Origin of the sequence: Variovorax sp. V35, from assembly GCF_041154465.1 — a bacterium.
Classification (GTDB): domain Bacteria; phylum Pseudomonadota; class Gammaproteobacteria; order Burkholderiales; family Burkholderiaceae_C; genus Variovorax; species Variovorax boronicumulans.
The window spans coordinates 2,383,908-2,499,250 of sequence record NZ_AP028666.1; the positions used below are offsets into that span (position 1 = coordinate 2,383,908).

86 protein-coding genes and 1 pseudogene (2 of these 87 cut by a window edge) are annotated in these 115,343 nt (G+C 68.8%); 41 read left to right on the forward strand and 46 right to left on the reverse strand.

What is annotated here, in order from left to right:
* On the forward strand, window positions 1-41 hold the 3' portion of the coding sequence (locus ACAM42_RS11020; protein ID WP_082817968.1) for a Crp/Fnr family transcriptional regulator. 688 nt of this gene lie to the left of the window's left edge; the window shows 41 of its 729 coding nt (coding positions 689-729); its start codon lies off the left edge, out of view; its stop codon occupies window positions 39-41.
* A gap of 9 nt (window positions 42-50) precedes the next feature.
* On the opposite strand, the gene ACAM42_RS11025 is transcribed toward ACAM42_RS11020, so the two are convergent.
* The 22 genes and pseudogenes from ACAM42_RS11025 to ACAM42_RS11130 all read right to left on the reverse strand — a co-directional run bounded on the left by ACAM42_RS11025 (window position 51) and on the right by ACAM42_RS11130 (window position 37,480).
* A complete protein-coding gene (locus ACAM42_RS11025; protein ID WP_369632022.1) occupies window positions 51-1,097 on the reverse strand; it encodes an AraC family transcriptional regulator in 1,047 nt (348 codons plus the stop codon).
* A gap of 21 nt (window positions 1,098-1,118) precedes the next feature.
* Window positions 1,119-2,114: a Bug family tripartite tricarboxylate transporter substrate binding protein gene (locus ACAM42_RS11030; RefSeq protein ID WP_369632023.1), complete on the reverse strand. Its 996-nt coding sequence runs from the start codon at window positions 2,112-2,114 to the stop codon at window positions 1,119-1,121.
* A gap of 43 nt (window positions 2,115-2,157) precedes the next feature.
* The gene (locus ACAM42_RS11035; RefSeq protein ID WP_369632024.1) at window positions 2,158-3,489 is read right to left on the reverse strand and encodes a DUF1254 domain-containing protein; all 1,332 of its coding nucleotides are present in this window, start codon (window positions 3,487-3,489) and stop codon (window positions 2,158-2,160) included.
* Window positions 3,486-5,846: an arylsulfatase gene (locus ACAM42_RS11040; RefSeq protein ID WP_369632025.1), complete on the reverse strand. Its 2,361-nt coding sequence runs from the start codon at window positions 5,844-5,846 to the stop codon at window positions 3,486-3,488. The genes ACAM42_RS11035 and ACAM42_RS11040 overlap by 4 nt, the downstream gene beginning before the upstream one ends.
* A gap of 55 nt (window positions 5,847-5,901) precedes the next feature.
* A complete protein-coding gene (locus ACAM42_RS11045) occupies window positions 5,902-6,885 on the reverse strand; it encodes a Bug family tripartite tricarboxylate transporter substrate binding protein (RefSeq protein ID WP_369632026.1) in 984 nt (327 codons plus the stop codon).
* A 245-nt stretch (window positions 6,886-7,130) separates the two neighbouring features.
* Window positions 7,131-7,301 (reverse strand): annotated as a pseudogene (locus ACAM42_RS11050) (acyl-CoA dehydrogenase family protein); the annotation flags it as partial.
* Between the two features lie 3 nt (window positions 7,302-7,304).
* Entirely contained in the window at window positions 7,305-10,016 is a 2,712-nt protein-coding gene (locus ACAM42_RS11055) for an FAD-dependent oxidoreductase (protein WP_369632027.1), read from the reverse strand.
* A 216-nt stretch (window positions 10,017-10,232) separates the two neighbouring features.
* Entirely contained in the window at window positions 10,233-10,889 is a 657-nt protein-coding gene (locus ACAM42_RS11060; RefSeq protein WP_369632028.1) for a winged helix-turn-helix domain-containing protein, read from the reverse strand.
* A gap of 78 nt (window positions 10,890-10,967) precedes the next feature.
* On the reverse strand, window positions 10,968-12,329 hold the full coding sequence (locus ACAM42_RS11065; protein WP_369632029.1) for a TolC family outer membrane protein: 1,362 nt from the start codon (window positions 12,327-12,329) through the stop codon (window positions 10,968-10,970).
* A gap of 86 nt (window positions 12,330-12,415) precedes the next feature.
* Window positions 12,416-13,069, reverse strand: a complete 654-nt coding sequence (locus ACAM42_RS11070) for an SCO family protein (RefSeq protein WP_369632030.1) — start codon at window positions 13,067-13,069, stop codon at window positions 12,416-12,418.
* 29 nt (window positions 13,070-13,098) lie between these two features.
* Window positions 13,099-14,883 carry a multicopper oxidase domain-containing protein gene (locus tag ACAM42_RS11075; protein WP_369632031.1) on the reverse strand — a complete coding sequence of 595 codons (1,785 nt, stop codon included), beginning with the start codon at window positions 14,881-14,883 and terminating at the stop codon, window positions 13,099-13,101.
* Between the two features lie 34 nt (window positions 14,884-14,917).
* The gene (locus ACAM42_RS11080; RefSeq protein WP_062470848.1) at window positions 14,918-16,255 is read right to left on the reverse strand and encodes an HlyD family type I secretion periplasmic adaptor subunit; all 1,338 of its coding nucleotides are present in this window, start codon (window positions 16,253-16,255) and stop codon (window positions 14,918-14,920) included.
* 36 nt (window positions 16,256-16,291) lie between these two features.
* The gene (locus ACAM42_RS11085; RefSeq protein WP_369632032.1) at window positions 16,292-17,974 is read right to left on the reverse strand and encodes a type I secretion system permease/ATPase; all 1,683 of its coding nucleotides are present in this window, start codon (window positions 17,972-17,974) and stop codon (window positions 16,292-16,294) included.
* A 31-nt stretch (window positions 17,975-18,005) separates the two neighbouring features.
* A complete protein-coding gene (locus tag ACAM42_RS11090; RefSeq protein WP_139703581.1) occupies window positions 18,006-18,317 on the reverse strand; it encodes a hypothetical protein in 312 nt (103 codons plus the stop codon).
* 41 nt (window positions 18,318-18,358) lie between these two features.
* Window positions 18,359-29,083, reverse strand: a complete 10,725-nt coding sequence (locus ACAM42_RS11095) for a peroxidase family protein (RefSeq protein ID WP_369632033.1) — start codon at window positions 29,081-29,083, stop codon at window positions 18,359-18,361.
* A 496-nt stretch (window positions 29,084-29,579) separates the two neighbouring features.
* On the reverse strand, window positions 29,580-30,026 hold the full coding sequence (locus ACAM42_RS11100; protein ID WP_369632034.1) for a hypothetical protein: 447 nt from the start codon (window positions 30,024-30,026) through the stop codon (window positions 29,580-29,582).
* Between the two features lie 14 nt (window positions 30,027-30,040).
* A complete protein-coding gene (locus tag ACAM42_RS11105) occupies window positions 30,041-30,814 on the reverse strand; it encodes a response regulator transcription factor (RefSeq protein WP_139703584.1) in 774 nt (257 codons plus the stop codon).
* An 858-nt stretch (window positions 30,815-31,672) separates the two neighbouring features.
* Window positions 31,673-32,359, reverse strand: coding sequence for a response regulator (locus ACAM42_RS11110; RefSeq protein WP_369632035.1), 687 nt, complete (start codon window positions 32,357-32,359; stop codon window positions 31,673-31,675).
* A gap of 37 nt (window positions 32,360-32,396) precedes the next feature.
* Window positions 32,397-34,079 (reverse strand): sensor histidine kinase, encoded by a 1,683-nt coding sequence (locus ACAM42_RS11115; RefSeq protein WP_369632036.1) that lies wholly within the window; start codon window positions 34,077-34,079, stop codon window positions 32,397-32,399.
* Between the two features lie 374 nt (window positions 34,080-34,453).
* On the reverse strand, window positions 34,454-34,924 hold the full coding sequence (locus tag ACAM42_RS11120) for a hypothetical protein (protein WP_369632037.1): 471 nt from the start codon (window positions 34,922-34,924) through the stop codon (window positions 34,454-34,456).
* A gap of 379 nt (window positions 34,925-35,303) precedes the next feature.
* Window positions 35,304-36,650 carry a DUF5666 domain-containing protein gene (locus tag ACAM42_RS11125; protein WP_369632038.1) on the reverse strand — a complete coding sequence of 449 codons (1,347 nt, stop codon included), beginning with the start codon at window positions 36,648-36,650 and terminating at the stop codon, window positions 35,304-35,306.
* On the reverse strand, window positions 36,647-37,480 hold the full coding sequence (locus ACAM42_RS11130) for a DUF6502 family protein (protein WP_095950009.1): 834 nt from the start codon (window positions 37,478-37,480) through the stop codon (window positions 36,647-36,649). Before ACAM42_RS11130 ends, ACAM42_RS11125 begins: the two co-directional genes overlap by 4 nt.
* A gap of 355 nt (window positions 37,481-37,835) precedes the next feature.
* Here ACAM42_RS11130 and ACAM42_RS11135 point away from each other — a divergent pair, with 355 nt between their 5' ends.
* Window positions 37,836-38,789, forward strand: coding sequence for an alpha/beta fold hydrolase (locus tag ACAM42_RS11135; RefSeq protein WP_369632039.1), 954 nt, complete (start codon window positions 37,836-37,838; stop codon window positions 38,787-38,789).
* On the forward strand, window positions 38,786-39,103 hold the full coding sequence (locus ACAM42_RS11140) for an antibiotic biosynthesis monooxygenase (RefSeq protein ID WP_095744461.1): 318 nt from the start codon (window positions 38,786-38,788) through the stop codon (window positions 39,101-39,103). The genes ACAM42_RS11135 and ACAM42_RS11140 overlap by 4 nt, the downstream gene beginning before the upstream one ends.
* Window positions 39,104-39,107: 4 nt before the next feature.
* Here the strand turns inward: ACAM42_RS11140 and ACAM42_RS11145 are convergent, their stop codons facing one another.
* The gene (locus tag ACAM42_RS11145) at window positions 39,108-39,824 is read right to left on the reverse strand and encodes a FadR/GntR family transcriptional regulator (RefSeq protein ID WP_369632040.1); all 717 of its coding nucleotides are present in this window, start codon (window positions 39,822-39,824) and stop codon (window positions 39,108-39,110) included.
* A 74-nt stretch (window positions 39,825-39,898) separates the two neighbouring features.
* Window positions 39,899-41,224: an MFS transporter gene (locus ACAM42_RS11150; protein ID WP_095744463.1), complete on the reverse strand. Its 1,326-nt coding sequence runs from the start codon at window positions 41,222-41,224 to the stop codon at window positions 39,899-39,901.
* 188 nt (window positions 41,225-41,412) lie between these two features.
* On the opposite strand from ACAM42_RS11150, the gene ACAM42_RS11155 reads away from it, so the two are divergent.
* Window positions 41,413-41,967 (forward strand): ureidoglycolate lyase, encoded by a 555-nt coding sequence (locus ACAM42_RS11155; protein ID WP_223301274.1) that lies wholly within the window; start codon window positions 41,413-41,415, stop codon window positions 41,965-41,967.
* Window positions 41,968-42,105: 138 nt separating this feature from the next.
* Window positions 42,106-42,468: a hypothetical protein gene (locus ACAM42_RS11160; RefSeq protein ID WP_369632041.1), complete on the forward strand. Its 363-nt coding sequence runs from the start codon at window positions 42,106-42,108 to the stop codon at window positions 42,466-42,468.
* A gap of 150 nt (window positions 42,469-42,618) precedes the next feature.
* Here the strand turns inward: ACAM42_RS11160 and ACAM42_RS11165 are convergent, their stop codons facing one another.
* Window positions 42,619-42,825: a hypothetical protein gene (locus tag ACAM42_RS11165; protein ID WP_062470893.1), complete on the reverse strand. Its 207-nt coding sequence runs from the start codon at window positions 42,823-42,825 to the stop codon at window positions 42,619-42,621.
* Between the two features lie 145 nt (window positions 42,826-42,970).
* On the opposite strand from ACAM42_RS11165, the gene ACAM42_RS11170 reads away from it, so the two are divergent.
* The 12 genes from ACAM42_RS11170 to ntrC all read left to right on the forward strand — a co-directional run bounded on the left by ACAM42_RS11170 (window position 42,971) and on the right by ntrC (window position 56,718).
* On the forward strand, window positions 42,971-44,566 hold the full coding sequence (locus ACAM42_RS11170; RefSeq protein ID WP_369632042.1) for a methyltransferase regulatory domain-containing protein: 1,596 nt from the start codon (window positions 42,971-42,973) through the stop codon (window positions 44,564-44,566).
* A 59-nt stretch (window positions 44,567-44,625) separates the two neighbouring features.
* Window positions 44,626-46,362 carry a gamma-glutamyltransferase gene (gene ggt, locus ACAM42_RS11175; RefSeq protein ID WP_070059809.1) on the forward strand — a complete coding sequence of 579 codons (1,737 nt, stop codon included), beginning with the start codon at window positions 44,626-44,628 and terminating at the stop codon, window positions 46,360-46,362.
* A 61-nt stretch (window positions 46,363-46,423) separates the two neighbouring features.
* Complete coding sequence (locus tag ACAM42_RS11180) at window positions 46,424-47,164, forward strand: pseudouridine synthase (protein ID WP_369632043.1); 741 nt, start codon at window positions 46,424-46,426, stop codon at window positions 47,162-47,164.
* Window positions 47,165-47,268: 104 nt separating this feature from the next.
* A complete protein-coding gene (locus ACAM42_RS11185; protein ID WP_159277730.1) occupies window positions 47,269-48,282 on the forward strand; it encodes a YncE family protein in 1,014 nt (337 codons plus the stop codon).
* Window positions 48,266-49,096 (forward strand): polysaccharide deacetylase family protein, encoded by an 831-nt coding sequence (locus ACAM42_RS11190; protein ID WP_369632044.1) that lies wholly within the window; start codon window positions 48,266-48,268, stop codon window positions 49,094-49,096. Before ACAM42_RS11185 ends, ACAM42_RS11190 begins: the two co-directional genes overlap by 17 nt.
* Window positions 49,097-49,112: 16 nt before the next feature.
* Window positions 49,113-50,087 (forward strand): sterol desaturase family protein, encoded by a 975-nt coding sequence (locus ACAM42_RS11195; protein ID WP_369632045.1) that lies wholly within the window; start codon window positions 49,113-49,115, stop codon window positions 50,085-50,087.
* A gap of 56 nt (window positions 50,088-50,143) precedes the next feature.
* A complete protein-coding gene (locus ACAM42_RS11200) occupies window positions 50,144-51,046 on the forward strand; it encodes an EI24 domain-containing protein (protein WP_139703609.1) in 903 nt (300 codons plus the stop codon).
* A complete protein-coding gene (locus ACAM42_RS11205; protein WP_167394999.1) occupies window positions 51,043-51,843 on the forward strand; it encodes a molybdopterin-binding protein in 801 nt (266 codons plus the stop codon). The genes ACAM42_RS11200 and ACAM42_RS11205 overlap by 4 nt, the downstream gene beginning before the upstream one ends.
* Before the next feature lie 147 nt (window positions 51,844-51,990).
* Window positions 51,991-53,406 (forward strand): type I glutamate--ammonia ligase, encoded by a 1,416-nt coding sequence (gene glnA / locus ACAM42_RS11210; RefSeq protein WP_062470904.1) that lies wholly within the window; start codon window positions 51,991-51,993, stop codon window positions 53,404-53,406.
* A gap of 146 nt (window positions 53,407-53,552) precedes the next feature.
* Window positions 53,553-54,077: a hypothetical protein gene (locus ACAM42_RS11215; RefSeq protein ID WP_095744472.1), complete on the forward strand. Its 525-nt coding sequence runs from the start codon at window positions 53,553-53,555 to the stop codon at window positions 54,075-54,077.
* A gap of 14 nt (window positions 54,078-54,091) precedes the next feature.
* On the forward strand, window positions 54,092-55,171 hold the full coding sequence (gene glnL / locus ACAM42_RS11220; RefSeq protein WP_062470910.1) for a nitrogen regulation protein NR(II): 1,080 nt from the start codon (window positions 54,092-54,094) through the stop codon (window positions 55,169-55,171).
* A 26-nt stretch (window positions 55,172-55,197) separates the two neighbouring features.
* Window positions 55,198-56,718 carry a nitrogen regulation protein NR(I) gene (gene ntrC / locus ACAM42_RS11225; protein ID WP_369632046.1) on the forward strand — a complete coding sequence of 507 codons (1,521 nt, stop codon included), beginning with the start codon at window positions 55,198-55,200 and terminating at the stop codon, window positions 56,716-56,718.
* Window positions 56,719-56,744: 26 nt separating this feature from the next.
* Here the strand turns inward: ntrC and ACAM42_RS11230 are convergent, their stop codons facing one another.
* The 16 genes from ACAM42_RS11230 to ACAM42_RS11305 form a co-directional block, all read right to left on the reverse strand.
* On the reverse strand, window positions 56,745-57,275 hold the full coding sequence (locus tag ACAM42_RS11230; RefSeq protein ID WP_369632047.1) for a hypothetical protein: 531 nt from the start codon (window positions 57,273-57,275) through the stop codon (window positions 56,745-56,747).
* Window positions 57,276-57,280: 5 nt separating this feature from the next.
* Window positions 57,281-58,066 (reverse strand): exodeoxyribonuclease III, encoded by a 786-nt coding sequence (gene xth / locus ACAM42_RS11235; protein ID WP_139703613.1) that lies wholly within the window; start codon window positions 58,064-58,066, stop codon window positions 57,281-57,283.
* 222 nt (window positions 58,067-58,288) lie between these two features.
* Window positions 58,289-59,782, reverse strand: coding sequence for an ABC transporter permease (locus ACAM42_RS11240; protein ID WP_369632048.1), 1,494 nt, complete (start codon window positions 59,780-59,782; stop codon window positions 58,289-58,291).
* Window positions 59,783-59,858: 76 nt separating this feature from the next.
* A complete protein-coding gene (locus ACAM42_RS11245; protein ID WP_369632049.1) occupies window positions 59,859-60,701 on the reverse strand; it encodes a substrate-binding domain-containing protein in 843 nt (280 codons plus the stop codon).
* 48 nt (window positions 60,702-60,749) lie between these two features.
* The gene (locus ACAM42_RS11250) at window positions 60,750-62,669 is read right to left on the reverse strand and encodes a molybdopterin biosynthesis protein (protein ID WP_369632050.1); all 1,920 of its coding nucleotides are present in this window, start codon (window positions 62,667-62,669) and stop codon (window positions 60,750-60,752) included.
* A complete protein-coding gene (glp, locus tag ACAM42_RS11255) occupies window positions 62,666-63,919 on the reverse strand; it encodes a gephyrin-like molybdotransferase Glp (RefSeq protein ID WP_369632051.1) in 1,254 nt (417 codons plus the stop codon). The genes ACAM42_RS11250 and glp overlap by 4 nt, the downstream gene beginning before the upstream one ends.
* Window positions 63,920-64,070: 151 nt before the next feature.
* A complete protein-coding gene (locus ACAM42_RS11260) occupies window positions 64,071-64,460 on the reverse strand; it encodes a hypothetical protein (protein ID WP_095744480.1) in 390 nt (129 codons plus the stop codon).
* Window positions 64,457-65,713 (reverse strand): formate dehydrogenase subunit gamma, encoded by a 1,257-nt coding sequence (locus tag ACAM42_RS11265; RefSeq protein ID WP_369632052.1) that lies wholly within the window; start codon window positions 65,711-65,713, stop codon window positions 64,457-64,459. Before ACAM42_RS11265 ends, ACAM42_RS11260 begins: the two co-directional genes overlap by 4 nt.
* A gap of 12 nt (window positions 65,714-65,725) precedes the next feature.
* The gene (locus ACAM42_RS11270; RefSeq protein WP_082817975.1) at window positions 65,726-65,977 is read right to left on the reverse strand and encodes a hypothetical protein; all 252 of its coding nucleotides are present in this window, start codon (window positions 65,975-65,977) and stop codon (window positions 65,726-65,728) included.
* Window positions 65,974-66,594, reverse strand: coding sequence for a formate dehydrogenase FDH3 subunit beta (fdh3B, locus tag ACAM42_RS11275; RefSeq protein WP_062470938.1), 621 nt, complete (start codon window positions 66,592-66,594; stop codon window positions 65,974-65,976). The genes ACAM42_RS11270 and fdh3B overlap by 4 nt, the downstream gene beginning before the upstream one ends.
* 9 nt (window positions 66,595-66,603) lie before the next feature.
* Window positions 66,604-69,579: a formate dehydrogenase subunit alpha gene (locus tag ACAM42_RS11280; protein WP_354347845.1), complete on the reverse strand. Its 2,976-nt coding sequence runs from the start codon at window positions 69,577-69,579 to the stop codon at window positions 66,604-66,606.
* Between the two features lie 9 nt (window positions 69,580-69,588).
* Complete coding sequence (locus ACAM42_RS11285) at window positions 69,589-69,816, reverse strand: hypothetical protein (protein ID WP_062470944.1); 228 nt, start codon at window positions 69,814-69,816, stop codon at window positions 69,589-69,591.
* A gap of 198 nt (window positions 69,817-70,014) precedes the next feature.
* On the reverse strand, window positions 70,015-70,632 hold the full coding sequence (locus tag ACAM42_RS11290; RefSeq protein WP_369632053.1) for a molecular chaperone: 618 nt from the start codon (window positions 70,630-70,632) through the stop codon (window positions 70,015-70,017).
* The gene (locus ACAM42_RS11295) at window positions 70,629-72,707 is read right to left on the reverse strand and encodes a 4Fe-4S binding protein (RefSeq protein WP_369632755.1); all 2,079 of its coding nucleotides are present in this window, start codon (window positions 72,705-72,707) and stop codon (window positions 70,629-70,631) included. The genes ACAM42_RS11290 and ACAM42_RS11295 overlap by 4 nt, the downstream gene beginning before the upstream one ends.
* Complete coding sequence (locus ACAM42_RS11300; protein WP_369632054.1) at window positions 72,667-73,290, reverse strand: DUF3306 domain-containing protein; 624 nt, start codon at window positions 73,288-73,290, stop codon at window positions 72,667-72,669. Before ACAM42_RS11300 ends, ACAM42_RS11295 begins: the two co-directional genes overlap by 41 nt.
* Entirely contained in the window at window positions 73,283-73,873 is a 591-nt protein-coding gene (locus ACAM42_RS11305) for a DUF3305 domain-containing protein (protein ID WP_159277698.1), read from the reverse strand. Before ACAM42_RS11305 ends, ACAM42_RS11300 begins: the two co-directional genes overlap by 8 nt.
* Window positions 73,874-73,955: 82 nt before the next feature.
* Between ACAM42_RS11305 and ACAM42_RS11310 the strand changes: the two genes are divergently transcribed.
* Complete coding sequence (locus tag ACAM42_RS11310) at window positions 73,956-74,867, forward strand: formate dehydrogenase accessory sulfurtransferase FdhD (protein ID WP_369632055.1); 912 nt, start codon at window positions 73,956-73,958, stop codon at window positions 74,865-74,867.
* Between the two features lie 15 nt (window positions 74,868-74,882).
* Here ACAM42_RS11310 and ACAM42_RS11315 read toward each other — a convergent pair whose 3' ends face one another.
* Window positions 74,883-75,905 (reverse strand): alpha/beta fold hydrolase, encoded by a 1,023-nt coding sequence (locus ACAM42_RS11315; protein WP_369632056.1) that lies wholly within the window; start codon window positions 75,903-75,905, stop codon window positions 74,883-74,885.
* A gap of 368 nt (window positions 75,906-76,273) precedes the next feature.
* The gene (locus ACAM42_RS11320) at window positions 76,274-77,014 is read right to left on the reverse strand and encodes a response regulator (RefSeq protein WP_062470956.1); all 741 of its coding nucleotides are present in this window, start codon (window positions 77,012-77,014) and stop codon (window positions 76,274-76,276) included.
* Window positions 77,015-77,207: 193 nt separating this feature from the next.
* On the opposite strand from ACAM42_RS11320, the gene ACAM42_RS11325 reads away from it, so the two are divergent.
* The 3 genes from ACAM42_RS11325 to ACAM42_RS11335 are packed head-to-tail and all read left to right on the forward strand — an operon-like array spanning window position 77,208 to window position 80,837.
* Window positions 77,208-77,627, forward strand: coding sequence for an organic hydroperoxide resistance protein (locus ACAM42_RS11325; protein WP_369632057.1), 420 nt, complete (start codon window positions 77,208-77,210; stop codon window positions 77,625-77,627).
* 51 nt (window positions 77,628-77,678) lie between these two features.
* Entirely contained in the window at window positions 77,679-79,043 is a 1,365-nt protein-coding gene (locus ACAM42_RS11330) for an ATP-binding protein (protein ID WP_369632058.1), read from the forward strand.
* 27 nt (window positions 79,044-79,070) lie between these two features.
* Window positions 79,071-80,837 carry a cytochrome c biogenesis protein DipZ gene (locus ACAM42_RS11335; protein WP_369632059.1) on the forward strand — a complete coding sequence of 589 codons (1,767 nt, stop codon included), beginning with the start codon at window positions 79,071-79,073 and terminating at the stop codon, window positions 80,835-80,837.
* Window positions 80,838-80,849: 12 nt separating this feature from the next.
* Here ACAM42_RS11335 and ACAM42_RS11340 read toward each other — a convergent pair whose 3' ends face one another.
* From ACAM42_RS11340 to ACAM42_RS11350, 3 genes are read right to left on the reverse strand one after another with little or no spacing between them, the layout of a single operon-like run.
* The gene (locus ACAM42_RS11340; RefSeq protein WP_062479609.1) at window positions 80,850-81,101 is read right to left on the reverse strand and encodes a hypothetical protein; all 252 of its coding nucleotides are present in this window, start codon (window positions 81,099-81,101) and stop codon (window positions 80,850-80,852) included.
* Between the two features lie 12 nt (window positions 81,102-81,113).
* Window positions 81,114-81,359 carry a hypothetical protein gene (locus tag ACAM42_RS11345; RefSeq protein ID WP_062479607.1) on the reverse strand — a complete coding sequence of 82 codons (246 nt, stop codon included), beginning with the start codon at window positions 81,357-81,359 and terminating at the stop codon, window positions 81,114-81,116.
* A gap of 9 nt (window positions 81,360-81,368) precedes the next feature.
* Window positions 81,369-81,530, reverse strand: a complete 162-nt coding sequence (locus ACAM42_RS11350) for a hypothetical protein (protein WP_167395000.1) — start codon at window positions 81,528-81,530, stop codon at window positions 81,369-81,371.
* Window positions 81,531-81,734: 204 nt separating this feature from the next.
* On the opposite strand from ACAM42_RS11350, the gene ACAM42_RS11355 reads away from it, so the two are divergent.
* From ACAM42_RS11355 to ACAM42_RS11450, 20 genes are all read left to right on the forward strand, one after another.
* Complete coding sequence (locus tag ACAM42_RS11355; RefSeq protein WP_062479604.1) at window positions 81,735-82,685, forward strand: LysR family transcriptional regulator; 951 nt, start codon at window positions 81,735-81,737, stop codon at window positions 82,683-82,685.
* A 157-nt stretch (window positions 82,686-82,842) separates the two neighbouring features.
* Window positions 82,843-83,352 carry a hydroxyquinol 1,2-dioxygenase gene (locus ACAM42_RS11360; RefSeq protein WP_369632060.1) on the forward strand — a complete coding sequence of 170 codons (510 nt, stop codon included), beginning with the start codon at window positions 82,843-82,845 and terminating at the stop codon, window positions 83,350-83,352.
* Window positions 83,353-83,375: 23 nt separating this feature from the next.
* Entirely contained in the window at window positions 83,376-84,383 is a 1,008-nt protein-coding gene (locus ACAM42_RS11365; RefSeq protein WP_070059783.1) for a hydroxyquinol 1,2-dioxygenase, read from the forward strand.
* Between the two features lie 95 nt (window positions 84,384-84,478).
* Window positions 84,479-85,942, forward strand: a complete 1,464-nt coding sequence (locus tag ACAM42_RS11370) for an aldehyde dehydrogenase family protein (RefSeq protein WP_369632756.1) — start codon at window positions 84,479-84,481, stop codon at window positions 85,940-85,942.
* A gap of 38 nt (window positions 85,943-85,980) precedes the next feature.
* Window positions 85,981-86,955 carry a tripartite tricarboxylate transporter substrate binding protein gene (locus tag ACAM42_RS11375; protein ID WP_369632061.1) on the forward strand — a complete coding sequence of 325 codons (975 nt, stop codon included), beginning with the start codon at window positions 85,981-85,983 and terminating at the stop codon, window positions 86,953-86,955.
* A gap of 22 nt (window positions 86,956-86,977) precedes the next feature.
* The gene (locus ACAM42_RS11380; protein ID WP_369632062.1) at window positions 86,978-88,045 is read left to right on the forward strand and encodes a maleylacetate reductase; all 1,068 of its coding nucleotides are present in this window, start codon (window positions 86,978-86,980) and stop codon (window positions 88,043-88,045) included.
* A 49-nt stretch (window positions 88,046-88,094) separates the two neighbouring features.
* Window positions 88,095-89,348, forward strand: a complete 1,254-nt coding sequence (locus ACAM42_RS11385) for an ABC transporter substrate-binding protein (RefSeq protein ID WP_369632063.1) — start codon at window positions 88,095-88,097, stop codon at window positions 89,346-89,348.
* Between the two features lie 12 nt (window positions 89,349-89,360).
* Window positions 89,361-90,080 carry an ABC transporter ATP-binding protein gene (locus tag ACAM42_RS11390; protein WP_369632064.1) on the forward strand — a complete coding sequence of 240 codons (720 nt, stop codon included), beginning with the start codon at window positions 89,361-89,363 and terminating at the stop codon, window positions 90,078-90,080.
* A complete protein-coding gene (locus tag ACAM42_RS11395; protein ID WP_369632065.1) occupies window positions 90,077-90,793 on the forward strand; it encodes an ABC transporter ATP-binding protein in 717 nt (238 codons plus the stop codon). Before ACAM42_RS11390 ends, ACAM42_RS11395 begins: the two co-directional genes overlap by 4 nt.
* Complete coding sequence (locus tag ACAM42_RS11400) at window positions 90,786-91,646, forward strand: branched-chain amino acid ABC transporter permease (protein ID WP_369632066.1); 861 nt, start codon at window positions 90,786-90,788, stop codon at window positions 91,644-91,646. The genes ACAM42_RS11395 and ACAM42_RS11400 overlap by 8 nt, the downstream gene beginning before the upstream one ends.
* 11 nt (window positions 91,647-91,657) lie before the next feature.
* Window positions 91,658-93,253 (forward strand): sulfatase-like hydrolase/transferase, encoded by a 1,596-nt coding sequence (locus tag ACAM42_RS11405; RefSeq protein ID WP_369632067.1) that lies wholly within the window; start codon window positions 91,658-91,660, stop codon window positions 93,251-93,253.
* A 37-nt stretch (window positions 93,254-93,290) separates the two neighbouring features.
* Complete coding sequence (locus ACAM42_RS11410; protein ID WP_369632068.1) at window positions 93,291-94,268, forward strand: Bug family tripartite tricarboxylate transporter substrate binding protein; 978 nt, start codon at window positions 93,291-93,293, stop codon at window positions 94,266-94,268.
* 5 nt (window positions 94,269-94,273) lie between these two features.
* The gene (locus ACAM42_RS11415) at window positions 94,274-95,311 is read left to right on the forward strand and encodes a branched-chain amino acid ABC transporter permease (RefSeq protein WP_369632069.1); all 1,038 of its coding nucleotides are present in this window, start codon (window positions 94,274-94,276) and stop codon (window positions 95,309-95,311) included.
* Window positions 95,295-96,158, forward strand: coding sequence for an intradiol ring-cleavage dioxygenase (locus tag ACAM42_RS11420; RefSeq protein ID WP_369632070.1), 864 nt, complete (start codon window positions 95,295-95,297; stop codon window positions 96,156-96,158). The genes ACAM42_RS11415 and ACAM42_RS11420 overlap by 17 nt, the downstream gene beginning before the upstream one ends.
* 73 nt (window positions 96,159-96,231) lie before the next feature.
* Entirely contained in the window at window positions 96,232-96,465 is a 234-nt protein-coding gene (locus tag ACAM42_RS11425) for a hypothetical protein (RefSeq protein ID WP_095744501.1), read from the forward strand.
* 235 nt (window positions 96,466-96,700) lie between these two features.
* Window positions 96,701-97,414: a response regulator transcription factor gene (locus ACAM42_RS11430; RefSeq protein WP_157754996.1), complete on the forward strand. Its 714-nt coding sequence runs from the start codon at window positions 96,701-96,703 to the stop codon at window positions 97,412-97,414.
* Between the two features lie 907 nt (window positions 97,415-98,321).
* The gene (locus ACAM42_RS11435; protein WP_307694330.1) at window positions 98,322-98,912 is read left to right on the forward strand and encodes a hypothetical protein; all 591 of its coding nucleotides are present in this window, start codon (window positions 98,322-98,324) and stop codon (window positions 98,910-98,912) included.
* Between the two features lie 180 nt (window positions 98,913-99,092).
* Entirely contained in the window at window positions 99,093-102,035 is a 2,943-nt protein-coding gene (locus tag ACAM42_RS11440) for a hypothetical protein (RefSeq protein WP_369632071.1), read from the forward strand.
* 186 nt (window positions 102,036-102,221) lie between these two features.
* Window positions 102,222-109,829, forward strand: a complete 7,608-nt coding sequence (locus ACAM42_RS11445; protein ID WP_369632072.1) for an OmpA family protein — start codon at window positions 102,222-102,224, stop codon at window positions 109,827-109,829.
* An 11-nt stretch (window positions 109,830-109,840) separates the two neighbouring features.
* A protein-coding gene (locus tag ACAM42_RS11450) for a hypothetical protein (protein ID WP_369632073.1) crosses the window boundary here: on the forward strand, window positions 109,841-115,343 show its 5' portion. The gene runs 1,667 nt beyond the window's last position; 5,503 of the gene's 7,170 nt are visible here — the first part of the coding sequence; the start codon lies at window positions 109,841-109,843; its stop codon lies beyond the right edge, outside the window.

Consider the following 115,343-nt stretch of genomic DNA (forward strand, 5'->3'; position numbering starts at 1 on the left):
TCGACCTGCCCCGACTGCACCGCATCGCTGCGGAAGATTGAGCCGAGGCCTCAGCACGGCGCGCAGGCCAGGCGGTAGGCGTGCGGGCTGGTGCCGGTCCAGCGCACGAAGGCGTGCCGGAAGTTCGCGGCCTCGCTGTAGCCCAGACGCTCCGCGATCTCCTCGGTGGTCATGCGGGTCTTGCGCAGGTACTCGATGGCCAGCCGCAGGCGCACCTCGTTGAGGATCGACCGGTACGTGGTGCCATGCGTGGCGAGCCGTCGCCGCAGCGTGCGCGGCTCCAGCGCGAGCGTGCGGGCCATCGACTCGATGCTCGGAAAGCGCCACGGCATCTGCTCCACCAACTTGCGGCGCACCGCCGCGGCGATGCCGCCGGCATGCGCGAGCCCGGCCATGAACTGCTGGCAGCTCTCGCTGGCCATGGCGTGCGTGAGCGGATCGTGCAGGCGCGGCGCGCGCGTGCACCAGGCCTCGTCGAACTGCAGCGCGTTGTCGGGCTGGCCGAACTGCACGGGACACTGGAACCACGCCTCCCAGACGCCCGCGCCGTGCTCGGGCGCGGGGCAGGCCAGGCGCAGGCCCGTGAAGCCGAAGCCATCGCCGTACAGGTCGCGTGCCAGCGTCAGGTGGGCCGCGAAGGTGAAGGCCAGCGCAAAGCGGTAGAGCGGATCGCGCGGGTCGGGCGACACCAGCACCTCGAAGTTGCAGGTGCCGGGCGCGCGCGCGGGGTCGTGGTGCATGTCGGCCAGCGGCCCGATGGCGCGGCGGTAGGTGATGGCGAACTCGATCAACGCGCTGAAGGTGGGGCTGCTCTGCAGCGCGTAGCCCCACATGCCGTAGGCCGTGAGGTGCATGCGCGCGCCGGCACGCAGCGCCACCGTGGGGTTGCGTGCCAGCGCGAGCGCATTGCGCAGCACGGTCACCGTCTGCGCATACGACACGCGCGTGCCGGGCGCGCGCAGCGCGGCCTCGTCGAGCTCGCTGCCGGCCAGGGCCTGTGCGGCGGGGATGCCGTCCGAGGCCAGCGTGGCGACGACTGCGGCGATGCGCTGCGGGGTGTACACCCGGGGTTCGAAATCGGGAGGCGGGTGATGCACGGTTCTCGAGAAGCGGCGCAATCAGTCCAGCGTGACGCCCGTGGCCCGCGTGAGCTTCAGCGACACGGGCAGGAACGCCTTGTACGCCGCCGAGGCTTCGGCCGGCGTGTTGCCGATGGGCTCGGCGCCCATGTCCTCGATGCGGCGCTGCACCTCGGGCTGCTTCACCACCGCGGCGACTTCGCGGCTGAGCTTCTCGACGATGGCGTCGGGCGTCTTGGCGGGTACCAGCAGCGAGGTCGGCGCCATGAGCATGAACATGTCGTCCTTGTAGCCCTGCTCGGCGAAGGTCGGCACCGTGGGGGCGGCCTTGGCGCGCTGCGCGCCCGGCACAGCGATGGCGCGCAGCTTGCCGGCCGCGACGTAGGGCTGGAAGGTGCTGATGGAACCCACGGTCATCTGGATCACGCCGCTGAGCAGGTCGACCGCCATCGGGCTTTCGCCCTTGTAGGCCGCGTGCAGCGTCTGGGTGCCGTAGGTCTTGTCCATGAAGGCCTGCATCTGGTGCGGCTGCACGCCGGGGCCCCAGGAGCCCATCGCGTACTTGCCGGGCGCCTTGCGCACGGCCTCGACGAGGCTTTTGAAATCCTGCGCCGGCACGGAAGGGTGCACGACCATGATGGTGCGCGTGCTCGCGATGTCCGACACGTGGCGCAGGTCGGTGCGCGGGTCGTAGGGCAGCTTCTTGTACAGCGCCAGGTTCGCCGCGATCGGGCCCGGTACCGACAGCAGCACCGTGTAGCCGTCGGGCGCGCTCTTGGCCACGTAGTCGGTGCCGATGATGCCGCCGGCGCCGCTGCGGTTCTCCACCAGCACGGGCTGCTTCAGTCGCTTGGCGAGCCCGTCGCCGACCAGCCGCGCGAGCGCGTCGGCCGAGCCGCCTGCCTGGTACTGGACGATGATGCGGATCGGCTTGCTCGGGTAGTCGGTCTGCGCCATGGCGGCACCGGCCGCGAGCTGGAGCACGACGATGCACAGGCCGGGCGCGCGCAGCGCGCGGAAGCGGGAACGGTTCATGAAGTGAGTGCCTTTCGAATGGGAGACGATGCGGTCGGTTCGGTCAGGGCAGGCGCTTCAGCGCGGGCGGTGCCCAGCGCCCGTCGAGCACCGGCGCCTGCGGCACGTACAGGCGCAGGTTTATGCTGAAGGGGCCGGCGGGCGCGGGCAGCCAGTTCGGGGCCTTGGCCGGGCCCGGCGACGCGTGCTGGATGTACAGGTCCAGCGAACCGTCGGCGTTGAAGGCGAGCGCGTCGCGGTCGCCGATGGCGTAGCGGTTCAGCGCGTTGTCGACGAAGAACTGGTCGGGGCCGTACAGCGTCAGCGACCAGAACGCATCGGCCGGCGGCAGCTCGTGCGCGCCGAAGTGCAGCACGTAGCGCGCAGTGCCCGACAGCGGCTGGCCCTCGCTGTCGCAGACCGAGCGCGGGTACATCGCCTCTTCGCGCGGCAGGGCGCCCAGGCCGGCGTAGGCGACGAAGGCGCGCGCCAGGTAGTCGTTGCCGTAGACGCCCACGTTGCTGCCGAGGCTCCAGCCGTTGCGCACCATGCGCATCGCCGGCGCGCGCTCGAGCATGCGCCGGTAGGCATCGGGCGCGGCGCGCTTGAGGGCGCGTTGCACCACCTCGGGTGCTTCGGCCAGTGCGAAGCTGCGGCCGGGGACGAGGCCGATGCGCTCCATGCGCAGCAGCAGCGCACCGTCGGTGGCATGCGGCGGGTTGCGCTGGAGCAGTTCGGCGAAGAGCGCGAAGAAGGCACCGGCACCGAGCGCGGCCACCTGCTCGACGGGCGGGCGCATGTCCAGCGCTGCATCGACGTGGCCGGCGGGTGGGTCATGGGGCTTGCCCCAGGCCGACAGCGGCACGGCCTCGAAGCCGGCCTGCAGCGTGTGCACGTGGGCGTAGTCGGCCGCGCCGTTGGTCTGGATGCGCCCCACGATCCAGCCCACGTCCGTGGGGCTCACGATGGCGCGCACGCCCTCGGGCAGCGTGCCTTTCCAGCGCGGGCCGACGAGCGCGAAGTGGCCACCGCCATTGCCGTTGGTGCGCGTGCCCAGCGTGGCGAACACGTCGGTCCACAGGTCGTAGAACGGAATGACGTGGTAGCGATCGCCCATGTCCGGCAGCGTCAGTACCAGCGGCTCTTCGCCGACGTCGTACCAGATGTTGGAGTACAGCGTGTCGGCGTTGGGACGCACCACGTCCTTGAAGCCGGCGTCGGGGTAGGTGGGCACGTGCACGAAGCGGTTCATCGGCCCGCGCACGCGCGCGCCGTCGGGCTGCGCGACGTTGGTGGCCACGCGGCGCGTCAGCTCCATCACCACCATCGGATAGGCATAGGTGTAGGCCTCGATGCCGATGGCGTAGGCGTCTGCTTCGGTGATCAACGTGCTCACGACTGGACCTCCGCATAGCGCAGCCAGACGTCGTGGATCTGCCCGTCGAAGCCGAACGGCGCACGGTCGAAGTACTCGGCCGCCACTGGCGAGCCCAGGTCGCAGCCGACGTCGAAGGTCTCGCAGGCCGAGAAGATGGCCGTCACGGTGACGCCGATGTCGCACGCTGCCACCTGCACACCATCGACGCGCAGCACGGCGTGCGCGGGCCGCTGGGGCGCCGTGCCGTCGCTCATCGTGAACTCGACGTCGATCGCATGGCGTCCGGCGGCGATGCGCGCGGGCGAGCGCGCCTTGAAGCGGTACATGCCGAGCATGTTGTATTCGTAGGCCAGGTGGCCGTCGTCCAGGTACAGGCAGATGCCGCCGTTGAAGCCGCCCAGCGCGAACAGCACGCCGCTCCCGCGCTCGCCCAGCGTGGCATCGACGGTGGCCGTGTGGCTGCGCGTCTTGATGTTGGGCGCGCAGTTCTCCGGGATGCGCGTGATGTCACCGCTGAAGTGCCACGAGGTATGCCGGGGCGCGATGCGGTGCTGCGGCTTGAGCGTCAGGTGGTAGATCGCGCCCAGCGGATAGACGTGGTTGATGCCCGCCTGCACGGCGAACATCTCCTTCATCTGCGCCAGCCTGGCGGGCTGCGCCTGCGCCAGGTCGTGCGCTTGGGCGTAGTCCTTCGCGACGTGGTACAGCTCCCAGACGTCGTTGTCCGGGTCCCAGGTGGCCAGCCCGGGCGCGGCGCCCGCGACCCAGGGAATGCGCGGGCCGAACACGCCCGCGGTCCAGCCGTCGTGGTGCACCATGCGGCTGCCCGCCACCTCGAAGTACTGCACGCCCTTGCGGCCCTCGGCCTGTGGATGGGCGAAGGTGTAGGCCATCGAGATGCCGTCCAGCGAATCCTGCCGCACGCCGTTGAGCTCGACCGGCGGCGTGATGCCCAAGATGTCGTAGAGCGTCGGCGCGATGTCGTTGACGTGGTGGAACTGCGAGCGCGGCGTGGTGTCGGGCCGGATGCCGCGCGGCCACGACACGACCAGCGGCGTGCGCGTGCCGCCGAAGTGCGCGGCGATGAGCTTGGTGCTCTGGAACGGCGTGGAGCCGGCCCAGGCCCAGCCGGCGTGGTACATGTTGTCGGTCTTGCGGCCACCCAGTGCGTCGAGGCCGCCCAGGCCTTCCAGCAGTTCGAGGTGCTGCGAGATCTTGGTGGAGATGCGGTTCTGCGCCAGCAGCTCGACCACGGTGCCGTTCTGTCCTTCGGCGCTGCCGCCGTTGTCGCTGAACACGAAGAACACCAGCGTGTTGTCGCGCAGCCCGAGCTGCTCCAGCGCGTCGACGACCTTGCCGATCTGCGCATCGGTGTGCTCCAGGAAGCCGGCGTAGACCTCCATCAGCCGGCGCTGGAACGGGCGCTCGGCCTCGGGGATGCTGTCCCAGCTGGCGAGCGTCTCGGGCCGGGGCGTGAGCTCGGCGGTCTCGGGAATCCAGCCCATCTCCTTCTGGCGCGCGAAGGCGCGTTCGCGGTAGGCGTCCCAGCCGTCGTCGAACTTGCCCTTGTACTTGTCGGTCCATTCCTTGAAGACGTGGTGCGGGCCATGCACCGCACCGGGCGCCCAGTACATCAGGAAGGGCTTGTCGGGCGTGATGGCGCGGTGGCGGCGCAGCCAGCCGCAGGCCTTGTCGGCCATGTCCTCGCTCAGGTGGTAGCCCTCGTCGCGCGGCGGCTCGATGAGCGTGGTGTTCTCGACCAGGCGCGGCTCGTACTGCGAGCTCTCGCCGCCCAGGAAACCGTAGAAGTGATTGAAGCCGTGGCCGGTGGGCCAGCGGTCGAAGGGGCCCATCTGCGTGGTCAGGTTGGCCGGCGTGTTGTGCCACTTGCCGAACGCGGCCGTGTTGTAGCCCCAGGCCCCGAGCACCTCGGCCAGGGTGCCGGCGCTCTTGGGAATGACGCCCACGTAGCCGTCCCAGTCGGTGGCGTATTCGGAGATGTGGCCGTAGCCCACGCGGTGCGCGTTGCGCCCCGTCAGCAGCGACGCGCGCGTGGGCGAGCACACGCCGCAGTTGTGGAAGGCGTTGTAGGTGATGCCGCTGCCGGCCAGCCGCGTCAGCGTGGGCGTGTGGATCTCGCCGCCGAAGGTGTCGGGGTGCGCGAAGCCGGCGTCGTCGAGCATCACGATCAGCACGTTCGGTGCGTCGTCGCGCAGGTGCGGCACCGCCTTGCGCCGCTCGTGCGTGGACTCCGACAGCTTGCGCCCCGCGATGCTGGCGCTGGGCGGCGCGTCGAAGGGCAGGTGGCTGCCCTGGCCGGGCAGGGTGTTGAAGCCGCCGAGGGTCGCGGACGGGTTGGATTTTTCTTGTGTCATGGGGGTCTCCGGAACGCGCGAGGGCAGGGCCCCCGGCGTCGTGGTGGATGGGGCGTCAGTCCAGCGTGACGCCGATGGACTTGACCAGGGCGCTCCAGTCCTGCAGGTCCTGGCGCAGGACTTCCTTGAACTGCTCGGGCGTGGGGCGCGGCAGGTCGGTGAAGTTGAGTTCGCGCAGGCGCTGGGTCACGGCCGGGTCCTGCAGGGCGCGGTAGATCTCTTCGTTCAGGCGCTTGACGACGGCGGGCGGCGTCTTGGCCGGCACGAAGAAGCCGTACCAGGTGTAGTTCTTGAACGGGAACCCGGCCTGCGTCATCGTGGGCACGTCGGGCAGCATCGGCAGGCGGTCGGGGCCGCTGTAGGCCAGGGCCTTGACCCGGCCGGCCTTCACCACCTCGATGGTGGAGGAGATGTCGGCGAAGCCGGCGTCCACCTGGCCGCCCATGAGGTCCTGCACGCAGGGGCTGCTGCCCTTGTAGGGCACGTGCAGCAGCGAGATGCCGGCCTGCTTCTTCAGGCTTTCCATCGTGAGGTGGCCGCCCGAGCCGTTGCCCCACGAGCAGTAGTTCAGCTTGTCGGGGTGGGCCTTGGCATGGGTGACGAAGTCCTTGAGCGTGTTCGGCGGCAGGTCCTTGCGCACCAGCAGCAGGTTGCCGCCGCGGCCCACCTGCGCAACGGGCGCGAAGTCCTTGAGCGGCTCGTAGGGCAGCTTCTTGTAGAGCGCCGGGTTGATCACCATCGTGGCGGCGTAGGTGAACAGCACGCGCGTGCCGTCGGCCGGCCCCTTGGCGACGAAGTCGACGCCCAGGATGCCGTTGGCGCCGGCGCGGTTGTCGACGATCACGCTCTGCTTGAAGGCCTTGCCCAGCACGTCGGCGAACAGCCGCGCGATGAGGTCGGTGCCGCCGGCGGGCGGCGTGGGCACGACGATGGTCACCGTCTTGCCCGGGTAGCCGGCGCCGTCTTGCGCCGTGGCCGTGCCGGCGAGGGCGAGAAGGGCCAGCGCGGTGAGTGCCGGCCGCAGCAATGTCCTGTTCACGGGAATGTCTCCTTGGGAATGGGTCGCGCAGGTCCCGCGCCTTCGGGCGCGTCCCCCGTTGCTACAGGGGGTGGGACTGCGTCTCCATGCTAGGAAACAGCGGCCATCGATTCCGTCAACCAGCCGACAGATTCGCCGACACCGGCTCGGGGAATACCCTCTGGCTCAGCCGGAGGCAGGCTGCATGCCGACCGGCGAGGGCGCGTTGTCGTTCCGTGGTCGCGGGCAACCTCGACGGGGTGCTTTCACGCGCCGAGCTTGCGCGCGATCAGGTCCTTCATGATCTCGCTGGTGCCGCTGTAGATGCGCTGCACGCGCGCGTCGGCATGCATGCGTGCGATCGGGTACTCGACCATGTAGCCGCAGTCGCCGAACCGCTGCAGGCATTCGTCCAGGGCCTTGCCCTGCTGCGTGCAGGGCTAGGCCGCCAATGCCACCGAATGCTGCTGCCAGTCCCCACGCTCCAGCAAGGCGGTCATCGCGGAGACCGGCGCGTGCTCGCGCACGGCCGGAATGACCTCGTCCGCCTCGTCCGGCGATCCGACCAGCACCGCGCCGACAAGCCGGCCCTCGGCGACCACCAGCTTGCGATAGATGCCCTGCGCAGGCTCGGACTGCGTCAACTCGAATTCGCCGGGCCGCGCGGCGTGCACCGAGCCCGCGGAGCGGACGTCGATGCCCGAGACCTTCAGCGCGGTCACGGGCACATGGCCGCGATAGACGCGCTTGCCGCCCAGCGCATTGACGGCCGCAATTTCGCCCTGCTCGGCCGCCACGGCCCACAAGGGGATCGAGTGGCCCTCGAACTCGGCCACATCGCCCGCGGCGTAGACATGGGGGGCACTGGTGCGCATCTGTGCGTCGACGATGATGCCGCGGCCGAGCGCCAGCCCGGCCGACTGCGCGATGTCGACGTTGGCGCGCACGCCGGTGCACACCACGACCACGTCGGCGGGGAGCTGGCGTCCGTCCTTGAGCACGAGCCGCGCCACGCGGCCCTCGCTGCCCGGCTCCAGCCGCGCGGCGTCGGCACCGGTCATGACATGGATGCCCTGGGTTGCCAGGTGCGCTTCCAGCAAGGCGCTGGCCGGGGTGTCGATCTGCCGGTCCAGGATCTGGCCGCTGTTCGACAGCACCTGGACCTGCGCCCCGAGCTGCGCCAGCGCCTGCGCGGCTTCCAGGCCGAGCAAGCCGGCCCCCAGCACGACCGCGCAGGTGCCGTGGAAGCGCTGCATGTAGTCGCGGATCGCCATCGCGTCGTCGGCATCGCGCAGCACAAAGCTGCCCTCGATGCCGTAGCCCTCGAGCGGCGGGACCCACGCCGAACTGCCGGAGCACAGGATGAGCCTGTCGTAGCCCAGCGTCTCGCGGGTCGCCAGCGTGAGCTCGCGACGCTGCGTGTCGACGCCCGACACATGCGTGTTGAGCCACGCGGTGACACGGTGCTCGGCATACCACTGCTCGGGCAGCAGGTGCAGGCCCTGGACACCCGTCGGCATGCTGATCAGCTTGGCAATGGCCATCCGGTTGTAGGCGTTGTGGTTCTCGCGGCCGATGAGATGGATCTCGCAGTCGGGGTGGCGGCGCCGCACATGGTCGGCCGCGGTCAGGCCGGCCACGCCGTTGCCCACGATCACGACGCGGCGGATCGACGCATCGAAGGGCACGACCTCGGGCTTGCGTGTCTCGCGCGCCGCCGGGGTCGCCTCCCGCTTCAGGTCGATGCGGATGGGCCCGGCATTGCGGATGCGCGCCATGCAGGCCAGGCGCGTGCCGTCGGCGCAGCCGAGCCGGGCCAGCGTCGCCCGCTCGTCGCTGCCGATGGGGGCGAGCCGTTCGCCGCCCGCCACGACGGCGATCGGGTCGGCGCCGCACACGCCGGAACGACAGCCGGCGTTGATGGGGGCGCCGCAGTCCTCGAGCGCTTCGAGCAGGGTCTGGCCCTTGCGGATGGGGGTCTTCATGCCGGTGGGGTCGATGCAGAGTTCGGCAGGCTGCGTGGACGCATCGGCCGGGGCGGCCGCAGCGGCCTCGTTCTCCGGCGGGGCCGCAACCGGCGCCTTGCGCGCGGCGTCGTTCGGGCCGCGGTGCAGCCGCATCGTCTCGATGACGATCGGCGCCAGCCGGGAGCCGTCCCGGACGCCCTTGCGCAATTCACGGCGAAGGAACAGGCGCTCGACATGCAGCGACCGCGCGATCCACGTCAGGCTCGCGATGATCGTCAGGCCGCGCAGCGTGGCGACGACTTCGGGGGCGATGGCCATGCCGCTCAGGCTGCTCAAGGTGCTGACGACCAGCGGGGCGGTGAACCAGTAGTACAGCGAGAACGCGGCCGCCGCGAAGAGCACCGGCGACAGGTTGCGCGTCTTGCTGCCCAGCAATTCGATCAGGTTGAAGAGCGTCAGGCTGGCCGCCATGTAGACCAGCATCTGCATGACCGTGGAGACCGGGCCGATCTCGGCGGGCGAGGGCACGAGGTAGTAGCCGAGGATCAGGCCCGGAAAGACGCCCGCGAAGAAGCTGCGGAAGTTGCGGTACGCCGGGTTCGGGTCGTACTGGTCGGCCAGGTACGCGGCGCCGGGGTTGAGGTCGTAGCAGTTCTTGGCGCAGCCCACGCACGGTTCGCAGTGCGTGTTGGCGATGCGGATGAACGGCGTCTGGCCGTACAGCCGCTGCACCGGCAGCAGGGGGCAGATGCTGCTGCACCAGCCGCTCTTGCCCTTGAACAGCAGGCCTCCGATGAGCGCCGCCCCCATGGCTGCCGCCAGCAGGCCGGCGGTGGCCATGCCGTTGCCGTTGAACAGCAGCTTGCGCGCGACGACCGCGCAGATCAGCAGGCCGATGCCGATCGGAAATGCCGCGCCCTGCGACAGGCGGCGGCTCGTGAGTGCGCGCGTGATGCCGAGCCTGCGGGGGATCTGGTTGATGGCGGCCAACGGGCAGACGTTGCGCCACAGCCCGGGTGCCAGCATGAACACGAGCGGAAGCGACGGCACGATCAGCCCCCAGAACAACGGCATCGCGGTGGCGGGCCGCAGCGCCAGCATGACGGCCAGGGCCAGGGCCGAGGCGATGCTCACCACGCGCAGCGCGCGCCACACCGCTTTCGGCACGATGGTCGGCAGCTGCATGAAATTGGCGAAAACGAGAGCGGGAGAGGGCTTGAACATGGTTCGGTGGTACCTGCGTGAGAAGGTGTCGCCATTCATGCCCCGGGGGGACGCTGCGACAGTGGTGGCGCCATCGGTGAGTGATGGGGCTCTGCGAGTGGTGCGATTCTGGCCAGTCGCACGTCTTAAGGTTGCTATCTTGTGTGCGGCACGCTTACGAGTCTGAAGACGACGGGCTCAGGTATTCAGGCGGTAGCCGACCCCGCGAATCGTGCGGATGATCTGCCGCCCGAGCTTGCGCCGCACGTTGGACAGATGCACTTCCAGGGCGTTGCTCGTCGGTGCGCCGTGAATCCCCTGCACCAGCAATTCCACCTGGGCCTTGGGGACCGTGTGATCGAAGCGAAGCGCGAGCGCCTCCACCAGGTTCCATTCCCGCTCGGTCAGCGCGACAGGCATGCCGCAGCGGACCGTCGTCCGGCTGCCCAGGTCGAACTCGACGTCGCCGCACCGCACGCGCGGCGTTGCCAGGCCCGCGGCCCGGCAACGCAGTGCCCGCACCCGCTCGGCCACCAGCTCGGGGCGGCACGGCATCACCACGAAGTCGTCCGCGCCCGCGTCGAGGACCTCGGCCTGCGCGGTCGGGCCGGGCGCTCCCACCATCAGCATCAGGACCGGCGTGGTGATGTGCTGCACCCGCAACAACCGGACCCAGTCGAGTCCCGATCCGTCGGGCAACTGCGAGCTGACGAGCAGCACGTCGTAGGACTCGTTCTCCAGCACGTCGATGTCGCCGAGCCGCTCGACGCTGTCGATCAGGAACCCGTTCTTGCGCAAGTGCGTGAACAGGCCGTCGTCGACCCGCGCGCGATCCTGAAGCAGAAGCAGTCGCATGGCGTCACCTGCATGTTCAGCGCCGTCATGGCCGCGAGCAGTCGCTGGTGCTGTCGGTACGTGCCATGGCATGCCTCGTCATTGGCGGGCCGGCGTTCTCCTGGACACGGAGACGGGCGCCGCGCTGTCGACCGGGGGGCGGCCGTGGGTTGCAAGCGCGGCATCGATGGCGTTCAGGTCCTCGGGCACCAGCGTGCCGTTGGCCTGCCGCAGCTTGAGATTGCCGAGCAGCACCGAATAGCGCGCCACCGCCAGGTCGCGCTTGGTCTGGAACAGCTGGCTCTGCGCGTTGAGCACGTCGATGTTGATGCGCACGCCCACCTGGTAGCCCATGCGATTGGCCTCCAGCGCGATCTGGCTGGAGACCTCGGCGGCTTCGAGCGCCTTCACCTGGCCGGCGGCCGACACCAGCCCCAGGTAGGTGGCGCGGGTGGCCTGCGCGACGCCGCGGCGCGTGGCCTCGAGCAGCGAGCGCGACTGGTCTTCGAGCGCCAGCGTTTCCCTGACGCGGTTCTCGATCGCGTAGCCTGCAAACAAGGGCAGGTTGAGGGAGACGCCCACGGTGACGGCCTTGACCCGCGAGCGGCCCGGCGTGGTGTTGGTGCCCTGGGGGTTGTTCGTGACGTTGTAGCCCAGGGTTGCATCGAGCGTGGGCAGGTGGCCGGCCTGCGCCTTCTGCACCTCGAGCCCGGCCACGTCCAGGCCCAGGCGGGCCTGCTGGATCGCAGGGTGCCCGGCATCCGCGTGCGAGGTCCAGACCTCGATGTCGGCGGGCGCGAGCGGAGGCAGCACCACGGGCGCCGCCAGCGGCACGGGCACGCTGCCGGTGCTGCCGACGAGCTGGTCGAGCACGATCTTCTTCACCTGCAGGTCGTTCTCGGCCGCGATCTCCTGCGCGATCACCAGGTCGTAGCGGGCCTGCGCTTCGCGCGCATCGGTGATGGTGGTGGTGCCGACCTCGAAATTGCGCTTGGCCGATGCGAGCTGCTCGGCCACGGCCACCTTCTGCGCGCGCACCAGGGCCAGGCTGTCCTGGCTGGCGAGCACGTCGAAGTAGGCCTGGCTCACGCGCACGATGAGGTCTTGTTCGGCGATGGTGAGCACCATCTGCGCCACCTCGGCCTGGCGCTGGCCCTGCTCGTAGGCGGCCCAGTTGGCGGGGCGGTACAGCGGCTGCGTGGCGTTGATGCCGATGCTCTGGGTGTTGAACCCGCGCGTCGTCGCGCTGCCTTCCGTCGAGAGGTCCTGCCGGGTGTGCGAGGCGCCGGCCGACAGGCCGACGGTGGGCAGGATGCCGGCCCTGGACTGCGCCGCCCGCGCCAGCGTGGCCTCGTACTGGGCCCGCGCGCCCTGGTAGGTGGCGTCGTAGCCGCGCGCCGACGTGTAGATCTCGACCAGGCTCTGGCCATGGACGGGCCACGCGAAGCTCGCTGCGAGCACGACGCCCCATGCCGGGACGAGACGCTTCCCGGTGGCGGGGGCCCGTGAGCCCTGTCCACCGGGCGGGGGTCGGCGCAGGCGCTGGTTCAGACCGTGCTCCGAGGGTCGGCCTGCAAGATGGCGCCACCCGCGCGGCGAGCCGTGGCCGGGCTGCGATCGACATGCAGGATGGCGGCCACGATCTGCTCGGGCGCCGCCAGCGCCGGCGCCATCGACCAGCGGTCATAGACGTCGTTGCCGATGCGCACCATGCCGGTGTGGCGATTGATCTCCTTGTCGACCTTCGGGTCCGGGTCGTAGAAGCCGAGGGCAAAGCGCACGAGGTCGATGCTGCGCTGGCTCCCGGTCAGGAAAAGCCAGCCCGGGTTGACGCTGTGCATCTCGGCGTAGTCGGCCAGGTGCTCCACGGTGTCGACCTCCGGGCGGATGGTGATCGAGTACATGAAGATGTCCTTGCCCACCCGATGGGCCAGGCGCTCCTGCACGCGCAGGAGGTTGTTGGTCATGAGCGGACAGATGCCTTCGCAGTCCGCGTACATCATGTTGATGGCGACGATCTTTCCGCGTACCAGGTCGTCGTAGAAGTTCACCGTCGCCCCGGTGTGGGTCTTCAGTTCGACGTTCGGCATGCGACGTCCCGGGCGTGTGGCCGTTGCCAGGGTCTCGGCGGAGGCGGGCAGGCCGAACGCATACAAGGACGCGGCGCCCAGTCCGGCGAACAGGTGTCTGCGGTGGTTCATGAGAGTCTCCTGAAAGTCATCGGCGTGCTTCACACGATGTCGAAGCGAACCATCATCGAGTGGTCCTCGTGGGTGAGGTTGTGGCAGTGCATCAGGTACTTGCCCGAGAAATCGCGGAAGCGCACGAGCACCCTCACGGTCATGAGTTCGCCGACGACGAAGACGTCCTTGCGCCCGCGCTCGTTCACGGGAATGGGCTGGCTCACGCCGTTGACGCTCTTGCTGAGAATCCGTCCTTCTTCGAAGTGCACGTGGATCGGGTGCTGCCAGCCGTTGTCGGGGTTGATGAACTCCCAGATTTCGGCGGTGCCCTTGGTGACCCTGGCTCTGGCCGTGAGCGAATCGAAGAACAGTCCGTTGACGTTCCACATGCCGCTGTTGCGTTGGAACACCCAGGAGCGAACCGGCAGGGCGGCGAGTTCGCTGGCACTGGGCAGGTCGCGCAGCGGACGCAGCACGCTCGGCACCACGCTCAGGTCGGGCGTCGGGGGCTGGCGATCGACGATGAACTTGAGCACGCGCGTGCCCGGCGACTGCACCACGCCGGGTTTGCGGGTGTCGACCTGCGTGAGCTGGTTGACGAGGTACAGCGTGGTGTTCAGCGGGAATCGCGAGAAGTCCACCACGATGTCCGCGCGCTCGGCCGGGGCGATCCGCACCCTCAGCTGGTTCAGGTTCGGTGCCGGCAGCAGGTTGCCGTCGCTGGCGATCTGGGTGTACGGGTACACGATGGTGCCGCCCGTGTTCTGCAGCACGAACTCGTAGAAGCGCGACGGCCCGACGTTCAGCAGCCGCAGCCGGTACTTGCGGCGTGCGACGCGCAGTACCGGCTCGATCTTGCCGTTGACCACGATCTTGTCGCCCAGCACGCCCTCGGGGTTGAGCTCGTCGAAGGTCAGCCGGCCGCCCGAGTCGAACCGCTTGTCCGAGAAGCTCAGGGGGTAGTCGTACGCGCCGCTGGGCAGCCGCAGCCCCGTGGTCTCGTCGCCGGTGTCGAGCGTGTCGAAGACCATGTAGCGCCCGAACATGCCCTTGAGCACGTTCGGTGCCGTCACGCCTTCCGTGTGGTCGTGATAGAAGAGCGAGCCCAGGGCTTCGCGCGAATCGCCGAGGCCGCCGAACTCGTCGAAGCCGGCGTAGAGGTTGGGGTAGAAGTGGTCGTTGAAGGTCCCCGGCGCGGTCAGCGTCACGCCGCCCTGGACGGCGCTGTAGAAGTCGCTCGCGAAGCCGTCGCTCTCCGACGGCGTGTGCATGTTGTGCAGGTGCGTGCTGATCTCGGGCGAGCCGAATCCCGTGTGGTTCTGCGGCAGCTGGTTGCGGATGCGGCAGATGACCGACTGCCCGTAGCGCGCGTGGATCGTGGGGCCCGGCGTGGTCACCCCCGGCGTGTTGCCTTCGTAGCCCCAGATGGGCTGCGGGGGGTAGTAGGGGTTGTTGCCGTTGAACAGCCAGGCCGGGTTCTCCTTGGCCGTCAGCTGGTACAGCAGCGGCGTGCCGGCCTTGCCGGGCACGGTCAGTTCCGCGTAGCGCTGGTGCGGTGCACGACCGCACTCGCCGCCTGCGATGTTCGCGTTGAGGGTCGGGGCCGGGGTCAGCGTGGCCAGCGGTGTGAGCGGCGTGACCTGGTTGGGCAGGTCCTCGACCCACGGTGTCGTCGGCGGGCTGGGCGGCAGGGGCGTGGGTTGTGCGCGGGTCTTGCCCGGTGTCAGGACCAGGGGGGCGGCCGTGGCTGCCAGCGAGGCCTTCAGGAACGTGCGTCTCTTGCTGTGGGCGACAGGCGTCACGGGGTCGTGGTGGTTGGAATCCTTGCGCATGATGTATTCCCCTCGTTGACAGAGAACAGCCCCGCTACATCTGCCGTCCCGATCGGCGGATGGTGGAGGTGATGGGCTCGATGACGTACTGCAGCGCGGTCTGCGAGACGCCCGCGATGTAGACCTCGGCGGGCATGCCCGCCTGGAGCTTGAAGTCGCCGATGGCCCTGAGCGACTCGGCGTCGGCCAGGATCATCACGCTGTAGTAGGGCAGGTTGGTCTGGCGCTCGATCAGCCGGTCGCCGGCGACATAGGTCACCTTGCCCGTGACCATCGAGGTGTTGCGGTACTTGAAGGCGGTGAACTTCACCCGCGCGCGCTGGTTGAGGTGCACGTTGCTGATGTCTTCCGGACGGATGCGCGCTTCGATCATCAGCTGGGCGTCGCTGGGCACGATGTCCGCGATCGACTCGCCGGGCCCGACCACCGCGCCGGGTGAGGTGAACTTCAGGTCGATCACTTCGCCGCTGGCCGGGGCCACGACGACCTGCCGCTGCGCCGCGTCGTTCGACTTGCGCTGCTCCTGCTCGATCTCGCCCAGGCGCTGGGTGGTGGCCTTGAGCTGGTCGCTCGCGGCCTTCACGTAGTCGTTGCGGATCGACTGGATCTTCAGGTCGATCTCCACCAGGCGCTGGGCGGCGCGCGCCAGTTCCGTGCGCCGCTCTTCGAGCTTGGCCGCGTACTCCATCACCACCGATTCGAGCTGGGAGATCCGGCTCGACGAAATGAAGCCTTCCTGGATCAGGCCGCGGTTGGCCTCCAGGTCCTGCCGCTGCAGGACAAGCGAGTTCTGCGCCTGCGCGATCTGCGCGTGCACGGCGACGATTTCCTGCTGCACGCGATCGCGCTGCGTTCTCATGAGCGAGGCCGCGCTGTCCAGCGAATGGCGCTGGGCCTGGAACAGCGCCGTCTCCTTGAGCAGGGCCTGGCCGATGCGATCGTCCTGCCGGGCCGCGCGCAGCAGGTCTTCGGGGAAGGCGAGCGTCTTGGCGACGGACTGCTCGGCCTCCAGGCGCACCAGCATGGCACGTTCCAGATGGACGCGGTAGCTCAGGCGGTTGCGGTCGGCGTCCACGCGCACGTCGCCCAGGACCAGGATCGGATCGCCGGCGTTCACATGCTGGCCGTCGCGCACCATGACTTCGCGCACGGTGCCGCCTTCCAGGTGCTGCACCGGACGGCGGTTGAGGTCCACCTTGACGAACGCGGGGGCCACCACCGCCATCGAGAGCGGGGCGAGGCCCATCCACAGGCCCAGGGGCAGGATCGCGCCGAGGATGACCCAGCATCCGCTTCGCGCGAGGCGTCGTGCGTGCTCCCGGCTGCTGCGTGGGGCTGCAACGGGAGGCATCGGGAGTGTGGCGGTGCTCATGGTGCGGGGTCCTTGTTCGCAACGGCGGCGCGGCGCTCAGGCGGCCTTCTGGTCCACGATCGCCTGGGCCTGGCGCTGCATGTCGCGCATCACCTCGCTCGCCGGGCCGAACTGCTGGATGCGGCCCGCGGCGAGCACCAGGATCTTGTCCACGTGGGCGATCAGCGACGGGCGGTGGGTGACGACGACCGAGGTCACGCCCGCCTGGCGCAGGCCGCTCATCGCCTGGGCGAGTGCGACTTCTCCCGCGCCGTCGAGGTTGGAGTTCGGCTCGTCCAGGATCACCAGCTGCGGGTTGCCGTACAGCGCGCGGGCGAGCGCGATGCGCTGGCGCTGGCCCGGAGACAACCGCGAGCCGTGTTCGCCCACCGGCGTGTCGTAGCCCTTCGGGAGGGTCAGGATCATGTCGTGCGCATTGGCGCGCACGGCGGCGGCAACCACCGCTTCGGAGTCCACCTTGTCCAGGCGCGCGATGTTGTCCGCCACGCTGCCGTCGAAGAGCTCGACGTCCTGGGGCACGTAGCCGATGTAGGGGCCCAGCTCTTCGCGCGGCCAGTACGACACGTCGGCACCGTCCAGGCGGACCTTGCCGCTGCTGGGGCGCCACACGCCCGTGAGCACGCGCGCGAGGGTCGACTTGCCGGCCGCGCTCGGGCCGACGATGGCCAGGGCCTCGCCGGGCGCCAGCGCGAAGACGATGTTCGAGAGCACCAGGGTGTCCGAGCCGGCCGCGCGGTACGAGATGTTCTCCGCGCTCAGGCGTCCTTCGGGGCGCGGCATGGCGACATGCGGCTCGGTGCGCTCGAAGTCCTTCGACAGTTCCAGCAGGCGCCCGTAGGCCGCCCGCGCCTCGATCAGCGTGCGCCAGCTGCCCACGAGCTGCTCCACCGGCTGCACCGCGCGGCCCAGCAGGATGCTGGTGGCGATCATCACGCCGGCGGAAGCCTGCTGGCTCAGCACCAGGTACGCGCCCAGGGCCAGCATGAGAATCTGGATGGCCTGGCGCGCGGCCTTGGTCCCGGCGGTGAACGCCACGGTGCTGCGGCTGGCGCTGGTCTGCATGGTCGCGATCTGGTCCTGGAGCGCCCGCCAGCGCACCAGCAGGCGCTGTGTCATTCCCAGGGCCTGCAGCACTTCGGCGTTGCGCAAGGAACTCTCGACGTATTGCGCGGCGCGTCGTCCTTCGTTCTGCAGGGTTTCGAGCGACCGGCGGCTGATGCGGTCGTTGAGCCAGGCCAGGCCGAGCATGAGGAGCGCGGAGAACGCAGCGCCCACGCCGAGCGCGGGGTGGAACATCCAGATCACGAACACGTACACGAACACCCAGGGCGCATCGAACACCGCGATCAGGCCATTGGCGGAAAACACGGCGCGAAGCGCGGCCACGTCGCGGATTCCTTCTGTCCTCACGCCGCTCGGGGCGCGTGCGGCGCGCTCCACGATGGCGTTCACCACCGGTGGGGAGAGTCGCTCGTCCACCATGATGCCCACCACGTTCTGCAGCCGGGTTCGCAGGTAGTCCAGCAGCAGCAGGATGAACAGCGCCACGCCGGTCCCGGCGAGCAGCACCAGCAGCGTTTCATGGCTGTTGGTCGAGATGACGCGATCGAACACCTGCAGGGTGAAGAACGCGGGCACCAGGAACAGCAGGTTGATGAAGAAGGAGAACGCCGCGATGTAGCCCAGCAGCGGTCGCAGTTCCGTCCACAGGGGTTTCATGTGCTTCTCCTTCGGTTTCGCCGGCCGGCGCTCAGTCCGCGCGCTGGTCCTGCGCGGCGGCCGGGGTCTGCGCCCCGTTGCCGTTCATGCCGCGCGCCGTGCCCGCGGCCGCTGCTTCCAGCAGCTTCACGCGTCGCACGAGCCTGTCGATGGTCAGCATCTGCGCCGAATAGGCGCGAGAGAGCTGCTGGGTCGCGTCGCTGAGCGCCTTGATGGCGATGGTCAACTCGTCCTTCTTGGCGTTGACCATGCCGATGCGCGACATGATCAGTGCCGCAACCTCTCGCGGGTCGGAGACCGAACGCGCTTTCTGTTCCGGGGGTGAGGTGTTTTGCTCGTCCATGTCTTTCTCCGTGATCGATGTCATTGAAACGTCGCCGCGCCTCATGCCGACAGCAGGAAATCGGCCTGCGTGATGGTGTTCGCCCCGACACCGTTCACACCCACCAGCAGGACGCTGTCCAGGCCGTCGAACTCGATCAGCGTGTCGGCACCCAGATCGGTGATGGTCACGTTGGCGGCAAAGTTGCCCGCGTTGATCCCGAGCCCGGAGATGTCGAGCCGGTCCTGTGCGTTGGCCCCGTTCGGACTGGCGTCGAAACCGTTGATCGTGTCGCTGCCGAATCCCGTCACGAACACGAAGATGTCGTTGCCCGCCCCGCCGTCCATGGTGTCGTTGCCATCACCCGCCGTGGCGACGATGGTGTCGTCGCCGGCACCGCCGTTCACCGTGTCGCTGCCCAGGCCGCCCGTGAGGGTGTCGTTGCCCGCTTCGCCGTTGAGGGTGTCATTGCCGGCGCCACCCAGCACGACGTCGTCGCCGCCGCCGGCGTTGATGGTGTCGTTGCCGCCCTGGCCGTCGATGAAGTTCGCGCCGCCGTTGACGACGATGACGTCGTTGCCCTGACTGCCGATGATGTTCTCGACCGTGTTCAGCGTGTCGATGCCGATCTGCGCGCTGATCGCGAGATTGGCGAGAACCGTCGCTCCCGCCGTGGTGGCGGACAGGTCGTAGGTGTCGACGCCCGCTCCACCGACATAGCTGTCGCTGCCGTCGCCGGCGGCCGCGAAGAAGGTGTCGTTGCCGCCGCCGCCGTTCAGCGTGTTGGCACCGGCGCTGCCGGTCATCGAATCGTTGCCGGCACCGCCGGTCGCGTTCTCGATGTTCGCCACCGATTCGAAGCCCGTCGCCGTCCCGGCGCCCAGGTTCACCGTGACGGCCGTGGTCGTGGCGCCATAGCTCAGGGTATCGACGCCGCCCTGCAGATCGGCCGTGACCGCCTCGACATTGGCGACGCTGCCGCCCGCAACGGCCGTGATCGCCGTTCCTGCCAGGACGACCGCGAGCGTCTGGCCCAGCGCCGTGCCGTTGATGCTCAGCCTGTCGTTGGTGCCGGCTCCGCCATCGATGGCGTCCGCGCCATCGCCGACGACGTAGTGGAAGGTGTCGTCCCCCTCGTTGCCGTTGAGCGTGTCGTTGCCCGCGCCGCCGGTGAGCGTGTCGTTGCCGGTGCCGCCGGTCACGACGTCGTTTCCGCCTCCGGCGTTGATGGTGTCGTTGCCGCCCTGGCCGTCGATCACGTTCACGCCGCCATTGACGTTGATGTTGTCGTCACCCTGGCTGCCGATGAAGTTCTCGATCGAGGAGAGCGCGTCGGTGCCGGTCTGGGCGCCCGTGACGGTCGTGACGGTGACCGTCACCCCCGCGGTGATCGCGGACAGGTCCAGGGTATCGGTGCCGCCACTGCCGACATAGCTGTCGTTGCCATCGTTCAGCGTCGCGATGAAGGTGTCGTTGCCGCCGCCGCCGTTGAGGGTGTTGGCCAGGGCATTGCCCGTGAGCGTGTCGGCGCCGGCGCCGGTCGTCACGTTCTCGATGCCGGCGATCGACGTGAAGCCCGAGGCAGTTCCTGCCGACAGGTTCACCGTGATTGCCGCTGCGCTGGTGTAGGTCAGCGTGTCGACACCGGCCTGCAAGTTGGCCGTGACGGATTCGACGTTGCTCACCGTGCCGCCGGCGACTGCCGTGAGTGACGTGCCGTCGTAGCTGACTGCCAGCGTTTCGGCCGCGGCCGTTCCGATGACGTTCAGTGTGTCCAGCCCTGCGCCGCCGTCGACGGTGTCGGTGCCGCCTCCGATGGTGTAGTTGATGGTGTCGTTGCCCGCGCCGCCGGCGATGCTGTCGGCACCCGTTCCGCCATCGATGATGTCGTCCTCTCCAAGGCCGTTGATCGCGTCCGCGCCTCCGCCGCCGAAGATCACGTCCTGGCCTTCGGTGCCCGTGAGAACCTGGGCCGCGTTGTTGGCGGGGATGTTGTCGCCCGTCACCACGGTCGTGGCCGAGCTCAGCGTCTCGAGCGTGCCGCCGTTGTCCGTGAAGCTCACCGTCAGGCGCAGTTCGCGATTGACCTGGCCGGCGCCCGGCGTGAAGGTCTGCTGGGTCGCTCCCGCGATTGCCGTGAACCCGCCCGCACCGCCGCCGACACCCGTGTTGACGGCTTGCTCCCATTGGAAGCTGAAGACCGAGCCCGCCAGGCCATCGGCGTCGGTGATGCCGAGGGTCGAGGCCGTCAGGAGCTGGCCTTCGGTCGGTGTGGTGTCGCTGATGGTGGGCTGGCCGGTCGCCGCGGTATTGCCGGCGCCAACCGGGCCGGTCGCGGCGGAGTACACGTTCTCCAGCACGTCGTTGGCGTCCCTGTAGACCGCCCGCACGCGCAGCGCGAGGCCGAGCTCGAAGACCCGCGGCGCATAGGTGGCCCCGGTGGCCCGCGCGACTTCGCCGCCGGCGTTCTCGATCAGGATGTCCTCGAAGATGCCGGGGCGAACTTCGGCCTGCCAGAAGTAGGCAATGGGCCCGGTGATCGCTCCGTTGGGGTTGGTGCCGCTGACGTTGTCAGGATCGGTCACGCCCAGTGCCGAGGCGGTGAGCAGTTGGCCGACGGCCGGCGTGGTGTCGCTGATCGTCAGCAGTCCTTCCGGATCGAAGTTGAAACCTTCTTCCGCAATGAACGCCGCGCCATCGGAGAACTGCAGGCGCTCGATGTTGCGCACCACGTCGATGCCGTCGGCGCCGGCCACGCCGTCCACGACATGGCTGATGCGCCAGACATCGTTTTCGAGGAAGGTGATCTCGTAGTTGCCGAAGACGTCCGAGAAGACGGCCGTGTCGAAGTCCGGCGCATCCGACATCAGGATCTCGCGGGCAATGGTGAGTTGACCCGGGTTGTAGGTGCCGTCGAAGACGCGCCCCTGCAGCTCGAGGTCGGTCATGGTGTCATAGCTCGCGATCTCGGCGCCGGTTCCGTCGGCGTTCTCCCGCACGCTGATGCGCACGTTCAGCCAGGCGTCGCCGTCGATGATGTCGTTGCCGCCGCGGCCCTCCAGCAGGTCGCTGCCGCCGCCGCCCAGGATGATGTTGCCGGCGAACGAAGTCACCGGTCCGTCCATCTCCATGCCGACACCGAGCACCTGGTCCAGGAGCTCCTGCAGGCCGTCGATGAGTTCGATGTGGGTCAGCACGCTGCCGGTGGTGCCCGACAGCGCCATCGCGGCCGCATCGTTGTCGTCGCCGCGCAGGACGTCGGCGTGCGCCGAGCCCGACATGCCCTCGACCGAAGTGAACCGCGCCAGCACGGTCGCGTTCGAGATCGGCACGGGCGTCTCGTCGAAGGCACGAAGGAACAGGTCGGCCGTGACGCCGAAGGCGTCGTCCTTGAACCCGGCCCAGTCGAAGCCGGAGCCGCCTTCGTAGCGGTCCACCTGCCCGCCGTTGCCGAACATGATGTCGTCGCCGCCTTCGCCGTCCATCCGGTCGGAGATCGAGTTGCCGATGAAGACGTCGTGGCCCACCACCTGGTCGCGGGCGAAGGCGTCGAAGTTCTCGCCGGCGCTGCCGTCGGCCATGCCTTTCTCGATCCAGTCGTCGCCTTCGTTGCCGAACACGAACTCGTTGCCGCGGGCGCCGAGGATGAAGTCGTTGCCCGTGCCGCCGAACGCCTCGGACGGGTCTTCACCGGTGACGATGAAGTCGTTGCCGTGGCCGCCCAGGATCAGGTTGATGCCGTTGCCGCCGTGGATGGCGTCGTTGCCGTCGCCGCCCTGCATGTTGTCGTCGCCACCCAGGTCCGTCATGATGTCGTCGCCGGCCCCGCCGAAGACGAAGTCGTTGCCGTCCCCGCCTTCGAGCCGGTCATTGCCGGCGTCGCCCCAGAGCGTGTCGTCGCCGATGCTGGAAATGATGGTGTCGTTGCCTGCGGTACCGCCCAGAACGACGTGGTCCTCACCGCTGTACTGCAGGTAGTTCGGATCGGCCGCTTCGGTGCCGGGGTTGTTGCGCAGCACCAGTGGCGTCAGGCTGCCTTCGGCCGTCGGATCGTCGCGCCCGTCGAGCCCCAGGCCCGTGAACTGCCGGGACGGGTCCACCTCCAGCGTGAACCCCGGCGTCGTGAAGATGTCGCCAGGCAGGTGCTCGACATCGGTGTTGGCCATCACCAGCCGGGCGAAGGAGTTGTTCTCCAGCTCGGTGAGGAAGTTCAGGCCCTGCGTGCGCTCCAGGTAGTAGAAGCGGTCGCCGTCCTGCAGCTTCTCCATCTGCTCCTCGAAGACGAAATTGAAGGTCGAGCCCAGCAGGCCGCCGAACGGCATCTGCTTTTCGGCCAGACCGCCGATCCACAGGTCGATGTCGTCGACGCCGGTGGTCGTGATGCCGGCCTCGTCCGCGTAGGCATTGCGTCCGTACAGGAAGTCGAGCCGGTCCTCCGGCGCACCGATGCCGCCGTAGACCAGCGCCACCGCCGCCGCGCGCTTCTCGATCAGGGTGTCGGCGGCGGCCAGGCTGGCGTGCACGCCGTAGGCCGCAATGAAGTTGACCACCGAGGCCTCATGCTTGATGTGCTGCATGAAGTCGACCCAGTTCGCGTAGGGCTTGAGCTGGCTGTCGCCGGTCACGCTGTAGAAGTCGCGCCGCGCGGCGTTGAGTGTCGGCACGCCGGTGTCGCGCCCGCGCACGATGTTGATCGTCGCCAGGTCGAGCGGCAGGCCGAGCAGGTTGTTGCGCAGGGCCTCGGTCACGAACTCGTCGATCTCGTTGCCCTGTTGCCGCGTGAGGCCGCGCGCGAGCGCGCCCGCCGCTTCATCCGCCGTGATGCCGCTGGCGGCGAACGCGAGCGGATTGAGGAAGGCCTCGATCAGCCCGAGCTGCTGCGTGGGGTCGGCCGTGCCGCCGATCACGTTGAAGTCGACGTCGAAGCGGTCCACCGTCTCCGTCAGCATCGAGTGGCCGAAGCGGTACACCGTGTGGGCGAACTCGGCGACGATCGATGGATCGATCTCGGTGTCGTAGACCTGGGTGGCGGCAAAGAAGATGTCGATCTGCGGCTGCACCTTGCGCGCGAACTCCTCGAACACCAGGTGCTGGTACTGCATCTCGGTGCCGAAGCGGGCCGCCTGGAACAGGCGCTCGCCGTCCCACGAGCCATCGGGCAGGTGCCATTCGGCAATGAAGGCCGCGTCGCCCGACGCCATGATCACCGCCTTGGTGTGCTCGACCAGCCGGTTGTGCTCGGCGTGGAACACATGGTGAATGCTGGTCAGCGCGATGTTTTCGTTCACCCGGCCGTCGCCGGCGATGTAGTGCGCGTCGAGCAGTTCGTCGTCGTAGAAGCCCGCAGCCGGTGTGCCGCCGATCTGGTCGTCGGCATCGGCCGTCAGCGCGACGCCCTGGCTGTTCACCGGGTTGGCGGTGTGGGCGATGTCGGCCAGGAACACGTGGCCCGTGCGCACGGCCAGGCTTGCATCGATCGGCGCGCCCGGCGAGCCCGAGGCCAGCGTGCCGCCGGCCTGCAGCACGATCTGCGCGAAGCCGGTCACCGGGTCGGGAATGAAGTTGCCGTACTCGTCGGCCGCCAGCAGCGGCAGGTTGAGCGCGTCGGCATTGTCCAGCGCGATGCCCAGCAGGTCGCGCGCTTGCGCCTTGACCACCGCCCAGGTGGCCATGCCGCCCAGCTCGATGTCGTCGGCCGTGCCGAAGAGGCCGTCGGCACCGAGGTCGCGGTTGGTGATCAGCCGCCCGGTGGCGACCGGCTTGCCTTCGGCGTTGAGCTCATAGGCGCGCAGGAAGACCTGGTGCGAGGGGTGCGACGTGTAGGTCTGGTTCTGGTCGATGAAAGGCGTCGTGAGGTTCGTGGCCTCGTGCGTGGTGTCGTCCGCGGTGCCCATGACGCCGTCGGCGCCGGGTCCGGCAACCTGGGTGGCGCGCGTCAGCACCAGGAAGTTGCTGTTGCTGCCCGACACATAGAGCGGATCGTCGGGCTGCAGCGGGACGAAGATGGTGCCGTTGCCGCCCTTGGCCACGAGGTCCAGGCCGTGGTCGAAGAACTGGCCGAAGAAGGTCATGAAGGCGTTGAACGGTGCCGACAGGCCTTCGTCCGGCGCGGTGTTCGGAATGACCAGCAGGGTGCCGACGGGAATCGCCACGCCGTCCAGGTCGTACAGGACACCGTCCACCAGCGTGCCCAGGCCCGCGTCGACGAATGCGCTCACCGCCGCCGGGTTGTTGCTCGTCATGTCGACGATCAGGTTGCTGATGATGCGCGGATCGGCGTCCACCACATTGCCGCTGGGGCCGTAGTCCGTGTTGGTGAGCGTGCCCCCCGGGCCGAGGTTGATGCTGTCACCGTCCTGGTCGTTGCGGAACACCGGATCGACCAGGCGCGGGAACACCTGGTCCGCGGCGCCAAAGCCGGACTGGCCCTGCACCAGGTTGTTGTAGGAGCCGTCCACCGTGCGCAGGCCGAGCGGCGCGCGCGCGTTGTCCAGGATGTCGGTCAGCGCCTCGCCGCTCGCGTGCCGCTCCGAGATCTTGATCTGCTCCAGGATGAACTGCAGGTCGGACTGCAGGAAGCGCACGCCCGCGCTGTCGACCAGCGCGGAGGAGGGCGGGGGCGCCGGCGGCACGACGGCCGCCACGCCGGTGACCGCCGCGGTGGGCGTGGAGTACACGGTTTCCAGCACGCCGTCGGCATCGCGGTAGACGGCCCGCACCCGGATGGCCAGGCCGTCGAAGGGCGCGGTGACCCGGAAGGTCGTGCCGTTCACCGTGGCGGGCTGGCCGCCGCCCAGGTCGATGATGTCGCGGAACACGCCCGGCGCGCGCACCGGGTCGGCCTCGTACTGCCACGTGTAGCTGATCGGCCCGGTGACCGCGCCGCCAGGATTGTCCGCATCGGTGAGGGCGGCCGACACGCTCAGGAGCTGGTTGATCTGCGGCGTGTCGTCGCTGATCGTGACCGAGCCGCCCGGTGCGTTGTTGCTGCCGGACAGCAGCTGGACGGTGTCGGAGAACTGCAGCCGCTCGATGTTGCGCAGGATGTCGGTGCCGTCGGTGCCGACGTTGTCGGTGACGGTGGTGCGGCCATCGGCACCGGTGGTGACGGTGTAGTTGGCGCGCAGCCCGGAGAACATCGCGGTGTCGTAGTCGGCGCTGTCGGACATCAGGATCTCGCGCACGATGCTGAGCTGGCCCGGGTTGATCTCGCCCGAGAGCATGCGCGGCACCAGTTCCTTCAGGCTGTCGACGCTGGTGAGGCCGGGCACGCCCGAGACGGCGATGCGCACGTTGAGCCAGGCGTCGCCGTCGATGATGTCGTTGCCGCCGCGGCCCTCGATGAGGTCGCTGCCGTCGCCGCCCAGGATGATGTTGCCTTCGCCGAACGAGGTCATGCCCGCGGGCAAGAGGCCTTGCAGGCCGTCGATCAGCGCGATGTTGGTGAGCACGCTGCCGGTCCAGCCGGCCTGCAGGATCTCGACAGCGTCGGCGTCGTCGCCGCGCAGGAAGTCGGCGAAAGCCGATCCCGACAGGCCTTCGGTGAAGGCGAAGCGGTCCATCATCGCGGCGTTCGAGTTGACCACCGGGGGCACCACGAAGTCGTTGACGATCATGTCGGCGGTCACGCCGTACTTGTCGAACTTGTAGCTGGCCCAGTCGAAGCCGGAGCCGCCGTCAAAGTGGTCTTCGCCGTCGGAGCCGGTGAAGATGTCGTCGCCGCCTTCGCCGATCAGCTCGTCGAAACCGCCGCCGGAGATCAGGACGTCGTTGCCGATGACGCTGTCTTGCACGAGCGGGTCGAAGCTGTCGCCCGTGGTGCCGTCCTGGGTTCCCAGCTCGATCCAGTCGTGGCCCTCGTTGCCGAATGTCGGCAGGTTGCCCTTGCTGCCCAGGACGAAGTCGTTGCCCTGGCCGGCAAAGACTTCGGAAACGTCCTCGCCGGTGATGATGAAGTCGCTGCCGTCCCCGCCGATGATGAGGTTCGCGCCGTTGCCGCCGTGGATGACGTCGTTGCCCTCGTTGCCCTTGAGCACGTCGTCGCCGCCGCGGTCCGTGATGATGTCGTCGCCCGCGCCGCCCTCGACCTGGTCGTTGCCGTCGCCGGACTCGATGCGGTCGTTGCCGCCGTCGCCGTAGATGGTGTCGTCGCCGATGCTGGCGATCAGGGTGTCGTTGCCGGCGGTGCCGCCGAGCACGACGTGTTCGTCGCCCGTGTAGCGCAGGTAGGTGGTCTCCACGGCCGCGGTCGTGGGATCGTCACGGATCACCAGCGGGGTGAGTTCGGTGCCGCCTTCGGTCGGGTCGCCGTGGCCGTCCACGCCGATGCCGGTGAACTGGCGCAGCGGGTCGACCTCGAGGATCAGGCCCGGGGTCGAGAAGATGTCGGCCGGCAGGTGCGTGGCGTCGGTGTTGAGCATCACCAGCTTGGCGAAGGTGTTGTTCTCCAGTTCGGTGAGGAAGTTGAGGCCTGCCAGACGGGAGAGGTAGTAGAAGCGGTCGCCGTTCTGCAGCGCCTCCATCTGCGACTCGAAGACGAAGTTGAAGGTCGAACCCAGCAGGCCGCCGAAGGGCATCTGCTCTTCGGCCAGGCCGCCGATCCACAGGTCGATGTCGTCCACGCCCGTGGTGGTGACACCGCCGACCATCGCGTAGATGCCCGTGCTGTTCAGGAAGGCGAGCCTGTCGGCTTCGTCTGCAACGAAGCTGCGCTCCGCGGCTGTGCCGGCGTTGAGAACCACGGTGCCGCCGAAGACGAGTGCGGCCGCCACGGCCCGCTTCTCGGCCATCGTGTCGACGTCCGCGGCGGTCAGCGCGCCATGCGTGCCGTACGCCGCAATGAAGTTGATGACGGAGGCTTCATGCTTGAGGTGCTGCGTGAGGTCGACCCAGCTCGTATAGGGCTTGAGCTGCGGGTCCGCGGTCGAGGTGTAGAACTCCCGGCGCGCTTCGTTGAGCGTGGGAATGCCGGTGTCCCGGCCGCGTGCGATGTTGATGGCGGCGAGGTCCAGCGGCAGGCCCAGGAGCTGGTTGCGCACCGCGTCGGTGACGAACTCGTCGATCTCGTTGCCCACCTGCCGGGTCATGCCGCGCACGATGGCGCCGGCCGCCTGCTCCGGCGTCAGTGCGCCGTCGTTGTTGAACCCGATCGGGTTGAGGAAGGCATCGACCAGCGCGAGATCGCTCGACAGGAAATTGGGGTCCAGCCGGTCCACGGTCTCGGTCAGCATCGTGTGGCCGACGCGGAAGACCGCGTGTGCGAACTCGGCGACGATCGCCGGGTTGATCGTCGTCTGGTAGTTGGTTTCGGCCAGGAACTCGTCGACGGCCGGCTGCATCTTGCGCGCGAACTCTTCGAACACCAGGTGCTGGTACTGCATCTCCGTCGCGAAGCGCGCGGCCTGGAAGATGCGCTCGCCGTTCCATGAGCCGTCGGGCAGCTGCCATGAGGCGATGAACGCAGCGTCGCCGGTGGCCAGGACGGTGGCCTTGATCTCTTCGGCCTGCCGGTTGTGCTCGGAGTGGAAGACGTGGTGGACGGAGGTCAGGGCGATGTTCTCGTTGCCGCGGCCGTCGCCGGTGATGAAGTGACGGTCCAGCAGCTCGTTGTCATAGGTGCCGGGTTCCGAGAGGCCGACGGCCGAGTCGCTGTCGGGCGCCAGCACGCCGCCCACGAACACGGGCGCCGCGGCATGCGCGATGTCGTTCAGGAAGGCATGGCCGGTGCGAACGCCCACGCTGGCGTCGAGGGGCGCGCCGGGCGTGCCCGAGGCGAGCCCGTTGCCGTCCGGGTCCAGCGGCCCGCCGACGTCGGCGGCGCGCAGCACGATCTGCGCGAAGCCGGTCACGGGATCGGGAATGAACTTGCCGAACTGGTCCGTCGCCAGCAGGGGCAGGTCCAGCACGTCGGCGTCGTCGAGCTGGATGCCGAGCATCAGCGCCTGCGCCTTGACCTGGGCCCAGTTGGCAAGGCCGCCGTCGGTGCCATCGAGCAGGCTGCCCGTGGCCACCGGACGGCCGTTGGCGTCGAGCACGTACTCGCGCAGGAACACCTGGTGCGAGGGATGCGAGGTGTAGGTCTGGTTCTGGTCGACGAAGGGCGTGGTCTGGTTGGTCTGGTCGCCGTTCGCGTCGCGTGTGGCGCGCGAAAGGATCATGAAATTCGGGGCGCCGGGGGCCGTACTGAACAGCGGATCGTCCGGCTGCAGCGGCATGAAGATCATCTCGGTGCTGTTCTTGTTGACCAGGTCGAGTCCGTGGTCGAAGAACTGGCCGAAGAAGGTGAACCATGAATTGAAGGGCGCCGAGAGGCCTTCGTCGGGGCTGGTGTTCGGAATCTCCAGCAGCGTGCCGGGGGGAATGACGACGCCCTGGAGGTCGTACAGGACGCCGGCTGCGTCGAGCGTTCCGAGGCCCGCGGCCACGAAGGCGCTCACCGCCGCGGGGTTGTTGCTGGTCATGTCGGCGACCAGGTTGCTGATCAGCCGCGGGTCGGCATCGACCACGTTCCCGGCGCTGCCGTAGTCCGTGTTGGTGATCCCTGCGAAGGCGTCGTCCTGCTCGTTGCTGTAGGTCTGCGGCACCAGCTGCGGAAACGGGTTGTCTGCGGCACCGAACTCGCTCTGGCCCGGCATCAGGTTGTTGTACGACCCGTCGACCGTCCTGAGGCCGAAGGGCGCAAAGGCGTTCGGGACCAGGCTGGCGGGGTCCGCTCCCGCTGCTTGTGCTTCCGCAATGAGAATTTGTTGAAGAATGAATTCGAGATCGGACCTGATCAGCGTGGCCATTTCTATTCTCCTCAAGACGAACGACTTTCAATGCAGCCCCGATCCCGCCTACATGGCGAAAAGGCTCATGTCGCGTGGCTCAGGAGTGACCGCGCGCCTGGAATTGCCAGCCGCGGGTTTTTCGAGGAAGTGATGCAGCGCGCGACCCGGTGGCGGTCACGCCTGGGGAGCGGCTAGGGTCGTCGTCGGCCGCTCAGGCACCGCAGCGGGACGGTGCAGTGAATATCCATTGCGCGATGCCGGTCAGGCGCGATGCCGGCATGGAGATGAAGCCCGCATTTCATGCGGACCTTGATTCGACACTTGTTCATGCGATACCCCCACCATGGATCCTGTCAAAAAGAATCTAGGTCGGCGCGCCGAAAGTCGTTGCCGCTTGTAAGCGGACGGCAACCGGTGGTCGATTGGTTGTCTTCGAAAACGAAGGTGCTAATTATGAGAGGCCATCTTCAGGAATGCAACTTTCTCACATACAAATTAACTGACGAGAACCTGACTACGCGCGCCAGAGCCAAAAAAAAACAGCGACCGCGGCGACACCGGCCGAAATCAGGGCGATCAGCGCCATTTCCGCATGGCCGCCATTGCTTTTTTGGGACGCCGCAGCGAAAGCGGGAGGGCGTTCATTGCCGTGTGGCGGGCTCGCGAAGGGGCTGTAGACGGCGGAGCCGGGACGATCCGGATCACCTGTTGTGGCCGCCGGATCGTCGGGAGAGGCCGTCACCACGGCCGCGTCGCTTGCTGCTTCGCCGTCCGGAACGCCGCCATCCGGGTTCTCGTGCGCCGCAACGGCGGCCGACGTCGCTTCCGTCGCGATCGCCAGGTCGGCGTACATGACCTGCGTGGCCCAGGCCGCGACAAGCATGGCCTGGACGAAGGGCCGCTTGTCGAGCCCGCGGCGGGGGCGCGATCCGGCGGCGAAGGGGCAATCGATCGAGGTCATGGGGTCGCTGCCCTTCAGATCAGGCCCGTGTGAACGGCGAAGTTCACCGCCTGGGCGCGCGAATGCACATGCAGCTTCTTGTAGATGCTCTTGATGTGCACATTGACGGTCTGGCCCGTGATGCCGAGCTTGGCGCCGATCTCTGCCGAGACGTAACCCGAGGCCACGCAACGCAGGACCTCGCTCTCTCGCGGCGTCAGTGTCATGTCGCGCGATGGCGGTCTCGGCGGCGACGGCGCCTTGTCGGCGACCGGCTCGCGGGGGTGGTAGTCCAGGCGGTGCAGCAGGCGCCGCGTGAGTCGGGGCGTGATCGCGGCTCCGCCGTTCACCACGTGCAGCACGGCATCGGCGAAGCTTTGCAACCAGGCGTTCTTCAGGAGGTACCCCATGGCACCCAGTTCGAAGGCGCGCAGCACGTGGGCATCGTCCTCGAGCGAGGAGATCACGATGACCTCGCTGCTGCGGTGCAGGCGGCGTGCCTCGGTGATCAGCTCGAAGCCCATCTCGTCGCCCAGCTGCAGCTCGAGCATCAGCACGTCGAAGGTGTGCGTGGCCAGCAGCCGGCGTCCCTCGCGAACGCTGTCAGCCTGGCCTTCGAGCTGGATGCGCAGGTCCGACAGCAGCTCCTGGGCGATCACCCGGCGCATGTACTCGTCGTCGTCGACGAGCAGCACGCGCACCGGCGATTTCTCCTGGCCGATCAGGAAGTCCGGCCACAGCCTCGCGGCGGGCGCGCAGACGCCGACGGAGGCCTTCTCGCCAGAGCTGATGAGCCGGTGATCAAGCATGTGCCTGCCCCGGTTGGCGTGAGCGACGCAGGCCGGTCGTTGCGAGCGTGGGCGGGGAGACGAAAAGGTCGTCCATCGAGCGCTCCGGGGCCACTTTCCCCATCGGCGGCAAAGCAGTTTGGGGTTTCATAAATTTTCAAGAGAAAAATGAAAGACAAGTGCCGAATTGAATGTTTTCTGTGAGTTTTAATTGAAATTCAATTCGGTCCGAGGCTTGCGCAATCCTATGAACTTGACGGGGCGGTTGCGCGGGTCTTTTGCTCCTGCTTGTGGAAAGACATGAGTGTTTCAAAATGGAACTACCTGAACCATGACGTTCGATATACCTAATTTCTATGTTTTTGAGGCTGATCGTGAAAAACGACGCATTGTTCGCCAAGTGAGCAATGCCGGTTGAAAAGTGGAGTGGGTTTATTTATGCATGGAAATTTTGAAAAGAATGAAATTAATCAAATATGAAATTCATTTTTGAATGGGTATTTGGTGTTTGGTGAAATAAAATATTCAAAAAACCAATTGAAACCGTGGAAATAATTTGATTATTGAAATTCCGATGATATTTGAATTGAATGAAATCTTCTATTAACCAAACTGTCTGCTATTCGATTTTTATTTTTGGAATTTACTCTCTCGCTTGATCATGATTTTTAAATTCAATTGAAATTCAATTTCTTTGAGGTGGCACGAAATACGGTGCAGGATCTTTTTTCTCCTCTGCCAGTGCGGTGCGCTCCCGCACGTCAGCTGATCGCAGCAGGCGGTGATCGGAAAAGCGGGGAAATGGCGGGTCCCGGAGGGGCAGCCGACGCTGAGCGGCCCGCAGCGGGCGCCCCGAAGGACGGGGCGGGCAGGGCGCTGTCAGTGCGCCATGGCGTCGAGGTGGTGCTTGACGGCGTAGATATACAGCTCGAGCCGGTTCGTCACGCCGAGCTTCTGGTAGATCGACGTGAGGTGGTTGCGCAGCGTGTGCTCGGTGACGAAGGCCTGCCCGGCCAGGGTCTTGTTGGAGGCGCCGCTGCCGTGCACCACGGTGCGGACGATGTCGCGCTCCTTCTGGGTCAGGCTGGCCTGCCTGACGGACTCGGGGTCGGCTTTCGGCGGCTTCTTCACCGAGGTGAGTTCCGAGAGCACGCGGCCCATGGTCGGGGCGTCGAGGCAGAGCTCGCCGTGGTGCACGCGTTCGATGGCATCGAGCACCTGCTCGGCCGAGGCGTCCTTGCGCATCACGCCGCGCGCGCCGCGCAGCACCGCCAGGTCCAGCGTGCGCTGCTCGCGTTCGCCGGTCAGCACGACCACGCGCGAGACCTCGTTCGACAGCAGCTGCGGCAGGATGTCCAAGGCGCAATGGCCGTCCAGGTCGAGGTCGAGCACGATGACGTCGGGGGCCAGGCTCTGCGTGCGCGCCACGGCTTCTTCGCAGCAGCTGGCGGTGGCGACGACCTTCATGCGCGGCTGTTCGCCGTCGATCAGCCGGGACAGGCCCCACAGCATGGTCTGGTGATCGTCCACCAGCAGGACGCCGATGGGATGGGCTTCGGTTTGCATGAGGAGACTCCTCGGACTGTTGTCGTGCTTTGGGGGCTCAGATGGGGATTTCGATCAGCACCTCGGTGCCGCCGCCGCGGCACCGGCTGACCTGCGCGCGGCCTCCGAGCGCCGCTGCGCGGTCGCTGAGGGAGCGTGGCCGGAAGGGCGCGAAGTTCTCTTCGCCGCTTTCGTTCTCGATGCGCAGGTGCAGGCAGCCATTGCGGCAGCCGATGCGCACGCTGCCGCGGCGGGCCTGCGTGTGCTTGCAGATGTTGTTCAGGCCTTCGCCCACCATCTGCAGGACCTCCGCGGTCATCCGGTCGTCCAGGCGCACGTGGCCTTCGACGTTCACCGAAATCTCGATGCCGTAGAGCCCCTGGATGCGGGCGGCCTGGCTGTACAGCTGGTGCAGCACGAGGCCGCACGAACTTTCCGGGCCGGCCTTGACCGCGCCCGCGAAGCGCCGCAGGTCGGCGATCACGCCGCTCGCCACCTCGGCGAGCTTGTCCAGGTCCTCGAGCAGCGGGTTGTCCGCGGCGGCCTTCTTGCGCAGGGCGCACAGGCCCATGCGCAGCCCGATGTAGGGCTGCACGGCGGTGTCGTGCAGGTCCAGCGAGATCTTCAGGCGCTCGGTCGCGGCCGCTTCGGAGGCCATGCGGTCGAGCACTTCGATGGTCTCGATGACCGGGAAGATCTGTTCCATGAGGTGCGCGAGGAACAGCGCATCGGACTTGCTGAAGTGGCCGTTGCGCGAGGAGATGAACACGCGCCCCTCGCCCAGGCGCAGCGGCAGCGCGGCGCTGATAAACGCGCGGGCCTCGAGCATGGCAGCCACCGCGGCACTGCGCTTGGCGCCGTCGCGGCCCTCGGGGCGCCAGCCGATCGCACCGGGGCCGTGCATGTGGCTGCGCGCGAAGAAGTGGTTCAGGGGCCAGGGCAGGCGGTTGCTCAGCACAGTGTGCGGATGCTCCAGCGCCATCAGCGGCGACTCGGCGATGCCGCCGAGCGTCTCGACGCCGACGTGCTCGCAGGTGTCGTCCTTGCGCAGCGTGCGCAGGGTCCAGTTGCCGGTGGCGGTGTCCCGCGTCATGAGGATGCAATGGCTGGCCTTGAAGAAGGCCAGCGTCTTTTCCATCGTGCGGGCGATGGTGCGGCCCGCGCCGAAGCGCGGGTTCGACAGCTGGCTGATGTCACCCAGCAGGGCCAGGCGCCGCTGCAGGATGAGCTTGGAGCCGCCCCAGTGCACGATCATGTGCCCCAACGCCAGCAGGAAGGTCGTGCGCATCAGCAGCTGCGGCGCGTCGTCGCCCGTGCTCGTGCCGAGCCCGCAGGCGGCGAACGACGCAACCGAGACGATCGTCACGCGGGCGCCTTCCTCGAAGCCCCAGCGGAACGAGGAGGTCAGGATGGCGAAGAAATAGAACAGGAAGAACAGGCTGTGCACGCCGCCCGTCACGAAGACGATCAGCGTGAACCACATCACGTCGGACCAGTGGACCGCCTTGCCCTGGACATGGCGCCAGCCCCCCTGCGTGCAGGCGTGCACCAGCACGCTGTGCAGGAGGTATCCGCAAAAGGCCAGCCACACCGCGCTGGCCACCGGTTGCCGGGCGGGCCCTGCATCGACCGCCATGGCCAGCACCGCCGAGATCGACAGCACCAGCCGCATGCGGGCGGCCATGAGCGCATCCGTCGACAGGCTGCTGTCGAGGCTCGGGGCGGAGACGGGGGCGCGCATGGCAAGACATCCTTCGCATGAACTGTTTCATGCACGGCAGGGGCCGACGTTCGGTGGTAACAGCCTGGCGTTCATTTCTTCGTGCCAATAACGCGGTGTATGTGAAGGTTTCACATTACTTCTTTGGTACTCGAAAGGAACCTTGTGGGCGATCTGTGACGTCTGTTGCGCTTGGTTTCAATTGTGTCGTGGGCAGGCTTTTTTCATCGCCGTACGAGGCGCTTCCCCTCGGCCGGGGGCAGCCGCAGGGCAAACGGGTACCCGATTCATGGAGGTGTGGGGCAAGGGGGACGCGAGGGGCGGTGTTCGTGCGCGCCGGACGCACCGATCCCCGGCGCGCCAGGGCGGGCGCGCCGTGCGACCCGAACCCGGATTCAGCCCCGCCGTGGCACCAGCGCCGTCCGTCCCAGGGGCGTGACCCGCAGGACGGTGGCCTGGCGCAGCTTCTGCCGGGCGCGGCAGATCGGGGGGAGGGTGGCCTCCACCATGCCGGCGGCTTCCAGGACCGCCACGGAGTTGATCTCCGACGGGTCCTCGGTGTGCAGGGGAAAGGTCGAGTTGCCGATCCTGCGCAGGTAATCGAGCGGCATGACGCTCCATTCGGGGCGTTCTTCATGCACCGAAGCGCCGTTGCCGCAGAGCGTGGCGATCTCCGCGTGCCCCTCGTCCGTGATGGCAAAGACCTGGGCGCTTTCGTACCGCTGGTAGCCGAAGTTGTCGACATGGAACTCGGCTTCGATGAGTCCGGTGGCGACCAGCACCGATGCATGCCGGATGTCCGCGTCCGCCGTGAGCATGACCGGAAAACGCTTGTTCATGAGCCGAAGAAGAAGGACGAGCGGCATGCGGTACTCCTCGCAATGTCAGCGGTGCCGGCTGGACCGGCGACGAACAGGCACCCGATGCGCAGCCCCGCACAGGGAGGCATCCGTCAGGCGTGGGCCTGCGATGCCAACGGGGAGCAACGGTCGCACTGAACTCGCGGGAACAGACACGGAAGCCACCAATGTAAGAAATGTGATTTTTTCACTTTAGTCCCTTTTTCGTACTTTCGCCACGGGTTTGGAGATAGATGGCCGAAGGTGCTATCCGGCCCGCGTGCGCGCAGGCCCCGCCGCGATGCGGCGATATCGAGCTGGATGCGTGAGAAAGCCCGGCGTCGCCTGCCGCCGGAAGGGGCGGGCGATGCGACCGGGCGGCGGGGCGCTGCGCCGCCGCTTCAGGTCAGGGGTTGAATGTCACCCGCTGCGCGATGAGAACGCCGTCGACCACCCGGTCTCCCACGACGGTCACGCGCTGGCCGTTGGCCAGGTTCGCGGCGGTACCGTTCTCGAAGGTGGTACCCGGTCCGCTGGCGTCCACCGGCTGGCCCTGGACCCTGAAACTGGCAGGGGACACGTAGCCGCCGATGGCGCCGATGAGCGTGAACGAGGCCGGCCCGCCCGTGCCCGGCACATGGCGGATGCGCAGCTTCTTGACGACCAGCACCCCGCCGGACATGAAGCCGTCGACCTCGACCTTCACGCCGTTGCCGAGCGAACCGACGGGGCCGCCCGTGATCTGCGCGTTGGTGGCGTCCACCGGCGTGCCCAGCACCTTGAAGGCGCCGCGCGAGACGAAGTCGGTGATGTCCCCCGCCAGTTGCAGTGCGATGCCGTTGCTCGTCGGTATCGCGTACCAGCCCTGCACCTGGGTCGCCGTGAACGCGTTGCCGGTCGGCGCGACCGTGCCACGGGCGCGCACGATGACACCGTTGGCCAGCGACGAGGCGTCGATGCCCGCGAAGCTGGCGCCGCCATAGCTGACCGTCAGCTGGCCGAGCATGAAGGTCTGGTTCGTCGTGTTGAGGTTCTGGATGGCGCCCGTGACCAGCGGGGCGGTCAGCGTGGGTGCGGTCTGCACGCGGGTGGCGCGCAGCGTTCCCGGCGCACCGGGCAGGCCCCACACCTGGACGAGGCTGCCATCGGCCACGTCGGCAAGCCCGTTCGCGTCGGCCCAGACCGTGGCCGCATCGATGGTCACGTTGATGCCCATGACGACGAAGCTGCCGGCACCCACGTCGATGCGTGAGACGGCGCCGCGCAGTTCGGCCCCCGACACGACCTGCGTCGCGATGCCGCGGGTGAAGTCGGGGTCGACCTTGCCGGCGACCCGCGCGCTCATGCCGATCTGGAGTTCGGTGGCGTCCTCGACGGTGATGGTGGCCGTGTCCGTGGTGTAGCGCAGGCCGTTCAGGATGATGCTGCCCAGGCCGTCCGCTGCGCCGATGCCGGCGGCGTCCGCGGTCACGCCGGTGCCGCCCGAGCCGACACCGGAGCCGTCGGTGTTGCCGTTGTTGGCGGTGTCGCCGGAGCCGCCCGTGCCGGCGTTGCCCGAGCCGGACCCGGTCCCATCCCCGCCTGTGCCCGTGCCCGCGCCGCCGGGGCTGTCACCGCCGATCGCAGTGCCGGTGCCCAGGCCCAGGTTCCCGGTCGAGGCACCACCGCCGCCTCCGCAGGACATCAACAGGGCCATGAGGCCGGCGCAGAACAGGCCCAGCAGGAGGCGGCGGGGTGTTTGGATCGTGCTCATGAGGGGCGCTCGCTTTCAGAGGACGCGGGCGGGGGCGGCGTGCCCTCGTCCTCGTAGTACGTGTAGATGCCGACACGGATTCGTCCTTCGGCGCGGGCCGGCGCGCGGCTGACCGCCTGTGCCATTTCCTGCGCGAGCTCGTGGTGCAGGGCGGACCAGCGGTCGCGCACCAGGCGGTGGATCTGTTCGCAATCGTTGAGCGACAGCCCGCGCGCGTACACCGCGCGCTCGAGCATGCGGGGCTGCTCGCCCAGCGTGTTGGCGACGGCCGCCAGCAGGTGGTCCCGGCCGTTGTCGCCCAGGAAGGCCAGCATCGATTGCAGGTCCTGCACGGGCACGAAACCGTCGGCGGTGAGTTCGGCCATGCCCTCGTTTTCAGTCACCATGTTCAACCGGATCAGCTCGTCGAGGATGGTGCGGTGGTGCACGTTGCCGCGGCTGCTCAGGCGGGCGACCGCCTCGAACGAGGGCGCCGTGTGGCCCGAGGTGACGGGCAGGCGCCGGAACGAAGCGTCTTCGGTCAGCATCTGCAGCCACAGCGTGAAGGTCTTGGCTGCGGCCGAGAGTTCGGTGTGGGGCAGGGGGTCGACGGTGGAGCGGACCTTGGCGGTCACGGCCTTGCGGTTCAGGCCGGTGGTGACCGACAACTGGCTCAGGTTGGGCTTGGGAACGCCCTGGCTGCGCCAGGAGTGCTGCGCCTCCTCGATCAGCAGGTCACGCAGCAACTCCTCCAGGTGGGGGTGCTTGACCCCCATCGCGAGGGCGAGCTTCACCACGGGTCGAAGGATGCGTGAGCAGGCCGCGAGGGCCCATTCCAGCCGTTGTTCCATGACGCGACGTGTGTTGTCCTGAAAGTGCGATGCCGACAGGATCGGAGGCGGCGCCTCCGACCACCATCAACGCCCCATTGTCCTGCGCACCGCGCTGCAGTGAAAGCTTTGGACTGCGGTTTGACGGCCAGTGAGCCAAAGTTTCATGTTCAGCCGCGGGGCGACCGTCCGGCCGGTGCTGCCAAGGCCGATCGGCCGACGGGATGGCCAGGTTGCCTATGTCGCCCTGCAGCGTGCCCGCCGCAGGGCGCGCGCGGCCTGGACGACACCCAGGGTCGGTCCTTTCCCACATGCGGGCCCCGCGCCGGGGGCGACAAAGACACCTCTGTTTCTTTGCATGTCTCAAGGAGCCGAGATGGCCAATGCGAACCCCCGAAAGAACGACGCGGCCGGCACGACCGCCGTCACGCACCGCACGGTGCAGATCGATGGCGTCGAGGTCTTCTATCGCGCGGCCGGTCCGGTGGGTGCCCCGGTGCTGTTGTTGCTGCACGGCTATCCGTGTTCTTCGTTCCAGTACCGCGCGCTGATGCCGGCGCTGGCGGACCGCTGGCGCGTGGTGGCGCCCGATTTTCCGGGCTTCGGCTACAGCGGCACGCCCGAGGAGAACTTTGTGTTCGATTTCGATGGCTACGCGCATTTCCTCGACCGCTTCACCGCCGCGCTCGCGCTGCGCCGTTACGCGCTGTACCTGCACGACTACGGTTCGCAGATCGGCCTGCGCCATGCGATGCGGCGGGCCGGGCGGGTGACGGCGCTGATCGTCCAGAACGGCGACATCTACGAAGACACGCTGGGGCCGAAGTACGCGGCGATCCGGGCGTACTGGAACGACCCGAGCGAGGCCCATCTCGCGGTGCTGGAGCGCGCCGTGAGCGAAGAAGGCTTTCGCGACGAGTTCATCGGCGAGGTGTCGTCGCGCGTGGCCCCGCGGCTCGCACCCGATCTCTGGCGCCTTCACTGGCCGTTGATGGACACGCCCGCGCGGCGCGGCATTGCGCTCGGTCTCATGAAGGGCCTGAAGGAGAACCTGCGGTGGTTCCCGCGCTACCAGGACTACCTGCGCACGTACCGCCCGCCCACGCTGATCCTGTGGGGTCCGCAGGACGGCTACATGCCGATCGAGGCCGGCCGCGCCTACCTGCGGGACCTGCCCGACGCCCAGTTCCACGCGTTCGACGACGGGGGCCACTGGCTGCTCGAGACGCACCTGGCCGAGGTGCTGCCGCCGCTGCGCGATTTCCTGGGGCGGCACCTGCCGGTGCCGGCGTCTGCATCCACCCGGACGATCGAAGGCGTGCCGGTATGAGCGTCGCCACCATCGCGCGCATCTGGCGCGGCCGCGTCACGCCCGATCGCGCGGAGGCCTACGAACGCTACCTGCTGGCTGAAGGCATTCCGCCGTTGCGCAAGACGGCGCTCGCGGTGCAGCTGTTCCGGGAAGACCGCGCCACCGAGACCGAGTTCGTCACGACCTCCTACTGGCCCGACGTGGCCGCGATGAGCGCGTTCACCGGCGGCGACCCGAATGGGGTGCATCACCTGCCGCGCGATGCGGAGTTCCTGATCGAGCTGCCCGAGCGCGTCGAGGTGCTGCGCATCGTCGTCGACACGTGGACCTGAAGGTTCAGGTCGCTGCCGAAGCCGCCTCGAGCCCCGTCGGAAAGTGCACGCCCGCGCGCTGCGCGGCCTGCACGATGTGCTGCGTCATCGCCTGCTGCGCCAGCGCCGGGTTGCCTTGCGCCAGCGCCTCGATGATCGCCATGTGCTCGTCGTAGGTGGCATGGCGCGCGCCGCGCTTGTAGAAGGGCAGGCGCTGGCTCTCCTGCATCACCTCGGCGCTGTTGCGCAGGATCTCGGCGATGGCCTGGTTGCCCGCGATGCCGATGATCTGCATGTGGAAGTCGAAGTCGAGCTGCGTGGCCTGCGTGAAGTCGCTGGCGTCGATGCATGCGCGCATCGCCTGTGCATTGGCGCGCAGCGCCGCCAGGTCGTCCGCCTCGATGACCAGGCAGGCCAGCCGCGCGGTGAAGTTCTCGACCGCGAAGCGCAGTTGATAAACGTCCTGCAGCGAATGCGAGGTGGCGAACTTCCAGGCCGGGGAGGCGGCCGGCGTTTGTGCGCCGTCCTCGGCCACGTACATGCCCTTGCCGGGACGCGGAATGACCAGGCCCGTGCCCTGCAGCGTCGACAGCGCCTCGCGCAGCGAGGTGCGGCTGATGCCGAGCTGCTCGGCCAGGTCGCGCTGCGAAGGCAGCAGCCCGCCGGCCGCGTAGGTGCCGTCCGCGATCCGCTGCTGGATCAGGCGGGCGGCGGTGGCGGCGACGGCAGGGGAGGCGAGCATGGGTGGTTTTCGGTGCGAAGTGCGGCAGTGGCGGGAGCTGGAAATCTTACTGTGGCCGCATCCCGGGGCCTTCCCTACTTGTTGACCAGCTTGGCCGGCACCGTCCAGGTGAGGAAGGCGCCGAACAGAAGCACGCCGGCCAGCACGAACAACGCGATGTCGGTGCTCTTCGTGGCGTCCTTGATCAGGCCGATCATGTAGGGGCTCACGAAGCCCGCCAGGTTGGCGAAGGAGTTGATGAGCGCAATGCCCGCCGCCGCGCCCGCGCTCGACAAAATGGCCGTCGGCAGGCTCCAGAACAGCGGCGAGGTCGCCAGGCTGCCGCCCGCGGCCAGGGCCAATGCGGCCAGCGAGAGGTACACGTTGTTGCTGAAGATAGCGCTCAGCGTCAAGCCCAGCGCGCCGCAGCAGAAGGGCACGATCAGGTGCCAGCGGCGTTCGCGCATGCGGTCGGAGCTGCGGCTCACCAGCAGCATCGAGACGATCGCCACGGCGAAGGGAATGGCGGTGAGCAGCCCGATGTTGAACGCGCCCGACACGCCCGACTGGCGCACCAGCGTGGGCAGCCAGAAGGTCAGGCCGTACTGGCCCATCACCGTGCAAAAGCAGATCAGCGCCATCTTCACGATGCGGCGGTCGGCAAACAGCGCGCGCAGCGTCATGTGGCTGGTGCCGCCCTTGGTGGCGTTCTCGGCGGCGATGTTGCGTGCGAGCACGGCCTTTTCTTCGGCCGTGAGCCAGCGTGCGCCCTGGATGCTGTTGTCGAGGTACACGATGACCAGCAGGCCGATCACCAGCGAAGGCAGCGCCTCGATGAGGAACAGCCACTGCCAGCCGCGCAGCCCGCCCATGCCGTGCATGGCGTCCATGATCAGGCCCGACAGCGGTCCGCCCAGCACGCCCGACACCGGAATCGCGCACATGAACACCGCCACCATCTTGGCGCGGCGGTGCGAGGGAAACCAGTAGGTGAGGTACAGGATCATTCCCGGGTAGAAGCCGGCCTCGGCCGCCCCGAGCAGGAAGCGCAGCACGTAGAACTGCGTGGGCGTGGTCACGAACATCATCGCGGCCGAGATCAGGCTCCACGTGATCATGATGCGCGAGATGGTGGCCTTGGCGCCGATGCGGTGCATCAGCAAGTTGCTCGGCACCTCGAAGAAGAAGTAGCCGATGAAGAACAGCCCCGCGCCCAGCCCGTACATGGCTTCGCTGAACTGCAGGTCGCTGAGCATGTTCAGCTTGGCGAAGCCGACGTTCACGCGGTCCAGGTAGGCGGCCACGTAGCAGAGCATCAGGAAGGGCATGAGTCGCCATGCCACTTTCTTGTAGAGCGCGTTCTCCGCTGCAGCAGAGGTGGTGGCCGGCTGCAGCGGCGCATGAAGGGTGGTGGTTGACATGGCGGTCCTCGAAGGCGTCGATGGGGTGGATTAACTGGTATTACCGGTATGATTTAACGCGACCGAGACCTTAAGGCCTCATGCGCCATTGGACACTAGCGATTTCCCTGACGCCGGGAGATTGACTGAGTGGATGCATCGCAAGGATACTGGTAATACCAGTTGGACCAAAAGCCGAGGAGTTTCTGTTGACGATTGCCAGCCCCACCTTCCTGCCCCCGGCGCCGGGCACGCCCGCAGCGCTCGCGCTCGTTGCGCAGCCGCTGACACGCGAGGCATTCGCCGCGTTCGGCGACGTCATCGAGAGCGCGCACGCACGGTCGATGCCGATCAACGCGGGCATGACCACGCGCTTTCACGACCTGGCGCGCGTGGACCCGGGCCCCGGCGACAGCCGCGTGCTGGTGAACATCTTCGAGACGCAGCCCTACGCGATGCCGCTGCAGGTGGGCATGCTGGAGCGCCACCCGCTGGGCAGCCAGGCCTTCGTGCCGATGGACGGCAGCCGCTTTCTCGTGGTGGTGGCACCGGCGGGCGACACGGTGCGCGTGGAAGACATCCGCGCCTTCGTCACCGACGGGCGGCAGGGCGTGAACTATGCGCGCGGGGTCTGGCACCACCCGCTGGTGGTCACGCAGCAGCCGGCCAGCTTCGTGGTGATCGACCGCGGCGGGGCCGGGCCGAACTGCGACGAAATTCTGGTGCCGCCGGCGTGCGTGGTGCGCGTCAGCCTGGCGGGCTGAGCGCGCCATCCCTACTGCCATCGCCCGGCGGCTGCGCCAGCGTCGCAGGCACCGCGACGCCGACTTGCGGTCATTGGCGAAAGAGGCCTACACCGCCGGGAGCGCCCCGGTGAAACCTTCGGGCAATGGGTGAACGCCATGCGCAATCCAACGAAATCGATGTTTGCCGGAAGCCTCGTCATCGGGGTCTTGGGCGTCGCGGCGCTCGTCGCCGGGCCGGCTGCCGCGCAGTCGGCCGACAAGCCGCCGCCACCGCCGGTCAAGCCGCAAGCGCAACCTGGCCCCGACCCCGAGCTCCTCGTGAAGCCGCCGCCCCATGGCCATCCGCGGCTGGTGAAGCCCGCGCCGCCCGACCGCGACCCCGGCATGGTGAAAAAGCCACCGGCGGACGCGAAGCGGGCCAGCGAAGACAAGCCCCGCGTGGACGACCCCGGAGCGCCCTCGCGCCAGGACGACTGCCGGGGCACCGCCGAGGACTGCAGGCAGAACTCCCCACGATGATGCCTTGAACGGAAGAACACGCCTCGCCATGAAATGGTCGAGTCGCCGGGCTACCTGCGCAAGACCTGCGACCGCGAGAGCGGGTCGGCGCTCATCGACATCGACGCCTGAGCGGTGCGGCCGGGCGTCAGCCCTGCGTGATGAGGTGGCTTACTGGCACTGGAACAGCACGCCGGATTCGGCCGGTGCCTTGCCGAGCCACTTCGGCTCCTGGCTCTTGGCGCTGCAGTAGTCCGAGGCCTGGGTGTAGGTCATGGCACGCAGCACACCGTCGCGGAAGGGAACGATCTGGTTGGGCGGCGTCGAGCAGCCGGCAATGACCAAAGCCAGGGGAAACAGTGTGATGCGCCAGTTCATCGGGCCATTCTAAAGAGGTCGTGCAAGCGCATGAGCCTACGGCCAGGGCAGGGCGGGTCGGCCCGCGCCGGCTTCTTTTTGCGAGGGCACGGGGCTATAGTCTGCGAGCACTGCTGCAGCCCCTTCCGATCCCCAAAGGACGTTCGTGCCGGACTCTCTGACTTCCACGCTCACCAGTTACTACGATGCGGTGCCCTACGACTCGCACCCGTTTCCCCAGTCCGCCGTGGAGCACCTGGAAGCCCTGGCCTTCCTGTTCGGGCTCGAGGCGCCGCCGCCGCACAAGGCGCGCGTGCTCGAGCTGGGCTGCGCCGCCGGCGGCAACCTGATTCCGTTCGCGGCGCGTCACCCGCAAGCCCAAGCGGTAGGGGTCGACCTGTCGCGCGTGCAGGTGGCGCAGGGCGCCGCGGCGCTCGATCAGGCGGGGCTGTCGAACATCGAGCTCAAGGCCTTCAACATCGCCGACATCGACGCCTCGTTTGGCCTGTTCGACTACATCGTCTGCCACGGCGTCTACAGCTGGGTGCCGGGGCCGGTGCAGGACGCGATCCTGCGCGTGTGCGCCGAGAACCTGGCGCCGGGCGGTGTGGTGTACGTGAGCTACAACGTGTACCCGGGCTGGAAGGCGCGCGAGATCGTGCGCGACGCGATGATTTTGCGCGGCGGCCCGCGCGACACGCCCGAAGAAAAACTGTCGTACGCGCGCGGCATGCTCGAGTTCCTCGAGCAGTCGGCCCGGCCCGACAGCGTGCTGCGCAAGACGCTCGAAGAGACGATGCCGATCGTGCGCAACTCCGGCAACTACTACCTGCTGCACGAGTTCCTCGAGCCCTGCAACGAGCCCTGCTACTTCAAGGAGTTCGTCGCGCGCGCCGAGGCACGCGGGCTGGCCTACCTGTGCGACGCCGAGCCCTCGACCATGTTCGTGCAGAACTACGGCGAGAAGGTGCGCGACCCGCTGCTGCGCGAGTGCGGCGGCAGCCAGGTGATGATGGAGCAGTACCTCGACTTCCTCGTCAACCGCACCTTCCGCCAGACGCTGCTGGTGAAGCAGGGCAATGCCGCGAACATCCGCTACCGGCTCGAGGTTCCCCGCCTGCGCGCGCTGGAATTCGCCGGCATCTTCCGCGTCGATCGCGGAGATGCGCTCACCATCGACACCCGCGAGCAGCCCTGCACCGCGCTGCGCGACCTGAAGGTCACGTTGCGGCTGCCGGCGCACAAGGCGGTGGCGCAGGCGCTTGACGCGAGCTATCCGTGTTCGATGTCGACCGAGGCCCTGCTGGCCGCGGTGGTGACGCTCACTGGCGAGCCGCGCGCGGCCGTCGAGCCCATCGTGCTCGCCATGCTCGAGGAGCTGCTGATCCTCGGCGCGCTGCGCATCCGCCGCACGCCGGTGCCGGCGGCTTCTGCCGTGTCCGCGCTGCCGCTGGTGCTGGCGCCGGTGCGCCGTGCGCTGGCCGGCATGCCCGCGTCGCAGGCGACGGCCGTGCTCTGCAACCAGTGGCACGAGCCGGTGTCGCTCACGGTGCTCGAACGCAGCCTGCTGCCGCTGCTCGACGGGGCGCACACGCACGAGGCGCTGGCCGCCTTCCTGCTCGACGAGGTGCGCGCCGAACGCCTGCGCTTCCTCAAGGACGACCAGCCGCTCACCGACCCGTCGGCGCTGCACGCGTTCGCGCAGGAGCAGGTCGCGCAGGCGCTGCAAAGCCTGCGGCGCAAGGCGCTGCTTACGGCCTGAAGGCCCACACCATTCACCCCTCCCTCATTCTTCATCCAACGCACAGAGGAGACTTTTCCATGCAGCACTTCAAGTGGACCCCCACCCTGCGCGCCGCCGTCGCGGCCGCGCTCACCCTGGCGGCGGCCGGCGGCGCGCAGGCCGCGTCGCAGGCGCCGGTGGCGGCCGAACACGGCATGGTCGTGAGCGCGCAGCACCTGGCCAGCAAGGTCGGCGTCGATGTGCTCAAGCGCGGCGGCAACGCGGTCGATGCGGCCGTGGCCGTCGGCTATGCGCTGGCGGTGGTGTACCCGGCCGCCGGCAACCTGGGCGGCGGCGGCTTCATGACCGTGCAGCTGGCCGACGGCCGCAAGACCTTCCTCGACTTCCGCGAGAAGGCCCCGCTGGCCGCCACGGCCAACATGTACCTCGACAAAGATGGCAACGTCGTCAAGGGTCTGAGCACCCACGGCCACCTCGCCGTCGGCGTGCCGGGCTCGGTGTCGGGCATGGAATACGCGCGCGAAAAGTACGGCACGATGAAGCGCGCCGACCTCATCGCCCCCTCGGTCCAGCTGGCCGACAAGGGCTTCGCGCTGGAGCAGGGCGACATCGACATGCTGCTCACCGCCACCAACGACTTCAAGAAAGACCCGGTCTCCGGCGCCATCTTCCTGAACAAGGGCGAGCCCTTCGCGGTCGGCCAGAAGCTGGTGCAGAAAGACCTGGCCAAGACGCTGAAGGAAATCAGCGCCAAGGGCACCGACGGCTTCTACAAGGGCTGGGTCGGCAAAGCCATCGTGGCATCGAGCCAGGCCGGCAAGGGCATCATCACGCAGGCCGACCTCGACCAGTACAAGACGCGCGAACTCGCGCCGGTCGAGTGCGACTACCGTGGCTACCGCGTGGTGTCGGCGCCCCCGCCGAGTTCGGGCGGCGTGATCATCTGCGAGATGCTCAACATCCTGGAGGGCTATCCGCTCAAGGACCTGGGCTTCCGTTCGGCGGAGTCTGTGCACTACCAGATCGAAGCCATGCGCCACGCCTACGTGGACCGCAACAGCTACCTGGGCGACCCCGACTTCGTGAAGAACCCGCTCGACCGCCTGCTCGACAAGGGCTATGCCGCCAAGATCCGCGCCGCCATCGACCCCAAGAAGGCCGGCGTCTCCAAGGATATCAAGCCCGGCGTGGCGCCGCATGAAGGCAGCAACACCACCCACTACTCGATCACCGACAAGTGGGGCAACGCGGTCTCGGTCACCTACACGCTGAACGACTGGTTCGGCGCCAAGGTCACGGCCGACAAGACCGGCGTGCTGCTGAACAACGAGATGGACGACTTCACCTCCAAGATCGGCGTGCCCAACATGTACGGCCTGGTGCAGGGTGAGGCCAACGCCATCGCCCCGGGCAAGCGCCCGCTGAGCTCGATGAGCCCGACCATCGTGTCGAAAGACGGCAAGCCCGTGTTCGTGGTCGGCACGCCCGGCGGCAGCCGCATCATCACGGCCGTGCTGCACACCATCCTGAACGTGGTCGACTACGGCATGAACGTGCAGGAAGCCGTCGATGCGCCGCGCTTCCACCAGCAATGGCTGCCCGACGTGACCAACGTCGAGACCTTCGCGATCAGCCCCGACACCCGCAAGATCCTGACCGACATGGGCCACAACCTGGGCGTGCCGCAGCCGGCCAACCACCTGGCGGCGATCATCGTCGGCGCGCCCTCGCTGGGCGGCAAGCCGGTGGGCGCGAACCGCTTCTACGGCGCCAACGATCCGCGCCGCAACACGGGCCTGGCAGCGGGCTACTGAACCTGCGGCACACTTGAAGGCGGTCGTGCCCCTGTCGGCACGGCCGCTTTTTTCATTTTTCATGCATCTGCAAGACATCCTCTATACCCAGGGCTTCGGCACCCGCCGCGTGTGCGCGGGCCTGGTCCAGCAAGGCCACGTGAGCATCGCCGGCGCGGCCGTGACCGACCCCTTCGCCGACCTCGACCCCGAAGGCCTGCGGTTCACCGTGCAGGGCGCCGAGTGGGCCTGCCACGAGAAGGCCTACCTGATGCTGCACAAGCCGGCCGGCACCGAGTGCTCGCAGAAGCCCTCGACCTACCCGAGCATCTACACGCTGCTGCCGTCGCCGCTGCGCCTGCGCCCCAACAAGGGTGCGGTGCAGGGCGTGCAGGCCATCGGCCGGCTCGACCAGGACACGACCGGCCTGCTGCTGCTGACCGACGACGGCCAGTTCATCCACAAGATGGGCTCGCCCAAGCACCACGTGCCCAAGGTCTACGAGGTGACGGCCAAGCACCCGATCGACGAGGCGCAGATCGCCAAGCTGCTGGCCGGCGTGGTGCTCGACGACGATCCGAAGCCCGTGCGCGCGGCCGCCTGCGAGTCCGACAGCCCGCTGCACCTGCGGCTCACGCTCACCGAGGGCAAGTACCACCAGGTCAAGCGCATGCTGGCCGCGGTCGGCAACCGGGTCGAGGGGCTGCACCGCTCGCGCATCGGCGGCCTGGCGCTGCCGGACGACCTGGCGCCGGGGCAATGGCGCTGGCTCACGGCCGAGCAGGTGGCCCAGCTGCGCGCGCCGGTGCCCCGGGCCGCTTGACATAGGTCAAGGCGCCGCGCGCAACAGCGGGTGAGGGGCGTCGGCGGTCAGCTGTTTGTCGGGTTCGACCGTTAAGATTGTTAACCCTCTCCCGGAACCTTCCCTTGCGACTCCCTGCCCGCCCGAACGGCCGCATCGCGGCCTTCCTGCTGTCCTGCCTGTGCCTGACAGCCCTGGTGACCCTCCCCGCCGCGGCGGCGCCGCCGGCCCCTCCACCGGTTTTTGTGCTCAATTCGCTGGACGCCAGCGTGAGCGTGATCAACCCGGTCGACTGGACCGAGAAGCAGCGCATTCCCACCGGCAAGGAGCCGCACCACATCTACATGACGCCCGACGAGAAGTCGGTCATCGTGGCCAATTCGGCGGGCGATTCGCTCACCTTCCTGGACCCGCGCACGGCCGAGGTGCAGCGCGTGGTGTACGGCATCATCGATCCCTACCAGCTGCAGTTCTCGCGCGACATGAAGTGGTTCGTCACGGCGGCCAACCGCCTGAACCACGTCGACGTGTACCGCTGGGACGGCAAGGACCTGAAGCTGGTCAAGCGCATCGCCACCGGCAAGACGCCCAGCCACATCTGGATCGACAACACCAGCACCGTGGCCTACGTCACCATGCAGGACAGCGACGAGCTGATCGCGGTCGACCTGCCGACGCAGACCATCCGCTGGCGCATGGCCACCGGCGCCATGCCCGCCGACATCTTCGGCGCCCACAACGACAAGACGCTGCTCGTGGGCCTCACCGGCAGCGACGGCGTGCAGGTGTTCGACGTGGCCGGCGCCCAGCCCAAGCTGGTCGGCAAGATCCCTACCGGCAAGGGCGCCCACGCCTTCCGCTCGGCCGGCGACGGCAAGACCGTGTTCGTGAGCAACCGGGTCGCCAACACCATCAGCCGCATCGACCTGACCACGCTGAAGGTCGTCGCCAACTACAACGTGCCCGGCGGCCCCGACTGCATGGACGTGTCGGCCGACGGCAAGACGCTGTACGTGACCTCGCGCTGGGCCAAGAAGCTCACGGTGGTCGATCTCGCGAGCCAGAAGGTCGTGCGGCAGATCAACGTCGGCCGCTCGCCGCACGGCGTCTGGACCCTCGACCATGCCAAGCGCATCTGAGCGCGTGCGCAGTTTTCGCACCGCCGGCGTGGCCTTCGCCGTCGCGGCGCTGGCCTGCGCCACCGTGCCGGCGGCCGGTGCCCAGGAAGCCGCCGCCTGCGACAAGCCGGTCTACCTGACGCTGGACACGGGCCACATGGGCATCGCCCCGCTGGTGGCCGACGTGCTCAAGCGCCAGGACGTGCGCGTCACCTTGTTCGCCGCCGCCGAGCGCACCCAGACCGACGGCGACAGCCTGGACGACCACTGGGCGCCGTGGTGGAAGGCGAGGGCGGCCGAGGGCCACGAGTTCGGCTCGCACACCTACGACCACGCCTACTGGCGCGGCGACGTCAAGGGCACGCCGCCCAGCTTTCGCATCAAGCCGTCGGCCGGCCCGCAGACCGGCAAGGAGTCGGTCTGGAGCGCGGCCCAGTACTGCGCCGACATCCGCAAGTCGTCCGACCGGCTGGCCGCCATCACCGGCAAGAAGCCGCTGCCGCTGTACCGCGCGCCGGGCGGGAAGACCTCGCCCGCGCTGCTGGCGGCCGCCAAAGACTGCGGTTATGCGCACGTGGGCTGGTCGCCCGCCGGCTTCCTGGGCGACGAGCTGCCCAGCGAGGCCTTCAGCAACCAGAAGCTGCTGGCCCAGGCGCTCGCGGGCATCCGCCCCGGCGACATCCTGCTGGCGCACCTGGGCATCTGGTCGCGCAAGGACCCGTGGGCGCCCGCCAACCTCGAGCCACTCATCGTCGGCCTGAAGGCCAAGGGCTTCTGTTTTCGGACGCTGCGCCAGCACCCGGACTACCGCGCCTGGATCGCCTCCCACCCTTGAATCCTGAGTTTTCGCCGTGATCGACTGGTTGACCGACGTTTTTTCCGCCATGCAGGGCTGGCTCTTCGAGACCGCCGTGCAGCCGCTGGTGTACGCCATCGGCCTGGGCGGCTGGGCCGAGGACGCCTTCGACGCCACCGGCTGGCTGCTGGTCGGCGTGGTCCAGATCCTCGTGCTCTTGGCCGTGATCGGCCCGCTGCAGCGCTGGCGCGCGGTCGAGGCCGTGACCGACCGCCGCGCGATCCGCATCGACGTGCTCTACACGCTGATCCACCGGCTGGGCCTGTTCCGGCTGGCGCTGTTTTTCACGCTGCAGCCCCTGTTCGACGACCTGCTCGGCAGCCTGCGCATGGCAGGGTGGGGCACCTTCCACCTGGACGAGGCCTGGCCCGGCGTGACCGACGTGCCGTGGGTGGCTTTTGCCATTTACCTCGTGGTGCTCGACTTTGTCGGCTACTGGATCCACCGCGGCCAGCACCAGTTCAACTGGTGGTGGAGCCTGCATTCGCTGCACCACTCGCAGCGCCAGATGACGATGTGGAGCGATGACCGCAACCACCTGCTGGACGACGTCATCCACGACACGCTCATCGTCATCGTGGCGCAGCTGATCGGCGTGGCGCCGGGCCAGTTCATTGCCGTCGTGGCCTTCACCCAGCTCAGCGAGAGCCTGCAGCACGCCAACCTGCGGCTGAGCTTCGGGGCCATCGGCGAGCGGCTGTGGGTCAGCCCGCGCTTTCACCGGCTGCACCACAGCATCGGGCTGGGCCACGAATCGCACGGCCGGAGCACGCTGGGTGGCCACAACTTCGGCGTGCTGCTGCCCTGGTGGGACATGCTCTTTCGCACCGCCAACTTCGAGAACCGCTACGACCCGACCGGCATCCGCGACCAGGTCGAGCCCGGCGCCGACGGCCGGCCGCGCGACTACGGCCAGGGCTTCTGGTCGCAGCAGTGGCTGGGGTTGAAGCGGCTGTTCGGCCGCGCCTGATCCACTCGCGGGCCCGGCGGCTGGCGGGCCGGGGCCTTGCGCTATCCTCGAACCTCATGCGCCTGCTCCTCGACTCCTTCTGGCGCGCGGTGGCCTATTGCATGCTCCCGCGCGTGATCGTGCTGTCGCTCCTGCCGCTGGCGCTCATGGTGCTGCTGGCCGCGGGGCTCGGCTACTTCTACTGGGACGCGGCCGTCGCCTGGACGCGCGAGGCCCTCGACGCCTGGCCGCTGCTGTCCAGCTTCTGGGCCTGGATCGGGCGCCTCTTCTCGAGCGACGTCACGGCCGCGCTGGCGCCGCTGGTGGTGGTGTTCGGCGTCACGCCGCTGATCGTCGTGCTGTCGCTGCTCATCGTGGCCGGCTTCATGGCGCCGGCGCTCACCAAGCTCGTGGCCGAACGGCGCTTTCCCACGCTGGAGCAGAAGAAGGGCGCCTCCTTCTTCGGCAGCGTGCTGCGCTCGCTCGGCGCCACCGTGCTGGCGCTGATCGCGCTGGTGGTGTCGATGCCGCTGTGGCTCATTCCGCCGCTGGTGCTGATCCTGCCGCCGCTGATCTGGGGCTGGCTCACCTACCGCGTGATGAGCTTCGACGCGCTGGCCGAGCACGCCAGCCCCGAGGAACGCGCCGCGCTGCTGCGCGCCCACCGGCTGCCGCTGCTGTGCATCGGCGTGCTGTGCGGCTACCTGGGCGCCGCGCCGAGCATCGTGTGGGCCTCGGGCCTGCTGTTCGCCGCCGCCTTCTTCGTGCTGGTGCCGATCGCCATCTGGATCTACACGCTGGTCTTCGCCTTCTCTGCGCTCTGGTTCGCCCACTACTGCCTCGACGCCCTGACCCAGCTGCGCGCCCAGCGCGCGGCGCAGCAGCCCGCGGCTGGCAGCGGCGACGCGCAGCAGACGCTCGAGGCGGCCGAAGCCACCGAGGCCAACAAGGCCGCTCTTTCTCAATGGAGTTCTCCATGACACGCGCATTCGGTCTCATCGTCGTCGGCGACGAGATCCTTTCCGGCAAGCGGGCCGACAAGCACATGGCCAAGGTCATCGAGCTGCTGGCCGCGCGCGGCCTGCAGCTGGGCTGGGCCGAGTACGTGGGCGACGAGCCCACGCGGATCACCGCGGCCCTCATGCGCGCCTTCGCCTCGGGCGACATCGTGTTCTCGACCGGCGGCATCGGCGCCACGCCCGACGACCACACCCGCCAGTGCGCCGCCCAGGCCCTGCGCGTGCCGCTGGCGCTGCACCCCGAGGCCGAGGCGCTGATCCGCGAGCGCATGCAGGACACGGCCCTGGAGCAGGGCGTGCCCTACGAACCCGACCGGCCCGACAACATCCACCGCCTGAACATGGGCGTGTTTCCGCAGGGCGCGTCGATCATCCGCAACCCGTACAACAAGATTCCGGGCTTCAGCGTCGAGCACGTGCATTTCGTGCCGGGCTTTCCGGTCATGGCCTGGCCGATGATCGAGTCGGTGCTCGACAGCCGTTATGCCGATCTGTTCACCCGCAACGCCATCGCCGAGAAGTCCGTGATCGTTTTCGGTGCGATGGAAGCCACCCTCACGCCCCTGATGCAGGCCATCGAGCAGGCCCATGCCGGCATCAAGGTGTTCAGCCTCCCCAGCGTGGATCACCCGCAGTACGGGCGCCACATCGAGCTGGGCGTCAAGGGCGACCCCGCGAAGCTCGATGCGGCCTATGGCCAGCTCATCGAAGGTCTGCACACTTTCGATGCGAAGCTTGGCCCCGAATTGGTGCGTTAATCTGCATTGCACCAATTTGGTGATTTTTTCCTTTTCCGGCAGCCCCTGGGCCGTCACCCGGGCCTCATCCGGCGGGGTGACAATGGCACAGAAACTGCATCCTCCCGTCCCTGTATTCCTAACCACCATCCAACTCAGGAGAAACTGATGGCAAAGACCGTCGCCGATGTACTCAAGCTCGTCAAGGAAAACGAGGTCAAGTTCGTCGACTTGCGCTTCACCGACACCCGCGGCAAAGAGCAGCACGTGACCGTGCCCGTGTCGCACTTCGATGAAGACAAATTCACCTCGGGCCACGCGTTCGACGGTTCGTCCATCGCCGGTTGGAAGGGCATCGAAGCCTCGGACATGCAGCTCATGCCCGACCCGAACACCGCCAACATCGACCCGTTCTTCGAAGAAACGACGCTGATCCTGACCTGCGACGTGATCGACCCGGCCGACGGCAAGGCCTACGAGCGCGACCCGCGTTCGCTCGCCAAGCGCGCCGAGGCGTACATGAAGGCTTCCGGCCTGGGCGACACCGCCTACTTCGGACCGGAACCCGAATTCTTCGTGTTCGACGGCGTGCGCTGGAAGAACGACATGTCGGGCTGCTTCGTGAAGATCGAGTCCGAAGAAGCCTCGTGGAACACCGACAAGGAGTTCGAGCACGGCAACAGCGGCCACCGTCCCGCAGTCAAGGGCGGCTACTTCCCGGTGCCCCCGGTCGACAGCTTCCAAGACATGCGCTCGGAAATGAGCCTGGTGCTCGAATCGCTGGGCATTCCGGTCGAAGTGCATCACCATGAAGTGGCCAACGCCGGCCAGCTCGAAATCGGCACCCGCTTCAGCACGCTGGTGCAGCGCGCCGACTGGGTCCAGCTGCAGAAGTACGTGATCCACAACGTGGCCCACGCCTACGGCAAGACCGCCACCTTCATGCCCAAGCCCATCGTCGGCGACAACGGCTCGGGCATGCACGTGCACCAGTCGGTCTGGAAGGACGGCAAGAACCTGTTCGCCGGCGACGGCTACGCAGGTCTGTCGGACTTCGCGCTGCACTACATCGGCGGCATCATCAAGCACGCCCGTGCCCTGAACGCCATCACGAACCCCGGCACCAACAGCTACAAGCGCCTGGTGCCCGGCTTCGAAGCCCCGGTGAAGCTGGCCTACTCGGCCAAGAACCGTTCGGCCTCGATCCGCATCCCGTTCGTGGCCAACCCGAAGGGCCGCCGCGTCGAAGCGCGCTTCCCCGATCCGCTGATGAACCCGTACCTGGGCTTTGCCGCGCTGCTGATGGCCGGCCTGGACGGCGTGGAAAACAAGATCCATCCGGGCGAAGCCGCCAGCAAGGACCTGTACCACCTGCCGCCGGAAGAAGACGCGCTGATCCCGACCGTCTGCCACAGCCTGGACCAGGCCCTGGAGCACCTGGACAAGGACCGTGCGTTCCTGACCAAGGGCGGCGTGTTCACCGACTCGTACATCGACGCGTACATCGACCTCAAGATGCAGGAAGTCACGCGCTTCCGCATGGCGACGCACCCCGTCGAGTTCGACATGTACTACTCGCTGTAAAAAGCGCCACGACGAGCCCGCCCCGGCGGGCAAGTAAGACAAAAGGACGGCCCCGGCCGTCCTTTTTCCTTGGTGCGGAACACCCTGTCGTGAGCGGGCCCGAATTGCATCAAAATGCGCGTTTGTCGCGCCCTCTCCGGATCCAAATGAAGACTGCTTCCCTGATTTTCCTGGCCGCCGCCTCGTTCGCCACCGCCACGGCGGCGCTCGCGCAAGAGCGCGTCTGGCGCTGCGGCAACGAGTACACCAACAACGCGACCGTGGCCCAGCAAAAGGGCTGCAAGATCATGGAAGGCGGCAACGTCACCGTCGTGCAGGGCACGAAGCCTTCGGGCGGCGGTGGTGGCAGCGCGTCGTCGTCGGGCGGTTCATCCGCCGCGCGCGCCCCGGCGGGCAGCCCGCGTGTCGAAGGCGTCGACCAGCGCGCCCGCGACGGCGAGGCGCGCTCGGTGCTCGAGGCCGAGCTGCGCAAGGCCGAGGCCCGCCAGACCGAGCTCAAGAAGGAATACAACAACGGCGAGCCCGAGAAGCAGGGCAGCGAGGGCCGCAACTACCAGAAGTACCTGGACCGCGTGGCCGAGATGAAGGCCGAACTCGCGCGCAACGAGAGCGACATCGCCGGCATCCGCCGCGAAATCGGCCGCCTGCCCGGCAAGCCGCAAGCGCAGTAAACGGCGCGCAGTCCATGGTGTTCGGCAAGAAGGCGACTGGCGCCAATCCGCGCTTTCGCGCCTTCGACCTCTTGTCCACGCTGATCGCGGTGGTCAACAGCGACGGCTCGGTGCTGTTCGCCAACGCAGGCCTCGAAGACGCGCTGGGTACCTCGCGGCGCACGCTCGAGGGCTCGCAGTTCGGCGCCTGCTTCCATGAGCCGCAGGTGCTGCGCACCGCGCTCGACGGCGCCAGCAGCAACGACTTCGCCACGCTGCGCTACGAGGCCTTTTTGCGGCGCGTGAACCACGAGCTGATGCCAGTGCAGGTCACGCTGGCGCACGGCGACAAGAAGGGCGAGCTCATCATCGAGATGTCGCCGCTGGAGCAGCAGGTGCGCCAGGACCGCGAGGAGCGCCTGATCGACCAGGCGCAGGCCAACAAGGAGCTCATCCGCAACCTCGCGCACGAGATCAAGAACCCGCTGGGCGGCATCCGCGGCGCGGCGCAACTGCTGCAGATGGAGGTCGAGTCGCGCGACCTCATCGAATACACCCAGGTCATCATCCACGAGGCCGACCGGCTGCAGACGCTGGTCGACCGGCTGCTGGCGCCGCACCGCCGGCCGCACGTGGTGGGCGACGTGAACATCCACGAGGTGTGCGAGCGCGTGCGCTCGGTCATCCTGGCAGAGTTTCCGCGCGACCTGCACATCGAGCGCGACTTCGACGTCTCCATTCCCGAGTTCCGCGGCGACCGCGAGCAGCTCATCCAGGCCACCCTCAACATCGCGCACAACGCGGCGCAGGCCCTGGCCGAGCGCCGCGCGGCGGGCGACGCGCAGATCACTTTCAAGACCCGCGTGGCCCGCCAGGTGATCTTCAACAAGCAGTGGTATCGATTGGCACTGGAATTGCATGTCATCGACAATGGACCGGGTGTGCCGGACACGATCAAGGACCGCATCTTCTATCCGCTCGTTTCGGGCAGGGAAGGCGGGACCGGGCTGGGACTGACGCTTGCGCAAACTTTTGTGCAACAGCATCACGGCGTGATCGAGTGCGACAGCGTCCCGGGCCGAACCGATTTCAAGATATTGATTCCGCTGCCCTAGCGCAGCCCCGGCAACAGAGGAGATGCATGAAGCCGATCTGGATAGTTGATGACGACCAATCGATACGCTTCGTGCTCGAGAAGGCGCTGCTGCGCGAAGACCTGCCCACGCGCAGCTTCACGAACACACGCGAAGTGCTGGCCGCGCTCGAACAGGCCGAAGGCGACGAGCAGCAGGGCCCGCAGGTCCTGGTGAGCGACATCCGCATGCCGGGCGGATCGGGGCTCGACCTGCTCGACAAGATCAAGGCCAAGCACCCCGGCCTGCCGGTCATCATCATGACCGCCTTCTCCGACCTGGACAGCGCGGTCTCGGCCTTCCAGGGCGGCGCCTTCGAGTACCTGCCCAAGCCCTTCGACCTGCCGCGCGCCGTCGAACTCATCCGCCGCGCCGTCGACGAAAGCCAGCGCGAGGAGGTGTCCGAAGAGCGCATGGTCGCCGCGCCCGAAATGCTCGGCCAGGCGCCCGCGATGCAGGACGTGTTCCGTGCCATCGGCCGGCTGTCGCAAAGCAACGTCACGGTGCTCATCACCGGCGAATCGGGCTCGGGCAAGGAGCTGGTGGCGCGCGCGCTGCACAAGCACTCGCCGCGCGCCAACGGCCCCTTCGTGGCGATCAACACCGCCGCCATTCCGAAGGACCTGCTCGAGAGCGAACTCTTCGGCCACGAGCGCGGCGCCTTCACCGGCGCGCAGACCATGCGCCGCGGCCGCTTCGAGCAGGCCGAGGGCGGCACGCTGTTCCTCGACGAAATCGGCGACATGCCCTTCGACCTGCAGACGCGCCTGTTGCGCGTGCTCAGCGACGGCCATTTCTACCGCGTGGGCGGCCACAACTCAGTCAAGGCCAATGTGCGCGTCATCGCCGCCACGCACCAGGACCTCGAGCAGCGCGTGAAGCTCGGCGGTTTCCGCGAAGACCTGTTCCACCGCCTCAACGTGATCCGCCTGCGCCTGCCCGCGCTGCGCGAACGCGGCGAAGACGTGCCCGCGCTCACGCGCCACTTTTTGCAGCAGAGCGCGCGCCAGCTGGGCGTCGAGCCCAAGCGCATCTCCGACGCGGCGCTGGCCAGGCTCGCGGCCTTCAACTTCCCGGGCAACGTGCGCCAGCTCGAGAACATCTGCCACTGGCTCACGGTGATGGCGCCGGCGCAGCTGATCGAGTCGAAAGACCTGCCGCCCGAAGTGATGGCGGGCAGCGGGGCGGACGTGCATGCGGCGGTGGCCGAGGCGGCGGCGCCCGTGCAGGCTGCGGCGCCGTTGGCCGTCGAGCGCGACGCGTCCGCGCCGGTGGTCGCGGTCCCCGAGGCGGTGCCAGGCGCACCGACGGGCCCCAGCGCCTGGGAAAGCGGCCTCGAGGCCGAGGCTCAGGCGCTGCTCGCCGCAGGCCGCACCGACGTGTGGGACGTGCTCACGCGCCGCTTCGAATCGCGGCTGATCCTCACCGCGCTGGCCAACACGCGCGGCCGGCGCATCGAGGCGGCCCAGAAGCTGGGCATCGGGCGCAACACCATCACCCGGAAAATCCAGGAACTCGGTATCGAATGAAAAGGCCCTCCCAGGGCCTTTTTTTATTACCGGCTGCGCTGGCCGAGCGTGAGGGAATCGAGCTGGAAATTGCCGCTCTTGTCCCAGAGCCAGGTGTCGACGTACGTGTGACCGCCCAGCTTGCCGGGGCTCGGCAAGGGCGAGGTCGCCTTGACCAGCTCCGCGATCATCGGCGGCACCTCGGGCGCATGGCTGGGCACGCGGCTGAACGTGACGTTGGTGACCTTGCCGTTCGCATCGATCTCCGTCTCGACCACCACCACGGCGTACACCAGCGGCGGGATCTTGCCTTTGTAGATGCGGCTGGCATACGCCTTGTAGATGTGGCGTGCGCCGGTCTTGCGGTACGTGCGGATCGCGGGCGTCTGCGCGGTGATGAGCCGCACGGTCGGCACGTCGCGGCTGCCTTCGGTGGCGGTTGCGCCGCCGGGCGATGTGCTGCCCGTGCTGCTTTCCGATCCGCCGCCCGGCTTGAGCACCGAGCAGGCGGCCAGCGCGAGCGCCGCGGCGGCGATCGCGGCGGAACGGGCAAGGCGTGCGGCGATCGGCGTCGTCATGGCCGTCAGGCGCCCGCGCCGAGTTCGAGCACCACCGGGGCGTGGTCGCTCGGCTTTTCCCACTTGCGCGGCACGCGGTCGATGACGCAGCTTTTCACCAGCGGCCGCAGCGGTTCGCTCACGAGGATGTGGTCGATGCGCAGGCCGCGGTTCTTCTGGTAGCCCAGCATGCGGTAGTCCCACCACGAGAAGCTCTTTTCGGGCTGCTCGAACATGCGGAAGCTGTCGGTCAGACCCAGGCCGAGCAGCGCCTTGAAGTGGTCGCGCTCTTCGGTCGTGTGGTGGATCGTTTCCTTCAGGCCCACGGGGTCGAAGCTGTCGCGGTCCTCGGGCGTGACGTTGAAGTCGCCCAGCAGCACGAGGTTCGGGTGCGCCGCGAGTTCACGCGCGATGTAGTCGTGCAGCGCGTCGAGCCACTTCATCTTGTAGGCGAACTTCTCGCTGCCCGGCTCCTGGCCGTTCACGAAGTAGCCGTTCACCACGCGCAGCGGGCCCGAGGGCGTCTCGATGGTGGCGGCGATCACGCGCGATTGCTCGTCGGCGAAGTTCTCGATGTTCTTCACCACGTCGCGCACCGGCGCCAGGCTGAGGATGGCCACGCCGTTGTAGGTCTTCTGCCCGAACACCGCCGCCTCGTAGCCGGCCGACTTCAGCACCTCGAGCGGAAACTTGTCGTCGGTCATCTTGAGCTCCTGCAGGCACAGCACATCGACCGGGTTGGCGATGAGCCAGTCGAGCACATGCTGCAGGCGCGCGGTGAGGGAGTTGACGTTCCAGGTGGCTATTTTCATGAGGGCTCTGCGTATTCGGTTATCGGGGGCGGTCGTGCGTTCGCAGCCGGTCGGTGAGGTCTCTGTGCAGGCGAAGGAAGTGGCCGCGCCCAGACCCGGAAGGAAGGCGTGTCGGCAGCGAGACCGCGACAGTGATTTCCATCGCGGTATTTTGCCTCGCTGGATCGGGATGCCGTGTAAGCGAAGGCGAGGGGCGCGGAACCGCCGACCCGCCCGCCGGCGCTAGGGCTGACGGTACCAGCCCAGCTCACCCTGCAGGAACTGGGCGGCCTCGGGCGGCAGGTCGTCCGAGTCGAAGAAGCTCGCCACGGGCCGCTCGACCACGATGCGCCCCGCGTGCAGGTAGGCCACGCGCGTGGCCAGGCGCTTGGCCTGCCCGAGGTTGTGGGTGCTCATCACGATCGTCACGCCGCTGTGGGCGACCTCTTCGATGAGCGCCTCGATCTCGTTCTTGGCGCCGGGGTCCAGGCTGGCCGTGGGCTCGTCCAGGAACAGGATGTCCGGCTGCAGCGCCCACGCGCGCGCCAGGCCCAGGCGCTGCTGCTGGCCGCCCGACAGCGAGCGCGCCGAGCGCTCGGCATGTTCGAGCAGGCCCACGCGCGCCAGCGCCAGGCCGCAGCGCTCGCTGCGCTCGGCGGCCGGCACGCCCGCCAGCCACAGGCCCACCCACACGTTGCGCCACACCGAGAGGCTCAGCAGGAACGGGCGCTGGAACAGCATGGCCGCGCGCGGCAGGCGGCCTTCGGGCCGCAGCGGCAGGCGCTCGCAGCGCCCTTCGCAGGGCAGCAGGCCGTGCAGCAGCCGCAGCAGCGTGGTCTTGCCCGAGCCGTTGGCGCCCACGAGCACGAGCCGGTCGCCACGGTGCAGGGTCAGCGAGGCCTCGTCCAGCGCGACCAGCGCGCCGAAGCGCACCGTGGCGCGCTCGAGCCGGATCAGCGGCACCGTGCCGGCCACGGCCGGCGTGTGCGGGGCGGGCGCGCGGCGCATCGCGCGCGGCTTCGCCGGCGGGGCGGTGTTCAGCGGACGCGTGGCCAGCCATTGCAGCAGCCCGATGGCACCGTTGACCGCGCCGACCACCGCCAGCAGCACGATGCCCAGCGCCAGGGCCAGCGCGAGGTCGCCCTTGCTGGTCTCCAGTGCGATGGTGGTGGTCATCACGCGCGTGACGCCGGCGATGTTGCCGCCGACGATCATCACGGCCCCCACCTCGGCGATGGCCCGCGCGAAGGCCGTGAGCAGCACGGTGGCCACGCCCATCCGGTCGTGCACCAGCATCAGCAGGGCGGTGGCCAGCGGCCCGGCGCCCAGCGAGCGCAGCTGGTCGCCGCCGTCGGCCAGCGCCGCCATCACGAGCCGGCGCGACAGCGCGGCGATCAGCGGCGTGACGAGCACGCTCTGCGCCACCACCATCGCCGACGGCGTGAAAAGAATGCCCAGTTCGCCCAGCGGCCCCGAGCGCGAGAGCAGCAGGTACACCAGCAGGCCCACCACCACGGCGGGCAGGGCGAGCAGCGTGTTCACCAGCCACACGGCCAGCGCATGCCCCGGAAACCGCGCCACCGCGAGCCAGGCGCCCAGCAGCAGGCCGAACAGCGCGCCGATCAGGCAGGCCGTGGCGCTCACCTGCAGCGAGAGCGCCGTGATGCGCACGAGTTCGGGGTCGGCGCCGGTGATGAGGCGCCAGGCCAGTGCCCAGCCTTCGGTCACGGTGTTCATCGAGAGACGGCTTTCATCGCCAGCGCGAGGCCGTGCGCATTGCGCAGCCCGGCCCCGTCATCGACCGGCGCGCCGTTCACTGGCCCGCGTTCGGGAAGAAGAGCTGCTCGCCGCCGATCTTGTACGCGGCAATGGCGGCCTGCCCGTCGCGCGACACGACCCAGTCGGAGAAGGCTTGCGCCAGGTCTTTCTTCACGTGCGGGTGCCTGGCCGGGTTCACGACGATCACGCCGTACTGGTTGAACAGCTGCTTGTCTCCCTCGACCACGATGCCCAGGTCGGCGCGGTTCTTGAAGTTGAGCCAGGTGCCGCGGTCGGACAGCACATAGGCATTGGTCGACGCCGCGATGTTGAGCGCCTGGCCCATGCCGCAGCCGCATTCCTTGTAGCCGGCCGGCTTGGCGGCGGCCAGGTCGATGCCGGCCAGCTTCCACTGGCGCAGCTCGGCCGCATGCGTGCCGCTCTTGTCGCCGCGCGAGACGAAGGCGCCGCCCGTGGTGCCCAGGCGCTTGAGGGCCGCCGCGATGTCGTTGCCGCGCAAGCCGGCCGGGTCGGACTTGGGCCCGATCAGCACGAAGTCGTTGTACATGACCGCGCGGCGCGGCAGGCCGAAGCCTTCGGCGACGAACTTCTCTTCGGCGGGTTGGTCGTGCACGAACAGCGCGTCGGCGTCGCCGCGGCGCGCCATGTCCAGTGCCTGCCCGGTGCCCACCGCCACCACGCGCACCTCGGTGCCCGATGCTTTGGTGAACTGCGGCAGCAGGTGCTTGAACAGGCCCGACTGTTCCGTCGAGGTGGTCGAGGCCAGCACGATGAACTTGTCCTGCGCGTGCGCCATCGGCGCGAGCAGCGTGCCGGCGAGTGCACCAGCGAGCGTGCCACCGAGGGCGAGAAGGGTGAAGCGTCTGCGCGAAGCCATCGTCATCGTGTCAGTCCTCGAGAGTGAAAGAAAGAAGCGGTTCGGCCATCAGGCGGCGGCATCGACGCGAAAGCCCAGCCGGCCCAGCGCCTCGCGCGCCACGGCCGATTGCAGCAGCGCAATGAAGGCCTGCACCGGCGCGCGCGCAAGCCGTGCCTGGGGCACCACGAAGTCGTAGCGTTCCTCCTGCACGGGAATGAAGCCCAGCCCGTACTGCCGCGCGACCGTGTCGATGGCCAGGCCCCAGTCGGCGCGCTGCTGCGCCACGGCCACCGCCACCGCGTTGTGCGACTTGGTCTGGACGCCGTAGCCGGGCGGCTGCGCGCCGCCGAGCAGGCGGTCGATGAGGATGCGCGTGCCGCTGCCGGCGTTGCGGTTGACCATGGTGCAGCCGGGCTGCGCGGTCGCGGCGGCGATGGCCGCGGCGGCGTCCAGGCCCTCGAAGCGCGTGTCGCCGGGGCGATGGACCACGCCCTGCATGCGGCCGTAGCCCGTCACCAGTTCGAGGCCCGGCGTGAGCAGCGGCCGGTTGTAGACGCCCGTCGCCGGGTCCATCAGGTGGATGCCGGCCACGTCGCATTCGCCGCGCTTGGCGGCCATCAGCCCGCCCGTGCTGCCCACGTTCATGGCTTTGATGCGGATGCCCTGGCGCATCAGCTCGCCGGCCAGCCAGTCCAGGCCCACGCAATGGCTGCCGATGAAGATCAGGTCGGCGGCGTCCAGTCCCTGGCCCAGCAGCTGCACCTGCACGGGGGCGCCGGCATCGACGATCTCGGTGTGCTGGCCGATGGTGATGAAGCCGTCGGCGCTGCTGAAGGTGGTGACCGAGCCCGAGCCCTTGCCCATCGGGTAGGCGGCCACGCCGTCGTTGGTGGGCACCAGGCCCACCAGCAGGTACTCGGTGCGGCCGCGCTCGGAGTTCACGCGCATCGGCAGCGTGGCCGCCACGTGCGCATGCCGCTGCGGCGGCCGGCCCGCGAAGGCGCGGATCACGGGCGCGAGGAACTCGTGGAAGGTGAAGACCGCCGAGGTCGGAAAGCCCGGCAGGATCACGACCGGCTTGCCGCCCGTGACCGCCAGGCACACCGGCTTGCCGGGCTTGAGCGCCACGCCGTGCGCCACCACGCCCGGGTCGCCGAGGGCGGCCACCACACGGTACGACAGGTCGCCTTCGCCTTTGGACGTGCCGCCCGAGAAGACGACGGCGTCGCATGCCAGGCCCTGCGCGAGCGCGGCCGACAGCAGCGCCTCGTCGTCGGGGATCACGCCCAGGGGCACCGGCTCGCCGCCCAGTTCCTCGACCGCGGCGCCGATGATGGCGGCGTTGGAGTCGTACACCGCGCCCGTGGGCAGCGGCGCACCGGGCGCGACGATCTCGTTGCCGGTGGAGAAGATGGCGACGCGCGGCTTGCGCCACACGGCGACCTCGGCCAGGCCCAGCGCCGCGAGCACGCCGATCTCGCGCGAGCTGAGCACCTGGCTGGCGCGCAGCACGGTCTCGCCGCGCGCGATGTCGGTGCCGGCGTAGCTGACGTTCTCGCCGGCCGTGGCTGCGCGGCGCACCTGCACGTTGCCGTCGTCGAGGTCGGTGTGTTCCACCATCACCACCGCGTCGGCGCCGCGCGGCAGCATGCCGCCGGTGGCGATCGCCGTGGCGTGGCCGGGCGTCACTTCGCGCTGCGGCACGATGCCGGGCGCCAGCGTCTCGCCCACGAGGGCCAGCGCGCGGACCTGTTCTTCCATCGCGCCCCAGGTGTCGGCGGCCTGCACGGCAAAGCCGTCGACGTTGGAGCGGTCGAAGCCGGGCACGTCGATGGCGGCCACCGCGTCGTCGGCAAGCACCCGGCCCAGCGCCGCGTGCAGGGGAACGGTCTCGCGGCCCAGCGGCGCGAGGCGCAGGTGTTCGCGGAAGCGGCGCTCGGCCTCGTCCCGCGTGACGACATCGAGAAATTGCGATTGGGCTTTCACAGGCACTCGTACAGATGAACAGTGACGTCGGTCCCGGGCCCGAAGCCTTCGCTTTCGGCGGGGGCGATCACGAAGCCGTCGGCGCGCGTGGTCGAGCTCAGCACCGAGGCGCCCGAGAGCGCGAGCGGCTCCACGCCGTCGGCGCCGATCTTCACGCGCACGTAGTCGACGCGCCCCACCTGCGAGACGATCTTGCGCGCCACGGTGGCGCGCGTGCGCGGGTAGGGCCAGTCGGCGGGCCGGCCGCCGAGCAGTCGGATCGCACGCCCGGCAAAGAAGTCGTAGGCGCACAGGCAGGAGACCGGGTTGCCCGGCAGCAGGAACACCAGCGTGTCGCCGATGCGCCCCATGCCGGCCGGGCTGGAGGGCCGCATCGCGATGCCGTGGATCGCCAGTTCGCCGAGCTCGGCCAGCAGGCGCGGCGCGTGGTCCTCGGCGCCCACGCTGGAGCCGCCGGAAATGAGCACCACGTCGGCACCGGGCGCGGCCAGTGCCTGCGCGATGATTTGCGGGTCGTCGCCCAGGCGCTGGTGCGACTCGAGCAGGCCGCCGTCGCGCGCCACGAGGCCGCGCAAGGTCACGGAGTTGGCGTCGTAAATCTCGCTCGGGCCCTTGGGCGTGCCGGGCGCGCGCACCTCGTTGCCGGTGACGAGCAGCCGCACGCGCGGCCGGCGCACCACCTGCAACTGCGCCAGGCCCAATGAAGCCGCCAACCCCGCATCCTGCGGGCGCAGGCGGCGGCCCGCGGCCAGCGCGGTGCTGCCGCGCGCGATGTCCTCGCCGACGTGGCCCACGTGCTGGCCCGGCGCGACGGCGCGCGTGATGGCCAGGCGCCCGTCCTGCTCGCTTGCGTATTCGGCGGGCACCACGGCATCGAGCCCGCGCGGCACCGGGGCGCCGGTCATGATGCGGATGGCGGCGCCCGCGGGCACCTCGCCTTCGAAGGGACGGCCGGGCGAGGCGTGGCCGGCGATCGGAAATTCGAGCGGGTTGTATTCGCCGGCCCCCGTGGTCTCGCCGCCGCGCAGCGCATAGCCGTCCATGGCCGCGCGGTCGAACTCGGGCACCGCGATGGGCGCGATCACCTCCTGCAGCAGCACCCGCCCCGTGGCCTCGTCGACGGCCACGGATTCACCGGGCAGCAAGGGCGTGTGGGCGTCGATCCAGGCGAGGGCGGTGGGCACCTCGGCGCGCTGCGTGAAGCCGCGCATACGCACATCGGTCGAGGCAGTTCGTTCGGGTGTGGGCATCGGGGCCAGTATAGAAGTTGGAGGTCGCCGGCGTGGTCGGGCATGGCACCCGACAGCCATGCAGAAGGCGGCCGTGCCGGACCTTGCCGGCGGGCCATTTGCGGTCGGCTTTTCTTCAGCCACGTCCGCGCACGCGCGGTGCGTCGCCGGCTTACTTCTTGGGTGCGGGGTTCGTCTGTGCCGAGGTCTGGTTCGAACTCGGCGGCGACGCGGCCGTGGGGGCCGGGGAGTGGGCGCCCGATGCTTCGATGGGCTTGGTTTCAACCTTGGGGGCGGCGGCGTAAGGCCCCGGGTCCACGCAGGGCGGCGTGGCCACCGCGGCCGGTGCCGGCTTGCCGGCGGCCTGTGCGCTCGCGCGGTACTTGGCGGCGACCTGGTCCTGTGACTTGCACAGCAGGTAGCCGTCGGTCTTGGCGCTCCACGCGGTGCGGGCCGCGGCCTCGGCGGCCTTGGCCTGCGCTTCCGGCGTGGGCGGGGGGAGCTTGGCGACAGCGGAGGTCGCAGCGAGTGCGCACAGGAGAAGGGTCAGCGTGTGCTTCATGCGGAGGTTCCTTGCTGCGCCGTCGCCGGCCGTGCGGGCTCGGGTGCGCCGGCCGGTTGCGAGCGCTGCGCGGGGATCTTGCCGGCCTGGATGTCGTCGTACCAGAGCTTGTGGTGCTCGCGCGCCCAGGCCTCGTCGACATAGCCTTCGCGCATCGCCTTGTAGGCGCCGTCCATGCCCAGCGTGCCGATGTAGATGTGGCCCATGATCATCGCCATCATGAGCAGCGTGGCCACCGCGTGCACCATGTGCGCGACCTGCATCTCGCCGCGCGTGTAGACGAAGCCGGGCAGCAGCTTGTCCAGGAACAGGCCCGAGGCGATGACGATGCTGCCCAGGAACAGCACGCCGCCCCAGAACACCGCCTTCTCGCCGGCGTTGAAGCGGTGCGACGCGGGCTCCTTGCCGCCGAACAGGCCGCCGCCGTGCCGCAGCCAGGTGAAGTCGTCCTTGCTCGGCCAGTTGCTGCGGATGAAGGTGAAGATCATGAACAGCGTGGTCACCACGAACAGCGGCCCCACGAAGTTGTGCACGGTCTTGAGCACGTAGGCGAGCCAGCCGAACAGCGCGCTGCCCAGCACCGGCAGCAGGAAGAACTTGCCGAAGGCCATCACGATGCCCGAGATCGCGAGCGTGACGAAGGCCAGCGCGTTCGACCAGTGCGTGGCGCGCTCGAAGGGCGTGAAGCGCTCGATCTTGCGGCCGGTTTCGGTGCCGTGCAGGCGGATCGGCCCGCGCGTGAAATAGAAGATCGCCAGTGCCAGCAGCGTCACGAAGAGCAGCGCCGCGCCGTACGGAATGATCCAGTCGTTGCGCACCTGCCGCCAGGCCTCGCCCGCGTTGGTGAAGCGCGAGCCCGGGTACTGCACGAAGCGCTGGATCAGGTTGCCGGCCTCGGGCGCCTGGCTCACCGGCAGGCTGCTGTAGCCGGTGACGCCGCCGCTCACCTGGCGCCACATCGGCGCGTTGTTGCCGGGCTGCACCTTGTTGCGCTCGCCGTTGGTCTGGTTGAGGTAGTTGGGATCGGCGCTGGCCTCGGGCTTGACGTCGAAGATGTTCTGGCTGCGGATGCCGCCCTCGGCCTTCGGTGCCGCTGCGGTGGCTGCGGCAGGCGAAGCAGGCGCGGGCGCCGCGGTCACGGCGCCGCTCGCGGCCGGGGTGGCCTCCTGGGCCGGCGCCACCGCCGCCCAGCCCAGGAGCGCGGTCGCCAGCAGCGCGTGGAACGCGTGCCTGGTGCGAATGGTGACGCTCATGCGGCCTCCGGTTCAGTTTTCTCGGGTGTACTCGTTCTGGCCGTTGGAGCGCGTCTTGATCTGCTGCTCCCACGCCGTCTTGTCGCCCACCTTCCAGCCGGGCGCGGTGAAGGCGGTGCCGGTGTTGGCCTGCGTGCCCGTGCCGCTCCAGGGCACCGCGTCGTGCTTGACGCCCTCGGCGTTCGTCTGCGGCTTTTCGCTGCAGGCCGCCAGCAGCATCGCGCCCGAGGCGAGCGCGACGAGCATCACGACCGCGCGCTTCACTTGGTGCCTCCGGTGGGCGGCGTGCCGGCCTGCTGCGAGCCGTAGGCCGTGCCCCAGCCCCAGACCTCGGCGCCCGTGCCGCGGTGCACGACGCGGGTGCGGAAGATGTCGGCCACCACGTCGCCGTCGCCGGCCAGCAGGGCCTTGGTCGAGCACATCTCGGCGCAGGCCGGCAGCTTGCCTTCGGCCAGGCGGTTGCGGCCGTACTTCTCGAACTCGGCTTCGGAGCCGTTGGCTTCGGGACCGCCGGCGCAGAAGGTGCACTTGTCCATCTTGCCGCGCGCACCGAAGGTGCCTTGCGAGGGGAACTGCGGCGCGCCGAAAGGGCAGGCGTACGAGCAGTAGCCGCAGCCGATGCACACGTCCTTGTCGTGCAGCACCACGCCTTCGTCGGTGCGGTAGAAGCATTGCACGGGGCACACCGCCATGCAGGGCGCGTCGGAGCAGTGCATGCAGGCGACCGAGATCGATTTCTCGCCCGGCAGGCCGTCATTGAGCGTGACCACGCGGCGGCGGTTCACGCCCCAGGGCACCTCGTTCTCGTTCTTGCAGGCCGTGACGCAGCCGTTGCACTCGATGCAGCGCTCGGAATCGCAGACGAACTTCATTCTTGCCATGGTGATTCCTTATGCTTTCTCGATGTTGCAGACCGTGGTCTTGGTCTCTTGCATCATGGTGACGCTGTCGTAGCCGTAGGTGGTGGCCGTGTTGATGGCCTCGCCGCGCACGATGGGCGCCGCGCCCTTCGGGTAGTAGGCCAGCAGGTCTTCGCCCTGCCAGCGGCCCGAGAAGTGGAAGGGCATGAACACCGTGTCGGGCCCCACGCGCTCGGTCACGAGGGCCTGCACGTTGAGCTTGGCGCCCGTGGGCGTGTGCACCCAGGCGCGCTCGCCGTTGCGGATGTTCTTCTCGGCCGCCACCTTCGGGTTGATCTCGATGAACATCTCCTGCTGCAGCTCGGCCAGCCAGGGGTTGGAGCGGGTTTCCTCGCCGCCGCCCTCGTACTCCACGAGCCGGCCCGAGGTCATGATGTAGGGGAACTTCTCGGCGATCTTGTCGGCGATGTTCTTCTGCTGCACCGTCTTGTAGAGCGTGGGCATGCGCCAGAAGGCCATCTTGTCGTCGTGCGTCGGGTACTTGGCGACGAGGTCGGGGCGCGTGCCGTAGATCGGCTCGCGGTGCTGCGGGATCGCGTCGGGAAAGTTCCACACCACCGCGCGCGCCTTGGCGTTGCCGAAGGGGTGGCAGCCGTGGTTCTTCATGAACACGCGGATCATGCCGCCCGAGCTGTCGGTCTTCCAGTTCTTGCCCTCGGCCTTGGGCTTCTCGGCCTCGGTGAGTTCGTCCCACCAGCCCAGCTTCTTGAGCAGCAGGTGGTCGAGCTCGGGGTAGCCGGTGGTGATGTCGGCGCCCAGCGAGTGGGAGCCGTCCTCGGCCAGCAGGTTCTTGCCGTTGCGCTCCACGCCGAAGTTCGCGCGGAAGTTGCCGCCGCCGTCCATCACGTGCTTGGACGGGTCGTACAGGTTCGGCGAGCCGGGGTGCTTGAGCTCGGGCGTGCCGTAGCAGGGCCAGGGCAGGCCGAAGTAGTCGCCCGAGATGTCGTAGCCGTTGACCTTGTCCTTGACCGCCCCCTTGGCCCGCAGCGTGCGCACGTCGAAGGCGGCCATGTTGCGCATGTGCGCCTGCAGCCGCTCGGGACTCTGGCCCGAGTAGCCGACGGCCCAGCAGCACTTGTTGATCTCGCGCAGGATGTCGTCGGGCACGGGCTCGTCCATGCCCTTGACCTTCTGCATCTTGTAGTTCTTGCTGAGCTCCTTGCCGAAGCCCAGGCGGTCGGCGAACTGCTGCATGATCATGTGGTCGGTGCGGCTTTCCCACAGCGGCTCGATGACCTTCTCGCGCCACTGGATCGAGCGGTTCGACGCCGTCACCGAGCCGCTGGTCTCGAACTGCGTGCACGCGGGCAGCAGGTACACCGCGCGGTTCGCGTTGGCGTCCTCGGGCCGGCCCGGCATCGCGGCCATGGCGGCGGTGGCCGAGGGGTACGGGTCGACCACGACCAGCAGGTCGAGCTTGTCCATGGCCCGCTTCATCTCGAGGCCGCGCGTCTGCGAGTTGGGCGCATGGCCCCAGTAGAAGACGCCGCGCAGGTTCGAGTCCTGGTCGATGAGCTCGTTCTTCTCGAGCACGCCGTCGATCCAGCGCGACACCGTGATGCCGGGCTTGCTCATCATCGCGGGCGAGGCGAAGCGGCCCTTGATCCATTCGAAGTCCACGCCCCAGGTGGCGGCGAAGTGCTTCCACGAGCCTTCGACCAGGCCGTAGTAGCCCGGCAGCGAATCGGGGTTGGGGCCGACGTCGGTCGCGCCCTGCACGTTGTCGTGGCCGCGGAAGATGTTGGTGCCGCCGCCCGAGGTGCCCACGTTGCCCAGCGCCAGCTGCAGGATGCACGAGGCCCGCACGATGGCGTTGCCGATGCTGTGCTGCGTCTGGCCCATGCACCACACCACGGTGCCGGGGCGGTGCTCGTGCAGCATGGTCGCGACCTTCAGCACCTGCGCCTCGCTCACGCCGCAGGCCTCCTCGACCTTGTCCGGCGTCCACTTGCTCATGACTTCCGCGCGCACTTCTTCCATGCCGTAGACGCGGTCGTTGAGGTAGCGCTTGTCTTCCCAGCCGTTCTTGAAGATGTGGTGCAGGATGCCGAACAGGAACGCGATGTCCGAGCCCGAGCGGATGCGCACGTACTCGTGGGCCTTGGCCGCCGTGCGCGTGAAGCGCGGGTCGACCACGATCATCTTGCAGCCGTTTTCCTTGGCATGCAGCATGTGCAGCATGCTCACGGGGTGCGCCTCGGCCGCGTTGGAGCCGATGTACATCGCGATCTTCGCGTTGCGCATGTCGTTGTACGAATTGGTCATGGCGCCGTAGCCCCATGTATTCGCCACGCCCGCGACCGTGGTCGAGTGGCAGATGCGCGCCTGGTGGTCGCAGTTGTTGCTGCCGAAGAAGCTCACGAACTTGCGCAGCAGGTAGGCCTGCTCGTTGCTGTGCTTGCTCGAGCCGATCCAGTAGATGGCGTCGGGGCCGCTGGCCTTGGTGAGTTCCTTCAGCTTGGCGGTGATCTCGTCGAGCGCGGTGTCCCAGCTGATGCGCTCGTACTTGCCGTTCACGAGCTTCATCGGATAGCGCAGGCGGTACTCGCCGTGGCCGTGCTCGCGCAGCGCCGCGCCCTTGGCGCAGTGCGCGCCCAGGTTGATGGGCGAGTCGAACACCGGCTCCTGGCGCACCCACACGCCGTTCTCGACCACTGCGTCGGACGCGCAGCCGACCGAGCAGTGCGAGCACACGGTGCGCTTCACTTCGATCTTGCCGGCGCCGATGGCCGTGGGCCGGCCGTCGGCGGCCTTGGCCTTCTGGATCAGCGTGAGCTGGCTGGCCGCCAGGCCCACGCCGACGCCCAGGCCGGAGCGCCGCAGGAAGGCGCGCCGGTCCATGGTCGGCAGGGCGTTCGCGAGACCGCGCCGCAGGCTGTGAACGAAGGGCGACGCGTCGGAGGTCCGCGAGCTCGCGGTGCCTGGGGATTTTCTGGTCAGAAGCACGGGGTCTCCTCAGGCTGACGTGGTGGCGTAGTAACGCTTGACGTGTTCGCTCAGGGAATAGCCGCCGCCGTTTTCGGGCGGGGGCGGCAGGGAAGGCGTGGCGGCGGCGACGGGCGCTTCGGTCGCCACCTTCGGCAGCGCGGTGACGGCCACCGCAGCGGCGCCGGCGGTGGCGGCACCGATGAAGAATCCGCGGCGGGAGGCCGGCTTGATGCCGGTGTTTTGGCTGTCCTGCATATTGACTCCAGGAGTGGCTGGGCGCGACGAGAGAGGGGAAACCCGGTCGGCCTTGTGGATACTAGACCAGCAACAAGGTGTGAGCAACCTGAATACCCCTCGCATTCGTTCGCCTCAGAAGGTGTGAATGAATCCGGCGTGGCCGAGGGGGCGCGCCTGGGCGGGATGAGTGGACATGGCGGGTTCGTTCACACCTTCTCAGTCCAGCATGTCGAAGGCCTGTGCCTCGACGTCGACGAACGCGCGCGTGAAGGCGGCGAGCGCCGCGTAGAACCGCGCCTTCGGATGCTGCAACACAGCATCGCACAAGGCGGGCAGCCACGGCTGGATGTGTCTGGAGAACATCGCCTGCTGCTGCGTGAGGTTGGCCACCGCCACGTCCTCGCCGGCGATCAGGTAGCGCATGACCTCGAACAGGCAGGCGATGTGGTCCTCGGTTTCGTAGGTGGTCTCGGTGCGCGCCAGGCCCAGCTTGTCGAGGTCGTGGCGCAGCTGCACGAGCGGCTTGTCGTTGAGAAAACCGCTCAGGTAGTGCGAACCGAACAGGAAGACCTCGGGCTTGCCGATGCCGCCGAAGAGCGCGTCGTATTCCTCGTGCGCGGCGGCCGCGTCGGTGTCGCGCGCGATGCCGACCAGCTGGCGCCACGGCTCTTCCAGGAAGGCGCCCGCGGCCGGCGCCTCGGTGGGCGCGACCTGGAAGGCTTCCAGCAATTCGGCATCGGGCGCGGCGTACCACAGGCGCGCGAGCAGGCCGTAGAGCTCGGCCCGGGCCACCTCCTCGTCGAGCGCGGAAGTGGCGGGAAAGGTCTGGCTCATAGCGGGGCGATCTTCACTTCGTTGGTGGCGCTGTACAGGTCGATGACGCGGCAGTCGCTGCACATCTTGAGGCGCTCCAGCGCCTCGCCCTGGAACATGGCGTGCCCGGCCAGCTTGCCGAGCATGGCCTCGATGGCCTTTTGCGTGCCGAAGGGCTTGCTGCAGCGGATGCAGGCCCAGGGCTTGGCCTCGTTCAGCAGCACCTGCTGCTTGCGCTCGGGCGCGGCCAGCAGGCGCGGCACGAGCGAGACGGCGTCCTCGGGGCAGGTGGTTTCGCACAGGCCGCACTGCACGCAGTTCTTCTCGATGAAGCGCAGCTGCGGCGCGCTCTGGCTGTCCAGCAGCGCACCTGACGGGCAGGCGCTGACGCAGGCCAGGCACAGCGTGCACTTGTCCTTGTCGACCGCGACGGCGCCCAGCGGCGAGCCCGCCGGCAGCGCGAAGGCCAGCGGGGTCTCGGCGGGGGCCTGGAGGGCAGGGGCCGCGCCCATCAGATGGTCCAGCGCCATCTCGAGCCGGTCGCGCTTGTCGGCGCCGACGGCGAAGCGGGCGGCCGTGGCCGGCACGCGCTGCGTGGTCGTGCGCAGGCCGGCCAGCGCGGCGTCCAGCGCGGCGGGCGAGTCGGCCTCGATCACGTGAAAGTGCGTGCCGGTGTAGCCCAGGCCGAGCAGCAGCGCCTGCGCGACGTCCCTCTGTTGCTTGAGCGCAGCGAGGTACTGCGGCGCCTCTTCGCCGGTGCACAGCACCGCGACCTGCGAGGCGCCGAAGGCGACGGCGCTCAGCCACAGGTCGATGCCGGTGCTGGCCGCATGAAAGAGGTCGACCGGCATCACGCGCGCCGGCACGCCCTGGGCCTTGCCCAGCTGCGCCTGCCGGCCGAGCTGCTCGAGCAGCGCCTGGCCGCCTTCCTGGCTGTGCAGCAGCAGGGCCGCATCGCGCCCGCCCGCCGCGGCATAGGTGCTGAGCAGCTTGCGCAGCTTCAGGCCCTGGTCGGGCGCGCGCGGGTAGGTGTAGCCCAGCGCGCCCGTCGGGCACACCGTGGTGCAGGCGCCGCAGCCGACGCACAGGTTCGGGTTGACCACGATGCGCTGGCGTTGCGGGTCGCTGCTCACGGCATGGGCCGAGCACACCTCGACGCAGGCGTTGCAGCCGACCACCTCGTTGCGGCTGTGCGCGCACAGCTTCTGCTTGTAGTCGAAGAACTTGGGCTTCTCGAATTCACCCACCAGCTCGCGCAGGCGCAGCAGCGTCTGCAGGCCCTCGGCCTGCGCGACGCCGCCGGGCAGATGGAAGTAGCCCTGCGGCGGCGCGTGCCAGTCGATCTGCGGCGCGACGCCGAGGTCGAGCACGAGGTCGAAGGCCGCGTCGAGCGCCTGCGGCTCGCGGCTGAAGTTGATGGCGCCGGCCACGCTGCAGGCGCGCTCGCAGTCGCGGTGCGAGGTGCAGCGCGCGTTGTCGATCTGGTAGTCCAGCCCGATGGCCTGCTCGGGGCAGGCGACCACGCAGGCGTTGCAGCGGGTGCACAGGTCGAGGTCGATCGCGTTGTCGCGCGTCCAGCGCAGCGTGAAGGCGCCGAGCCAGCCGGTGAGCGAATCGATGCGCCCGGCGATCACCGGCCAGCGGCGCGCCTGGACGCCACCGTCTGCACCGGGGCCCTGCGCGAGCAGGGTGACGTCGAGCGTGTCGCCGACCAGCGCCGCGGCGCGCTCGGCCGCGTCGAGCGGGCCGATGATCAGCAGCCGGCCCTGGCTGGTGTAGGTCACGGTCGAGACGGGGTCGGGCTCGGGCAGGCTGGCGGCGGCCAGCAGCGCGGCGATCTTCGGCATCGCGCTTTTCGCGTCGCGGCTCCAGCCGCCCGTCTCGCGGATGTTGATGAAGCGGATCGGCGAGGTGGCGTTGGGCGTCTGCGTGGCGAGCTCGCCGAACAGCCGTTTTTCCTGGGTGCAGGCCACCACGACGTCGTCGCCGGACTGGATGGCGCGCTGGAAGGAGGTCGCCTCGCGGCGGCACAGCGACGAATGCAGCGGGAGGGTTTCAGCCAGTGCCGCGCCGAGCGTCTTCGGCTCGAGCGGCATCGTCTGGTTGCAGTCGCAAATCAGCGTGGTGGTCATCGGTTTCTTGGCTGGCGGGTTGCATCGCGGCAACCGGCGGGCTGGGAAGCGTTTCGGAACCCTGGGACTGTGCCACGTCCGACGTTTCGGCGTCGTCGGGGGTTTCCGGGGGAATGTCTTCGGGGTCTTCGTCGAAGAGCTTGAGGAACTTGGCGCTGGCCATCTGGCGCAGCACGCTCTCGGGCACGGGGGTGGACTGGGAGTAGTCGTCGACGTAGGTGTCCAGGCCGTCCATCACATTGAAATGCGGATCGGCAAAGAGCTTGCGGAAGGCCGCGTTCTTGACCTCGGGCGCGACCTGCTTCGTGAGAAAGGGCTTGAAGTCGGAGCCGATGTCGAGCGCGTCCACGTCCGCAAGCGTCAGCGGCGGCGCGGTGTCCTGATCGCCTTCGGCGGCGGGGGGCTCGGCGAGCGCGGCGGGGGCTGGCACTGGCGCTGGCGCCGCAACGGGTTCCACCGCCGGCAGGGTCTTTTCTTCCACGGCGGCCTCGGCCGCGCGCACCTCCTGCTTGCGGCGCGACCAGCGTCCCAGGAAACCCTCAGACATCGCCCGCGCCCCGCCCGCGCTTCTTCTCGGTCGTCACGCTCGCGGCGTTGCCGAAGCGGTCGACCAGCGAGCGGAAGCTCTCGGGCCGACGGCGGCGCTTGGGCTCGACCACGTAGTGTTCATCGACGAAGGCGCGCACCCAGTCGACCACCTCCGCCGGCGCCGGCACCTGTTCCACGGTTTCCTGCGCGTCGAGCCAGCGGCCGGCCTCGTAGTAGCTGAGCGTGACCACCACCGGGCGCGGAATGGGCAGCGGCGCGAGCGTGGGCTCTTCGTCCATGCGCCACAGCACGAACCAGCACGGGGTCGGCGTGATCGCGTTGAGGTGGTAGCCCTCGGCCTCGTCGCGGTACAGCTCGACCTTGAAGCCGGGGTGCAGCCAGTGCTGCTCGCCGTCGTCGTCGCGCAGGAGGCGCGGTTCGGTGCCGAAGCCGGGCTCGTCGGGCAGCACGCTATCGAGCGTCCAGCGCCAGGGCTGCCAGTGGCTCGAGGGGCCGTGCAGGCGCTCGCGGCGCATGACCACCGCGACGTCGAGCGTCGGGCGGCCCGTGGGCGCGGTCGCGGGAGTGTCCGAAGAAGGCATGAACGAACCATAGCCGATGGCGCGCCCGTTCGCGAGCAGTACCCCTTCGAGCTCCGCTCGCAGCGGTGGCGTAGGATTCCGCATGGCCCCACGTGAAGACGACGCAGAAGACGAGACACCGCTGGCTTTCGATGCGGTCCCGCTGCCCCGGCGCGCGGGTGCGCCGCGCCTGAACCCGGCGCGCGGCCCGCTGCTGCGCCGCATCGAGATCGTCGACCAGCACGGCGAGCGCCGCGACATCGACATCCCGGCGGAGCGGCCGTTGACCGTCTTCGTCGACAAGCGCGAACTCGTGACGCTGATGACCCTGGGCGCCGCGCCCGAACTGCTGGTGCTGGGCTACCTGCTCAACCAGGACCTGGTGCGGCACGCCGACGAGGTCGAGAGCATCGACGTCGACTGGAGCGTGGAGGCGGCCGCCGTGAAGACCCACCGCGGCATCGCGAACCTCGCCGAAAAAACCGCGCACCGGGTCGTGACCACCGGCTGCGGACAAGGCACCGTCTTCGGCGACGCCATGGCGCAGATCGGCGCCGTGCGGCTGCCGGCGGCGCAGTCGGCGCGCATCGCGCAGGGCACGCTGGCGCGCATCCTCGAACAGATGAAATCGCGCAACAGCGTGCACCGGCACGCCGGGTCGGTGCACGGGTGCGCGCTGTTTCGTGGCACCGAGATGCTGGTGTTCGCGGAAGACGTCGGACGGCACAACGCCATCGACACCATCGCCGGCTGGATGGCGGTGCATGGCATCGACGGCGGCGACAAGGTCTTCTACACCACGGGCCGCCTGACGAGCGAGATGGTGATGAAGTCGGCCCACATGGGCGTGCCGATCGTCGTCTCGCGCAACGGCGTCACCGCGATGGGGCACGAGTTGGCCACCCAGCTCGGCATGACCCTGTTCGGCCGCGCGGCCAACCGCCACTTCCTGTGCTACTGCGGGTTCGAGCGCTTCGACGCCGAGCCGCTGGCGCAGGCGCTCGCCGCCGACTGAGGGGGCGTGCGCGGCTTAGCCGCGCGCCACGTCGATCACCGCCTTCGCGAACGCCTCGGGCGCCTCCTGCGGCAGGTTGTGGCCGATGCCGCCGCTGACCAGCCGGTGCTCGTAGCGCCCCGAGAACTTCTTCGCATACGCGCCGGGTTCCGGGTGTGGCGCGCCGTTGGCGTCGCCTGCGAGCGTGATGGTCGGCACGCCGATCAGCGGCGCCTGGGCGAGCCGGTTCTCCAGCGCCTGGTACTTCGCCTCGCCCTCGGCCAGGCCGAGGCGCCAGCGGTAGTTGTGCACCGTGATCGCCACGTGGTCGGGGTTCTCGAAGGCGACGGCGCTGCGCTCGAAGGTGGCGGCGTCGAAGTTCCACTTCGGCGAGGCGAGCTGCCAGATGAGCCTGGCGAAGTCGTGGCGGTTCTTCTCGTAGCCCGCGCGGCCGCGCTCGGTCGCGAAGTAGTACTGGTACCACCACTGCAGCTCGGCCTGCGGCGGCAGCGGCGCCTTGCCGGCCTCCTGGCTGCCGATGAGATAACCGCTGACCGACACCAGCGCCTTCACGCGCTCGGGCCACAGCGCGGCCATGATGCACGCGGTGCGCGCGCCCCAGTCGCAGCCGGCCACGGTGGCGACGGGGATCTTCAGGGCATCCATCAGCGCGACGATGTCGACGGCCACCGCCGACTGCTGCCCGTTGCGCGGCGTGTCGGCCGACAGGAAGCGGGTGGTGCCGTAGCCACGCAGGTACGGCACGATCACGCGAAAGCCCGCGGCGGCCAGCTGCGGCGCGACGTCGACGAACATGTGGATGTCGTAGGGCCAGCCGTGCAGAAGAATCACCGGCGCGCCGTCGGCCGGGCCGGCTTCGTAGTACCCGATGCGCAGGCTGCCGGCGTCGATGCTTTTGAGGGGTTCGAGGCGCCGGGAGCTGCCTGTGCTGGCGGACTGGGCGAAGGCGGGAACGATCGACGTGAGCTGCGTGGCGGCGAGGCCGAGTGCGGCCTTGCCGAGGAACGCGCGGCGTGGCAGCGAGGGGGAGGCGGTCATGGAAATCTCCTGGGATTCGAAGGGGGACGGCGCGATTGTTCGGGGCGAAACCCACCTGCAGATCGGCTTGTGTATGCCTCTGTATCCGCGCCGGTTCCGGCCACACTAAATTTCAAACGCAGGCGAGCGAAGGCACCTCGACGAAACGTGGTGTGTCGATGTCGGGCCGGGATACACAGGCATACGCAATGCCCGTTGCGCGGTGAGAAGGCGGCCAACAATCCGCCCGTCATCCACTCATCGCCCGAAGGAAATCCCCATGACGCGCCCTCGCGGATTCAAGAAGCTCTGGTTCGCGCTGCTGTTCTTCGCGGGCGGCCTGGCGCACGAGGTGCGCCACCCGACCCAGTGCCAGAGCGTGGCGTCGGTCAGTCTCTCGCTTCGACCGCCGAAGCGAGCACGTAGCCTTCGCTGCGCACGGTCTTGATGTAGCGCGGCTCGCGCGCGTCGTCGCGCAGGCGCTGGCGCAGCCGGCTCACGAGCAGGTCGATGGAGCGCTCGAAGAGCTCGGCCTCGCGCCCCTGCGTCAGGCTCAGCAGCTGGTCGCGGCTGAGCACCTTCTGCGGGTGGTCCAGGAACACGCGCAGCAGCCGGTACTCGGCGCCGCTCAGCGCCACCATCACGCCGGCGTCGTCGATCAGGTGGCGCGCCACCGTGTCGACCTGCCACTCGCCGAACCCCAGCTTCTGCGAGGGCTCGACGGTGCCCATGTTGGGCGGCAGCATGCGCGTGCGCCGCATCACGGCGCGGATGCGCGCCAGCAGCTCGCGCGCGGAAAAGGGCTTGGCCAGGTAGTCGTCGGCGCCCATCTCCAGGCCCAGGATGCGGTCGGCTTCCTCGCTGCGCGCGGTCAGCATGAGGATGGGCGTGGCCTTGTACTTGCCGGTGCGCAGGTCGCGGCACAGCGTGAGCCCGTCTTCGCCGGGCAGCATCAGGTCCAGGATGATCAGGTCGAAGGGCCCCGACGCCTCGAGCGCGGCGCGCATGTGGCGCCCGGTGGGCACCGCGACCACGCGCAGGCCGTTCTTCACCAGGTAGGTGGTGAGCAGTTCGCGGATGTCCCGGTCGTCGTCGACGATGAGGATGTGGTCGGAGGTCTTGGGCGTCATGGCAGGGAAGGCGGTGGCGGCACGGCGCCGCAGCCGCAATGTAGCGTTCCCGGGCCGCGCCGGCAGCGGCCGGTGAAACGTAGTGTGTGGGTTTCCGGCCCAGATACACAGGCATACAGAAGGCGATCCGGCAGGGGGCGGGCGGCCCAACAATCCGTGCGTTTTCCAACCACCCTGCATCCAAGGAACCTTCATGACCCGCATCGACAAAGTCCTCTACACCGGCAAGACCCACACCTCCTCGGGTGGCCGCGACGGCGAGGCGCGCAGCTCCGACGGCCGCCTGGACATCAAGCTCTCGTCGCCCGGCAGCGCCGGCGCCGGCACCAACCCCGAGCAGCTGTTCGCGGCCGGCTGGTCGGCCTGCTTCATCGGCGCGATGGGCAAGGCGGCCGGCAAGATGAAGGTCGCGCTGCCGCCCGACCTGGCCGTGGATGCCGAGGTCGACCTGGGCACGGCGGGCGGCGAATACTTTTTGCAGGCGCGCCTGAACGTGAGCCTGCCGGGCCTGGACCGCGAGGTGGCGCAGGCCCTCACCGAGGCCGCGCACCAGACCTGCCCCTATTCCAAGGCGACCCGAGGCAACATCGACGTTGCCATCCACCTGGTGTGAGCCCGCTGCGCTGATGACGCATCGCCACGCCGCCTGACGAAGAAGCTGTTCATGTCCACTTCCGCGAATCCCGTTGCGAATCCGACCGGCACGGCGCCGCGCTGGCGCCGGCTGTTGCCCGGCTCGCTGTTCTCCCGCGTGACGCTGATCATCGTGGTGGGCCTGGCGATCGCGCAGCTGCTCACCTTCGCGGCGATCCGCTACGAGCGGAACATGGCGCTTCGCGAGCTGATGATGATCGGCATCGAGCGCGACATCGCGAGCTCGGTCGCCATCCTCGACCGGCTCCCCGCGGCGGAGCGCGCCGGCTGGCTCGACCGGCTGGAACGGCGCAACTACCGCTTCGTGCTGGGCGGCAATGCGCAGGGCAGCGCGCCCCGCTCGGAGGCTTCGCAGCAGTTTGCCGCGGCCATCGTCGATGCGATGCGCCCGTTCCCGGTCGTCAAGGTCGGCGAGGTGGCCTGGCCGCCCGAGGGCCTGCAGATCGAGGTGCGGCTGGGCGACGGATCGTCCGTGGTCGTGCACGCCATGCGCGTGGGCATGCCGGTGTCGGGCTGGGTGATGTGGCTGCTGGCGGGCCAGCTGCTGGTGCTGGCCGTGTGCGCCTGGGTCGCGGTGCGGCTGGTGACACGGCCGCTCGCGCAGCTGTCCGCGGCGGCCGACCAGCTCGGGCCCGACCTGAAGGGCCGCACGCTGGTGGAAGAGGGCCCCACCGAAGTGGCGCACGCGGCGCGCGCCTTCAACGCCATGCAGCAGCGCATCGCGGGCTACATGTCGGAGCGCGTCGAAATCCTGGCGGCCATCTCGCACGACCTGCAGACGCCCATCACGCGGATGCGCCTGCGCACCGACCTGATGGACGACACGCACGACCGCGAGAAATTCCGACAGGACCTGGACGCCATGAACGCACTGGTGCGCGAAGGCGTGACCTATGCGCGCACGCTGCACGGCGCCACCGAGCCGCCGCTGCGCATCGACGCCGACGCGCTGTTCGAGAGCATGGTGGCCGACTACGAAGACGTGGGCCAGCAGGTGCGGCTCGACGGCCGGGCCGGTGCGCCGATCGTGAGCCGCCCCAATGCGCTGCGCCGCATCCTGATGAACCTGATCGACAACGCGCTCAAGTTCGGCTCCGACGTGACGCTGCGCGTGCAAACCGAAGGCGAGGGCGGCCGCCTCGTGGTGAGCGTGCTCGACAACGGTCCGGGCATTCCCCCCGACGAGCTCGACGCGGTGCTCAAGCCCTTCTACCGCGTCGAAAGCTCGCGCAACCGCAGCACCGGCGGCACCGGCCTGGGCCTGGCCATCGCGCACCAGCTGGCCATGGCGATGGGCGCCGAGCTCACGCTGCACAACCGCCCCGAAGGCGGGCTCGAGGCGCGGCTGGCGTTGGCCGCCGCGCCCGCTCGCTGAACCCGACCCCACATCTTTCACATCCCCATGCTCATCCTCTTCATCGCCTACCTGGGCGGGGTGCTCACGATCCTGAGCCCCTGCATCCTGCCGGTGCTGCCCTTCGTGTTTGCGCGCGCCGACCGGCCGTTCCGCTCGCACGGCCTGCCGATGCTCGTGGGCATGGCGCTGGCCTTCGCCGTGGTCGCCACGCTGGCCGCGGTGGGCGGCGGCTGGATCGTCACGCTCAACGAATACGGGCGCTACGCGGCCATGGCCTTGCTCGCGCTGTTCGGTGCGACGCTGCTGTTCCCGCGCGTGGCCGAGCACCTGAGCCGGCCGCTGGTGGCGCTGGGCCTGCGCATGTCCGATGCGCCGCAGGCCTCCGTGTTCTCGCCGCTGTGGCTCGGCGTGGGCACGGGCCTGCTCTGGGCGCCGTGCGCGGGGCCGATCCTCGGGCTGATCCTGACGGGCGCGGCGCTCAATGGCGCGAGCGTCGGCACCTCGCTGCTGCTGCTCGCCTATGCGGCCGGCGCGTGCACCTCGCTCTCGGTGGCGCTGCTGTCCGGCGGCCGGCTGCTCTCGGCGCTGAAGCGCACGCTGCCGACCGGCGACGGGGTGCGGCGCCTCGCCGGCGCCGCCGTGCTGGCCGGCGTGGGCGCCATCGCGCTGGGGCTGGACACCGGCTGGCTCGCGCGCCTGTCGCTGGGCACCACGTCGACGCTGGAGCAGGCCCTGGTGGACACGCTGCGCAAGGACGCGCCGCAGGCGCAGCGCGCAGACACCGGCTTCGTGCGCGTCGCGGACACCCGCCCGGCCCCGGTGCCCGCGCGCGAACTCCGCGTCGAAGGCCGGCTGCCGTCGCTGGCGGGCGCGACCGAGTGGATCAACTCGGCGCCGCTCACGCCCGAGGCCTTGCGCGGCAAGGTGGTGCTGGTCGACTTCTGGACCTACTCGTGCATCAACTGCCTGCGCACGCTGCCCTACGTGCGCGCCTGGGCCGACAAGTACAGGGATGCGGGCCTGGTCGTACTCGGCGTGCATGCGCCGGAGTTCGCGTTCGAGAAGAACCCGGCCAATGTGCGCAAGGCCGTGAAAGACCTGGGCATCGGGTTCCCGGTGGCGCTGGACAACGACTTTTCGATCTGGCGCGGCTTCGACAACCAGGCCTGGCCGGCGTTCTATTTCGTCGATGCGCTGGGGCGCATCCGCCATCACCAGTTCGGCGAGAACCGCTACGACAAGGCCGAGCAGGTGATCCAGCAGCTGCTGGCCGAGGCCGGACAGGCGAACAGCATGAATGCCGGGCTGGTGGCGCCGCAGGGGCAGGGCACCCAGGCCGCGCCCGGCGCGGAGCCGGCGCAGTCCGGCGAAACCTACCTGGGCCATGCGCGGGCGCACGGCTTTGCGTCGCCCGGCGGCATCGCGCGCGACCGTGCGAAGGCCTACGAGCCCATGGCTTCCTCATTGCGCACCAACCAGTGGTCGCTGGGCGGCGACTGGACGGTGGAGGGTGAGCGGGCCGTGCTGAACCAGGCCCACGGCCGCATCGCCTACCGTTTCAAGGCGCGCGACCTGCACCTCGTGCTCGGCCCGATGGCCGACGGCAAGCCGGTGCGTTTCACGGTGCGGATCGACGGCCAGCCGCCGCTGGCGGACCACGGCGCCGACACCGATGCCCAGGGCCACGGCGTGGTCGATGCGCAGAAGCTGTACCAGCTGGTGCGGCAGTCGGCGGGCAGCGGCAAGGAGCGGCTGTTCGAGATCGAGTTTCTCGACGCCGGCGCGCAGGCCTACGCGTTCACTTTCGGGTGAGCGGCGCGCCGGTCAGGGCGTGAGGCCCGCCGCGTTGACGGCCCGGCAGGTGTCGACCTCCTGGCGCGTGGGCAGCACGAAGCAGCGGGCGTCCGCCTCGCGGGCGACAGCTTCGCGCAGTTGGCGTTCCTGCGCGGTTTCCACTTGCAGTTCGACCAGCCACTTCATGAGCAGCGCCATCACGATCAGCAGCACCACGGAGGCTGCCAGCAGGGTTGTGCGCCAGCTCTGGACGCGGAAGACGGAAGCGTTCGAAGTACTCATCGCGTGCGGCCCTCAGCTCGACAGCTGCGGAAAGATCCAGATGCTCATGCCGAGCACCACGCCCGCGCCGAGCGACATGGCCGCCGCGGTCGCGAACAGGCAGGCCACGAGCAGGCTCGGCACGACCACCGACATGCTCAGGAAGGCGATGGCGACGAGCACATAGGCCAGCACGGGCAGCAGGGCGATGTAGGCCGGCCGCGCGGTGCCGGTCGGCAGTTCGTCGGGCGTCATGTCACGCAGGAACGGGTTCAGCATGGCGGGCGATCAGCAGTTGCCCTTCTTGGCCTGGCCCGGCGGGCAGAAGTTGCCGCCCTTGTGCGCCGGCGCGGGCTCCGCACGCGGCGGCGGCGCGTGGTGGTGCACGCAGGCGCTCATGAGAACGGATGCCGCCAGCGCGAGCATCACGGTGATCGTGGATTTGGTCATGGGAACTCCCTGCTTCGATTTCTTGTGCACCCGGGGTGCTTCGGGGCAGGACAATAGTTGCCGTATTAACAATCTCACAGGGAAATGCTCACATTTGTGGGCGAATTGAGAAGGGTGCGGTCAATCTCCGAGCGGGATTGCGCAGTACTTCACACCCGTGCGGCCGACCGGCCGCCGCCGCGCAACCGCTACATTGCATGCCCCATGGACCGCCTCGAGAACATAGAGACCTTCGTGCGGGTCGCACAGACCCAGAGCTTTGCCGAGGCCGCGCGCCAGCTGCGGGTGTCGAAATCGGTGGTGACCAGCCGCGTGAAGCAGCTCGAGGACCACGTCGGCGCGCCGCTGTTCCACCGCAGCACGCGCGTGGTCCGGCTCAGCGACGTGGGGCAGGCCTTCCTGCGCGACTGCGTCGAGCTGGTCGGGCGGGCCAACGACATCATGGACCAGATGCGCGACGCCAAGGACGGGCCCACCGGCACGCTGCGCGTGCATGCGCTCACGGGCTTCGTGCTGGGGCATTTCGCGACGCTGCTGCGCGCCTTCCAGGTGAGCTTTCCGGACATCCACCTGGAGCTCATCGTGAGCGACGCGGTGGTCGACCCGGTGAAGGCGGGCGTCGATTGCGCGCTGCAGATCTTTCCGGCGGCATCGACCGAGCTGGTGTCGCGCCCGCTGTTCCCGGTGCGCCGCGTGTTCTGCGCCACGCCCGAGTACCTGCGCGCGCACGGCCGGCCCGCGAGCCCGCGTGAGCTGCACAAGCACACGCTCGGCCTGTACTCGGGCTACCCCACGCGCGACCGCTGGACCTTTCATCACGCGGGCGAGCAGGTCACGCTGTACATGAGCGCGGCGCTGCTCACCAACAGCGTCCACCTGCTGCGCGAGTACGCCATGGAGCACGCCGGCATCGTCTGCCTGCCGACGCTGGTGGCCGGCGAGGCGATCCTGCGCGGCGATCTGGAGGTGGTGCTGCCGGCGCACCAGCTGTCGTCGTTTTCGCTGAGCGCGGTGTACGCGGGCACCTCGCGCAATGCCTTCAAGCTGCGCCTGTTCATCGAGCACCTGACCCAGGCGTTCTCGAAGGTGCCGCCGTGGGACGCGGCCATGATCGAACGCGGGCTGCTGCCGCCGGGCCTGATCTGGGACGCCTGACGCGAACGTGGTCCGTTCCGGGGTAAACCCTGTGCATTGAACGGATTTGCCGAACAATGCGACCCGCGTTTCGGGCCTACCGCTCGCGCCCTCCGTTTCCTACAGTGCACACATCGCAGCCACCACGCTGCATCGTCCGGCACCTCAGGAGACACCCATGACCGTCGCATACCAGACCCGCTTCGGGTCCCTCAAGCACTTCGAGAAAGGCCACGTCGAGCCCATCGACGACGACGTGCGCCACTACGCGTTCTCCAACTGCTTCGAGATCGCCAGCATCAGCGCACCGTACGAGAAGGTCGTGTTCGGCCAGAACCAGATCTACGTGCTGGAAACGCTGCGCGCCGAAGGCACCTCGCCCTGGTTCACCTGCGCCCACGACGAGTTCGCGCTGGTGATGGACGGCGAGGTCGAGGTGCACCTCGTGCAGCTCGATGCGGCCCAGACCGTGGCCGACACCGAGAAGAACGGCGCCGTGCGCGTGAAGGGCGAGCCGCAGGGCAAGAAGATGGGCTGGATGAAGCTCTCGCGCGGCCACCAGGGCCTGCTGCCCAAGAACACGGCCTATCAGTTCCGCGTGGCCGGCGACCCCGGCGTGATCGTGCTGCAGACCTGCAAGGGCGACCTCTCGGTCGAGAAGTGGGCCGACATCTGCCAGACGCACTGAACCCGCCATCCAGGAGCCACACCATGAACGCACCCGCAGAACTCGCCAAGGTCATCGCATCGCAGCCCGATGCCACGCTCGGCTACAAGGATTTTTCGCTCGGCAGCTTCGGCTTCCGCCGGGACGAGTACTTCGCCCACATCACCTGGAAGACCCGTGACGGGCGTCCCATGAGCCACACCATGGACGCCGGCAACTACCTGCGTGCGCTGATGCGCGACGTGGCCTGGGGCTTCTTCTACGGCTGGGTCAACTTCGACAACGTGTTCGGCACCATCAACCACTACGACTCGGTCGACCTGTATGCCGGCAGCTTCAACGGCACCATGAAGGACGCGGGCATCGACCTGCTCGAGAACTTCCCCACGGCGCAGATCCGCGCCACCTTCGAGGCCATGCTCGACGACTGGACCAACGAGGCCTTCGACCCCTTCGCCGCGCCGCAGGAAACCGGCTCGCCCTACGGCCGCAAGAGCGGCAACAACACCGCCAAGATCACCCGGGCGCGCGAGCTGGCCAAGCGCTGCGTGGGCCTGAAGGGCGACCTCGACCTGCGCAGCGACGCGCGCGGCGCGCCCGTCAACCGCGCTTTTGCCGACGTGCCGCAGGGCCAGCCCGAACTGCACCCCGAGCCGGGCTTCGAGAACGAGGTGCACGCCTTCAACCTCTTCGGCTTCCTGAGCCGCTCGCAGGTCACGTGGAACCCGAGCTTCACCTCGGTGGTGAAGCACAGCTACATGTGCCCGACGACCGAGGAGCACATCCTGCCGATCATCCACGGCAACGACCGCGTCGAGTGGTTCTTCCAGATGACCGACGAGATCCACTGGGACTGCGGCGACAAGAACACCGGCAAGCCCATGGCCCGCGTGATCATGAAGGCCGGCGACATGGCCGCCATGCCCGCCTACTGCCGCCACCAGGGCTTCAGCCCCAAGCGCTCGATGCTGCTGGTGTGGGAGAACGGCTCGCCCAGCCTGGTCTACGAGATCCAGAAGGGCGAGTCGCCCGAGATCCCGGTCGAGTTCTGACCGGCCGGCGCGCCGCCGCTTCCTTCTTCCCGCCATTCATCCATCCAGCCCTCCCCGCGCGGGGAGGGCGAGGAGAACCCATGCCTGCTCTTTCCATCCGCCACCAGCTTTTCATCGACGGCCGTTTCGTCGACGCCGAATCCGGCGAGACGCTCGCCACGCTGAACCCGCACGACAACACGCCCATCGCCCAGGTCGCGCTGGCCGGCAAGGCCGACGTCGACAAGGCCGTGGCCGCCGCGAAGCGCGCGTTCCCCAAATGGAGCCGCATGGCCGCCGCCGACCGCGGGCGCATCTTGCTGAAGCTGGCCGACCTCATCGAGGCCAACGGCGAAGAGCTCGCGCGGCTCGAATCGCTGGACACCGGCCACCCGATCCGCGACTCGCGCCGGCTCGACGTGCCGCGCACCGCCGCGTGCTTCCGCTACTTCGGCGGCATGGCCGACAAGTTCCAGGGCGAGACCATTCCGGTGGAAGAGGGCTTTCTCAACTACACGCTGCGCGAGCCCGTGGGCATCGTCGGGCAGGTGGTGCCGTGGAACTTCCCGCTCATGTTCACGAGCTGGAAGATGGCGCCCGCGCTGGCGGCCGGCAACTGCATCGTGATGAAGCCGGCCGAGATCACGCCGCTCACCTCGCTGCGCATCGCCGAGCTGATGGCCGAGGCCGGCGTGCCGCCCGGCGTGGTCAACATGCTGCCGGGCCTGGGCAGCGTGGCGGGCCAGTACATCGCCGAGCACCCCGAGATCGCCAAGATCGCCTTCACCGGCAGCACCGCGACCGGCCGGCGCATCGTGCAGGCCAGCGCGGGCAACCTGAAGAAGGTGCAGCTCGAGCTGGGCGGCAAGGGCCCCAACATCGTGTTCGAAGATGCGAACCTGCAGGCCGCCGTGAACGGCAGCGCCTGGGCCATCTTCCACAACCAGGGCCAGGCCTGCATCGCGGGCTCGCGGCTGATGCTGCACGAGAAGATCGCCGACGCCTTCCTCGACCAGTTCATTCCGCTCGCGCAGTCGATCCGCCTGGGCAACCCGCTCGACGAGGCCACCGAGATGGGCCCGCTCACGAGCGCCCAGCACCGCGACCGCGTGCTGAGCTATGTCGAGGTGGCGCAGGCGCAGGGCGGCGAAGTGCTGGCGGGCGGCGGCGCGCCCGGCGGCGACCTGGCGCAGGGCTGCTATGTGCAGCCGACCGTGGTGCGTGCCCGCTCGTACCAGGACCGCGTGGCGCAGGAAGAGGTGTTCGGCCCCTTCGTCACCGTGCTCACCTTCAAGAGCGACGAAGAGGCGATGCAGATCGCCAACGGCACCGACTATGGCCTGGGCAGCGGCCTGTGGACCCGCGACCTGCAGCGCGCCCACAAGGTGGCGCGCGACCTGCACGCCGGCATGGTCTGGATCAACAGCTACAAGCGCGTGAACCCCGGCTCGCCCTTCGGTGGCGTGGGCCAGAGCGGCTACGGTCGCGAGATGGGCTTCGATGCGATGCGCGAGTACACGCAGGTGAAAAGCGTGTGGGTCAACGTCGACGCGCAGATTCCGCCGCACTTCGTGCGCTGACGTTTTCCTTTTTTCTTTCCAACCGACGGACGCACACGATGTCTTTCTCGATCCTTTCCAGGGCCCTGGTCGCCTGCACGTTGATGTGGGGCATGGCCGCGCAAGCCCAGGCGCCGGCCTGGCCGACCAAGCCGGTGCGGCTGGTCGTGGGCTTTCCGCCGGGTGGCATCGTCGACACCGTCGCGCGCCAGTTGCAGCCGCGCCTGCAGGCCGCGCTCGGCCAGACTGTGATCGTGGACAACCGCAGCGGCGCCGGCGGCACGCTGGCGGGCGCCGAGGTGGCCCGCGCGGCGCCTGACGGCCACACGCTGCTGATGGTGTTCGACAGCTACGCGACCTACCCGCTGGTCTATCCGAAGCTGAGCTTCGACATCGCCAAAGACCTGCAGCCCGTGACGCAGGTGGCGAGCAACCCGCTGGTGCTGGTGGTCAACCCGAAGGTCGAGGCGAAGGATTTCGTGCGCTTCGTCGGCCTGGTCAAGGCGCAGCCGGGGCGCCTGAACTACGCCAGCGTCGGGCCGGGCTCGAGCAACCACCTCACGGCCGAGTACTTCAAGGCCGTGAGCGGCACCTTCGTCACGCACATCCCTTACCGCGGTGGGGGCCCGGCCCAGCAGGACCTGCTGGGTGGGCAGGTCGAGATGATGTTCCTCTCGGCCGTGCTGGCCCAGCCGCATGTCAACGCGGGCCGGCTGCGCGCCCTGGCCCAGACCGGCGCGCAGCGCGTGGCCGCCTATGCCGACGTGCCCACCGTGGCCGAGAGCGGCTACCCCGGCTTCGAGGTGAACTCCTGGGTCGGCCTGCTGGCCCCGGCCGGCACGCCGCGCGCCGTGGTCGACCGGCTGCAGGCCGAGGTGCGCAAGGTCGTGACCGAGCCCGCGTTCCAGCAACGGCTGCGCGAACAGGGCCTGACCGGCATCGCCAACACGCCCGAGCAGTTCGCCACCGTGCTGCGCACCGAGCAGGACAAGTGGGCCCGGCTGGTGCGCGAGCGCCGCCTGAGCCTCGAATAGCCAGAAAGAAAAGGAGCGCGCCATGCACGACTTCATCCACACCACCCATCCGCAGCGCGTGGTGTTCGGCGCCGGTTCGCTGCGCCACCTGGCGCGCGAGATCGATGCGCTGGGCGCGAAAAAAGCGCTGGTGCTGTGCACGCCCGAGCAGCGCCCGCAGGCCGAGCGCGTGGCGGCCTCGCTCGGCGCGCAGGCGGCCGGCCTGTTCGACCGCGCCGTGATGCACGTGCCCGTGGAAACGGCGCGAGAGGCCCGCGACCTGGCGCGCCGGCTCGGCGCCGACTGCGCCGTGGCGCTGGGCGGCGGTTCCACCACGGGGTTGGGCAAGGCCATCGCGCTGGAGTCGGGGTTGCCGATCGTCGCCATCCCCACCACCTACGCGGGCAGCGAGATGACGCCGATCTACGGTCTCACCGAGAACGGCCTGAAGAAGACCGGCAAGGACCCGCGCGTGCTGCCGCGCACCGTGATCTACGACCCCGAGCTGTCGCGCACGCTGCCCGTGGGCCTGAGCGTGACCAGCGGCATCAACGCCATCGCGCACGCGGCCGAAGGCCTGTACGCGCAGGACAGCAACCCGGTGATGGACCTGATGGCCGAAGAAGGCATCGCCGCGCTCGCCCGCGCGCTGCCGGCCATCCGCGTGCAGCCCGACGACCTGGCCGCCCGTTCCGACGCGCTGTACGGCGCCTGGCTCTGCGGCGGCGTGCTCGGCGCGGTGGGCATGGCCCTGCACCACAAGCTGTGCCACACGCTGGGCGGCAGCTTCAACCTGCCGCACGCCGAGGTGCACACGGTGGTGCTGCCGCATGCGCTCGCCTTCAACGCACAGGCCGCGCCGCGTGCCATGGCGCGCATCGCGCGCGCGCTCGGCGGCGTGTCGGCGCCGGCGGCGGTCTTTGCGCTGGCGCGCGACAACGGCGCGCCGGTGGCGCTGAAGGACATCGGCATGCGCGCCGCCGACCTCGACCGCGCGGCCGACATCGCCGTTGCCAACCCGTACTGGAACCCGCGGCCCTTCGGCCCGGCCGAGCGCGACGCGATCCGCGCGCTGCTGCAACGCGCCTTCGACGGCGAGCCGCCGGGCTAGGCCACGGCGCGGGCATCGAAGACACACACGAACAACGAAGGAGACAGCCATGACATTCAACCGCAGACAGTTCACGCAGGCCGCCGCCGCGCTCGCCGCCACGGGCGCCGCGCCACTGGTGTTCGCCGCCGACACGCTCAAGATCGGCTACGTGTCGCCGCAGACCGGGCCGCTCGCGCCCTTCGGCGAGGCCGACAAGTGGGTGATCGAGCAGATGAAGGCCGCCTTCAAGGACGGCCTCAGCGTGGGCGGCAAGAAGTACGCCGTGCAGATCGTGCTCAAGGACAGCCAGTCGAACCCCAACCGTGCGGGCGAGGTGGCCAACGACCTCATCCTGAAGGACAAGGTCGCGCTGGTGCTCACCGCCGGCACGCCCGAGACCGCCAACCCGGTGAGCGACGCCTGCGAGCTCAACGAGGTGCCGTGCATCTCCAGCGTGGTGCCTTGGCAGCCCTGGTTCTTCGGCCGCAAGGGCGACCCGGCCAAGGGCTTCAACTGGACCTACCACCTGTTCTGGGGGCTCGAAGATGTCATCGCCACCTTCACGAACGGCTGGAAGACCGTGGCCACCAACAAGAAGGTCGGCGGCCTGTTTCCCAACGACGGCGACGGCAACGCCTGGGGCGACAAGGAGCTGGGCTTTCCCAAGCCGCTCGCGCAGATGGGCTTCACGCTCACCGACCCCGGTCGCTTCCAGAACGGCACGCAGGACTTCAGCGCGCAGATCGCGGCCTTCAAGCGCGACAACGTCGAGATCGTCACCGGCGTGGTGATCCCGCCCGACGCCAAGACCTTCCTCACGCAGGCGCGCCAGCAGGGCTTCAAGCCCAAGGTGATCACGCTCGGCAAGGCGCTGCTGTTCCCGGGCGCCATCGAGGCGCTGGGCGACCTGGGCGAAGGCCTGTCGACCGAGGTGTGGTGGAGCCCGTCGCACCCCTTCAGTTCCAGCCTCACGCAGCAAAGCGCCAAGGCGCTGGCCGAGGCCTACGAGGCCGGCACGAAGAAGCAGTGGACGCAGCCCATCGGCTTCGCGCATGCGCTGTTCGAGGTGGCGGCGAACGCGCTGTCGCGATCGAAGTCGCTCAAGGCCGGCGACGTGCGCGATGCCGTGGCCGCGACCTCGATCAACTCCGTGGTCGGGCCCGTGAAGTGGGGCGGGCAGGGCCCGTTCAGGAACGTCAGCAAGACACCGCTGGTGCTCGGCCAGTGGGGCAAGGGCAAGCAGCGCAAGGTGGAGCTGACGCTGGTGAACGACGAGGCCGCGAAGGTGATCCCGACCGGCGGCGCACTGCGCCTGCTCTGAGTGACGGCTGCCATGACGTTGCTGGCCTTGCACGGCGTGAGCAAGTCCTACGGGGCGCTCAAGGTCACCGACGGCATCACGCTGGCGGTGGCCGAGGGCGAGACGCTGGGCATCCTCGGGCCCAACGGCGCGGGCAAGACCACGCTGTTCAACCTGATCTCGGGCGACGCGCGCGTCGATGCCGGCCGCGTGGAGTACGCGGGCCGCGACGTGACGCGGCTGCGCCCGCACCAGCGCTGTCGTGCCGGCATCGGCCGCAGCTACCAGGTGCCGCAGCCCTTCGGCCACATGAGCGTGTTCGAGAACCTCGTCACCGCCGCCTGCTTCGGCGGCCAGCAGGCCGAGCGCGAGGCCTGGGAGACGGCGCACGAGGTGCTGGCCCAGACCGGCCTGGCGCCGCACGCCAACAAGCCGGCCGGCGGGCTCACGCTGCTCGACCGCAAGCGGCTGGAGCTGGCGCGCGCGCTCGCGACGAAGCCGCGCCTGCTGCTGCTCGACGAGATCGCGGGCGGGCTCACCGAGCTCGAGGCGGCGGTGCTGGTGGCGGAACTGAAACGCATCAAGGCGCGCGGCGTGACCATGATCTGGATCGAGCACGTCGTGCATGCGCTGCTGTCGCTGGCCGACCGGCTGTTCGTCATCAACTTCGGGCAGCAGCTGGCGGAAGGCGCGCCGCGTGCGGTGATGAACGACCCCGAGGTGCGGCGCGTGTACATGGGGATCGAGGCATGAGCGCGCTGCTCGACACCCGCGGCCTGCAGGCCTTCTACGGCGATGCGCAGGCGCTGTTCGGCATCGACTTCACGCTGTCGGCAGGTGAGCTGGTGGCGGTCATCGGCGCCAACGGCGCGGGCAAGTCGACTTTCCTCAAGAGCCTCACGGGGCTGTTGCGCGCGCCGTCCGAAGCGATCCGCTTCAAGGGCGAACCCATCGGCGGCCTGCCGCCCGGCGAGATCGTGCGGTGCGGCCTGGCGATGGTGCCGGAAGGCCGGCGCCTGTTCCCGAGCCTGAGCGTGGAAGAGAACCTGCTGATGGGCGCCACGCCGCGCCGCGCGGGGCCGTGGAACCTGCAGCGCCTGTACGGCCTGTTCCCGATCCTGGCCGAGAAGCGGCGCCAGCCCGCCACCTCGCTCTCGGGCGGGCAGCAGCAGATGGTGGCGCTGGGCCGCGCGCTCATGAGCAACCCCGAGCTGCTGCTGTGCGACGAGCTCTCGCTCGGCCTGGCGCCGGTCGTCATCCGCGAGATCTATGCGGCCATGCCGGCCATCACGGGGGAGGGCATGACGGTCGTGATCGTGGAGCAGGACGTGCGCATGGCGCGGCAGGTGTCGCAGCGCGTGTACTGCTTCCAGGACGGGCGCGTGTCGCTCACGGGGCGCTCGGACGAACTCACGCCCGAGCAGATCTCGCAGGCCTATTTCGGCATCGAGGAATCCCATGCTTGAAACCCTGCTCCAGGGCGTGCTGCTCGGCGGCCTCTACACGCTGTTCGCCCTCGGCCAGTCGCTGATGTTCGGCGTCATGCGGCTGACCAACACGGCGCAGGGCGACTTCATCATCCTGGGTGCCTTCGCGGTGATCGCCGGCGTCTCGATGACCGGCGCGACGGTGCCGTGGTTGGTGGTGCTCGCGGTGCTGCCGCTGGCCTTCGGCTTCGGCTACCTGCTGCAGCGCCACGTGCTCAACGGCACGCTGGGCAAGGACCCGCTGCCTTCGCTGGTCGTGACCTTCGGCCTGTCGATCGTGATCCAGAACCTGCTGCTGGAGCTGTTCTCGGCCGACCCGCGCGCCATCGAGGTCGGTGCGCTGGCCACCGCCTCGGTGCCGCTGGGCGACACGCTGGCGCTGGGGGCGCTGCCGCTGGTGATCCTGGCGGTCGCGGTGGCGGCCACGGGCGCGATGCAGTGGATGTTCACGCGCACGCCGCTGGGCCGCACCTTCCGCGCGGTGTCCGACGACCGCGAGATCGCCGAGCTGATGGGCCTCAAAGCCAAGCAGGTCTACGCGCTGGCCACGGGCATCGCCTTCGTGCTGATCGCCATCGCCGGCGCGCTGCAGGGCATGCGCACCACGGTGTCGCCGTCGGATGGTCCGCTGCTGCTGCTGTTTGCCTTCGAGGCCGTGATCATCGGCGGCATGGGCTCGTTCTGGGGCACGCTGGCCGGCGCCATGATCCTGGGCATCGCGCAGCAGATCGGCTTTCGCATCGATCCGGGCTGGGGCATCTGGTTCGGCCATCTCGTGTTCCTCGCGGTGCTGGTGCTGCGGCCGCAGGGACTGTTCCCCAAGACACGCTGACCCCTTCCGACATGACCGACAAGACCTCCCCCGCGCCGCTCAGGCACGTGCTGTTCATCATGTGCGACCAGCTGCGCGCCGACCACCTCTCGTGCTACGGCCACCCGCGCCTGCAGACGCCGCACATCGATGCGCTGGCCGCGCGCGGCGTGCGCTTCAGCCACGCCTACGCGCAGGGCGCGGTCTGCGGCGCCTCGCGCATGTCGACCTACACCGGCCGCTATGTCAGCAGCCACGGGACGATGTGGAACTTCGTGCCGCTGTCGGTGGGGCAGAAGACGCTGGGCGACCACCTGCGCCCGCACGGCGTGCGCTGCGCGCTGGTCGGCAAGACGCACGTCGAGGCCGACACCGAGGGCGCCCACCGCCTGGGCATCGACCCGACGCAGGGCGTGGGCCGGCTCGCGATGGAAGGCGGCTTCGAGCCCTATGCACGCGACGACGGCATCTGGCCGCCGGGCTTCAAGGTCAGGGGCAATGCCTACTGCGACTGGCTGCGCGCGCAGGGCTACGAATCGGACAACCCCTGGCACGACTACGCCAACTCGGGCCGCGGCCCCGACGGCGAGATCCTGAGCGGCTGGCAGATGCGCTGGGCCGACCGGCCCGCGCACATCGCCGGCGCGCACAGCGAGACGCCCTACACGACCGAGCGCGCGATCGACTTCATGCGCGAGGCCGGCGACGCGCCCTGGGTGCTGCACCTGTCGTACATCAAGCCGCACTGGCCCTACGTGGCGCCCGCGCCGTACCACGCGATGTACGGGCCCGACGACATGTTGCCGGTGGTGCGCAGCGAGGCCGAGCGCGTCGACGCCCACCCGGTGCTCGAGGGCTTCCGGCGCGAGACCGTGAGCCGCAACTTCAGCCGCGACGAGGTGCGCCGCGCCGTGGTGCCGACCTACATGGGGCTCGTGAAGCAGGTCGACGACGAGCTCGGCCGGCTCTTCGCCTTCATGGCCGAACAGGGGCTGGACCGCGACACGCTGGTGGTCTTCACCAGCGACCACGGCGACTACCTGGGCGACCACTGGCTGGGCGAGAAGGAGCTGTTCCACGACCCGATCGTGAAGGTGCCGCTGATCGTGGTCGACCCGCGCGCCGAGGCCGATGCGCGTCGCGGCACGGTGAGCGACGCGCTGGTCGAATGCATCGACCTCGTGCCGACCATGCTCGACGCGCTGGGCCTGCCGCAGCCGGCCGAATGGCTCGAAGGGCAGTCGCTGCGCCCGCTGCTGCACGGCCACGCCGGCGCGGCCGGCAAGGAGCTGGTGGTGTGCGAGAACAGCTTCGCCTTCCGCGACGAGGTGCGCCTGCCGCTGGCCCAGCCCGTCGAGCGCTGCCACATGACGATGCTGCGCACGCGCCGCTGGAAGTTCGTGCACTTCGAAGACCTGCCGCCGCAGCTGTTCGACATGCAGGCCGACCCCGACGAGCTGGTCGACCTGGGCCGCGACCCGGCCTTGGCCGCGGTGCGCGAGCAGATGCTGGGCCTGCTGTTCGACTGGCTGCGCCAGCGGCGGCGCTTTCCCACGGTGGCGCCCGAGGACATCGCGCGCTGGAACGAACGCGAGCTGGCGGCCGGCATCCTCATCGGCGCCTGGTAGGCGGCCGCGCACCCATTTCAAAAAAAGGAGACATCCCATGAACGCTTTCCGCCGACCTCTCGCGGCCTGCCTGACAGCAGCCGCGGTGCTCGCCACCATCGCCGTACCCAGCCACGCTGCCGACGCCTGGCCCACCAAGCCCGTGCGGCTGGTGGTGGCCTTCCCGGCCGGTGCGCCGGGCGACATCGTGTCGCGGCTGATGCAGCCGGCCCTGCAGAAGGCGCTGGGCCAGCCCGTGGTGGTCGACAACAAGCCGGGCGCGGGCGGCAACATCGGCATGCAGGAGGTGGCGCGCGCCACCGACGGCCACACGGTGCTGGTCGGGCCCGACACCATGCTGACCATCAACCCGCACCTGTACCGCAAGCTCGCCATCCGCCCGATGGAAGACCTGGTGCCCGTGACCCAGCTGGCCGCGTTCAGCCAGGAGTTGGTGTGCTTTCCCGGCGCCGGCATCAAGACCCTGCCCGAGCTGCTGGCGGCGGCCAAGGCCAAGCCCATGAGCTACGCCTCGGGCGGCCCCGGCGTGCCCGGCCACATGGCGATGGAGATGCTGCTGGCCGACGCCGGCGTGCAGATGCAGCACGTGCCCTACCGCGGCCCGAGCCCGGCCATGCAGGACGTGATGGGCGGCATGGTGCCCTGCGGCTTCCTGGCCTCGCCGACGGTCGGCCCGATCATCCGCGACGGCAAGCTGGTGGCCATCGCCGTGTCCGGCAGCAAGCGCCTGGGCAGCCAGCCCACGGTGCCGACCGTGGCGCAGGCGGGCATCCAGGGCTACGACGCCAGCTTCGCCGAGATGATGGCCATGCCGCGCGCCACGCCGCCGGCCGTGGTGGCGCGCCTGCAGGCCGAGGTGGCGAAGGCGCTGGCCGCGCCCGAGCTGCGCGAGCGGCTGGCCACCATGGACCTCGAGGTGGTGGCCAACACGCCCGAAGAAGCGGCGCGTCGCCTGCGCGCCGAGCACCAGCGCTGGGGCCAGGTGGCCGCGCGCGTGCAGCTGCAGCTGGACTGAGTGCGATGGCCCCCGTCGTCGTCACCATCGACACCGGCAGCAGCCGCCGCGCGGGCTGGACCGCCGCCGCGTTGGTGGCGGTGGCCGCCACGCTGCCCTTCTGGGGCGAGCCCAGCTGGATGCGCGAGTTCGTCGAGATCGCCTGCTACTTCATCTTCGCGATGATGTGGAACCTGCTGGCCGGCTACGGCGGCATGGTCAGCATCGGGCAGCAGGCCTTCTTCGGCTTCGGCGGCTACGTGATGCTGATGCTGGGCAACTTCGCGGGCGTGAATCCGTTCGTGGCGATTCCGCTCGGCGCGCTGGCCGCTGCGCTGATCGCGGTGCCGGTGTCCTTCGTGGCGTTCCGGCTGTCGGGCGGCTACTTCGCCATCGGCACCTGGGTGATCGCCGAGGTGTTCCGGCTCAGCTTTGCCAACGTGTCGGCGGTGGGCGGCGGCTCGGGCACCACGCTCACGGCGCTGCGCGGCATCGAGCGCGCCACGCGCGAGAGCGTCACCTACTGGATGGCGCTGGGCTGCGTGGTGGCGGCGGTGTCGCTGGTCTACCTGTTCCTGCGCAGCCGCTTCGGACTGGCGCTGCTGGCGATCCGCGACAACGAGATGGCCGCCGAGTCGCAGGGCATCCCGGTGGCGCGCATGAAGCTGGCGGTGTACGTGGTGGCGGCCTTCGGCGCCGGGCTGGCGGGCGCGCTGTACTTCGTGGGCAACCTGCGCATCAGCCCCGACGCGGCCTTCGCGCCGAACTGGACCGCCTTCGCGATCTTCATGGTCGTGATCGGCGGCATCGGCCGCATCGAGGGGCCGCTGGTGGGTGCGCTGGTGTTCTGGGCGCTGAACAAGTTCCTGAGCGACTACGGCACCTGGTACCTGCTCGGCCTCGGGCTGCTGGCCATCGTGGCCACGATCTTCTTCAAGCAGGGGCTGTGGGGCTGGGCGCAGCAGCGCTGGGCCTGGTCCCTGTTCCCGACGCAGCGGCGCCTGGCGGCGGCGCACTCGCCTTCTTCCTACCCGGAGCCCGACGCCCATGCGCAACATCGATGAACACACCATCACCGCCGCCGTGCTCGAGCGCATGGCCGACTGCGAGGACGCGCGGCTGAAGGAGGTGCTGTCGGCGCTGGTGCGCCACCTGCACGACTTCGCGCGCGAGGTGCGGCTCACCGAGGCCGAGTGGGCCGCGGGCATCGACTTCCTCACCGCCACCGGCCAGAAGTGCGACGCGCAGCGCCAGGAGTTCATCCTGCTGTCGGACACCCTGGGCCTGTCGATGCTCACCGTGGCGATGAACCACGCCAAGAGCCCGCAGGCCACCGAGGCCACCGTGTTCGGCCCCTTCCACGTGGCCGGCGCGCCGCAGCTGCCGCTGGGCAGCGACATCGCGGCCGGCGCGGTGGGCGAGCCGCTGTTCGTGCAGGCCACCGTGCGCGGGCGCGACGGCGAGCCCGTGGCCGATGCGGTGGTCGACGTGTGGGAGGCCGATGCCGAAGGCTTCTACGACGTGCAGCGGCCCGGCGGCCCCATGCAGGGGCGGGCGGTGCTGCGCACCGACGCGCAAGGGCGGCTGCGGTTTCGCGGCGTGGCGCCGGTGGCTTATCCGATTCCCACCGACGGGCCCGTGGGCGCCATGCTGCGCGCGACCCGGCGCCATCCGTGGCGGCCCGCGCATGTGCACTTCATGGTGCAGGCGCCGGGCTACGAGACGCTGATCACGCACGTCTTCCGCGAGGGCGATCCGTACCTCGACAGCGACGCGGTGTTCGGCGTGCGCAGCTCGCTCATCGGCGACTTCGCCGCGCATGCCCCGGGCCGCGCGCCCGACGGCAGCATGCAGGACGGGCCGTTCCACACGCTGGACTTCGCGTTCGTGCTCGAGCCGACCGGGGGGTGAGGAGGGGGCCCGCGAACCGTTTCGGCGTTTCGCCGCCTCTCTTGCAGGTGTCCCTCTTCAAGGAGCCCTGCATATGTGTCCCGTTTCCATCACCTGGCATCTGCTTCGCGGCGCGGGAGCGCTTGTTCTCATCGCGCTGGCTGTGCTGCTGTCGTCCGCCCATCCCTGGACCGCGCCGCCCGCCCTCGTCGGCGCCTTGCTGCTGCTGCGCGGCTGCCCGATGTGCTGGCTCGTCGGGCTGCTCGAAAGGCTGTCCGCGCGCAAGGCGGCCCCTGCGTCCGAGGCCACTTCCCAGAGGGGTTCATGAGCGATCGGCCTTCGCGGAATGGAAGGCTGATCCGGGATTCCATCCGCCCGTGTCGAGGGGGGACGCCCCATTAGTGTGAGTTTGTTTGCACACGATGACAAAAGAACAGGGCTACCTGTTTCCGTTGGTCAATATCGGCACTTTTCCCTATCGACTGTACATAAACGTTAATACATTCCACTCCATTGTGAGAGGCATGCGGGGAGCGATGAAAAGGGAAGCGATGGTGGACAGGGTGGAACAGAAAAACGGTCGTGTGGTGGTGCTGACGGACTCCGGCGAAGAGATCGACTGGCTGCGAGGCCGGTTGAAGGACGCCGGCTTCAGCCCCTTGTGTGTGGTCAACGAGGAAGACCTGCTGGAGGCCGCGTCGATGCCCGGCGTCGGGCTCTTCCTGCTGATGGGCGAGGCGATGGAGGGCGCGCTGCCGGAAATCCTGTTCGGCATCGGCGCCAGCCGTGCGGCCACGGCGCCGGTGGTCGTGCTGACCCGGTCGCGCGGCGTGCTGGAAACGCCCCGCGTGTCGGTGTTCGACGTCGACGATTTCCTGGTGAGCCCCTGGAACGCGGAAGAGGTCGTGGCGCGCGTGTCGACGCTGTGCGGCAGGAAATCGCTGCGCAGGAACGCGAAGCCGCACGGCCTCTACGGTTTCCAGCTCGTGCGCAGCCGCCTCGCGGTCGAGTACGCGAGCCGCGAAGCCATCATGACGCCGAGCGAATTCGAGATCGCCCGGGTGCTGGTGCGCCACCTCGACACGCCCGTGTCGCGGCAGCAGCTGCCCCAGGGGCCCCGATGCAACGGGGAGCTGGGCGCCAGCCGGTCGCTCGATGCGCTGGTGTCGCGCGTGCGCAAGAAGCTGGCGTCGATCGTGGCGGGCGAATTCCGCGTGCGCTCGCTCTACGGCGTGGGCTACACGCTGGAGCGCGCGCACAACCGGCACGGCAAGTGAGTTTTCGCGGGCAGCGCCCGCGGCATCCGAAGGGGTGACGCAAGGTCACCTTGAAAAAAGACGCCCGCCCATTCGCCTCCGAATTGAGGCCGGGCGTCGGCAGACCAACGAATGAATTCCGGCGAAGTGAGCCGGCTGGGATTGGCTTGAATTGAATTCAGGCCAATGGCGAAGCCGTGTCTGTTTGAATGGAATTGGATTTTGAAAAATCCATCAATCCGTATTTCACGCTGCCCGTGATTGAAACCATTGGGGGACAGGTCGCGCATGCCGTTCCTGAAATTCACGGCGCCTGATTACACAGTCTGTGAATTTGTAAATTTAGTTTCGAAGTGGCCCCAGGGGACAGTCCGAAGCCGCTCGAAGGGCCTCGTTTCTCCCTTGAAACATTGGGGGATCGTGAGGCGGCGGGTTGATGTGGGAGTGAAATTATTCAAACGCATCAACAACTTGGAGGCGATCCGCTTGTGAAATTGATCACACTCCAATTGCAGGTTTATTCACAATCTAAGCGAGCGTCCAGATTACATCTGTATTCACAGTTGTTAACTTTGGAGGGCCTCTCGTGACATTTTCACGGAACCCTCGGCCATTGCAAGTGGCGGATCGCGGACGTTCGATTGTTTTTGTAAACATTCAGAAAATAATATGAACGTGGTAAATGGCTCATGGAAGCGGCTCGAAAAGGGCGTGCTTGCGTGAGGCCGAGAGTGGGCATTGGAGGCGGTCGTCTCCGATGCCGGTGTGTCAGTGGTGTGCTGCAAGTGGCTGGGAAATGGCTTCGATGCCAATTCGCGAGGCCACAGGTCAAGTCGGTTTGATCTTCGTGTTGCCTCGGTCTGGCTTTGAAGTTGTTTTTTAGGAGTTGTCTATGTCTATCGGAAGTTCGTCTCAAGTGAATTCATTCATGTCGCCGGTGGTCCGGCTGACCGTTCGCCTCGGCCTGGGGCTCGGCGTGGCCATGACCCTGGGGTTGGGTGGCCTGGCCGCCGCGCAGGGCACGAAGGCCGCGCCCGCGCCCACCGAGGCCGCGCAGAAGAAGACCGTCGCGGTCGTGCTGACGCAGGCCAAGGTGGTCAAGGACGCGCAAGGCAAGGAGCAGCTGCTGGCGGCCGATTCGGTCAAGCCGGGCGACGTGCTCGAGTACACGGCCACCTACACCAACCACACGGGCAAGGCCGTCACCGGCCTGGTGGCCAATCTGCCGATCCCCGAAGGCCTGGAGTACCTGCCCAAGACCGCCAAGCCCGGCGCGACGCTGGTCAAGGCCGCGACCAAGGACGGCGCCTTTGCCGCCGAGCCGCTGGCGCGCGTCGTCAACGGCAAGTCGGAGCCGGTTCCGTACAACGAGTACCGCTCGCTGCGCTGGACGCTGGGCCAGCTGCCCGCCAACGGCTCGGCCGCGGTGACCGCGCGTGCCAAGGTCGAGACGGTGGTGCCGCCCGCGCCGGTGGCCGCTGCCGCCGACGCGCAGAAGGTTGCGCGCAGCACGCCCTGAGCTTCCCGCGCTGACGACGACCGTCGGCGGCACTGAGCCGCGCTGACGGCCGGTTCTCTCTTTTCTTCAAAACCCCGCTGGTTTTTCCATCGCCGGTTTCCGTTCGCGGAAATCCCCGGCCGGGGTGAGTTCGTCCTTTTTTTGACCTTTTTTGACCCCAACCCCCGAGGAGAAACCCAAGTGATCCCTACCTTGTCTGCCCGTCGCACCGGCCCCGCGCCGCGCGCGCTCTGGGCGGGCGCAGCAGCCCTGACGCTGAGCTTCCTTTTTGGAAGTTCCGGCGCACTCGCTGCGGCTCCACCCGCCAACACCATCATCGGTAACCAGGCTTCGGCCACCTACCTGGACCCGAACGGCGCCAGCCAACTGGCCACCTCCAACCTCGTGCAGACGACGGTGCAGCAGGTCGGCTCGTTCAACCTGGACACCTACACCACCGTGACGACCAACGTGGTCAACACGAAGACCGGCGCCGCGGGCACGACCGTGTACGCGCCGCACGTGCTGACCAACACCGGCAACGGCTCCGACACCTTCACGTTCACCGTGACCGCACCGGCCAGCCCGAACGGCTTCACCAAGGTCGAAGTGTTCGCCGATGCGAATGCCGACGGTGTGCCCGACAGCACGACCGCGCTGTGCTCGGTCGTTCCGGGTGCTGTGTGTAATGTTCCGGCCCAGACCGTGGCAGGCAACAACGGCACGTTCCCGTTCGTCGTCGCGTACTCGATCCCGAGCACCGCTTCGTCGGGCACGTTCACCTCGCCGGTGGCCGCGACCATCACGGCCACCGCAGGCACGCCGGCGCTGTACGCCGCCGGCAACCTGACGGCAGCCGACGTCGACAACGTGAACCTCACGGACAAGGCGGCCTTCAATGCCACCAAGAGCCTGAGCGTTCCGTCGGTCGCCTGGTCGGCCAACGGCGGCACCTGGCCCGCGGCTTCGACGAGCGGTCCGCGCTCGGTCGCCGGTTGCGCTGCCACCGTGGCAGGCGCGACCACGCCGGCCACAGGCTGCGTCTACACCACCTACACGTTGAAGTTCAACAACACGGGTGGTGCGGCTGGCCGGTTCGCTTTGACGGACACGCTGCCTGCTGGCTTCACGTACGTCCCCGGTTCCGCGGTCTGGAGCAACGCCCCTGGCGTCGCGCTCACGGATGCGGCAGCGGGCGACACGGCCGGGATCGATTTCAGCGCCGCTGGAAACGACCTGACTGTCGTCGTGAACACGCTGCAGCCGAACGTCACGCAGACGGTGAGCTTCGTGGTGATGGTCAATGACACGGCGGCCATCGGCACGTCGACCACGACCAACACGGCCAAGTACAACCCTGTCGACGCACCGGGTGCGACCTCCACGACCCCTGGCACGACGGGTTCGCCGACCAACCCGGCGAGCTACAACGTCATCGGCACCTTCGGCATCATCCTGGGTTCGGCTGACGCCACCGCCAGCCCGACGGCCTCGAAGGACACCGGTGCGGGCAACCCCAACACGAGCGTGGCCGACACCACGACCGTCGCCAGTGCAGGGGCCGGCACCACGGTGAAGTTCAAGCAGACCGCGTTCAACACCGGCAATGCCACGGACGTCGTGAACCTCACGGTGGCTGCGGGCAGCACGTTCCCGGCGGGCACGACCTTCAAGTTCTTTGCCGCCGACGGCGTCACGCCGTTGATCGACAACAACAGCGACGGCGTTCCCGACACCGGTCCGATCGCGGCCAACGGCAGCGTTCAGTTCGTGCTGGCAGCCACGCTGCCGGCCTCGGCAGCGCCGGGCACGGGCGGCACGGCGATCGTCACCGGTACCTCGACGGGCGATGCCACGAAGACGGAATCGACGCGCGACACGCTGACGAACGTGACGGGTGTGCTGGTCGACCTGACCAACAGCACCGGTGGTAGCAACGACGCGCTCAAGGGTGACCTGGGCACCGGTCCGAGCGCACAGCCGACGACCGTGAACTCGACGCCTGCGGGCACGGGCACGATCTTCACGCTGTTCGTGAAGAACAACGACTCGACGGCCAACACCTACAGCCTGGCGGCCAGCCAGAGCAACAGCTTCCCGGGCAGCCTGCCTGCGGGCTGGACCGTCAAGTTCGTGGCGGCAGGTACGACCTGCACGGGCGCAGCGGTCACCACCTTGGCTGTCGCCGGCAACGCGCAAGCGCCGGTCGATGCCTGCGTGACGCCGCCTGCTTCGCAGACGCCGGTCACCGGCCAGGCGATCTACTTCCAGGTGCGTTCCACCATCGCGACCTCCACGGGCGTGGTGGCGATCGACACGAAGCTGGATGCAGTGACCGTGACCACGGCCAACACCTTCGGCGCGACCCTCACGCCGAACAACAACGGCCAGGTCGCTCCCGGCGGTTCGGTGGTGTATGCCCACACGGTGACCATCACCGGCGCGCAAAGCTGCGGTACCAAGTACAACGTCACGGCCACGCTGCCTGCAGCCGACGTGACGGCGGGCTGGACCACGGCGCTGTACGTCGACGTGAACGGCGACGGCCAGATCGACGGCGGCGACACGCTGGTGACGAACGGCACGGTCACGCCGACCGCACCGGCCACCGGCACCGCGCTGGACAGCGGCAAGACCCAGAAGCTGCTCGTCAAGGTGTTCGCACCGGGCGGCGCCACGGCAGGCGCCACCGACACCGCCACGGTGACAGTGACCTTCCCTGACGTCGCAGCCTGCGGCTCGCCGACGGCCACCGACATCACCACGGTCATCACCGGCCAGATGCGCCTCGTGAAGACGCAGGCGCTGGACGTGAACTGCGATGGCACCGAGGTCCCGTCCTCGTCGGCCCCGCTGGTCGCCAAGCCGGGTGAGTGCCTCGTGTACCGCGTCGTCGCGACCAATGAAGGCTCCGCTCCGGTGACCAACATGTCGATCAACGACGCCGTGCCGGCCTACACCACCTTCACGGGTGCGACGCAGCCTCCGGTGCTCACGCGGTGCACGTCGACCGGTGTGACGCCCGCCTTCGTGGCAGCGAACTACACCTCGACCGCGACGACGGTGGCTTGCGGCAGCGCAGCCAACACCGTGGCACCTGGCGGCACCGCCACGCTGCTGTTCTCCGTGAAGGTCAACAACTGAGCTTCACCTGAGTGAAGCGGAGCCGATGGGCACAAGCCCATCGGCTCCTTCGCACAAGGCATGCGAAAGCCTGTGCGTTTTTCCTTTGCGCCTTCCCTCTCTTCCTCTGTCGAGGCGAGGGTGCAAACGAAAAAGTTCTTTCGTTTCTTCTGATCCCCACGCGGTGATCGATCAAGGGTTCGCGGCATGCTGTTCACTTTCAATCCCAGGAGCACACACCGGCCATCGTGGCGCGGATGGGCTGCCGCGCTCGCCGCTGGCGCAGCGCTGCTGCTGGGTGGTGCCGCCCAGGTGAACGCCGCACCGGCCCCGGCCGGCATCGTGATCCGCAGCATCGCCACGGGCACCTACGTGCCCAACGGCCTGGCGCAGACCGAGACCATCTCGTCCAACGAAGTGATCGCCACGGTGCTGCCTGTTGAGGCCTTGGTGCTCACGCAGGACCAGTCGCTGTCGCGCCCGCCCGCGAGCATCGTCACGCTGAGCCACCTGCTCACCAACACCGGCAACGTCGCCTCCACCTACACGCTGGCGCTGGCCAACAACGCCGGCGGCTGCGCGGCCGACACGCTCGATCTGTCCGCCTTGCGCGTGGTGCGGGACAGTAACAACAACGGCGTGGTCGATGCGGCCGATCCGGTGGTGCAACTCAACGCGGCGGGTGCCATTGCTTTGAAGCCCGGCGAGACCGCAGCACTGCTGGTGCAGGGCACCATCCCCACCGCTGCGACCGGCGTGGCCTGCGTCGGCCTCACGGCCACCACCGCGCTGCAAGGCCTCACCGCGATCAACCGCGACACCGTCACCGTCGGCAACGCCGCCGCGCTGCAGCTGGTCAAGTCGGCCAGCTACCCCGGCAACGTCATCCCCGGCCAGACGCGCATCGACTTCTCGGTCTCGGGCACCAACATCGGCGCGCAGGACGCGCAGCCGTCCAACGTCATCGCCCCGACCAACACGCCGCTGCTCGTGAACGGCGCGCCTTCCGCATTGGTCCTCGTGCGCGACCCCGTGCCCGTCGGCACCCAGTACGTGCCCGGCACCTTGCGCACCACCGCCGCCAACGCCGTCAAGCTGTACCGCCTGGCCAACGATCCGGCGTTCAGCTACCGCACCGCCGAAGACGCCTCGGCCGTCGAAGTGGCCATCGGCATCTCCACGCCCGTGGCGCGCAACGTGTCCATCGCGATGCAGTTCGCCGTCAAGGTCAACGCCGACCAGGTCGGCGAGATCCGCAACACCGCGCACAGCCAGTACAACGACGGCACCGGCCCGGCCACCGTGCCCTCGAACACCATCGTCATCAGCTCCACCCAGGCCCGCATTGGCGTGGCCAAGGCCGCCTCCACCCCGCGCGTGAACCGCAACGCCGACGGCAAGACCGACGGCACCGCCACCGTGCGCTTCAGCGTCAACGTGCGCAACTACGGCACGTCATGGCTGTACGGTGTGCAGGCCGCCGACGTGATGGAAAGCGCAGGCGCCACGCAGTTCGGCACCTACACGGCAGCCGCCGTGCCCGGCGCGAATCAGTACACCATCGTGCCCGGCTCGATCGTGATCGCGCCCGCACCCAGCGGCGGCACCGTCGCCGCCCCCAACCCCGCCTTCAAGGGCACCGCCGCCGCCTCGAACCTGCTGGCCGACGGCGCCGTGCTGCCCGTGGGCGCACAACTGACGGTGCAGTTCGATGCGCGCATCAACTTCACCGGCCGCACCGGCACCTTGTTCAACACCGTCAAGGCTTCGGGTGCCCTCAATGCCGGCGGCCCCGCGGTGGCCCTGGACGACTCCGTCAACGGCGACAACCCCGACGCCGACGGCGACGGCAACCCCAACAACGACACCTCGCCTACGCCGGTGTCGACCCAGCTGCCCACGCTCACGCTGACCAAGCAGGCCTCCATCGCCCGGCGCGTGTCGCCCGGCGTCTACGAGCTGGACTACACCTTCAAGGTCACCAACACCGGCGCCGTCGCCGCGCCCAACGTGCGCGTGATCGACAACCTGAACTGCACCTTCGACATGGACAAGTCGAGCGGGCAGGTCGCCTCGTGGGAACTGCTGGGCCCGCCCAAGGCCGCCAACGGCAACCTCAACGCCGCCACCGGCTTCACCGGCCGCGCCACCTGCAACCGCACCACGCAAGACAGCGCCGACCCCTTCCAGCTGCCCACCGAAGTGGCGCTGAGCCTGACCGACGGCGCCCGTGCGTTGGCCCCGGGCCAGAGCGAGCAGATCCGCCTGAGCGTGCGCATCACCGAGAAGGCATCGGCCATCGGCGGGCGCGTGTCGCTCACCAACAAGGCCTGGGCCGCCGCCTTCGAGCAGAACACCGTCAACGTCACGCCCACCATGCTGCTGGCGGCCACCGCCACCTCGGTGCAGGCGCTGCTGGTCGATCCGCAAGGCACGGTCTACAACGCGCTCACACGCCAGCCCGTGGCCGGCGCGCTGGTCACCTACACGCGCCAGTCCTGCAGCAGCGGCACGGCCGGCCCCATCACCGCGGCCGAGATCTACGGCGCCGACTCGGGCACCTACACGCTCAACCCCAACGGCAGCATCTCGATGACCACGGGCGCCGATGGCGCCTACCAGTTCTACCTGCAGACGCCGCCCGTGACGGGCCTGTGCACCTACGCGCTGTCGGTCACGCCGCCGGCAGGCAGCGGCTACGTGTACCCCTCGCAGCTGATCCCCGTGACCGGTGGCTCGTTCACCAGCTGCGGCGCCGTCGTGCCCAGCGCCGTGCCTCCCAAGGACGCCGACCCGACCAGCTACTACTTCCAGGTGCAGGCCGGTGCCAAGCCCGACGGCACGCCGTGCGACGCGGTGCACAACCACATCCCACTCGATCCGGGCAACATCCTGGGCCTGGTGCTGCGCAAGGACGGCAGCAAGCGCCAGGTCGAGTTCGGCGACTTCATCGACTACGCGCTCACCGTCACCAACAAGACCGGCTTCCCCGTCACCGGCGTGACCTTCAACGACACGCTGCCCCCGGGCTTCGCCTACGTGGCCAACAGCGTGCGCCTGAACGGGCAGGTGGTGCCCAACCCCGCCGGCGGCGCCGGCCCGGGCCTGATCTTCCACTACCCCACGCTGGTGGTGGCCCCCGACCAGTCGGCCATGGTGCGCTACCGCGTGCGCATCGGCGTGGGCGCGCCCACCAACGGCGACGCCATCAACCGCGCGCGCGCCACCTCGGGCCCCATCCAGTCGAACCTGGCCAACTGGACCGTGCGCGTGACGGGCGGCGTGTTCTCTGACGACGCCTTCGCCTTCGGCAAGGTGTATCTCGATTGCAAGCGCGACGGCCAACGTGACGGCCGCCAAGAGGGTGCCGACGAGATCGGCGTGCCCGGCGTGCGCCTGTACATGGAAGACGGCACCCACGTCGTCACCGACATCGAAGGCAAGTGGAGCCTGTACGGCCTCAAGCCCGTCACGCACGTGCTGCGCCTGGACCAGACCACGCTGCCGCTGGGCGCCAAGCTCGAAGTGCTCGACAACCGCAACTCGGGCACCCCCGAGAGCCGCTTCGTCGATTTGAAGAAGGGCGAGTTCCACAAGGCCAACTTCATCATCACGAACTGCGACGAGAAGAGCGTGATCGCCGACGTGGCCGCACGCCGCGCCGCCATCGCCGCACGCCCCGACACCGAGGCCGAAGCCCAGGTGCGCCTGCGCCTGGACCCCGAAGGCAAGGTCGTGCCCGTGGGCGACGTGCGCGGCCTGCCGGCCACCGGCCAGGCCCTGGCCAGCGGCAGCACGGGCGCGGTGCAACCCACCTCGGCGCCGCTGATCGCGCTGCCCGTGGCGCCGGCCAATGCCAGCAGCTTCGTCAGCGGCGGTGGCGGCAGCATGGGCGGCACGCTGGGCGTGCAGCCCGCGATCCCCACCGGCAGCCTGTTCTCGCCGCTGAACGGCGTGCCTACCTCGGGCCTGCCGTCCTCGACCACCAGCGGCTCGGCCACCGGCGTCGGCGCGCAAGCCATGCGCCCCATCGGCACCGGCGGCGCGATGCTCGAACCGCGCGCCAACCCGCTGCTGCCCCAGGCAGTTCCGAGTCCCATCGAACTCGAGACCCTGCTGCCCCAGCTGGAGAACAACACGCTGGGCTTCATCGGCCTGAAGGACCGCGACACCGTCGCCGGCCAGTCGATCAACGTGCGCGTCAAGGGCACGGCCGGCACCAGCCTGCGCCTGAGCGTCAACGGCAGTGCATTGGAAGAACGCCGCGTCGGCAAGAAGACCCAGCTGGCATCGAAGAACATCGCCGCCTGGGAATACATCGGCGTGGCCCTGCGCCCCGGCACCAACACCCTCAAGCTCGAGGCCGTGGACGGCTTCGGCAACGTGCGCGGCAGCGCCGACGAGATCACCGTCGTCGCCCCCGACAAGCTCGGCGCCATCGAGGTCGACCTGCCCGAGGTGGCGCGCGCCGACCTGCGCACGCCCGTCGTCGTCAAGGTGCGCCTGATCGACGCGGCCGGCGTGCCCGTGACCGCCCGCACGCAACTCACGCTGGAGACCGACCGCGGCCGCTGGCTGGCCGAAGACCTGAACCCGACCGAACCCGGCACCCAGGTCTTCATGGACGGTGGCGCGGCCGAGTTCCAGCTGATGCCCCCGGGCGAGCCGGGCGATGCGCGCCTGCGCGTGAGCGCCGGCACCTTCGTGAAGGAAGTGCGCCTGGCGCTGCTGCCCGAGATGCGCCCCATGATCGGCGTGGGCATCGTCGAAGGCGTGCTCGACTTCACCAAGCGCGGCAAGCTGCCCCTGGGCGCCATGCCCGCCGGCGCCGCCTTCGAAGCCGAACTCTCGGGCCTGAAGGACGAAGGCAGCAACAGCCGCGCCAGCGGTCGCGCCGCCTTCTTCTTCAAGGGCACCGTCAAGGGCGAGTACCTGCTCACCGCCGCCTACGACTCCGACAAGACGCGCAAGGACCGCCTGTTCCGCGACATCCGTCCCGACGAGTTCTATCCGATCTACGGCGACTCCGCGGTCAAGGGCTTCGACGCCCAGAGCACGCAAAAACTCTACGTGCGCATCGACAAGAACCGCTCCTACCTGCTGTACGGCGACTTCACCACCGCCAGCAGCACCGAGGTGCGCAACCTGAGCCAGAGCAACCGTTCGCTCACGGGCCTGAAGCACGTGTACGAGGACGAGAACGTGCGCGCCACCAGCTATGTCTCGCGCACCGCGCAGACGCAGCAGGTGGAGGAGTTCCGCGCGCTGGGCACCTCGGGCCCGTACTACCTGAGCGCCAGCAACGGCGAGTTCGTGGACAACAGCGAACAGATCGAGATCGTGGTGCGCGACCGCAACCAGCCCAACATCGTGCTGCAGCGCACGGCCGTGGCGCGCTTCGTGGACTACACGGTGGAGCCGCTCACGCGCCGCATCCTGTTCACGCACGCCATCGCCTCCATCGACGCGAACCTGAACCCGCAGTCGATCCGCGTCACCTACGAAGTGGACTCGGGCGGCCCCAAGTTCACCGTGGCCGGCACCGACGTGCAGGTGAAGGTCAGCGAGAGCCTGCAGCTGGGCGTGGTGGCTTCCACCGACCAGAACCCGCAGAACAAGCGCAACCTGCAGGCGCTCACGGGCGTGGCGCGCATCGGCCAGAACACCAGCGTGGCGGCCGAGCTGGTCAAGACCGACTCCGACGACAAGGGCAACGGCCACGGCGCGCGCGTGGAAGCGCGCTACCAGGACGAGAAGCTGGCCGTGGTGGCCCTGGCGGCCAAGACCAGCAAGGGCTTCGACAACCCCGGCGCGAGCTTCTCGGCCGGCCACACCGAAGCCTCGGCGCGCGCCGAGTACCGCGTCGACCCGACCCTGGCCGTGCGCGGCGAGGTGCTCTACAGCAAGGACGCGGCCCAGGTCGACGAGCGCAAGGGCGCCACGGTGAGCGTGCAGAAGAAGCTCAGCGACAAGACCGTCGCCGAGGTGGGCCTGCGCCACGGCCAGAGCAACAACGCGCTGGGCTCCAGCTCGGGCTTCGACTACGGCCAGATCTCCACCTACAACGGCCAGATGGGCAGCAGCATCGGCGCCAACAGCGTGACCACGCTGGGCGCGGCCGCCGCCGCAGCCGGCGTGGACACGCAGAGCCAGACGACCGTGCGCGGGCGCCTGTCGACCGAGGTGCCCGGCGTGGCCGGCGCGCAGGTGTTCGTGGAAGGCGAGCAGGACCTGAAGGACGGCAAGCGCCACGTGCTGGCCGTGGGCGGCAACTACGCCATCACCGACAAGACGCGCGTGTACGGCCGCTACGAGCTGATCTCCACGCTCAACGGCCCCTACGAGCTGGACAGCACGCAGCGCAACAACACCGGCATCGTCGGCATCGAGAGCAACTACATGGAAGGCGGTCGCGTGTACAACGAGTACCGCATCGCCGACGGCGCCGAAGGGCGCGGCGTGCAGGCGGCCATCGGGGTGCGCAACACCTTCAAGGTCAACGAGCAGATCCGCGTGACTGGGGGCATCGAGCACACGCGCGACATGAGCGGCTACAGCAACAGCAAGAACACCGGCACGGGCTACGCGGGCGGGCTGGGCGAGTCGACCGCGATCACCAGCGGCATCGAATACATCACCGACCGGATCAAGGCCAGCGGCGTGTACGAAGCGCGCCGCGGCGATGACGCGAACACGCGCCTGTTCAGCGCCGGCTTCGGCTTCAAGCTCGATCCGTCCTGGAGCCTGCTGGCGCGCAGCATCGTGAGCGACAGCGAAGGCCAGGGCGCCAACGCGGGCAACGAGCGCCACCTGCAGCGCCACCAGATCGGCATCGCCTACCGGCCGGTGGACGACGACACCTGGAACGCGCTGGCACGCTACGAGCGCCGCTCCGAGCGCGTGGTGGGCGCGGGCAATGCGGCCGGCGCGCTGCAGGGCAGCAGCGTCTTCGGCGCCGACAACGGCGCCAGCCTGCCGGGCAAGACCAGCGCGGACATCGTCTCGGCGCACGTCAACTACAACCCCGAGCCGGGCAAGGCGGTGATGGCGCGCTACGCCTTCAAGCTCAGCCGCGCCGACGACGGCACGCTGGCCAGCAAGTACTGGGCGCACCTGGTGCAGGCGCGCTACACGCAGGACATCAACCAGGACTGGGACTTCGGCGTGCAGGCCGGCCTGCTGTACGGCAAGGGCGGTGCGCTGCAGAAGACCTTCGGCGTCGAGGTGGGCTACCAGGTGCAGAAGAACATGTGGGTGTCGGCGGGCTACAACTTCGTGGGCCTGAACGACCGCGACCTGACGGCCAACGAGTACACGAGCAAGGGCGCTTATGTGCGGCTGCGCTTCAAGTTCGATGAGACGCACCTGGGGTTTGCTTCGACGGGCGCCGATGCGAATGTGGCGAAGGCACAGAAAGCGGAGAAGGCCGAGAAGCTGGCTGCGGATGCGCCCGAAGTGGCGCCGCTGCCGATGCGCACGGTGCTGCAGGCCGAGGCGCTGTTCGAGCCCGCCAAGTCCTTCATCAAGCCGCAGGCGCACGACACGCTGAACACGCTGGCCGCGCAGATCAAGGCGACCGAGGCGCAGGTGGTGATCCACATCAGCCACGCGGACGCGCAAGGCAGCGCTGACGACCGCATGCAGCTGGTCGCGCAGCGGACCAACGCGGTGCGCAGCTACCTGATCGGGCGCGGCGTCGACGTGCTGCGCCTGCGCACCGATACCAAAGAAGACACGCCGCTTGTCGCGGGCGATGACAGCAGCGCCAAGAGCCGCTGGGTCGTCATCGCCGCGGCCGCGCAGGAAACCCGCTGAACGAGACCATGATGCAAAGCAGAACGAGAAACGAAGCGGGCGGGATGGCGCGGCTCGGCGGGGTGCTGAAGGGCGTGCTTGCCGCGACGGCCTTGTGGCTCATTGCCATGCCGGGTGCGCAGGCTGCGACCGCTGCGTGCACGCCGCAGTCGGGCTACAACAGCTGCGTGACCTTCACCCATTCGGGCTCGGCGCAGACCTTCACGGTGCCTGCGGGCGTGTCGTCGGTGCGCGTCACGATGTGGGGCGCCGGGGGCGGCGGCTCCACGGCGGCCGGCGGCAACTCGGCCAACGGGGGCGCCGGCGGCTTCGCCGACGGCACCGTGTCGGTCACGCCCGGCACCGCCATGGCGGTGACGGTGGGGCAGGGCGGGCAGAACGGGGGCACCGGCGCGACTTACGGCCGGGGGGGCGGCGGCGGCAATGGCGCGAACGCGGGCGTTGCCGGTTCGTCGGGCGGCGGCATGAGTGCGCTGTGGAACGGCGGCACGGAGTTTTCGGCGGCCGCTGCACGACTGATCGCAGGCGGCGGCGGCGGCAGCGCCTTCTGGACCGACGTCGGCAGCCCGGTGCCGGGCGGCGGCGGTGGCACCAACGGCGGCTCGTCCACCGGCACGGGCGGACGGGGCGGTACCCAGGCCGCCGGTGGTGTGCGCGGCACCCCGAGTGCGGGGACCGTCGCGGCCACCTGTCCGGCTGGCACTGATGGCAGCGCCTTGCAGGGCGGCACCGGGTGCTCGGCGGTCGGTGGCACCCCCCTCCAGTACGAGGGCGGCGGCGGCGGTGGTGGCGGCTGGTTCGGCGGCGGCGGCGGTATGGCCCAGTGCAGCAACACGCCCAATCCCGTCTCGGTCGGCTGTTCCTACAACGGACCGGGCGGCGGCGGCTCGGGCTTCATCGGCACGGGCGTGACCGGCGGCGTGATCACCGCGGGAGCGGACGGCAGCTACTCGGCGGCTTCCAACCCGGCCAATCAGGGCAACACGCTCTACCAGGGCGGCGTCGGCGTGGGCGGCGCGCGCGCTTCGCTGACCGGCTCCACCGGCGGCAACGGCCTCGTCGTCATCCAGTTCAACGTGGTCAGGCTGCAGCTCGCGAAGGCCTGGTCGGCCGGCAGCAACACCGGCGACGTGGCGAGCATTGGCGCCTCCACGGGCGGTACCAACTTCTTCGGCGCCAGCAACACCTCGGCCTTCACCTCGACGGCGTCCACTGCCGCCTCCAGCTCCGTCGTGGGCGTGAACATCGGCAACGTCATCACGCTGCCCGCCGAAACACTGACCACCGGCACGCTGGCGAACTACAACACCGTGCTGTCGTGCACCGTGAACAGCGGCACGATGGCCAGCACGTTGAGCGGCACCAACGGGCAGGTATCGAACACGCTGACGATCGCCCTCGGTGACATCGGCAAGGACATCGTCTGTACCTACACCAACACGCGCAAGACCGCGACCTTGCAACTGGCCAAGTCGTGGAACCCCATCAGCGTGACGGGCAACGTGGCGAACATCGGCGCCACCACCGGCGGCGCGGCGAACACCGCGGCGTTCTCGTCGACGGCGCCGGCGGCCAACACCAGCGCGACCGTGACCGTGGCGGCCGGTAACACGATCACCTTCCCCGCGGAAACCATGAACGGCGGCGTGCTGCCGAACTACACGACCGTGCTGTCGTGTACCGCCGGTGGCGGCGCGACGGCCAACAGCCTGAGCGGCACCAACGGCCAGGCGACCAACACGCTGACGATCGGCGCGGGCGACGCGGGCAAGGCCATCGTCTGTACCTACACCAACACGCCGAAGACCTCCACGCTGCAGCTGGTCAAGTCGTGGGGAGCCAACAGCCTCACGGGCAACGTGGCGAGCATTCCAGCCTCCACGGGCGGCACCAACAACACCACGGCCTTCACGGCCACGGCCCCCACGGGCGCGACCAGCGGCACCGCCGTGACCGTGGCCACGGGCAACACGATCACGCTGCCGGCCGAGACGATGTCGCCGGGCACGCTGGCGAACTACAACACGGTGCTGGCGTGTACGGCCGGTGGCGGTGCCACGGCCAATGCGCTCAGCGGCACCAACGGACAGAACAGCAACACGCTGCTGGTCGGCGCGGGCGACGCGGGCAAGGCCATCGTCTGTACCTACACCAACACGCCGAAGACGGCGACGCTGCAGATCGCCAAGGCCTGGGGTGCGAACAGCATCGCCGGCAACGTGGCGAGCCTGGGCGCGAGCACGGGCGGTGCGAACAACACCACGGCCTTCACGGCGACGGCACCCACAGGCGCCAACAGCGGTGCGGCCGTGACCGTGGTCGCCGGCAACACCATCACCTTCCCCGCGGAAACGATGCCGACGGGGACGCTGGCGAACTACAACACGGTGCTGGCCTGCACGGCCGGCGGCGGCGCCACGGCCAACGCGCTCAGCGGCACCAACGGGCAGGCCACCAACACCTTGCTGATCGGCCCGGCCGATGCGGGCAAGGCGATCCTGTGTACCTACACCAACACGCCGAAGATGGCCACGCTGCAGATCACCAAGTCCTGGGGCGCGGGCGCCATCAGCGGCAACGTGGCGAGCATCGGCGCGAGCACGGGCGGCGCGAGCAACACCACGGCGTTCACGGCGACCGCACCCACGGCGGGCAACAGCAGCACGGTGAACGTGGTGGCGGGCAACACCATCACGCTGCCGGCCGAGACGATGCCCACGGGCTCGCTCGCGAGCTACAACACGGTGCTGTCGTGTACGGCAGGGGGCGGCGCCACGGCCAACGCGCTGAGTGGCACGAACGGGCAGAACAGCAACACGCTGCTGATCGGCGCGACCGACGCGGGCAAGGCCATCGTCTGTACCTACACCAACACCGGAAAGCCCGCGACCCTGACCCTCGCCAAGCGTTCGCTCGGCGGCGTGGCCGGCTTCGACTTCACGGGCACCAACGGCGTGGCGGCGCACACCATCACCACCACCGTGGCCGGCACGGCCGTCAACGGGCCGCTGCAGACGCTGACCGCGACGGGCACGGCGACCACCTTCACCGAAACCTACACGCCGGCCACGGGCGTGCCCGACTACGTGATCACCGACGTCAGCTGCACGGGCATGGGCAGCGGCGGCACGGTGACGCGCGGGACCGCGCAGAACACGAACCAGTTCACGCTGAATGCCGCGGCGACGGTGGCGGGCTCGAACATCGTCTGTACCGTCACCAACGCCAAGGCGCCGACCGTGCAGCTGCGCAAGAAGTGGGTCAACGCGCTGGTCAACGACGCCTTCACGCTGACCGCCTCGGGCACGGTGCACCCGAACCACAACATCGGCTACGCCTTCAACCTGCAGGCCACGGCCAACACGCCCAACGAAACCGACACCGGCGGCGCGCAGCGCGTGGCGGTGGGCGACACCGTGACCCTGTCGGAGACGCCCTTCGGCACCAACGCCGGCTCGTACACCGCCAGCGCCTGGAGCTGCACCGGCGGCGGCTCGCTCAGCGGCAACCTGCTGACCCTGGGCAACGCCGATGCGGGCCTGCCGATCATTTGCGAGATCACCAACACCGCGAAGACGGCGACCGTCACGCTGGCCAAGACCTGGTCGGGCGCGATCGTCAACGACGCGGTGAGCGTCACCGGCACGGGCCTCACCACGCTGGCCTCGGTGGCCAACGCGGCCGCCGAGACCGACACCGGCACCGCGCAGGCCGTGCCCGTGGGCAGCGTCATCACGCTGGCCGAGAGCTTCACCACCGGCAGCGCCGCCAACTACACCAGCGCGCTGAGCTGCACCGGCACCAGCGGGCTGTCGGGCAACACGCTGACGGTGGGCGCGGCCGACACGGCCATCGTCTGTACCTACGCCAACACGCGCAAGACGGCGGCGGTGACCTTGTCCAAGAGCTGGAGCGGCGCCATCGCCGGCGACAAGGTCAACCTGACGGTCAGCGGCGGCGCCGCCGAAGTGACGGGCGCGACCGCCGGCACGTCGACCGCGCCGGCCACCACCACCAACGCCACGGCCACCGCGGCCAGCGGTGCCACGGTGACGCTGGCCGAGGCCTTCACCACCGGCAACGCCGCCAACTACACCACGGCGCTGGCCTGTACCAAGGTGTCGGACGGCAGCGCGGTGACGGTGAGCGGCAGCGGCCTGAGCCGCAGCTTCACCATGCCGTCGGACAGCGCGGTGAACTGCGCCTACACCAACACGCGCAGGACCGCGACGCTGCAACTGGCCAAGGCCTGGAGCGCCGGCAGCACCGCCGGCAACGTGGCGAGCATCGGCGCGACCACGGGCGGCGCGAGCAACACTGCCGCGTTCACGGCGACGGCGCCGACGGCGGGCACCAGCGGCACCGCGGTGTCGGTGGCCGCGGGCGACACGCTCACCTTCCCGGCCGAGACGATGTCGCCGGGCACGCTGGCGAACTACACCACTGTGCTGTCGTGTACCGCCGATGCCGGTGCCACGGCCAACACGCTCAGCGGCACCAACGGCCAGGCCAGCAACACGCTGGTGGTCGGCGCGGGCGACGCGGGCAAGGCCATCGTCTGTACCTACACCAACACGCCGAAGACGGCCACGCTGCAGATCGCCAAGGCCTGGGGCGCGAACAGCATCGCCGGCAACGTCGCGAGCATCGGCGCGAGCGCGGGCGGATCGAGTAACACCACGGCCTTCACCGCGACGGCGCCCACGGGCGCCAACAGCGGCACGGCCGTGACCGTGCAGGCCGGCAACACGATCACGCTGCCGGCCGAGACGATGGCGCCGGGCACGTTGGCGAACTACACCACGGTGCTGGCCTGTACGGCCGGCGGCGGCGCCACGGCCAATGCGCTCAGCGGCACCAACGGGCAGAACAGCAACACGCTGCTGGTCGGCGCGGGCGACGCAGGCAAGGCCATCGTCTGTACCTACACCAACACGCCCAAGACCGTCACCGTGCAGCTGCGCAAGGCCTGGAGCGCGGACAGCACGAACGGCGACGTGGCCAGCATCGGCGCCACCTCGGGCGGCAGCAGCAACACGTCGGCATTCACCGCGACGGCACCCACCGCCGGCAACAGCGGCGCGGCGGTGTCGATGGTCGTCGGCGGCACGCTCACGCTGCCGGCCGAGACGATGACCACCGGTTCGCTCGCGAACTACAGCACCGTGCTCGCCTGTACCGCCGACGGCGGCGCCACCACCAACCCGCTGAGCGGCACCAACGGCCAGGCGAGCAACACGCTGGCGATTGCCGCGGCCGACGCTGGCAAGGCCATCGTCTGTACCTACACCAACGCGAAGAAGACGGTCACCCTGCAGGTGCACAAGGCCTGGGGCGCGAACAGCGAAGCGGGCAACGTCGCCAGCATCGGCGCGACCACGGGCGGGACCAACAACACGGCCCTGTTCACCGCGACCGCACCGACGGCCGGCAACAGCGGCACGGCGGTGGTGGCGGCCGTGGGCAACACCATCACCTTCCCTGCGGAAACGATGCCCACCGGCACGCTGGCCA

What these genes read in the sequence shown, in the direction of transcription:
- ACAM42_RS11030 (WP_369632023.1), bottom strand. Translation starts at nt 2,114, where the DNA reads ATGAACCGTTCCCGCTTCCGCGCGCTGCGCGCGCCCGGCCTGTGCATC.
- ACAM42_RS11040 (WP_369632025.1), bottom strand. Translation starts at nt 5,846, where the DNA reads ATGACACAAGAAAAATCCAACCCGTCCGCGACCCTCGGCGGCTTCAAC.
- ACAM42_RS11055 (WP_369632027.1), bottom strand. Translation starts at nt 10,016, where the DNA reads ATGCAGCTGCCGACCATCGTGCCGAAAGCGGTGTGGCGCGCGCTGCGC.
- ACAM42_RS11060 (WP_369632028.1), bottom strand. Translation starts at nt 10,889, where the DNA reads ATGCGACTGCTTCTGCTTCAGGATCGCGCGCGGGTCGACGACGGCCTG.
- ACAM42_RS11070 (WP_369632030.1), bottom strand. Translation starts at nt 13,069, where the DNA reads ATGAACCACCGCAGACACCTGTTCGCCGGACTGGGCGCCGCGTCCTTG.
- ACAM42_RS11075 (WP_369632031.1), bottom strand. Translation starts at nt 14,883, where the DNA reads ATGCGCAAGGATTCCAACCACCACGACCCCGTGACGCCTGTCGCCCAC.
- ACAM42_RS11080 (WP_062470848.1), bottom strand. Translation starts at nt 16,255, where the DNA reads ATGAGCACCGCCACACTCCCGATGCCTCCCGTTGCAGCCCCACGCAGC.
- ACAM42_RS11085 (WP_369632032.1), bottom strand. Translation starts at nt 17,974, where the DNA reads ATGAAACCCCTGTGGACGGAACTGCGACCGCTGCTGGGCTACATCGCG.
- ACAM42_RS11090 (WP_139703581.1), bottom strand. Translation starts at nt 18,317, where the DNA reads ATGGACGAGCAAAACACCTCACCCCCGGAACAGAAAGCGCGTTCGGTC.
- ACAM42_RS11095 (WP_369632033.1), bottom strand. Translation starts at nt 29,083, where the DNA reads ATGGCCACGCTGATCAGGTCCGATCTCGAATTCATTCTTCAACAAATT.
- ACAM42_RS11100 (WP_369632034.1), bottom strand. Translation starts at nt 30,026, where the DNA reads ATGACCTCGATCGATTGCCCCTTCGCCGCCGGATCGCGCCCCCGCCGC.
- ACAM42_RS11105 (WP_139703584.1), bottom strand. Translation starts at nt 30,814, where the DNA reads ATGCTTGATCACCGGCTCATCAGCTCTGGCGAGAAGGCCTCCGTCGGC.
- ACAM42_RS11110 (WP_369632035.1), bottom strand. Translation starts at nt 32,359, where the DNA reads ATGCAAACCGAAGCCCATCCCATCGGCGTCCTGCTGGTGGACGATCAC.
- ACAM42_RS11115 (WP_369632036.1), bottom strand. Translation starts at nt 34,079, where the DNA reads ATGCGCGCCCCCGTCTCCGCCCCGAGCCTCGACAGCAGCCTGTCGACG.
- ACAM42_RS11120 (WP_369632037.1), bottom strand. Translation starts at nt 34,924, where the DNA reads ATGCCGCTCGTCCTTCTTCTTCGGCTCATGAACAAGCGTTTTCCGGTC.
- ACAM42_RS11125 (WP_369632038.1), bottom strand. Translation starts at nt 36,650, where the DNA reads ATGAGCACGATCCAAACACCCCGCCGCCTCCTGCTGGGCCTGTTCTGC.
- ACAM42_RS11130 (WP_095950009.1), bottom strand. Translation starts at nt 37,480, where the DNA reads ATGGAACAACGGCTGGAATGGGCCCTCGCGGCCTGCTCACGCATCCTT.
- ACAM42_RS11135 (WP_369632039.1), top strand. Translation starts at nt 37,836, where the DNA reads ATGGCCAATGCGAACCCCCGAAAGAACGACGCGGCCGGCACGACCGCC.
- ACAM42_RS11140 (WP_095744461.1), top strand. Translation starts at nt 38,786, where the DNA reads ATGAGCGTCGCCACCATCGCGCGCATCTGGCGCGGCCGCGTCACGCCC.
- ACAM42_RS11145 (WP_369632040.1), bottom strand. Translation starts at nt 39,824, where the DNA reads ATGCTCGCCTCCCCTGCCGTCGCCGCCACCGCCGCCCGCCTGATCCAG.
- ACAM42_RS11150 (WP_095744463.1), bottom strand. Translation starts at nt 41,224, where the DNA reads ATGTCAACCACCACCCTTCATGCGCCGCTGCAGCCGGCCACCACCTCT.
- ACAM42_RS11160 (WP_369632041.1), top strand. Translation starts at nt 42,106, where the DNA reads ATGCGCAATCCAACGAAATCGATGTTTGCCGGAAGCCTCGTCATCGGG.
- ACAM42_RS11165 (WP_062470893.1), bottom strand. Translation starts at nt 42,825, where the DNA reads ATGAACTGGCGCATCACACTGTTTCCCCTGGCTTTGGTCATTGCCGGC.
- ggt (WP_070059809.1), top strand. Translation starts at nt 44,626, where the DNA reads ATGCAGCACTTCAAGTGGACCCCCACCCTGCGCGCCGCCGTCGCGGCC.
- ACAM42_RS11180 (WP_369632043.1), top strand. Translation starts at nt 46,424, where the DNA reads ATGCATCTGCAAGACATCCTCTATACCCAGGGCTTCGGCACCCGCCGC.
- ACAM42_RS11190 (WP_369632044.1), top strand. Translation starts at nt 48,266, where the DNA reads ATGCCAAGCGCATCTGAGCGCGTGCGCAGTTTTCGCACCGCCGGCGTG.
- ACAM42_RS11200 (WP_139703609.1), top strand. Translation starts at nt 50,144, where the DNA reads ATGCGCCTGCTCCTCGACTCCTTCTGGCGCGCGGTGGCCTATTGCATG.
- ACAM42_RS11205 (WP_167394999.1), top strand. Translation starts at nt 51,043, where the DNA reads ATGACACGCGCATTCGGTCTCATCGTCGTCGGCGACGAGATCCTTTCC.
- glnA (WP_062470904.1), top strand. Translation starts at nt 51,991, where the DNA reads ATGGCAAAGACCGTCGCCGATGTACTCAAGCTCGTCAAGGAAAACGAG.
- ACAM42_RS11215 (WP_095744472.1), top strand. Translation starts at nt 53,553, where the DNA reads ATGAAGACTGCTTCCCTGATTTTCCTGGCCGCCGCCTCGTTCGCCACC.
- glnL (WP_062470910.1), top strand. Translation starts at nt 54,092, where the DNA reads ATGGTGTTCGGCAAGAAGGCGACTGGCGCCAATCCGCGCTTTCGCGCC.
- ntrC (WP_369632046.1), top strand. Translation starts at nt 55,198, where the DNA reads ATGAAGCCGATCTGGATAGTTGATGACGACCAATCGATACGCTTCGTG.
- ACAM42_RS11230 (WP_369632047.1), bottom strand. Translation starts at nt 57,275, where the DNA reads ATGACGACGCCGATCGCCGCACGCCTTGCCCGTTCCGCCGCGATCGCC.
- xth (WP_139703613.1), bottom strand. Translation starts at nt 58,066, where the DNA reads ATGAAAATAGCCACCTGGAACGTCAACTCCCTCACCGCGCGCCTGCAG.
- ACAM42_RS11240 (WP_369632048.1), bottom strand. Translation starts at nt 59,782, where the DNA reads ATGAACACCGTGACCGAAGGCTGGGCACTGGCCTGGCGCCTCATCACC.
- ACAM42_RS11245 (WP_369632049.1), bottom strand. Translation starts at nt 60,701, where the DNA reads ATGGCTTCGCGCAGACGCTTCACCCTTCTCGCCCTCGGTGGCACGCTC.
- glp (WP_369632051.1), bottom strand. Translation starts at nt 63,919, where the DNA reads ATGCCCACACCCGAACGAACTGCCTCGACCGATGTGCGTATGCGCGGC.
- ACAM42_RS11260 (WP_095744480.1), bottom strand. Translation starts at nt 64,460, where the DNA reads ATGAAGCACACGCTGACCCTTCTCCTGTGCGCACTCGCTGCGACCTCC.
- ACAM42_RS11265 (WP_369632052.1), bottom strand. Translation starts at nt 65,713, where the DNA reads ATGAGCGTCACCATTCGCACCAGGCACGCGTTCCACGCGCTGCTGGCG.
- fdh3B (WP_062470938.1), bottom strand. Translation starts at nt 66,594, where the DNA reads ATGGCAAGAATGAAGTTCGTCTGCGATTCCGAGCGCTGCATCGAGTGC.
- ACAM42_RS11285 (WP_062470944.1), bottom strand. Translation starts at nt 69,816, where the DNA reads ATGCAGGACAGCCAAAACACCGGCATCAAGCCGGCCTCCCGCCGCGGA.
- ACAM42_RS11290 (WP_369632053.1), bottom strand. Translation starts at nt 70,632, where the DNA reads ATGAGCCAGACCTTTCCCGCCACTTCCGCGCTCGACGAGGAGGTGGCC.
- ACAM42_RS11295 (WP_369632755.1), bottom strand. Translation starts at nt 72,707, where the DNA reads ATGCCGCTCGAGCCGAAGACGCTCGGCGCGGCACTGGCTGAAACCCTC.
- ACAM42_RS11300 (WP_369632054.1), bottom strand. Translation starts at nt 73,290, where the DNA reads ATGTCTGAGGGTTTCCTGGGACGCTGGTCGCGCCGCAAGCAGGAGGTG.
- ACAM42_RS11305 (WP_159277698.1), bottom strand. Translation starts at nt 73,873, where the DNA reads ATGCCTTCTTCGGACACTCCCGCGACCGCGCCCACGGGCCGCCCGACG.
- ACAM42_RS11310 (WP_369632055.1), top strand. Translation starts at nt 73,956, where the DNA reads ATGGCCCCACGTGAAGACGACGCAGAAGACGAGACACCGCTGGCTTTC.
- ACAM42_RS11315 (WP_369632056.1), bottom strand. Translation starts at nt 75,905, where the DNA reads ATGACCGCCTCCCCCTCGCTGCCACGCCGCGCGTTCCTCGGCAAGGCC.
- ACAM42_RS11320 (WP_062470956.1), bottom strand. Translation starts at nt 77,014, where the DNA reads ATGACGCCCAAGACCTCCGACCACATCCTCATCGTCGACGACGACCGG.
- ACAM42_RS11325 (WP_369632057.1), top strand. Translation starts at nt 77,208, where the DNA reads ATGACCCGCATCGACAAAGTCCTCTACACCGGCAAGACCCACACCTCC.
- ACAM42_RS11330 (WP_369632058.1), top strand. Translation starts at nt 77,679, where the DNA reads ATGTCCACTTCCGCGAATCCCGTTGCGAATCCGACCGGCACGGCGCCG.
- ACAM42_RS11335 (WP_369632059.1), top strand. Translation starts at nt 79,071, where the DNA reads ATGCTCATCCTCTTCATCGCCTACCTGGGCGGGGTGCTCACGATCCTG.
- ACAM42_RS11340 (WP_062479609.1), bottom strand. Translation starts at nt 81,101, where the DNA reads ATGAGTACTTCGAACGCTTCCGTCTTCCGCGTCCAGAGCTGGCGCACA.
- ACAM42_RS11345 (WP_062479607.1), bottom strand. Translation starts at nt 81,359, where the DNA reads ATGCTGAACCCGTTCCTGCGTGACATGACGCCCGACGAACTGCCGACC.
- ACAM42_RS11350 (WP_167395000.1), bottom strand. Translation starts at nt 81,530, where the DNA reads ATGACCAAATCCACGATCACCGTGATGCTCGCGCTGGCGGCATCCGTT.
- ACAM42_RS11355 (WP_062479604.1), top strand. Translation starts at nt 81,735, where the DNA reads ATGGACCGCCTCGAGAACATAGAGACCTTCGTGCGGGTCGCACAGACC.
- ACAM42_RS11360 (WP_369632060.1), top strand. Translation starts at nt 82,843, where the DNA reads ATGACCGTCGCATACCAGACCCGCTTCGGGTCCCTCAAGCACTTCGAG.
- ACAM42_RS11365 (WP_070059783.1), top strand. Translation starts at nt 83,376, where the DNA reads ATGAACGCACCCGCAGAACTCGCCAAGGTCATCGCATCGCAGCCCGAT.
- ACAM42_RS11375 (WP_369632061.1), top strand. Translation starts at nt 85,981, where the DNA reads ATGTCTTTCTCGATCCTTTCCAGGGCCCTGGTCGCCTGCACGTTGATG.
- ACAM42_RS11380 (WP_369632062.1), top strand. Translation starts at nt 86,978, where the DNA reads ATGCACGACTTCATCCACACCACCCATCCGCAGCGCGTGGTGTTCGGC.
- ACAM42_RS11385 (WP_369632063.1), top strand. Translation starts at nt 88,095, where the DNA reads ATGACATTCAACCGCAGACAGTTCACGCAGGCCGCCGCCGCGCTCGCC.
- ACAM42_RS11390 (WP_369632064.1), top strand. Translation starts at nt 89,361, where the DNA reads ATGACGTTGCTGGCCTTGCACGGCGTGAGCAAGTCCTACGGGGCGCTC.
- ACAM42_RS11395 (WP_369632065.1), top strand. Translation starts at nt 90,077, where the DNA reads ATGAGCGCGCTGCTCGACACCCGCGGCCTGCAGGCCTTCTACGGCGAT.
- ACAM42_RS11400 (WP_369632066.1), top strand. Translation starts at nt 90,786, where the DNA reads ATGCTTGAAACCCTGCTCCAGGGCGTGCTGCTCGGCGGCCTCTACACG.
- ACAM42_RS11405 (WP_369632067.1), top strand. Translation starts at nt 91,658, where the DNA reads ATGACCGACAAGACCTCCCCCGCGCCGCTCAGGCACGTGCTGTTCATC.
- ACAM42_RS11410 (WP_369632068.1), top strand. Translation starts at nt 93,291, where the DNA reads ATGAACGCTTTCCGCCGACCTCTCGCGGCCTGCCTGACAGCAGCCGCG.
- ACAM42_RS11415 (WP_369632069.1), top strand. Translation starts at nt 94,274, where the DNA reads ATGGCCCCCGTCGTCGTCACCATCGACACCGGCAGCAGCCGCCGCGCG.
- ACAM42_RS11420 (WP_369632070.1), top strand. Translation starts at nt 95,295, where the DNA reads ATGCGCAACATCGATGAACACACCATCACCGCCGCCGTGCTCGAGCGC.
- ACAM42_RS11425 (WP_095744501.1), top strand. Translation starts at nt 96,232, where the DNA reads ATGTGTCCCGTTTCCATCACCTGGCATCTGCTTCGCGGCGCGGGAGCG.
- ACAM42_RS11435 (WP_307694330.1), top strand. Translation starts at nt 98,322, where the DNA reads ATGTCGCCGGTGGTCCGGCTGACCGTTCGCCTCGGCCTGGGGCTCGGC.
- ACAM42_RS11445 (WP_369632072.1), top strand. Translation starts at nt 102,222, where the DNA reads ATGCTGTTCACTTTCAATCCCAGGAGCACACACCGGCCATCGTGGCGC.